The organism is Pseudomonas sp. JL27(2026) (assembly GCF_056933555.1).
The window spans coordinates 2115771-2226043 of record NZ_CM167794.1 but is presented as its reverse complement, the minus strand read 5'-3'; the positions used below and the strand labels follow the sequence as shown (position 1 = coordinate 2226043).

Here is a 110273-nt window from a genome sequence, read left to right as displayed (position 1 = left end):
TGCCGTCCACCGGGATCGGGCTCTTGAAGCGACCGAGGATCTTGTTGGTCTCGGCTTGGGCCTTCCACTCTTCGCGGCTCTGGCCGTTCGGCAGCTCTTTGTCGATCCACGGGATCAGGCTGCCGGCCAGCGGTACGCCGAAGTTCTCAGTCGGGTACGCGTCGCTGCGCATGGCTTCGGCGACACGGCGGTCGATGTCGAGGATGGCGCTGGCCGGGTCGGCCAGTTGATCGGCGACAGCGGCGTGGGTCGCGCCCATTTGCTTGATCAGTTCACGCATGTTTTGCGCGCCGGCACCGGAGGCCGCCTGATAGGTCATGGCGCTCATCCACTCCACCAGACCGGCTTCGAACAGACCGCCCAGGCCCATCAGCATCAGGCTGACGGTGCAGTTGCCGCCGATGTAGTTCTTGGTGCCCGCGTCGAGCTGCTGGTCGATGACCTTGCGGTTCACCGGGTCCAGCACGATCACCGCGTCATCCTGCATCCGCAGGCTGGAAGCGGCGTCGATCCAGTAACCCTGCCAGCCGGCTTCACGCAGTTTCGGGAAGACTTCGCTGGTGTAGTCGCCACCCTGGCAGGTCAGAATCACGTCGAGGGTTTTCAGCTCTTCAATGCTGTAAGCGTCCTTGAGCGGAGCAATGTCCTTGCCCACGGACGGGCCTTGGCCACCGACATTGGAAGTGGTGAAAAACACCGGCTCGATAAGATCGAAATCCTGCTCTTCCAGCATCCGCTGCATGAGCACGGAACCGACCATACCGCGCCAACCGATCAGACCTACACGTTTCATCGCAACTACACCCCTAACAAAAAGTGGGCCGCCTTCCATCAGACTGAGTAAAAACTACTGCACTCGGCAACGTTTCAACTCAGCCTGGCAATGAAAGCGGGGCCCGAGAGATTACAGATTCCGCAGCGCTGCGACTACTGCGTCGCCCATTTCCTGCGTTCCGACTTTCGCGCAACCCGGCGACCAGATGTCGCCCGTGCGCAGCCCTTGATCCAACACCAGGCTGACAGCCTTTTCAATAGCATCGGCAGCAGACTGCTGATTGAAGCTGTAACGCAGCATCATCGACACCGACAAAATCGTCGCCAGCGGGTTGGCAATGCCCTTACCGGCAATGTCCGGCGCCGAACCGTGGCACGGCTCGTACATGCCTTTATTGTTGGCATCGAGCGACGCCGACGGCAACATGCCGATGGACCCGGTGAGCATCGACGCTTCGTCGGACAGGATATCGCCGAACAGGTTGTCGGTGACGATCACGTCGAACTGCTTCGGTGCACGCACCAGTTGCATGGCGGCGTTGTCGACGTACATGTGGCTCAGTTCGACGTCCGGGTAATCCTTGGCCACTTGCTCGACGATTTCGCGCCACAACTGGCTGGACGCCAGCACGTTGGCCTTGTCCACCGAGCACAACTTCTTGCCGCGTACACGCGCCATGTCGAAGCCGACACGGGCGATACGGCGGATTTCGCTTTCGCTGTACGGCAGGGTGTCGTATGCCTGGCGCTCGCCGTTTTCCAACTCGCGGGTGCCACGCGGGGCGCCGAAGTAGATGCCACCGGTCAGCTCGCGAACGATCAGGATATCCAGGCCCGCGACGATTTCCGGCTTGAGGCTAGACGCCTCGGCCAGTTGCGGGTACAGGATCGCCGGACGCAGGTTGCCGAACAGGCCCAGTTGCGCACGGATCTTCAGCAGGCCGCGTTCCGGGCGGATGTCACGTTCGATGGTGTCCCATTTCGGACCGCCCACCGCGCCCAGCAGCACCGCATCGGCAGCGCGAGCGCGGGCCAGGGTTTCGTCCGCCAGTGGCACGCCGTGCTTGTCGATGGCCGCGCCGCCGATCACATCAAAGCTCAGTTCGAAGCCCAGCGAATACTTGTCGTTGGCCAGCTCCAGCACCTTGACCGCTTCGGCCATGATTTCCGGGCCGATACCATCACCTGGGAGAATCAGAATCTGCTTGCTCATGCTTTCCTCATGTCTTCAGTCGGCGCGCCCCGTGGACGCGCCCGGAAAAAGTCTATCGCCAGGCGCTTATCGTTCAGCCATCAGCACCAGAACATCTGTACTGAACGAACCATCGGCCTCAATCTCAAAATAATCGCGCACTTCATTGCCCATGGACTGCTGCAACTCACGAATCGCGGCGCGCATCACCTCGGGCGTGCGCATGCGCTCGACCCACGAGGTGTACTCCAGACGCAGGCGTTGACGGGTAGTGCTTCGGGCGTGCAACCCCGCCTCACTGACCTGGCGCAGCCACTCACCGGCCGAATAATCACGCACATGGCTGGTGTCGCGCAGCACCTCGACACTTTGCAGGTACGTGTCGAACAACGGGCTGCCCGGCGACAACACGTCAATGAACGCCGCCACGCCGCCCGGTTTCAGTACCCGGTGCACTTCACGCAGGGCCTGCCCGAGATCGCTCCAATGGTGCGCCGAATAGCGGCTGAACACGAAGTCGAATTCGCCATCGGCGAACGGCAAGCGCTCGGCGGCACCGAGCACGGTGGTCACGTTGCCGAAGCCGCGATCAACCGCAGCGCCAGCCACTACATCGAGCATTTGCTGCGACAGGTCGTAGGCCACCACTTCCTTGACCAGGGATGCCACGTGGAAACTCACGTGACCGGCGCCGCAGCCCAGGTCCAGCACACGGGCATCGCCCTGCCCGACCAGTTCGGCCTGCAGCAGCGCGAATTCAGTGCCTTGAGCATGTACGGCGCTGCTCAGGTAGGCCGCAGCCTGTTCACCGAATTGTTTTTGTACAACCTGACTGTGCTGGGCGGTACGGGTCATGGGGACTTCCTTTTTGGGGTGAGCCTTGTGGTGTCTGTACTGCCGTCTTCGCGAGCAAGCCCGCTCCCACATTTGAAATGCGGTCCAATGTGGGAGCGGGCTTGCTCGCGAGAGGCCATCACTGCCTACATAAATTCCAGATCAATCAAGCATCGCGAAACAACCACGGCTGGCTTGCGCGGTGCTTGGCTTCGAACGCGGCAATTGCATCGCCGTCCTGCAAGGTCAGGCCGATGTCGTCCAGGCCGTTGAGCAGGCAGTGCTTGCGGAAAGCATCGATTTCAAAACGCAACACCTTGCCATCAGGCCGGGTCACGGTCTGGGCCTGCAAGTCGACCTGCAACTGGTAGCCAGGGTTCGCCTCGACCTGTGCAAACAGCTCATCGACCTCAGCGTCGCTCAAGATGATCGGCAGCAAGCCGTTCTTGAAACTGTTGTTGAAAAAGATGTCGGCATAACTCGGCGCAATGATGCTGCGAAAACCGTACTCTTCCAGCGCCCAGGGCGCGTGTTCGCGGCTCGAACCGCAACCGAAGTTCTCACGGGCCAGCAACACGCTGGCGCCTTGATAACGCTCGGCGTTAAGCACGAAATCCTTGTTCAACGGGCGCTTGGAGTTGTCCTGATACGGCTGACCCACGTCCAGGTAACGCCATTCATCGAACAGGTTCGGACCGAAACCGGTGCGCTTGATCGATTTCAGGAATTGCTTGGGAATGATCTGATCGGTGTCGACGTTGGCACGATCCAAAGGCGCGACAAGCCCTGTGTGCTGAGTGAAAGCTTTCATGATTACTGCGCTCCCTGGATCAATTCGCGGACGTCGATGAAACGACCGTTGACGGCCGCAGCGGCAGCCATGGCCGGGCTGACGAGGTGTGTACGACCGCCAGCGCCCTGGCGCCCTTCAAAGTTACGGTTGGAGGTCGAGGCGCAATGTTCGCCGGACTCCAAACGGTCCGGGTTCATCGCCAGGCACATCGAGCACCCTGGTTCACGCCATTCAAAACCAGCCTCCAGGAAAATCTTGTCCAAGCCTTCCGACTCGGCCTGCGCTTTCACCAGGCCCGAACCCGGCACCACGATGGCCTGCTTGATGGTCGATGCCACCTTGCGACCCTTGGCGATCACGGCCGCCGCACGCAAGTCTTCGATCCGCGAGTTGGTGCAGGAACCGATGAACACGCGGTCCAGCTGAATGTCGGTGATCGCCTGATTGGCAGTCAAGCCCATGTATTTCAAGGCGCGGACGATGGAGTCGCGCTTGACCAGGTCCATTTCCATGGCGGGGTCCGGCACGTTCTGATCCACGGCAAGGACCATTTCCGGCGACGTACCCCAACTGACCTGCGGTTTGATCTGAGCCGCGTCGAGCTCAACCACGGTATCGAATGTGGCATCGGCATCGGACACCAGGTCTTTCCAGGCTTCGACCGCCAGCGCCCATTCCGCGCCTTTCGGGGCAAACGGGCGACCTTTGACGTAGGCCACCGTTTTTTCGTCGGCAGCCACCAGGCCCACACGGGCGCCGGCTTCAATCGACATGTTGCAGATGGTCATGCGGCCTTCAACCGACAACTCACGAATCGCGCTACCGGCGAACTCGATGGCGTGGCCATTGCCACCTGCGGTGCCGATCTTGCCGATCACGGCAAGGACGATGTCCTTGGCCGTCACGCCAAACGGCAACGTGCCTTCGACCGACACCAGCATGTTCTTCATTTTCTTGGCGACCAGGCACTGGGTGGCCAGCACGTGCTCGACCTCGGAAGTGCCGATGCCATGGGCCAATGCGCCGAACGCACCGTGGGTCGAGGTGTGGGAGTCGCCGCAGACCACGGTCATGCCCGGCAACGTGGCACCCTGCTCCGGGCCGATGACGTGGACGATGCCTTGACGCACGTCATTCATCTTGAATTCGACGATGCCATATTCATCACAGTTGTCATCGAGGGTCTGAACCTGCAAACGCGAGACCTCATCGGCAATAGCGGCAATGCCACCCTTGCGCTCCGGGGTCGTCGGTACGTTGTGGTCCGGGGTCGCGATGTTGGCATCGATGCGCCACGGCTTGCGCCCGGCCAGACGCAGGCCTTCAAAGGCTTGCGGCGAGGTCACTTCGTGAATGATGTGACGGTCGATGTAGATCAGCGCCGAACCATCGTCGCGCTGCTTGACCAAATGCGAATCCCAGAGCTTGTCGTAGAGCGTTTTGCCGGCCATCAGACGTTTCCTCATCAGCTTTTCTATGCCGAAGTGGTGTGTGTGGCGATCGCCACGCACCACTGGGTTTTGAAGCGATTCAATAACCCCTTGGCTTGTGAGGTCGATCCTATGGGGTTACATTAAATAACTCAAATTCATATTTTTTATGCTTTGGATAACCAGCTGGAATGCAACCATGGACCTGGCCAACCTCAATGCCTTTATCGCGATTGCCGAAACCGGCAGCTTCTCAGGCGCCGGTGAGCGCCTGCACCTGACGCAACCGGCCATCAGCAAGCGCATCGCCGGTCTGGAGCAACAGCTGAAGGTGCGGCTGTTCGACCGGCTGGGCCGTGAAGTCAGCCTGACCGAAGCCGGACGCGCCCTGCTGCCACGCGCTTATCAGATCCTCAACGTCCTCGACGACACCCGCCGCGCCCTGACCAACCTCAATGGCGAGGTGACCGGCCGTCTGACACTGGCGACCAGTCATCACATCGGCCTGCACCGCTTGCCGCCGCTGCTGCGCGCCTTTACCCGACGCTACCCCGAGGTGGCGCTGGATATTCAGTTCCTGGATTCGGAAGTGGCCTACGAAGAAATCCTCCATGGCCGCGCCGAGCTGGCCGTCATCACCCTGGCGCCCGAGCCGCACACCCTGGTCAAGGCGACGCCGGTGTGGGATGACCCGCTGGATTTCGTGGTCGCCCCGGAACACATCCTGATCAGCAACGGCGCGGTCACCCTGGCCGATATCGCCCGCCACCCGGCGGTGTTCCCCGGCGGCAATACCTTCACCCATCACATTGTGCAACGGCTGTTCGAGGCCCAGGGGTTGACGCCGAACATCGCCATGAGCACTAACTATCTGGAAACCATCAAGATGATGGTGTCCATCGGTCTGGCCTGGAGCGTGTTGCCGCGCACCATGCTCGACGATCAGGTGTCACGCATTCCTTTGCCGGGCATACAACTCACTCGCCAGCTAGGCTATATCGTGCACACCGAACGGACGCTGTCGAATGCTGCGCGGGCGTTTATGGCCTTGCTGGATGCACAAATCGATTTGCCACGGATTGATGGCTGACTTGTGCTAATTCTTCAAGGCTGCAACACCTCGTGCTCAATGCTCAATTCAGCCTAAGGCCTGCTGCCAATGCCCAAATCTGCTGACCGCTCTCGTCCACGCACGCCTCCAATGCCGCGTATTCAGGCGCTTGACCCTCATCGGTCAGAGCAAAGCTGGGAGAGTGCACCCCAACTGCTCGCCGCCCTGAACGGCGCGCGCCTGGGTGCCTGGTATTGGGACATCGAGCGCGGGGAAATCAGTTGGTCCCGAGGCACGCAGGCACTGTTCGGTTTCGACCCGAGGCAGCCATTGCCCAGTGACCTGGAGTACCTGGACCTGCTGCCGGTCGAAGACCGGGCCAAAACCATACGAGCCTTTAATGCGGTGGTGGCCGGCGCGCCGCTGGAACAGGCGATGCATCACCGTATCCGCTGGCCCGATGGCAGCCTGCACTGGCTGGAGATCAACGGCAGCCTGCTGCCGGACAAGAACGGCCGGCCACGGATGATCGGGGTGATCCGCGAAATCACCCATCAACGCCAGCGCGAGCAGGCCCTGAGCAGCTCGGAAAAACGCTTCGCCACCCTGTTTCACCTGTGCCCGAACATGGTCCTGCTAACCCGCCAGGAAGACGGCCTGATCAGCGAAGCCAATCAGTATTTCGAAAGCCTGTTCGGCTGGCCGGTGCTCGATGCCATTGGCCGTACCACCCTGGAGCTGGGCCTGTGGGTCCATCCGGAGCAACGGGCGCAACTGATCAAGGCCACCCAGGCCAAGGGTGAACTGATCAGCATGGAAGTGCAGTTTCGCGCCAGCAACGGGCAGATCCATGACGGTATTCTCAGCGCCCAGAAAGTCGAACTCGAAGGCCAGCCGTACCTGCTCAGCACCTTTCTGGACACCACCGAACGCAAACTCGCCGAACAGGCCCTCAAGGACAGCCAGGAGCGCCTCGACCTCGCACTGGAGTCGGCCCAGCTCGGCACGTGGGACTGGCATATTCCCAGCGGCATGCTCTACGGCTCGGCCCGTGCCGCGCAATTGCACGGCCTGGAGCCGGTGCCCTTCCACGAGTCTTTCGACGCGTTCTTCGAAGGCGTGCCCGGCGAAGAGCGCGACAGCATGCGCAATGCCTATCGCAGCCTGCGTGAAGGCCCGGCCGGCAATTATCAACTGACCTACCGCGTGCAACTGGCTGATGGCAGCTCACGCTACCTGGAAAGCCGCGCGCGGCTCTATCGCGATGAGCAAGGCGCCCCATTGCGCATGGCCGGCACCCTGCTGGACATCACCGAGCAGGTCGAACGCGAGCAACGCCTGACCGCCTCCGAAGAGAAATTCGCCAGCCTGTTTCAGGTCAGTCCCGACCCGATCTGCGTGACACACCAGAACACGGGCCAGTTCATCGAGATCAACTCCAGTTTTACCCAGACCTTCGGCTGGACCACCGCCGACGTGATCGGCCGCAGTGCCGACCAGGTCGGCCTGTGGGATGCATCAGCCAAACGCCAGCAACGCATCGAACAGGTCATCCGCGAACAGGCGCTGAACAATGTCGCGATCATCGCTCACCACAAAAACGGCCAGGCCCTGACCTGCGTGATCTCCAGCCGACAGATCAGTGTCGGCAACGAGCCCTGCATCGTCACGACGTTGCGCGATATCACCCAGCAGCAACGCTCCGAAGCCGCGCTCAAGGCCAGCGAAGAGAAATTCGCCAAGGCGTTCCACTTCAGCCCGGACGCCATCACCATTGCCGAGCGTGACACCGGCCGCTACCTGGAGGTCAACGACGGGTTCTGCAGGCTTACCGGTTATCGGGCCGAGGAAGTCGTCGGGCACACCGTGTATCAAATCGGCATATGGGCCGAGGAAAAACAACGCTCGGCGCTTCTGGCCGAGCTCCAGGTAAAGGGCCGGGTGCACCATCAGGAAATGCTCGGGCGTAACAAGCGCGGCGACCTGCTCACCGTCGAGGTCTCGATCGAACCCATTACCCTGAACGAAACAGCGTGCCTGCTGATGACCGCCCGAGACGTCAGCCTGCTGAAAAACGCCGAGGCGCAGATCCGTCACCTGGCCTACCACGACCCGCTGACCAACCTGCCCAACCGCGCCCTGCTGATGGACCGCCTGAGCCAGCAGATCGCCCTGCTCAAGCGCCATAACCTGCGCGGCGCCCTGCTGTTTCTGGACCTCGATCACTTCAAGCACATCAACGATTCCCTCGGGCACCCCGTGGGCGACACCGTGCTGAAAATCGTCACCGCGCGACTGGAGGCCAGCGTGCGGATGGAGGACACCGTGGCGCGGCTGGGCGGCGACGAATTCGTGGTGCTGCTCAGCGGGCTGGAGGGCACACGCAGTGAAGTCAGCGCCCAAGTCCGGGAACTGGCCGACACCTTGCGTGAACTGCTGTCCGAGCCGATGTTCCTTGACGGCCAGCGCCTGCAAGTCACCCCGAGCATCGGCGTGGCCCTGATTCCCGATCACGGTTCAACCCCGACCGACCTGCTCAAACGCGCCGACATCGCGCTGTATCGCGCCAAGGACTCGGGCCGCAACACCACGCAGATGTTCCACAGCACCATGCAAAAAGCCGCCAGCGAGCGCATGCGCATGGAAACCGACCTGCGCCTGGCACTGGCACGCGGCGAATTCAGCGTGCATTACCAGCCACAGGTGGATGCCCGGAATAACCGCATCGTCGGTGCCGAAGCCCTGGTGCGCTGGCACCACCCGGAACTGGGCGCACAGTCACCTGCCGAATTCATCAAGGTGCTGGAAGACAGCGGGCTGATCCTGGAAGTCGGCACCTGGATTCTCGACGAAGCGTGCCAGGCCTTCAAACAACTGATCGCCAAGGGCCGGGTGGACCCGCTCAACTTCAGCCTGTGCGTGAACATCAGCCCACGGCAGTTCCGCCAGAACGATTTTGTCGAACGGATCGAACGCAGCCTGGGCAGCCATGGCTTGCCCTGCTCGATCCTCAAGCTGGAAATCACCGAAGGCATCGTGATCCAGAACCTCGAAGACACCATCAACAAAATGCGCCGCCTGAAAAAACTCGGGGTGAGTTTTGCCATGGACGATTTCGGCACCGGTTACTCCTCGCTGACGTACCTCAAGCGCCTGCCGGTGGACACGCTGAAAATCGACCAGTCCTTTATCCGCGACGCCACCAGCGACCCGAACGATGCGGAAATCATCCGCGCCATTGTCGCCATGGCCCGCAGCCTCGAACTGATGGTCATCGCCGAAGGCGTCGAAACCGCCGAGCAACTGGCGTTCTTGCAGGGCCTGGGCTGTCACTTGTATCAGGGCTATCTGCACAGCCGGCCGATGCCACTCGAGGACTTTGAAACATGGCTGGCATGATGGGCCCAGCTTCGGCCAGCGAGCACCGGGAACCCGATGCCTGAACCCGACGGCTTTCTCGGGAGCCCCCCGATTGCCAGGATTTATCACAACCTGTAGGGTCGCGTTTTTTTCGCTGCGCGGGCACATTTCGCCCACGCACCGTGCCCATGGCGGGCACCGAACACCCCGCCAAGGGCCGCGCCGGACTTTGCAGGAGATCCACGATGCAGGATGCAGTCACCCCTCGGGCACCTTTGCTGGGCATTGACCTGGGCACCACCAACAGCCTGATCGCGGTCTGGCAAGAAGGCCGAGCCCAACTGATCCCCAACGCCCTCGGTGACGTACTCACCCCCTCGGTCGTGAGTGTCGACGAAGACGGCAGCATGCTGATCGGCAAGGCCGCGCGTGCCCGCCTGACCACCCACCCCGAGCGCACCGTGGCGGCGTTCAAACGTTACATGGGCAGCGACAAGCGTTTTGATCTCGGTAGCCATCAATCCTTCAGCCCCGAAGAACTCTCGGCACTGGTGCTCGGCTCACTCAAGCAAGACGCCGAAGCCTGGCTGGGCTGTGAAGTCCACGAAGCGGTGATTTCGGTGCCGGCGTACTTCAGCGACGAGCAGCGCAAGCGCACCTGTTTTGCCGCCGAGCTGGCCGGGCTGAACGTCCAGCGGCTGATCAACGAACCCACCGCCGCCGCCATGGCTTACGGTCTACACGAGCAGAAGTTCGAGCGGACGCTGATTTTCGACCTGGGCGGTGGCACCTTCGACGTCACGGTGCTGGAATACGCGCTGCCGCTGATCGAAGTACATGCCTCGACCGGCGACAACTTCCTGGGTGGCGAAGACTTCACCGCCACGCTGCGGCAAGCCTGCCTCAAGGACTGGCAACTGAACACGACAGACCTGGAACCCCAGGCGCTGGCCAGCCTCGACGACGCGCTTGAACAGCTCAAGTGCAAACTGAGCGAAGGCCCACAGCAACTGAGCTGGAACGGCGCCGGTGAACCCCGCAAGTGGGCGCTGGATGAGGCCCGCGCACAGAAGATCTGGGAGCCGCTGCTGGCGCGCCTGCGAGCGCCCATCGAACAAGCGCTGCGCGATGCTCGCCTGCGCCCACGCGACCTCGACAGCCTGGTGCTGGTCGGGGGCGCGACGCGGATGCCGGCCGTTCAACAGATGGTCGCAACGCTGTTCGGACGCCTGCCTTACCGCCACCTCGACCCGGACACCATCGTTGCCCTCGGCGCCGCGACCCAGGCCGCGTGCAAGGCCCGCGAGCAGGCCGTCGAAGAGCTGATTCTGACCGACGTCTGCCCTTACACCCTGGGCATCGCCACCACACGCGGCGAAGAGATCAGCGACGCCTTTTCGCCAATCATCGAACGCAACACCATCATCCCGACGTCTCGCGAGCAACGTTTCTACAGCACGCATCCCGATCAGAAGGCGATTCGTATCGCGGTCTATCAGGGCGAACGTCCGTGGGTGCGCGATAACATCTTCATCGAAGAGTTCCAGGTGCCACTGCCGCAGACTGGCACTCTGCAGGCCCTGGACGTGCGGTTCAGTTACGACATCAATGGCCTGCTGGAAGTGGATGTGACCCTGGCAAGCGGCGAGCGCCACAGCCACAGCATCGACCGCAGCCCCACCGGCCTGGACCCACAGGCGTGCGCGGCCAGCCATGAACGGCTCGCCACCCTGAAAATCCACCCGCGCGATGCGCTGCCCAATCGCACCCTGCTCGCCCGCCTCGAACGCGCCTGGACGCAGAGCCTGGGCGAAGAACGCGAGCAAATTCGTTACTGGCTGGACGAGTTCAACAGCGTCCTCGGTGGCCAGCAACCTTCAACGATTGCCAGCCACCGCACACAGCTCAACGAAGCGCTGGACGAACTGCGCTTCTAACCGTTCAACCGTCGCAGAGTGGCTTGCAGCCCACCGGACAGCGTGTTCGTCGTGCCGCTGTCCGGCGGAACCCCGTAACGGTTGGGCAGTTTTTCGCCGGGCAGAAAAAACAGCACCGCAGGCAAGAACGGCAGCACCGGGGTCAAGCAGGCCCCCACAACCATTATCGGCAACCCGCGACCCAGGTCATGCAGACGGCGCAACACCGCGCCGAGCAGAATGCCCAGGCCAAGCACCAACACCGCAATGCCCATCACCGAGCTGCCGCTGAGCAATGCAACAAGGGGCGTCAGCACCAGGCACGCAAGCGCCTGGCCGAAGAATGCCTTGCGACCCAATCGACTGCCCAGCTTCCAGAACGCCCGAGGCGACACGGGCTCACTGTCAGCCTTGGCCAGCAGCAACCGCTCACTCCAGGACAGCAAGGCACTCAAGGCCAAACGTAGACCGGGCCCGTGCGCCGGGTCGTCCTTTGCCCGCTGCATCTGTTGCAGCGCCTTGCTGCGCGGCACACCAAAGCTGCCATAGCGCACCAACCCTTTGAGTGCATCGAGCGCAAGGTAAAACGTACTGCTGTCGGTGCTGTCCCCCTCTTCAAGCGATTGACGAGGCGGACGCGGCGGCTCGCCCTTGAGCAAACCGTCCCGAAAGGACTCGAACCAGTCGACGGGGCTGGTGATGCGGGCAATCTTGCTCAGCAAATAGCGGTGCTGCTCGGTGTCGAGCAACGGGTCGCGATACAACACACCACACAACAGCATCAGCCCCAGTGCGTCATCGTCAAACACATCGGGCTCGCTGCACATGCACGCATACAATCGGTCATTGCTCAGCAGTTTTGCGCTATCGAGTGCCTGCTGCACGCCCAGATACCGGCGCGCCAGCAAGGCATGCACCGGATCAGCATCTTGCAGCCAGCCGAGCAGGCTCGACAGCCCGCCCTCCTCCCGGCCCAGTCGACGCAACAGCGGCTGCAACCGGGCCAGAGGATGGTCCCGATCAACATTCATCTGCTCCAGAGACTGCACGTTGGCCGGCGTCAGCCAGCGCTGCGGGTCATCGAGCAGCGACTGCAAAAATACGGTCTGGCGATGCCACTCCCAAACAGCCTCGCCCTCGCCAATGGCTGGCAGCACCACGCCCTGCTCGGCCAATTGCGCCATCAGGCACACACCACGATGGAACTCATCGTGCTTGCCCAGGGAAAAGGCCTGATCCAATCGGGCCAGGGCACCTTGATCATAAGGCCGCAGACGTCGCAACCACAGCAGAGCGATATCGTAGGGTTCGCCCTTTTGCAGCTCGGGTGCCAGAACCGGCTGCACGCAATGGCTGTCGACAAAGGACTTCAGCGCCAGAGGAATCGGCGCCTGCGTCAGCCAGCAGAGCTGTTGTTCCGCCTGATACTTGAACCCTTCCAGCACCAAGGCGTCGAGCACATCGTCACTGTCAGGCTCGTCCATGACCTGCTGTAACAGCGCCACATCACCACGGTGCAACGCCCAGGCATGGCGGTAGAGTTTGCACAGGTACGGGTCGTCGTATTCGCCGATCAGCCACGCCAGCAAGGGCAGTTCGTCGCCGCCAATCCGCCATCCGACGAAAGCCTCTGCAATCCCGGGCAAATCAAGTTGTCGAGCCTTGAACCAGCGGCCCAAGGTCTCCGGCCGCTGAGACGGGCTGCCGTACTCCTGGGAAGCGTGTGCGAGGTCGTGCGACCAGTCGCGGAAGTTTTCCAGCCGGTCGAACGCCTGGATCAGTAGCGGCAAGCGCTTGGGCTGACGCTGGGCGCACAGTTCCAGCAACCAGGCCGCCGCTTTCGGATACTGGTGCTCGCGCCAGAGTTTTACCCAGCATTGCAGGGCCAGTTCTTCAAGCCCCAACAAGCCGCGCTGACAGGCCAGCAGGTAGAGCCAGTCGAGGTCCTGCGGCGCCAGGCGATGCTGCTCGGTGCAAAGGTCCAGCAACCCCTTGCTGCCAATGCCCGCCTGACTGAATTGTTCTGCCCAACGACGCGACAGGCTATCGCCGGCCGGCAGCGGCAGGCAGGTGTGAAGACTGGCGAACTGCTTGAATTCGTCCAGTGAGTGATGCTGATAGATAGAGTCCAGCGTGCGCGTGTACCAGAGGGTTTCCAGTTGCGCCTGCGCCGACCAGTGCGTCATCAATGTGGTGTCGAACGGGTCCGGCTCTTCAATGCGCTGGAGAAACTCGTCGATCTGCCGGGCGCTGTCGAACTCAACGTCGAGCAGCCGGCCCGACCACCCCAACCGCTGGGCCAACAGCCGCGCACAATGGTTGGAAATCGGTCCGGCGGATATCAGCTCATGTAGCAAGCCCCAACTGACTTCTTCCATTGCCTCCAAAGACAGTTGATCGAGCTCGCCCATGAACACTCGCCAGGCATCGGGGTTGAAACGTCGCATAGGGTCACTGAGCAAAGCTTCGAAACCGACCAGGGTTTGCCCGGCAGCACTTGGCTCGCTGTCGGTCTGAGCCTCGTCCTCAACCTCTTCCTGCCGGGCGAAGCGCAACGCGGCGTCATACGCCGCACGCAGGGCCTGAAAACCTTGCGGGTCGGATTCTGGATGGTGTTCCGGCAAACGGCTGCGGTAAGCGGTGCGAATGATGTCGTGATCTTTGGTGGGCTCGATGCCCAGGCGAATCCAGCAAGTCATGACCAGTTGAACTCCGCCAAGGACGCCGGGCGCTCCGGCAGGTGAAGGGCCATGTCCCATGGCAATTGGGCGAAGAGTTGCGAGGCGTCGCGATCAATTCGCTCAAGGATAACGGTGTTCATGGGAAAGTCGCCCTTGCGATCCAGTTCGTGAGCCATGTCCTCGTCGCTGCTATCCCTGCAATTCCAAATGGATCTGCCGACGACGAAACCGATGAAGTAGCTGGCCCAGCTGTCGTAGTAATGCCGCGCGCGCAGGGCCAGGCCACCGTGCAGCCAAAGGCTCTCGTCGAGGTTGATCCAGCCGTGAAGCACGGCGGCGCGCAACAGGAAGCCCATGCGCCCAAGGTCCCAGGCGCGGGTCCCACCCGAACCGCACTCACTGAAGGTGCGGCTGGCCAATTCGTACAGAATACGGTCGCGGGTGCCCAGGCGCGTCAACAGCGCTTGCCACTGGCTGGGCAGGCAACGCTCCCACTGGAGGTAGGCGTCTTCGATCTGAACGGCATGGCCGTTATCGGCGAACCTGAGCATTTCCAGGAGTTGCTGCCGATTGGTGATGCCCCAACCGCCCTTCACGTCAACGAACTTCAAATCGGAGCAGTAGCCGGGGTCGGTGTAACTGGCATTGGGATTGAGGGCAACTGAAGGTGCAGAAAGGGCGTACAGCCAGCGCTGTTCTATCTCTTCCATGAAAAAAAATGCTCCGGGGCCAGCAGGAAATGGACGGGGCTGGCCGTTTGGGCGCCGATTGTAGAGAGCCCGGTGGAACGCGGCAAACAAAAAAGGCCCCGACGGGTCGGGGCCTTTCCAGAGGGTTTGAGCCGCTGATGACCTCAGCGGTCTCATGAACCACTCAGTGTTGCAGTGCCGGTTTTTGCGTTCCGCTGATCGGGATACGCTTGGCCTTTGCCTCTTCCGGCACCACCCGCAACAGGTCGATGCTCAACAGACCGTTGCTCAGGCCGGCCGCCTTGACCTCGATATGGTCCGCCAGGCGGAACGACAGCTTGAACGCACGCTGGGCGATGCCTTGGTGCAGGAAGGTCACGCCTTCATTGGCATCGCGTTTGCCACCACTGACGGTCAACACGCCTTTCTCGACTTGCAGCTCCAGGTCTTCTTCCTGGAAACCGGCGGCGGCTACGACAATGCGGTACTGGTCGTCACCGTGCTTTTCAACGTTGTAAGGTGGGTAAGTGCTGCCCGGCTCGTTGCGCAGAGCGGTTTCGAACAGGTCGTTGAAACGATCGAAGCCCACCGAGGAACGGAACAGAGGCGCGAGGGAAAATGCAGTACTCATGGATAAATCTCCTGAAATGTCAGCAAGGTTTTTTGTCTCCGCGACCCGAATTCGGCATCGCGTAATCCCTAGATAGGGACCGCCAAGTGCATTTCAAGAGATTATTTTCTGTTTTTTTCAAAAAAGGTTTCAGGCCGCTTCAGCCACCTGAAGCCCCAGCAAACGCGAAACCTGATCCAGTTCGGTCTCCCGGCGCAAGACCGTGAACAGCGCCACCGCTTCTGGATAATTGCGGGTCAGCATCGCCAGCCACTGCTTCAAGCGACCCGGCGATTGGCGGGGTGTCATCTGCGCCTTGGCTTGCAGCCAGAACGCCTGAATCAGCGGCAACAACTCGGCCCAGGTCATCTCGACCACGTCTTCACCGGCACGGGCCGCTGCGATCTGCCGCGCCAGGTCCGGACGCGAGACAAGGCCGCGACCGAGCATGATGTCCTCGACGCCACTGATCTCACGGCAGCGGCGCCAGTCTTCGACGCTCCAGATATCGCCGTTGGCGAACACCGGCACCTTGACCACTTCCTGCACCCGTGGGATCCATTCCCAATGCGCCGGCGGCTTGTAACCATCGGTCTTGGTTCGCGCATGCACCACAATGTGTTCCGCACCACCCTCCGCCAACGCCGTGGCGCACACCAGCGCACCATCAGGGCTGTCGAAGCCCAGACGCATCTTGGCGGTCACCGGGATGTGCGCCGGCACGGCACGGCGCACGTGTTCGACGATCTGGTTGAGCAGTTCCGGCTCTTTGAGCAGCACCGCACCGCCACGGGACTTGTTGACGGTCTTGGCCGGGCAGCCGAAGTTCAGGTCGATCACCTGTGATCCCAACTCGCAGGCCAGCGCGGCGTTTTCCGCCAGGCACACCGGGTCGGAACCCAGCAGTTGCACACGCAACGGCACGCCGGCAGCGGTTTGGGCACCGTTCAGCAACTCTGGCGCGAACTTGTGGAAATAGGCAGGCGTGAGCAGTTGGTCGTTGATCCGGATGAACTCGGTCACGCACCAATCGATACCGCCAACACGGGTCAACACGTCCCGCAGGATGTCGTCGACCAACCCCTCCATGGGCGCCAAAGCAATTTGCATGAAAAACACTCAACGAAAAACGTGCGGCAGTTTACTGGATTCTGTGCCGAAAGACTTGCGCATACCTTTGTGGAGAGGGGCTTGCTCCCGCTGGAGCGCGAAGCGGTCCCCCTGCAATGGAGAGTGCTGCGCACTCGAACGGGAGCAAGCTCCCTCGCCACAGGATAAGTCAGGTTGGGACTTGCAATGCCTGGCCGTAACCTTCGATGAACGCTGCCGGCATGCGCCTGGGCTTGCCGCTGGACAGCTCAATGCAGACAAATGTGGTTTGTGCCCGCAGCAACGTGGTGTTATCGCGGGGGCGGACGAGCTGGAAGTGCCGGGTCATCTTCAGGCGCTGGTCCCAGTCAACGATCCAAGTCGCCAACTGCAATTCATCGTCTTCATACGCGGCGGCCAGGTAATCGATTTCGTGGCGCACCACTGCCATCGCCCGATCCAGCCGCCGATACTCGGTCAGGTCCAGCCCCAGGCGCTGCGAGTGGCGCCAGGCACACCGTTCGAGCCAGGTGACGTACACCGCGTTATTGGCGTGCCCCAGCCCATCGATGTCCTCGGCGGCCACTTGCAGGTCAATGATAAATGGCGTTGCCCGATCCCAGCCCATACCCCACTCCCGGTCAGATTATTCGACCGGGGCAGTGTAACGGATCATCACGCGGATTGGCGCGCCTGCAGACTGCGACCTGCCAGCAGCGCGAGCACGCCGTCAATCAGCCGCGGGTCCGCCAAAACACGCTGGTGACCGCCCTCCTCCAGCCGCAACAAACGGCTGTCGAACCAGGCCTCGTGGATCAGCTGCGACTCCTTGACCGGGACAAACTTGTCGTCTTCGGCATGCACGATCAGCCCTGGCATATCCAGTTGATAGTGCGCCACGTCGAGCTTCGACGCCTGGATACCAACATCCTGCTCAATCTGCCGAATAAATGCCGACCGCGCCCTGGGCGGCATGCGCACGTGATGGGCAAACCCGCGCAACACCCCGAGGATTCGCGCCGGTGCCGCGATACTCACCAGCGTTTCAGTGCGCAACCCCAACTGAATGGCAAGCATCGCACTGGCACCGCCCATGGAGTGACCGATAACCGCTTGCAGCGGTGGCAGCTCGGCAGCCGCTTCAAGCATGGCGCGGGCGAAACGCATCACATCGGCCTCGCGACCGGGAGATCGGCCATGGGCCGGACCGTCGAGGGAGACAACGGTGTAACCTGCCGCAATCAACGCCGTGATCAGGCTGGCGAACTGCGTAGGCCGACCTTCCCAGCCATGCATCAACAGCACCGTTGGTCCTTGCCCCCAGCGCAGCGCCGAAAGGCCGAAGCGCAAGGTGATCCGTTCGGCGCTCGCTAACAACGGCAGCTCCCAATCCCGTGGTGGTAATTCACAGGGTGTCATGAACGCCAGCCTCATCTTGCTCGCGATCAAGCGCGGCGCAAACCAGCCCAGGGTGCCATTAACGCCACGAACCCAGCTCAATGTGTTCATCGCTCATCTCCAAAGGCTAACGTTTCAGGTCACAAGACCGCCGACTTGGCGGCACGCAGCAATCGATCCGACAACTCACCGGCACCCAGCGCACGCGCCAGGGCCAAACCACCGACCATCAGCGCCATGTCAGCCAACGCCTTGTCGATGTCTTCAGGGCTGCTGGCCAGTTGCGCGACCATCAGCTCCACATGCTCATTCAAGGCCTGCCGGAAATCGTCCGGCAAACGGCCCAGCTCCCCGACCGATGCCGGGATCGGACAGGCGTGTTCGGTGGAGTCACGGTGCTTGCGCGACAGGTAGAAGGCCGCGACCAAGGCCCGACGCTCCTCGCCTGTCAGCCCCGCGTCCATATCGGCGATCAAGGCCCGACGCTGGCCAAGCAACTGCGTGAAGACCTCCAGCATCATCGCGTCCTTGCTGTCGAAGTGGGCGTAAAAGCCACCGACGGTCAGGCCGGCCGCGCCCATCACTTCGCCCACGCTCGGCTCGGCCGGGCCACGCTGAATCAGCGCAGCGCTAGCGGCCTGGAGAATGCGTTCGCGGGTTTGAGCTTTTTTATCGTTCATCGTTGCCTCCGAATATTACGACTGAAATATTATTCTCGTAATAAAAATTTGCAAGCCGTTAATTCGACCATTGGTCAGAAGAGCCGTGCGGGGAGAATAAGAGGATTGGCCAAACGCCAGACAAACAAAAGGGCCATTCAATAATTGAATGACCCTTATAAATCCCGCAGAGCGGGTAATCGTGGCGTCCCCTAGGGGACTCGAACCCCTGTTACCGCCGTGAAAGGGCGGTGTCCTAGGCCACTAGACGAAGGGGACGCAAACCCTTCTATACAACTGATCAGTGCTGAGTACTGATCGATTCAAGGCCGGTGTGGCCAGACCTTGAACTGTAAAATTGGTGGAGCTAGACGGGATCGAACCGTCGACCTCTTGCATGCCATGCAAGCGCTCTCCCAGCTGAGCTATAGCCCCGGATTTTTCGCCTCGCGGCGGAGCGACGTTTTGCAACATCACTTCTGTAAAACTGGCGTCCCCTAGGGGACTCGAACCCCTGTTACCGCCGTGAAAGGGCGGTGTCCTAGGCCACTAGACGAAGGGGACGCAAACCCTTCTATACAACAGATCAACGCTGAGTGTTGATCGCTTCAAGACCGGTGTGGCCAGGCCTTGAAGTGTAAATTGGTGGAGCTAGACGGGATCGAACCGTCGACCTCTTGCATGCCATGCAAGCGCTCTCCCAGCTGAGCTATAGCCCCTCATCGCTGAGGACGGGGCGAATCTTAAGGGCGTATCGAAAGCCTGTCAAACTTATTTTTCAAAAATTTTGAAATTTTTTGCCAACATAACAATCACTTACCGCCCTCCCCCCGAAAATCCGGGGGCCTGACAGCCACTGCGCACCCAACGACAGGCATGCACAGCGGCCATCAGCCCTTCATGCAGCGTCTCAGGCAATCGCGCCCAGGAGCTTTTCCCACTCTTTGTTTTCTTTCTTCGACACGCCGCCGAGCAGGTCGATGGCCTGGCGCAGACGGAAGCGGGTCAGGTCCGGCCCGAGAATTTCCATCGCATCGAGTACCGAGACCGAACTCGCCTGCCCAGTGATCGCCGCGAACATCAGCGGCATGGCGTCACGCAGTTTCAGCTCGAGGGACTCGACCACTGCCTGAATCGTCGCGGTGATGCTGTCCTTCTCCCACTGGCGCAGGCTTTCAAGCTTCCACAGGATCAATTGCATCAACTGGCGAACCTGATCGCCCGAGAGCTTCTTGGACTCGAACAGCTTGGCATCCGGGTTCACGCCCCCGGCGAAGAAGAAGCCGGCCAGCGGTGCGACCTGGCTGAAGGTCTCAACCCGACCCTGCACGTGCGGTGCGATCTTCATCATGTACTCAGGGTTCAGCGCCCAGGTCTGCAAGCGGCTGGCGAACTCTTCCACCGGCAGGTCACGCAGCCACTGGCCGTTGAGCCACGACAGCTTCTCGATGTCGAAAATCGGCCCGCCCAGAGACACACGCTTGAGGTCGAAGTTGTCGACCATCTCCTGCAAGGAGAACTTCTCGCGCTCATCCGGCATCGACCAGCCCATGCGGCCCAGGTAATTGAGCATCGCTTCCGGCATGAAGCCCATGCGTTCGTAGAACGTCACCGAGGTCGGGTTCTTGCGCTTGGACAGCTTGCTCTTGTCCGGGTTACGCAGCAGCGGCATGTAGCACAGCTCGGGTTGCTCCCAGCCGAAGTACTCGTAAAGCAGGATCAGTTTCGGCGCCGATGGCAACCATTCTTCACCGCGCAGTACGTGAGTAATCCCCATCAGGTGGTCGTCGACCACGTTGGCCAGGAAGTACGTCGGCAGGCCGTCGGTCTTCATCAGCACTTGCATGTCCATGCGATCCCACGGGATCTCGACGTCGCCACGCAGCATGTCCGGCACCACGCAGACGCCTTCGGTCGGCACCTTCATGCGGATCACATGCGGCTCGCCAGCGGCCAGGCGGCGCGCGACTTCTTCCTTGGAGAGCAACAGCGCACGACCGTCGTAACGCGGGGTTTCGCCCTTGGCCATTTGCTCGGCGCGCATCTGGTCGAGCTCCTCGCTGGTGCAGAAGCACGGGAACGCATGACCCAGGTCGACCAACTGCTGGCAGTACTTCTGGTAGATATCGCCGCGCTCACTCTGGCGATACGGACCGTGCGGGCCGCCCACATCCGGGCCTTCGCTCCAGTTGATGCCCAACCAGCGCAGGGCATCGAAGATCTGCTGTTCGGACTCGCGGGTCGAACGCAATTGGTCGGTGTCTTCAATCCGCAGGATGAACTCACCGCCATGCTGCTTGGCAAAGCAATAGTTGAACAAAGCGATGTAAGCGGTGCCGACATGGGGATCGCCGGTAGGCGATGGCGCGATGCGAGTGCGGACGGTGGTCATGGCGTGTCTCGAAAAGAATATAAAAAGCGGAGATGAAACAAGGGGCGAATGGTAACAGGCGATACCCGCCCCACTCCAGTCAGCAGGGCATTTAAGCCAACGTTGGGGCTACAAACCGCTCTAATGCCGCTCGATAGCCGATTATCCGGAAGTGGCATTTACCGTTTGTCGGTCGTGTGCCAGATTTGCGTCCTGATATATCTCCTTACACTTTTCCGACTACAGTCTGCCCATGCCAGCCCAACTCAAGCATCGCCTGTTTACGTTCCTGTTTATCGTCCTGCTGATCGCCGGAGGGCTCCTTGCCCACTGGTTTTTCAAGGGGCGTTTTTACGAGAGCACCGATAACGCCTACGTCCAGGGTGAAATTACCCGCGTCTCCAGCCAACTCGGCGCGCGCATTGATGAAGTTCTGGTGCAGGACAACCAGCACGTCGAAAAGGGCCAGTTGCTGATCAAGCTCGAAGGCGATGACTTCCACCTCGCCGTCGACCGTGCCAACGCCAACCTCGCCACCCGCGAAGCCGAACGCCTGCAAGCCCAAAGCAAGCTGACCCAGCAGGCCAGCCTGATTGCCGCCAGCGAAGCCCAGGTTGCCTCCAGTCAGGCCACCCTTGGCCGCTCGCAAATCGATTTGTCCCGCGCCGAAACTTTGCGCAAACCGGGTTACGTTTCCGAAGAGCGGGTCACCACCCTCTCCGCCGACACCCACATTGCCCGTTCGCAAGTCGCCAAGGCCCAGGCCGACGCCCAGGCGCAACACCAGCAGGTCAACGCCCTGGCGGCCGAAATCAAACGCCTGGACGCGCAGATCGCCAACGCCCGAACGGATCTGGCCCAGGCCGAACTGAACCTGACCCGCAGCGAGATCCATGCACCGATCAGTGGCCTGATCGGCCAACGCGCCGCCCGCAATGGCCAATACGTGCAAGCGGGCGCCTATCTGCTGTCGATCGTCCCGGACGAGGACATCTGGATTCAGGCCAATTTCAAGGAAACCCAGATCGGCCACATGCAACCCGGACAGAAAGCCGAGCTGATTTTCGATGCCTACGGCGACACGCCCATCGAGGCAAGGGTCGACAGCCTGTTCGCTGCCTCGGGCGCGCAGTTCAGCCTGTTGCCGCCGGACAATGCCACCGGCAACTTCACCAAGGTCGTGCAGCGGATTCCGGTGAAATTGACCTTTGCTGCCGATAATCCGCTGCACGGCAAGATCCGTCCCGGCATGTCGGTGACCGTCAAAGTCAACATCAAAGACCCTGTCGATGGCCGGTGATCAACTGCTCCGCCCGGTCGGCGAACCGACCCGGCGGGACTGGATTGCGGTCATGAGCGTCATGCTTGGCGCCTTCATGGCGGTGCTCGACATCCAGATCACCAACGCCTCGCTCAAGGACATTCAGGGCGCGCTGTCGGCGACACTGGAAGAAGGCTCGTGGATTTCCACCTCCTACCTGGTCGCGGAAATCATCATGATTCCGCTCACCGCGTGGCTGGTGCAACTGCTGTCGGCACGCCGCTTGGCGGTGTGGGTTTCGCTGGGATTTCTCGGTGCCTCCCTGCTCTGTTCCATGGCCTGGAGCCTGGAGAGCATGATCGTGTTCCGCGCCTTGCAGGGTTTTACGGGCGGCGCGCTGATCCCGCTGGCGTTCACCCTGACGCTGATCAAACTCCCCGAACATCACCGCGCCAAGGGCATGGCGATGTTCGCGATGACGGCCACCTTCGCCCCGTCCATCGGCCCGACGCTCGGTGGCTGGTTGACGGAAAACTGGGGCTGGGAATACATCTTCTACATCAACATTCCACCGGGGCTGATCATGATCGCCGGCCTGATGTACGGCCTGGAGAAGAAGGAAGCCCACTGGGAACTGCTGAAAAGCACCGACTACGCCGGCATTCTCACGCTCGGTGTTGGCCTGGGCTGTTTGCAGGTGTTTCTTGAGGAAGGTCATCGCAAGGACTGGCTGGAATCGAACCTGATCGTGACGCTGGGCAGCATCGCGCTGATCAGCCTGATCACCTTTGTCATCGTGCAGGTGTCCAAACCCAATCCGCTGATCAACCTCGGCATCCTGCGCAACCGCAACTTTGGCTTGTCGAGCATTTCCAGCCTCGGCATGGGCGTCGGGCTGTACGGCTCGATTTACCTGTTGCCGCTGTACCTGGCGCAGATCCAGAACTACAACGCCTTGCAGATCGGCGAAGTGATCATGTGGATGGGTGTGCCGCAGCTGTTCCTGATTCCGCTGGTGCCCAAGTTGATGAAGTTCGTCTCGCCGAAGCTACTCTGCACCTTCGGTTTTGGATTGTTTGGCTTGGCGAGTTTTCTCTCAGGCGCACTCAACCCGGACTTCGCCGGCCCGCAGTTCAATCAGATCCAGCTCGTGCGTGCGCTGGGCCAGCCGCTGATCATGGTGACCATTTCGTTGATCGCCACCGCGTACATCCTGCCGCAGGACGCGGGGTCGGCCTCAAGCCTGTTCAACATCCTGCGCAACCTCGGCGGCGCGATTGGCATCGCACTCCTCGCCACCCTGCTGGATGCGCGAACCAAGACCTACTTTGATTATTTGCGCGAGTCGATCGCGCCAAGCAACCCGCAGGTGGCTGAGCGGATGGCGTCGATGACGGATCGCTTCGGCAGTGAAACGGCGGCGCTGGGCAAACTCAGCGAGATTGCCCATCAGCAGGCGGCGATCATGGCCTACAACGATGCGTTTCACTTTGTCGGGATTGCGCTGGGAGTGAGCATGCTGGCCATTCTGTTGACCAAGAAACTGCCAGCGGGGCTGAAGGCCGGGGAGTCTCATTAAGACCGAGTAGCCTCATTCGCGAGCAAGCCCGCTCCCACAGGGGATTTGTGAACGACACAGATCCAATGTGGGAGCGGACTTGCTCGCGAAAAGGCCCGGTCAGGCAATGAAGATCAAACAGCCAGAAGCCGCTCGCGCAGCTTGGCAATCTCATCGCGCGTCTGCGCGGCAGCCTCGAATTCCAGGTCGCGGGCAAGCTGGTACATTTTCTCTTCCAACAGACGAATGCGCTTGGTGATTTCGCTCGGCGAACGCAATTCGGCTTCGTACTTGGCGCTTTCCTCAGCAGCCTTGGCCATGCCTTTGCGCTTCTTGCTGCGCGAGCCCGGCACGACAGCGCCTTCCATGATGTCGGCGACGTCCTTGAACACGCCTTTGGGGGTGATGCCATTGGCCAGGTTGAAGGCGATCTGCTTGTCGCGGCGGCGCTCGGTTTCACCAATCGCCCGCTCCATCGAGCCGGTGATCCGATCCGCGTAGAGAATCGCTCGGCCATTGAGGTTCCGCGCTGCACGGCCAATGGTCTGGATCAGCGAGCGCTCGGAGCGCAGGAAGCCTTCCTTGTCGGCATCGAGAATTGCCACCAGCGACACTTCCGGCATGTCCAGGCCTTCGCGCAGCAGGTTGATTCCCACCAACACATCGAAGGTGCCCAGGCGCAAATCGCGGATAATCTCGACCCGTTCCACGGTGTCGATGTCCGAGTGCAGATAACGCACGCGCACACCGTGATCGGCGAGGTAATCGGTCAAGTCCTCGGACATGCGCTTGGTCAGCGTGGTGACCAGCACCCGCTCCTCCAGCGCCACACGCTTGGTGATTTCCGAGAGCAGGTCATCGACCTGAGTCAGCGCCGGGCGAATCTCGATTTGCGGGTCCACCAGGCCAGTCGGCCGCACCAGTTGCTCGACCACGCGACCGGCGTGTTCCGCCTCGTAATTGCCCGGCGTGGCCGAGACGAAAATCGTCTGCGGGCTGATGTTTTCGAACTCGTCGAAGCGCATCGGTCGGTTATCCAATGCGGACGGCAGGCGGAAACCGTATTCCACCAGCGTCTCTTTACGCGAGCGGTCGCCCTTATACATTGCACCGACCTGAGGCACGCTGACGTGGGATTCATCAATCACCAACAGGGCATCGGCAGGCAGGTAATCAAACAGCGTGGGCGGCGCCTCGCCGGAGGCGCGACCCGAGAGGTAACGCGAGTAGTTCTCGATGCCGTTGCAGTAACCCAGCTCCAGAATCATCTCCAGATCGAAACGGGTGCGCTGTTCGAGACGCTGCGCTTCCACCAGCTTGTTGTTGGAGCGCAAGTAGTCGAGGCGCTCCTGCAACTCGACCTTGATCCCTTCGATGGCGCCCAGCAGTGTTTCTCGCGGCGTTACGTAGTGGCTTTTCGGATAGAACGTGAAACGCGGCAGCTTGCGGATCACTTCGCCGGTCAGCGGATCAAACGCCGACAGGCTCTCGACCTCGTCATCGAACAACTCGATGCGGATCGCTTCGAAATCGGATTCTGCCGGGTGGATATCGATCACATCGCCGCGCACCCGGAAGGTCGCGCGGGCAAAATCCATGTCATTGCGGGTGTACTGCAAGTCAGCTAGACGACGCAGCAAGGCACGCTGATCGAGCTTGTCGCCGCGATCCACGTGCAACACCATTTTCAAATAGGTTTCCGGACTGCCCAAGCCATAGATGCACGACACCGTGGTGACGATGATCGCGTCCTTGCGCTCCAGCAACGCCTTGGTCGCCGACAGCCGCATCTGCTCGATGTGGTCGTTGATCGAGGCATCTTTCTCGATGAAGGTGTCCGACGACGGTACATAGGCTTCGGGCTGGTAGTAGTCGTAGTAGGAAACGAAGTACTCCACCGCGTTGTTCGGGAAGAACGCCTTGAACTCCCCGTACAACTGGGCCGCCAGGGTCTTGTTCGGCGCCAGCACCAGGGTCGGGCGCTGCACCTGCGCGATCACGTTGGCAATGCTGAATGTCTTGCCCGAACCGGTCACGCCCAGCAACGTCTGGTGCGCCAGCCCGGCCTCGATGCCTTCGACCATCAAACGGATGGCCTCCGGCTGATCGCCGGCGGGCTCGAAGCGGGTGACTAGCTGGAATTCAGACATAACGTACCTCTGGGTTCACTCCTGCCCGGGCAATGCCTGGCAAGAACGGTGAAGACCGCAAACGACGAATGTCGTTGGGAAAAAGCATGATAACCGTAGATGTGGAGCCAATTGCTTCGGGTTTCAAGGTAAACGCCCTACCCGCACCTACACTCTTGATGTAGCAATAAGACTAGCGGTGCAAAAATAAACCGAAAAACTTACCTGAAAAGCAGAAACGGCTGTCGCCGCGCCCGGTGATGGCCTCTATACTAGCTCCCCGTTTGTGCACCGCTCTAGTGCATTCGGCTGGAGCGCTACACGTCCCTCCACATCCCATTCAGAGCCGCCGCAATAATGAGCCTGTTCTCCGCTGTCGAAATGGCACCACGCGATCCAATCCTGGGCCTCAACGAAGCATTCAACGCCGATACTCGTACCGACAAGGTCAACCTGGGGGTCGGTGTTTACTGCAACGAGGAGGGGAAAATCCCCCTCCTGCGCGCCGTTGTCGAAGCCGAGACGATTCGCGTCGCTCAACACGCCTCCCGCGGCTACCTGCCGATCGACGGCATTGCCGCCTACGACCAGGCCGTGCAAAAGCTGCTGTTCGGCAATGACTCGCCGCTGATCGCCGCTGGCCGTGTAATCACCACACAAGCCGTCGGCGGCACGGGCGCACTGAAAATCGGTGCCGACTTCCTCAAGCAACTGCTGCCTGACGCCGTCGTCGCAATCAGCGACCCGAGCTGGGAAAACCACCGCGCACTGTTCGAAACCGCCGGTTTCCCGGTGCAGAACTATCGTTACTACGACGCCGCCACCCACGACGTGAACCGCACAGGCCTGCTCGAAGACCTGAACGCGCTGCCGTCGGGCTCCATCGTCGTGCTGCACGCGTGCTGCCATAACCCGACCGGCGTCGACCTGAGCCCGGCAGACTGGAAAAACGTGCTGGACGTGGTCAAGGCAAAAAACCACGTGCCGTTCCTCGACATGGCTTACCAGGGCTTTGGCGACGGTATCGACGAAGACGCCGCCGCTGTGCGCCTGTTCGCCGAATCGGGCCTGACCTTCTTCGTGTCCAGCTCGTTCTCCAAGTCGTTCTCGCTGTACGGCGAACGCGTTGGCGCGCTGTCGATCGTCAGCGAGTCGAAGGAAGAAAGCGCGCGCGTGCTGTCGCAAGTCAAACGCGTGATCCGCACCAACTACTCCAACCCGCCGACCCACGGCGCAAGCATCGTGGCCGCCGTGCTGAACAGCCCTGAGCTGCGCGCCCAGTGGGAACAGGAACTGGCCGAAATGCGCTTGCGCATTCGTGGCATGCGCATGCAGATGGTCGACATGCTGGCCAAACAAGCGCCTGACCACGATTTCAGCTTCGTCGCTCGTCAGTGCGGCATGTTCTCCTACTCCGGCCTGACCGTTGAACAAGTCACCCGCCTGCGCAACGAGTTCGGCATCTACGCCCTGGACACTGGCCGTATCTGCGTCGCCGCGCTGAACCAGCGCAACATCGACGCCGTGACCAAAGCCATCCTTCAGGTGATCTAAGCCACACGCGCAACAGAAAAGGGGAAGCCACCAGGCTTCCCCTTTTCGTTGCTGCCCGGAAAATCCACAGCCAACCGTGCCCACGCACTCTAGACTGAGGTTTTAGCGCCCTTCCCTTTCGAGAGACCTTATGAAGAATGATGATTTGCGCGCTGACCGCGACGAACTGGATCACTTTGTCCCACGCAACCAGACCAAACGCAGCAGTGGACTGGTCGGGCAAGTCGCCCTGGGCGTATTCCTGGGCGGCCTGGCGCTGTGGATAGTGCAACTGGTCGCGATGTCGCTCTACGCCAAGTTCCTGATGGGCACCTTCAGCTTCGGTGGCTAACGGGGTTCAGCCGGCTAGTTCGGTGGCACGCTGGCTGGCCGCATCGTCGTAGGCCACATAAAGCGATTCGGCGACCTGGCTCTTGATCGACTTGGTGCTTTCCAGCCCCAGCACGAAACCTTCGGCCTTGCCGCCAGCGCGATTCAGCTCATCAGCCGTGCTGGCCTGAGTGATCGCGTCGAACAGTTTCTCGGCGTGCGGGCCGACGCCTTTGGGCAGACTGATCTGGGCGATGCTCATGCAAACACCCCACGCAGCGACGAACGAATGAACAGTGATAAGTGAGTCATGACGCGTACCTTTTCGGCGAATGGCCGGCAGCGCGTGAAACCACTTCCGGGGCGCCATGGTAGACCGCCGCCACGATTCTGGTAACCGCCAATAACCCAACCGTCACTGCTCACCCGAAAAACGCGCTATTTTTTCAATCCGCGCTTGACTTGTTCTTTTTAATCAGTAACATACGGCGAATTCCGCGATAGCTCAGTTGGTAGAGCAAGTGACTGTTAATCACTGGGTCCCTGGTTCGAGTCCAGGTCGTGGAGCCATCTTCTTTACTGATTCGCCTGTAACACTCCCGAGAGCGCCCTGCTCCCGACGCGAATCAGCCAATAATCAAATACACATTATCTAGCGCCTCTGCTCATTCGAGCCAGAGGCGAACTGCGTTGTACGCCGGAAAACTACTCCCCTGCGCCCCAGTCATGACTCAACAAGCCGAAGCGCATCAGCGAGATGTACTCGCCATGCTTTAGCTCGCACTCTCGCTGCACGCCTTCATGGGTAAAACCCGCCGCTTCCAGCACACGCCGGGACCGGTGGTTCTCAAGCTCCACCATAGCTTCAATACGGTGCAACTGCAGTTGCCTGAAGGCCAGCGGCAGAAACAGCTTCAGCGCCGCAGAGACGACGCCCTGCCCCCAATACTGCGGCAGCAGCCAGTAACCCAACTCGGCGCAATGATGGATCGGCGAGATATCGTTAACGCCCACCGCTCCCATTGGCTGACCGTCGGCTTTCGACTCGATCGCCAGCCAGTGCCCGGTTCTTTGCGCAGCAATCGATTCAAACCAGTCCATCTGCTCCTGGCAGGCTTCAAGGGAATCGTAGGAAACCCCGTAATGCTTGATGACCTGCGGATCAGAAAGCCCTGCGAACACAAACCCCAGATCAGCGGCGCCAAATGGCCGCAAGACCAGCGCATCCAGATCAATCCGCGCATTATCACCCTTGCTCATTTCACCCCCTCTACACACTGATCCACCGACAACACCACCCGCCCACTCCCCAGCAACCGAGCCGCTTCGCGCAACCCGCTCGAAAACGCACCGTCGACATAACCGAAACGCAGCGCCGATGTCGCCTCACCCGCAAACAGCAATCGGCCATACGCCGGCTCTGCCAAGGCGCCAATATCCTGCGGCAACGACTCGACGCCATGATGCAAATAGCTGCCTCGACTGTACGGATCCGCCGACCACCCCGTGCGATACACCGCCACTGGTGGCGGCACCTCATAGCCCGTCGCCTGCTTCAACACCTCAAGCGCCCTGGCCAGCGCAGACGCCGTGTCGAGTTCTGCCAAGCGCACTGCCGGGGGCCCCGAGATGTGAGCAGCCAACGTGGGACGACCCGCTATCGGCGTCAGGTCAATCCAGTACGGAAAAACCGGCTCCCCGCGCACGAGGAAGCCACTCACCGGATCCGCCGAAGCCCAGAATCGCTGCTCGAACTGCACAATCAGTTTCTCGAACTGACCAAAACCCAACCGGTCAATCGCCGCGTGTTTGCCGGCCGGCAGCGGTGGCTGGAACTCAATCGCCCGCGCCTTGAGCGCGCCCAACGGCACGGTGACCACCACCTGTGAACCTTGCTCGACATGGCCATCGGCACAAAACACATGCACACCCGCCTCATCGATCACCACCCGGCCCACCACCGACGCCAACCGGACGGGCAGCCCGGCAGACAACGGCTCGACCATCGAGGCATAGCCGCCTGCCAGGCAGTGATCGCCGCCAGCGTATCCGTCGTCACCCGCAAAGTTAGCCGCCGAAATATCCGACAACGGCGATGCCAGGTCCGCCTCAAAACCCAACCGCAGGGCAAACGCCAGCCACTGGCGCTCCTGCAAATCCGCGATCCCTTCAAGCTGCTCCGCAAGCAAATCCTCGATGCTCTCGCCTGGCGCACACTGCGCCGCTTGATCGACTATCGCCTCCTCCATTTCATCGGCCAGGGCCATCAGCCGATCACGCTGCAACGCACTGAGCGCTTGCCCCTGAGCATCGACCAGACGCATGCCGGCGAAGATCGTCGAAATCGCAAACGAACGCCGCGTAATCCCCATGACGTGCGCCAGCTCGGTCAGCGGATTGCCCTCCGGTCGATGAATCCATGAACCGCCGGCATCGACCTTCACGTCCGCCAATTCGACGGTGTGGGTGCGCCCACCGAGGCGCGTGCGCGCCTCAAGCACCATCACGTCAACACCTGCCGCGTGCAATGCGTTGGCAACGGTCAATCCGGCAAATCCACCCCCAATCACAATGACGCGCGTCACCGGATCCGGTAGCGCACCCGCCACCTCCCCCTCGGGCACATCAAAGCTGTGCCGTATTTTTTTCATAACCTGAGTCGACATGGGTCATCCAGAACCGAAAACAAAACCGCAGTAGCGCTGCGGCTGGCTATTAACGCGCACGCACATCCGAGCGTACAGGTACAGATAGACGCCAAATCTGTGCAGCCCCCACAGCACACGCCTTTGCCTCACCGGACCTACCGACGACTGACAAACACGAACAAAAAAGGGGCCGAACAAATCGACCCCTTTTTTCTGTCGAACTGACGCGGGTCCGGGTCAGGCCCCCGTGGTTTCGGGGTTGACCGCCGTACTCGGCGCCCGCTGGCCCGCCGCCGACGCGTCGCTGACCAGTGGGATCTCATTGCCGTCACAGTCGTGCAACTTGCCGCCACTGAAGTAATCCCCTTCACGCAGCGCCGCCAGGTCCTGGAAGCGCAACGTGCGCTCGGTCCCGGCCGCAAACACCGATTGCTGATCCGAGTTACCGGTCGTGAAGTGGTTGAACGTCAGATTCAGAACGATGGCCATGATCGCCGACGAACTGATACCCGAATGGAAGATCGTCGCAAACCAGCTCGGGAAGTGGTCGTAGAAATTCGGTGCGGCAATGGGAATCATGCCGAAACCGATGGACGTGGCGACGATGATCAGGTTGACGTTGTTGCGGTAATCGACCTTGGACAACGTTCGAATACCGCTGGCCGCCACGGTGCCAAACAGCACGATACCGGCCCCGCCCAATACGGAAGTCGGGACCGCCGCGATCACCCGCCCCATCACCGGCAACAAGCCGAGTACCACCAGGAACAATCCGCCCGTGGCCACCACGTAACGGCTCTTGATCCCTGTGACCGCCACCAGCCCGACGTTCTGGGCAAAGGCACTTTGGGTGAACGAACCAAAAATCGGTGCGATCATGCTCGACAGCATGTCAGCCCGCAGACCATTGCCCAGACGCTTGGAGTCAACCTTGGTGCCAATGATTTCACCGACCGCCAGGATGTCCGCAGAGGTTTCCACCAACGTCACCATCACCACGATGCACATCGACAGGATGGCGGCGAAATGAAAGGTCGGCATGCCGAAATGGAACGGCGCAGGGAAACCGAACATCGGCCCCTGGGTCACAGTCGAGAAGTCCGCCATGTCGAGGAACACCGCAATCACGGTACCGATGACCATGGCCAACAGAATCGACAGACGCGAGATCGTCGCGCTGCCAATCTTGCTCAGCAACAACACCAGCACCAGGGTCAGCGCCGCCAGACCGATGTTCGACATGCTGCCGAAGCTTTCGGCGTGGCTATTGCCACCCATCGCCCAGCGTGCGGCCACTGGCATCAGCGTCAGGCCGATGGTGGTAATGACAATACCGGTGACCAGTGGTGGAAAGAACTTGGTAATCCGGGAGAACACCGGGGTGATCAGCAGCCCGATCAATGAAGCGGCGATCACCGCCCCCAGAATCGACTGAAAGCCCCCCTCGCCGCCGCTGCTGACAATCGCCACCATCGTCGCCACGCCTGAGAACGACACGCCCTGCACCAGCGGCAACTGACAACCGAAAAACGGCAACCCAAGGGTTTGCAGCAATGTCGCCAAGCCTCCCGCAAACAGTGATGCCGCAATCAACAGACCGATGTCCGCCGGGGAAAGCCCGGCTGCCTGGCCGATGATCAACGGCACCGCAACGATGCCGCCGTACATGGTCAGAACGTGTTGCAGGCCGTAAGCCATATTCGCGCCGACACCGAGGTTTTCGTCCTCGGGCCGTTGGAGTGAGGTTTTCATGGTTGGGGGATTCCCTGGTTTTTGTTATGCGCACACTGTATGCAAGACAATGAATAAATGTCTATAGAGTTGTATACAGTTTATCCGCCAAACATCTCCCACAATTGAGCCAACATTGCCGGGGCTCAACCTTGAGCACAGGGTCGACCGGCCCTGCTAGAATCGCACCCCGCACGGACCGCTACGCTCACGCCCCTCAAAACATGGAAGCCCCCGCTTTGAACCGCAACGACCCTCTTGAACACTTCTGGAACATCTTTTTCCTGGCCATCGGCTGCTTCTTCAAAGTGGTGTTTCTTCAGGCACTGGTCCTCAGCCTGCTCTTCGGAGGCTTCTTTGCGAACGGACAAGACAGCATTTTTCTGGGGCTGATGTCGTTCGTTGTCTTTGTCGTGAGCGGGATGTTTTTTGGTGTGGTGCCGATGTCACTGGGGTTCGCCCCGCTGTACGCCCTGTTGAGCGCCAAAGGCCATGCCAACTGGCTGACCGCGATACTCGCCAGCCTGATCGTGGCAGGCGTGCTGTGCCTTTACCCATCGTTGCGCAAGCTGGGGGTTTTCTGGGTGGTTGACGGCATTTTGGTCGCACTGTTCACCCATTGGGCGTACCAACGCTGGGTGAAGTTGTCCGGAACAGGCGTCCCCAGCCTCAACGAACAAGCCACGCCACCATGAAACCCGTCGAACGCTTCGCCTTCGCCCCCTGGCTTGGGACAGTGCAAAGCCAGCCCCCGGAAAGCGCCGTCCTCATCGACGGCCGCCCCTCGACGCTGACCATTTCCGGTCGCAGGTTGTGCCGGCAGTACGAAACCTCGGCCGGCTATGTGCTGATCACCGAACTCGACTTCTGGGTCGAAGAACAGGTGTTCGTCGTCCTGATCAGCAAAGACCTGCGCACCGTGCTCGGCGAGCATGTCCTCGGTCGCTGGTACAGCTCGTACTGCCTGGATGCGGTCGAGTGGCTGGACGAAGCGCACTTCTTCGTGACCCTTGAAGGCCTGGAGGATTACCGTTTTTACTTCACCCTTCGCCCACGCCATATTCCGCTGATCTACCCACGACTGGGCGTCGTCTGCCGGCGCCTGGACACCCGGCGCGGCACTTGGAAGCGCACGTTCTTCTAGACGGTCGCCCCCCCCCTCAGAGCATTGGCTGTTGCGCAATCACTTGCCCGACGACCTGCCTGAACTCTGGATGTTGCGGCACACGAATCTCGAATTCACGCTCCAGCAACTCGATGAGCTCGTCGACGTCGGTGATCTGCCGACGCACGCTCTCCATTCCCGTCCGGTGTACCGCGTAGCTGCCGTTATTCAGCGTCCGGCGCAACCCTTCGCCCGTGCGCGCCACCATCAACTGCCCCATGAATGGTGATTGCGGATGCGTGCAGACGTACCAGTTGCCGATCTGGTAATCGATGTCCGATTGCATCTGCAGATCGAACACGTACATCGGCCGCCACTCGCCCGCGACCTTTGCACGAAGGACGTAGCTGCTGTCCTGACGAACAATGCGATAGGGCTCATGCCCGGTCGGCTGTTCTTCTTCGGTATCGAGCCGCAGCGGTGCGGTCGGCACCATGCCACCAAAGCCGACATCGGCGATGTAACGCACCCCGTTCAGCGTCAGCAGGCACAGGCGATGGGTGCGCGCCACCAACGCATCCTCAGGCCCGCCCATGACCACCCGCCCGGTAATCCCTCGCGCCTCGAACCCCAGGTGCAGCAGCAACGCCAGAAACATATTGTTCAGTTCGTAGCAGTAGCCGCCACGCCCCTCATGCAAAATCTTGCGCTCCACCGAAGCGAGGTCGATCGGCACCGGCAGGCGCAACATCGTCGACAGGGTTTCAAAGGGGAACACGCGGGTGTGGCGCGACTGAAGTTCGCGCAGGCTCTCCAGCGTCGGCGGTGGCGGGCTGGCAAAGCCCAGACGCTGCAAGTAGAGGTCGACATTGGTCAGTTCGGTCTGGCTCATGGGGTAGTCCTTGCGCATGAGGTGTCGCCGGTATCACGCCTCTAAAAACAGAGGCGCCCGGCGTGTGGGCGACAGGTATAAGCCAAAACGATGCCGGCCCGAAATTGATTTCACTAATGACCTTTGTAGCCGGATATTGAGCACCGCTCGCCAGCGCTGTACCCTCACGCACCACGCGCCAAAATATCTCCCTCAAGCGATAAGGACATCGTAGAAATGCCAACCGCCCACGCCCCCCATTACCGACTCGGCCAACCGTCCGACGCCTTGTGCATCAGCGGCCTCGCCACCCAGGTGTTCCTCGACACCTACGCCACCGACGGCATGCGCGCCGACCTGGCCGAAGAAGCCTTGACGGTCTATGCACCGACGCAGTTTGAACGCCGACTGAGCGACCCCCAGACCCGCTTCGTCCTCGCCGAGCGCAACGGCCATCTCCTGGGGTTTGCCGAAATCGTCGCGCGCCTTGATGGGCCTGTGCCGACGCTGCTGGACGGCACTGAACTGGTTCGGCTGTACGTGCAACGTCACGCCCATCGGCAAGGGCTGGGACGCGCACTGCTCGACAGAGCCGAAGCCCTGGCCAGAGAAAGCGCTCGCACCTGCCTGTGGCTCACCGCCTGGTCTGAGAACCATCGCGCGCGGGAGTTTTACCTGGCACTGGGTTATGACGATGTGGGCGGTACGCACTATGAGTTCGGTGGTAATGCCTACGAGAACCGGGTGTTTTGCAAAGCCTTTAACACCCCCTGACTCAGGCCACTCCCTGCCCTGCTCAACGGTCAGAACGCATGAGCGCGTCGACACTGCCTTCCCGCGAGAGCACCGCAACCCGATTGCGCCCCGAGTGCTTGGCCTGATACAGCGCCGCGTCGGCGCGCTCAATGAACACTTCGATGCTGTCGCGGCCGTTGGGCACGAATGAGTAACAGCCCAGGCTGACCGTGACGTACCCCGAAGGCGAGCCTGAGTGAGTGATGTTTTTGTCCATCACGGCGCGGCGGATCTGCTCGGCGATGGCCATGGCGCCTTGCAGGTCGGTATCGGGCAGCAGCACCGCGAACTCTTCCCCACCGTAGCGCACGGCCAGATCCGCCTTGCGATGGCAGCAATGCTTGAGCGCACGCGCCACTTCGGCCAGGCAATGATCCCCCGCGACGTGGCCATAGGCGTCGTTGTAGCGCTTGAAAAAATCGATGTCGAGCATGACCAGGCTCAACGGGCTGACCTGACGGGCACCTCGGGCAAACTCGACCTCCAGCGCCCGCTCGAACAGCCGACGATTGGCCAGCCCGGTCAGGCTGTCGTGGGTCGCAATCAGCTCCAGCGCTTCCTGCGCGGCGCGCAGATCCGCCTCGATGCGCTCGCCATTGCGCACCTGATGAATGAACACCCAACCGAACAGCCCCACCCCCAGCAGCACCATCGCCACAATCACGGTGGACTGATAGGCGGTGCCATACCAGCCTTTGAGAATTGCGTCTTCGGACGTCGCTGCCGCCACCACCAACGGATACGCACTCAGCTGACGATAGCCATACAGCCTGACCACATCATCAATCACCGAACTGATCATCGCGTTGCCGGACGGTGAATTGGGCAAGTACCGCTGGAAAATCTCTCCACGGGCCAGGGTGGTGCCTATGCGCTGGTCCTCGAACGGTCGCCGTGCCAGCAATGTCCCATCCGACAGCGCCAGAAACATCACGCCATTGTCATCAATGCTGAAGCTTTTGAAGAACCGGTCGAAGTACGACATCTTGATCCCGGCCATCAATACGCCCTGAAAACGGCCGTTGCTGTCGTTGACCCTGCGGGAGATCGGAATAATCCACTCACCATTCTCCCGGCAGCGAATCGCCGGCCCGATGTGCGCGGCCGATGACGGGTTCTGCTGGTGAAACTTGAAATACTCGCGTTCTATCGCCCCCGACCCACGGGGCAGTTCTTCAAACGAGGTCACCACCCACTGCCCATTTTTGTCGAACAGAAACAACCCGTACAACTGCGTCAATGCCTGCACCCGCCGCGCAAACGTGCGTTGTAAACGAGATGTTTTCGTCACCCCAAAACCGTCAGCTTCAATCCAGTCCACAAGGCTTGTGATCACCAGATCCGCTTCGGCGAACGTGTCTTCGGCCTGCTGCGCCATAGCGCGGGTCAGGTTCGCCGACGCCACTTGCGCCAATTCCAGATCATGGCGCCGGGACTGTTCCAGTTGCAGGTAAAGCAAACCGCAGAGACACAAGCAAACGGTCGCAATAAACGCCACTGCAGCCTTGAGCAACGGCAAGCGTTTCAGAGGACCGCCGGGGGCGTAATGGGGGTCGTGAAGTGGGGTAGGCAAAAGCGCAATCCTGGAAGGATAAGGCAAGGACGAAGGCCCGAACCCCTTAATTTCGGCGAGCTTAGCCTACGCAATGGTGCCCGGCAATTGGGGCTTGAGGCCCAGAATCGGCCAGATGGACGGCGGCTCAAGTTTCACGATTTGCGGCCGTTATGGCTGGCGAACCTATGGGCAAACATCACCTCTGCGACAATCGCTTCTCAGGGTTGCATGCATTTTTCAGGTAGGGTGCCCACGACCGTTACTCGACGATGCACCGGAGGACATTACCCCTTGAGATCCGCTCTGACCGACCAGGAAAAGGCACGCCTGCAGGTGGCCCTGGCAGAGACGTTTGTCGACAACGACGTCGACTACGACGCCATTGCACGGTGCATTCGGGGGTTCGACTTGCCCACCGTGAAAGACATCCTCTACTCGCAAGTCGCGCCCGTGTGCTTCGGCAACCTGGAAACCCCCACCCCACCGGTATGGACTGGATTTCGAAACGAATGGCTGTTCGACGAAATCGAAAAATCAATCAAGGCCCGGAGCAACAGTTGGCTGCGACGCAACCTGCATTACCTGTTAGTGGCCTGGCTGCGATACAGCTACGGCTACATCTGGAAAGAAATCATGAAGGCCTACGATCAGCAGACCGCAGGCCTTTGACTCAGCACCCAGCCAAGGCTCAACGCGACGGCGGCACGCGAATATCACCTGCACGGCACTGCGTCTTGACACCTTTGCCACACGATCCGAACGCCAGGTCCTTGTCCATGCATACCCGAACTTCCGACAACTCGGGGCCTTTGCAAATCACCGCAATACCGTCGGCGGGAATGCCGGGGTTACTCTGGCGGAACATCCGCGCAATCTCTTGCGCTTCAAAGTAGTACGAGGAGCTGAAGGGTTGCAATTGCTTCGGAATCTGCACCGTGGCAACCGCTTTGTCCGCCGCATCCAGATACCCCGAAGCACCGAGGCCGCTGCACGTGCCGTGCTTGGACCATTCATGCTCAAGCAGTTTTTGCGTCGGGAACAGCGTCAGCCCCTGCGCCTTTTGCTCAGGCGACAACGCCGCCATCGGTGGGCAAGACTCAGGCCAACCACCCTTGGCGTACTGTGGCCAGAGCCCATGGAGCACAAAGCCATAGCCTTTGCCCGAGCACTGCTCGTTGTCCTTGTGGGTCAGGCAAAAGGTCGGCGACCACGAAAGCGTCAGCAAGTAGTAGTCAAACACTCCCGCCACGGACTCCGCCTTTAGTTTGCCGCTTTGCGACTCGCGAGCAGCGCTCATGCCCACGCTTCCCAACGTCAGCGCAACAATGAGCGCGAACCCTACATACAAATTTTTCATTAACCCTCTCCTTGGGACCGGACCGCCCGGCAGTTTCATTGTTTTAACCGGCCTATCAAGGCCAGCCACGATTCTGGTCACACGGAAGTTTCAACCACATGACGCTCACAACAGGCTGTGCAGGTTGTGCGTATAGAAAAGCACAATGCCACGGAATAAGGAGGGTACTTGATGCATCGAGGCGTAACGCATCGGCCATGAGCCGGTGAATGCCCACCCGTGATGCTGAAGAGAGATACAAAGAGTCAGGGCCCGGCTGGTTATGTTGCACACAACATAACCAGCCGGGCCCTTGTTTTATGACGTACACACCATGAAGTGCTCAGGTAAGTCGAATCACCTGGCTGGCATTAACGGTCATTGTCCAAGGCTTGTAGCCGGGCGCTCTTTTCATTCATGCGTTCGGGCGTTGCATTGAGTTCCTGGTCGAACTGGCGATCGACGGCCGTTTGATCGTAGAAACACCCCACCCAATAGTTATCCGGCTCGCCAGTGGCCATTGCCTGGAGCGTTCGGTCGTCCATGACCTTACGGAAATCGTTGGGCTCATCGTTGCTGCTGGTATTGACCAGTTGCAACTGTTGAGCGGTCGTGCGGATGTCCACGGCAGGTTGAGTGGACGACACTCGCAGGAAAAAACTGCGACGGTCATTCATTACCACCACCGGCGAACTTACTTTGCCGAACGACAACGCAGGCTCAACGGTCCAGGCCGAACCACCCCACGGCGTAAAATCCGAGGCAACGGGCAGCGCCAGTGCTTCGCGCTCAATCAGGTCATTGAACAGCACGACGTCATGCAGGGAAGCAGTGCAGTGCGTCAACCGCTCGATCAAATCGCGTTGATCCAGCGGCTGGGCTTTAACCGCCAGGCTCGCGAAGGCGGTGACCGCCAACGCTACCAAAGAGGCTCTAACGCGCACTTACTGCTTGAACACGCAATCAGAAAGCGCCATGAAATCCGAGCCCATGGTCATCCCCAGCACACAGACCGCGTTGAAGTCTGTGCCGACGGCCATCGCCTCCATCTTTTTCGACTCATCTGCGTCAAAGCCCGTCAGCCTTGCCAATTCTTCATCAGAATCCGCAACACCGGCGTTCATTACAGGATCGCCAGAGAAGTTCTTCGAAACACCCAGAACAATCCCGGAAACCAGGATTTCCTGCTTGAACTGCGGCATGTTCATCGAAGACTGATTGTGTTCAACGTAGCTGTCATACAACGCCCCCAGATCAACCTTCTCAGGGGCCGCGGCACAGGCCAGGCTCGCTGCCAATACCAAACCAACGGACACAACAGACTTAATGCTTTGCTTGAACATATTAAAGTTTCACACGTATGTTAACCGACGACGTCGGCAGGCCAGATATCATTCCTTGAGCTGGATACGAACAACTATCCAGTGGCTCACTAACAATACCAATAACCCTGTTCCTGACTCAGTTTTAGCGCGCGCAGAACGGGCAACTTTAAAAACCAAAGCAACTTATGAACAGAGTGTTAGTTCAGCTCTTGAGAAAGCCGAGCGCGAAGCTTACAGCACAGCCACAACCGCCTTCAACTAAACGTCTGACAAGAAAATAGGACAACGGCCATAGCTTTACACCGCAAAAACGCTGCGTAATCGCGACTTTTCGCCTCCATTTTTTCGCTCTGGCCTTCATACGCCCAACTGAAGTACCTTGGTGTGGCAACGCTAACATTCACACCACGATAGGGAATCGAAATGAGCAAGGCAGATGAACTCGCCGCGAGCCTCAAGCAAAAACAGCACACCCGTGCTGATGCAGAGGCGTCCGCAGACCTGGCGATTGAACATTGGCCTACGCAGGTCTATGACATGTATCGCCAGCTTGAAACGTGGCTGGAGCCGCTGATTGAAGCAGGCTTGAACGTCCGACGCATCCCCACGCGAGTGTTCGAAGGCCTCCCCACCGGCGAGACATTCAATTACGCCATCGACCAGTTGCTGATTGAGGGTAACCATCACAGCATCACCCTCAACCCCATCGCCCGCTTCATAACGGGCGGCACGGGCCGTGTCGACATCCAGGCCAAAGGCAAAGAGATACAGATGCTGCGCGCCGAGACCGATCACGGCGAGCCGCAATGGCTGATCCAGGCAAATACTGCCTCTGGACAGCCACACGCGGAGCCGCTTGAACTCAGCGAGAGCACCTTTCTCACGGTGATCCAAAAAGGCCTGGAGCTCTAAGGCCCGGAACAAAAAAATAAGCATCACAAAATGGGCGACCTCTGAGGTCGCCCTTTTTCGTTAAGGGCGATAAGCCCTCCCTCGTCAACATCGCCCCGTAATACCCTGCCCATCACACCCATTGCGTGCGTACCAGTGCTTTACCTGGCAGCCGACAATTCGTATATTCGGAATTCCATATATAAAGACCCGACGCCTGACGGAGAAACCGATGAAAGTCCTGTTCATGTGCACGGCCAATAGCTGCCGCAGCATCCTGTCCGAAGCCATGTTCAACCACCTCGCCCCGCCAGGCTTCGAAGCGGTGAGCGCCGGCAGTTTCCCCAAAGGCCAGGTCCTGCCGCGCAGCCTGGCCACCTTGCAGGCCGCCGGCATTGCCACGGACGGCTTGAGCAGCAAGGGCAACGAGGCCTTTGCGGACAGCCCACCGGACATCGTCATCACCGTGTGCGACAAGGCTGCCGGTGAAGCGTGCCCGGTGTACTTCGGCCCCGCGCTAAAAGCCCATTGGGGGCTCGAAGACCCCTCCGACGTCACCGGCAGCGAGGCTCATATCAACGCAGCCTTCAACGCCACACTGGCCACCATCGAAACCCGCTGTCGCGCCTTTTTCCAACTGCCCTTCGAACGCCTCGATGCCGCTGCACTCAAGCGCGAACTCGACCGCATCGGCACCCTCTAGCCCCAGATACCCCCTGCCGAGGAACTGCCCAGGCCTTACTGACTGACCACAATCTTGCCCACCATCTGCGGGTGCAACACGCAAAAATACTCAAACTCTCCCGGCGTGGTGAACACATACGAAAAACTGTCATGGGTATCCAGCGCCCCCGAGCGGAACACCTTGTGGGTTTCGGCTACCGTGTGGGGTATCTGATCGTCATTCACCCAAGTCACTTTCGTCCCCACGGTAACGGTCAAATCCTTCGGCCCGAACATGAACTCCTTAATGTCGACTTTCACCTCTTGGGCCCACGCCGGCATCACCATCGCCAGACTGACCAGGGCCAAGGCATTGAGCAGGGTTTTCATCACCGTGCCCTCCCCCTAAACCAGCGTCGAATCAATCAGCGCCAGCGGGTGATCGCCCTGCGTGGCCTTGACGTCAGTGATCCCCAGGTAATTGCGCAACTGGTCGGCAGCCACCGTCATCGGCCCGGGGTTCGGCGCCGCGCCAGGAGCCGGTTGCGGATAGGCCGTCCCGCGTGCGGTGTGAAACGTGATGTTGCCTTCGACCTTTTGGATGACCTGATGGATATGGCCGTTGAGCACCGTCACCGAACCGTAGGGGCGCAGCATGGCGATGGCCTGGTCGCCGTCCTCCGTGCCCCAGCCCCAAGGCTGATAAATCGTCCATAACGGAATATGGGTGAACACCACAATCGGCGTACTTGTTGTGACGGCGCGCAAGTCATCGGCCAGCCAGGCGAGTTGATCAGCGCCCAGCGTCGCCTCGTGGCCAGCCTGGAAGTTGAAGACATTCACCAGCGCAATGAAATGCACTCCATGGTCGTCGAAGCTGTACCAGCCATTGCCTTTGGTGCCCTTGCCGTAACGCTCGAGATAGAGCTTGCCACCTCCCTCGTCGAGGGTGTCGTGCTCGCCCGGCACGTAATGCACTGTCGCGGGCAAACCTTTGAGCAGGTGGGCAGCGGCGTCGAACTCTTCCGGTTTGGAAAGGTGAGTAATGTCACCCGTGTGGAGGATCAGTGACGGCCGTTTGGGCAGCGCGATGACCTTGTCGATGGCCACTTGCAGGGTCTTCAGCGGCTCGGGGTTGGCTTCCTTATTGAAGCCGATGTGCGAGTCGCTGATCTGCACGAAGTGGAAAGTGCTGGCCAGCGCCTTGGGATCCGACACATTGCCGGCGTCATCCAGCGCAAAGGCCCGTGGAATACCGCCACTCAGGGCCCAGATAACGCCGGCACCGGCCCAGGCCGAACATTTGAGTAACGTTCGGCGGTCAAGGCTCAGGGGGCCGTCGGTACGCCGTTCGTGTTTTGAATGAATGTTCATCGGTACGCCCTCGGTAGCGGTCTACAGTGATGTAGCTGACACGAGGTAAACCGGATGGCGCGGGGTTTTATTCCGGGCCATCCCTAAATCTTTTGCGGGAATAAAAGTGATGGTTTCACGGTTATAGGGGTGCCAAGGTGCGGGAACCACAATGAAGCGATTTGAGGCACTGTTTGCGCCCCACATGGACGCGGCCTACAACCTCGCACGCTGGATGACGGGTAACGACGCTGCAGCACGCGATGTCGTACAGGAAAGTGCGCTGCGGGCCTTCAGATTTCTCGATCGCTATACCGACGGCAATCCCAAGGCCTGGCTCCTGACCATCGTGCGCAACGAAAGCTACACCTGGCTCAAGGCCTCGGCAGGCCAGCGCTGGGTTGCCATCGGCGATGAACTGCCAGAGGACGACCTTGCCCTGAGCCACAACCAGACCCCGGAGCTGCTGGCCATCCACAGCGAGAACGCGGCACTGATCCAGCACGCCCTGAGCGCCCTGCCCCCGGCCTTTCGCGAGGTGATTGTTCTGAAGGAGTTGGAAGACATGCCCTACAAGGACATCGCCCTGGTGGTCGATATCCCCATTGGCACCGTTATGTCCAGACTGGCCCGCGCCCGCGCACTGCTCAAGCTTGAACTACTGAAGTTGCACGACGATGAATGACCTCGACTGCACCGCTTGCCAAACACTGATTCACGGCTTCCTGGACCAGGAACTGGACACCGTAGCCGCAGCGAATGTGGCTCGGCACCTGGCGGGCTGCGCCGAGTGCAAACGCCTGCACGATGAAGCGCAACGGCTGATGGCCAGCGTGAAAAGGCAGGCACCGTACTACACGGTACCGCCGTCATTAACCCACAGCATTTTTGCCAATATTTCGCCACCGCCCCGCGCGTTCAGCCGGTTGTACCAGTGGCTCGCCCCTACATTTTCAGCCAGCGCGCTGGCCCTCGCGGCGGTGCTTTACATCGCCACGCCCTCCAGCGAACAACCGCTGCTGGACGAGGCCGTGTCGAGTCATGTTCGCTCGCTGATGGGCGACCACCTCAACGACGTCGCCTCCTCCGACCGTCACACCGTCAAACCCTGGTTCACCGGTAAGCTCGACTTTGCCCCGCCGGTGTTCGACTACTCGGCGCAAGGCTATCCGCTGCTGGGCGGGCGACTGGATTACCTGCAACACCAGACCACCGCCGCCCTGACCTATGGACGAGCGAAGCACATCATCAATGTGTTCATCTTGCCTACAGCACAAGCAGATACAGCCCGACAGGTTGAGTCGATTCGCGGCTACAACATCGTGTCGTGGGAACGGGACCGCATGCGGTTCATCGTGGTGTCGGACCTGGAGAAAAGTGAGCTGGAAGCGTTCAGTGAACTGGTTGGGAAAGGGCCTTGAGCGGCCCAGCTCCCAAACGGCCTCCGGTCAGCGCCCGATGCGCACAGCGTCGGCCGGGACCACATCGATCCGCGCTGCGGCGCTGGTCATGTGACCTAGCGTCACATTGTGGTGCGCCGTGATCTGCGCCGCCGAGAGCACCTCATTCGCAATCGTCGAATGCGCATCCGCAACAAGGGTCACGTCATAACCCAGCGTCAAGGCGCGTCGGACAGTCGAGTCGACACAAAAATCACTCTGCATGCCACACACCACCAACTGCGTGATGCCCTTCTCCTTCAGCTGCCCGCTCAGCGTTGTCTGATGAAACGCATCCGGCGTGGTCTTGCGCACCCGAAGATCTTCCGGTGACACCTCCAACCCCTCGGCCAATTGCCAACCCTCGGTATCAAACGCAAGAGGCCCGCCCTCTTCTTCATGCTGAATCAAGATCACCGGGGCTCCGGCAACACGTGCCTGCGCACTGACGGCATTGATCTTTTCAAGCACCCGCCCGATCCCGAAAACCGCATACTCGCCCGTACAAAGCACGTGTTGAACATCAATAATCAGAAGCGCTGTGGCCATGGGAACCTGCCTGATAGTAGGGACGATGGGCAAACCACAAATCATAGAGCAGGTTTTTCCGAAATCCAGCGGGCGCGCGCCACACCGCTCGCATGTAACCGGTCAGACAACGGTTAAAGTAACCGTGATCCGCCCCGCCCTCGAACTCCACCACTGAGCTTGAAACTTGCGACCACTCCCCTGAAGGAGCAGGCATGTCCATCACAGACCCCACCGTTATTGACTTCTATGTCATCCCCAAACAAAACCCGGACACGATATTACTGGTGATCACCGACCACCTGGAATGGGGCGATAAGGCCGAGCAAGGTGAACACCTGCTGATGCTGCAGGACAAACTCAATACCTATGTTGCCTTCATCGAAAGCGGTGAGATCTACACTGAAATTCCCGGAGCGCTCGGCAAATCCCCCATTATCCGGGTAACCGCCCTATACGAACTGCCGGAGCAGGGAGAGCGCTTTTACAACCGTGTAACAGAAGTACTGTATGAAGTCGGCATCGGGCTTGAGTTTGAACTAAGCGATTATTAAGCCAATGGGCGACCCCTTGAGGTCGCCCAATTTCGTTACAGCGCCGAAACCCGCGCCTGCAAGCACCGCCCCACCACATCCATCAAATCACAGCCATCGCGCAGTGGAACCGCCAACACCCGCGCGAAATCCTGCAACAGCAACGCATCACGGCTGACGCCCTCACCCAGGGAAAGGGTTTCCAACAACTGCGTCACACAGCGAATACGGTACGCCGCCGTGTCGTGCAACACATCGAGCGGCGCTTCGGTGTCAATCAACAAGGACGGGATAGTGCAGTCAATACCGGTAACCGGCATGTATCGAGCCATGGCAGAACCTCCATTGAATGAACGAACGCGAACACTCAGTGGCAAGTGCCGGGCCCAGCGTCGGGAACATCGAGATGCTCCAGCGCCCGGTTCACCAACAACTCACCGAGCACCACCAACTGCTGCATGGCCAACGCCACATGACGGCGTGACCCTTCAAGCTCAAAGGCCAGGTCTGTGGTGATGGCGTTCAAAGAGGCCAGGGTTTCGGAGACATGGACCAGCAGGGTTTCGGTGTCGATATTGGGAGCAACGGTGAAGATGTGGCTGATGGGGGCGGAAACAGCTGGGGACTGGTTGAAAAGGAACGACGTTGCTTGGTCATCAGACACCTCTATCTGGCGAGCATTCTCGCCTAAATGGGTGTCCGGTTTCATTAGACCACTACACCGGCCGATCACCACATAATTAACTTCACGCCCCTCCCACTTCTGAACCACGGCGATTCGTCCAGGTTCAACGTGACGCACTATCATCGTCTTGCGCTCCGTGCTTTACTGTATGAATAAACAGTTATCAGGAGATTGTGCAATGCCGGGGAAAATTATCGACCTGCAGCAGATCAGAGCGCTGAAGCAAGCGGGAATCGAATGGGGCTCTGATTTCTCCATCGATGATATTCCGCTGGCCTTTTCGCGGAGCCACTGCGCCGCCGCTCGGACCATGCTCGACTGGTCAGTAGAAGCACTATCCTTCCGCTCTGGTGTTTCAGTTGGGGCTATTAGAGACCTTGAAGCCGGGAACCGAACATTGCGTTCAGTCACCATGCAGGCCCTGTCATTCGCGCTCGAAGCTGAGGGTCTGGTATTTCTGCCCATGCTGAATCCTATGCGAGGCCATAATTGCCGCGGTGGTACTACAGATCCCAAGAAACGTAAGGACTTCGATCTGATCGAGTAGCCGGGAGTTCAGGTCAGTAACCGAACCGAGACTCTCGGTGGCTGCCAGAAACCCTAACGATGGGCAATCTACAATCTGAAATCCATCTATGACGGATGATAAATTTGCCACCAAGCAAAGCTGGCCTGCTGACGGGCTGCGATAGCGCACTAATCTGGTACAGTCGGACACTCTACCGAGTGTTCTTGACAGGAAGTCAACCATGGCGAAGCCCGCCGCGCGTCAATCCGACCCAACCAACTGCCCTATTCCTGGGCATGGCACTAACCCAATTGCCGTGGGTTCCCCTAACGTATTTTTCGATGGGCTGCCAGCTGCTCGCCAAGGTGACACCTGCACCTGCGGCAGTGCTTTGGTGTCCGGTCTTGCCGCGACAGTGTTCATAAACGGCAAGAATGCAGCGACCATTGATAGTGGTGGTGCTCACGGCAACATCGTGATCGGCGGTTCGGGCACGGTGATTATTGGTGACTCCCATACGCCCGCGCCATTCACCGCACCCTCATTCATGAATACGCTGGCGAGCTGGATTGGCTTTCGGATTCCTGCGACTGAGAGCTATGAAGGCTTCGCATGCATCGCACACTTTGAGGATGGCTCTTCAATGCCTAGCGTTTTCGATAAAAATAATAGCGTGCGGTTTCCGAATCCCACAGGGAAAGCCTGCCATACGCTGGAATTTGAAGTTCAGAAAAGCACCTCCTCGGACTCTATCACCGATAGTTTATTGAAAGATATTTTGGGATAAGGATTTCTCATGAGCGAACCAAACCTAGTCACTGGCAGCTATGTCTTAAAAAGTGAACACACTTTAAAAAGTTCCCCACTTGAAATGGCAGTTGCTGGAATGGAAGGTGCCGCCTATCGCTTTTCAGCAGATGCAATTTCCGACGCAAAAGTCCGAACCAAATACATGGCAGGTATTCGGCGAATGTCGGATCAGATTCTTGAGGACGTTCGAGCCGGCAAAGTCAGCGTACAGGATGGCTATAACTTCAGCTACGAAATGCGCAACAAGATCATGTTCGAGCATCGAAAATTCACTTCAGCTCAAGGCGTTGCCGTGGCCGAAGCGATAAAAAAGAAACCAAAATCATTAAGCGTACTCCTCGACAGATACTCAGATGAGCTATTTCAAAAGAACTACAACCAACTGACCAGCACCGAACAAACCAAAATCCATTATGAGATACTTTCAAATTCAGGCAAAGATAATCACAAGTTCAGCAAAATAACCAAACAGATGGAAGTCATCGGAAAAATTGGACTTCTATTGACAGCCACGCTTGCAACTTACGAGATACTTAATGCTGACAACAAGGTTAAGGAAACTGCTAAGCAGGGATTGATGATTGGCGGTGGTGCAGCCGGCGGCCTACTCGCAGGTCTAGGGGTGTCAGCGATTTGTGGCCCCGCTGCCCCAGCTTGTGCCGTAGCAGTTGTATTGGTTGGTAGTGTTGCTGGAGGCATTGCGGGAAGTGCAGTAACGGAATCTTTCGACGAAGAGCTTGAGGAGTTTTCCCGTTGGGACATATTCTGACACCGCAAGAAAAATCGAAAATCCGGTCTGTCTTATCCGAAACTTTCGTTGACAACGAAGTAAGCTACGCCTACATCGCAAGAAAAATTAAAGGTTACGACTTAGCAACAATCAAGGACATCCTTTATTCTGAAGTTGCTCCAGCATGTTATACAAACTTCATGACACCGACCCCTCCCATATGGACAGGCTTTGATGAGGAATGGCTCAATTCCACAATTGAGGAAATACTCAAAGCAAGAAATGACAGTTGGTGGCGTCGCAACCTCGACAAGGTATTGGTAGCTTGGCTTCGACTTAGGTACGCCTACATTTGGAAAGACATCATGGAGTCCTACGACCGCCTGGAATAAAGGTCGCAGGACCGCCAGAAACGGGTGAGTGGGCAGACGGAAAGTGGCTGGCGCAGCGTCCAATAAACCACGCAAAAACAGTCCGCCAGAACCCGCTGTTTTTCCTCCTGCGAGACACAAGCCTCACACCCTCGCCCTCTCATCCCTGATAAACTCTACCCCCGCCTCACTCTCCCCTGATTTAGATACCCAATGCCCCAATCGACCGTACCCACCACAGCCCAAGCCCTCTCCCGCCGCTTCAGCGTTGCGCCCATGATGGATTGGATCACCAAAGCCTGAATTCATTGGGGTTTGCTGTGATCGTGTACATTTTGTGTGCAAACATCGATACCGCCCACCTACCCTGACAGCGAAAATATTGGACATACCGATTGGACTCCACGATGAGCGCAAGTCCCTCCAGCCATGGCACTACCGACTGGCACTACCTACTTTTCCCCTCTCCTGCACAGTGAATAGCTGCCACTTTCATGCTATGAGTAGTGGCACATTGATATATGCCAGCCTCATGGAGACACAATGCTGACCATCCGCTATCCACATCTGATGCAGCACGTGAGAGACCTACATCACGGGATAAGTACGATTGCAAACGACAAGGAAGGTACGTTCCTCCTCATAATCAAAGTGCCCAAGGAGGCCGTACTAGCCGCAAAAGCCAAGCAGCGCATCGGGTTCTATCTAGCCCCATGTCGGATGAACGGAGAGACTTACCACGGCCTAGTCACTACATATGAAGATGATGAGCTTAACCCACTGATGGTTGTTACTCCCCTACTAGACGATGAAATGGGACAATCCATATTTGACCTGCTTTCATCGGAAAGCTTCGACATTCATTTCTTTGACGACAACAATCGCGAACTTCTTGGCTACAGGTCGCAGAACACAAAGTTCGCAGAGTTCGACAAAAGCCAATACAAGCTTGCCCCATCAAGCCTTGAGGCTGCTTATGAAATTCGTGACTTAACTAATCACTGGTTCATGCGTAGATCGCTTCAGGATGATAAGAACTCGATCAAGGTTAATTTCCTTGAACCACTTATGGTCGAGGATTTATTCATTTTAGACGCAGTACCCATGAACAACCTGTTTCAAAAGGGCCCATCTGTGAGCCACTCGACCCTTGAGAGGCTAGAGCCAGGTAGCTTTCAAGAGATGGATATTGTTAAGCTACTTCAGAAAGTATTTCATGAAGACTCAATATTCCTGAACCCACTTCGCACAGATAACAATGAAGAGTTCGTCGACGTTTTAGTTGCCTCCGATGAATATCTGCTGCTGATTCAGGCCAAGGACAGCCCAAACACGGAGAAGTCCTTAGATCGAACTCTAAAAAGAAAGATCTCGACAGTTTCAAAGGCTCTTGATAAAGCTATTGATCAAACGAGAGGAGCGATTAAGTACCTGAGACGTGGTGAGAACCTGCAGTTTCATTTTGGCGAAGATATCTTTGAGATTGAAACGCACGACAAAGTGATCCGAAACCTTATAGTTGTCCAGGAAACTTTCATCAATGAATGGGAAAGCTACTCGGAACGAGTTCTTGGGCTGGGTAGAGAAATGGATTCTTCATGTTACGTAATGGGATATCCAGAGCTTGTGACATGGACAGCAAAGCTCAGTACACCAGAGAAGTTCTTTGATCCATTTGACAGTATCGTTGAAGAAGGTAAAGAGACTGGTATATTCCCAAGTATAATCTTCTACAACTGATATACCCTCCATACTGCTTACTGTCAAAGCGAAGTCGCAAGACCATTCTGCGATTTCGCACTCATCCCTTGCGAGCTCCGCACTTACCCAAAGTAAAGCCGCACTCGACTAGAGTGATTTCGCACTCCAATACTGCGATTTCGCATTCACACCTTGCGAAGATTTAGGTATACAAGCAAATAAATAAAAATAATTAGCAAAACCACTAGATCCACCTAAAGCTCCTTTTGCACAATAGATCTAGAGCTTCTTTTTAGCCAGATGTGTCTATGTCAGACAAGTAAGGCTACATACTCACATCCCTTAGGGTGTTGCGTTAAAGGGTTCGATAACTAGAACAATAAAAGGTGAGCCAAGATGAAAACTATTCAGAGACAAACCAAAGAATCACGCATCACCCTGCGACTAAACAAAACTGAGCTCGATGCTCTGAATGCCAAAGTCACTGAGGCAGGCTATAAGTCCGCAGGTGCCTTTATCCGTGACTTCGTTGCTAACGGTCAGGTAAAGCCCAAAGTCGGCCAGAATGTCGTCCAGATCGCCCGCGAGCTGATGAATCTGGCATCAATGATTAACGCCGACCGCCCAAGCTCCGAACTGCTTGAGAAAGTGAAGTACATCGCTCAAGTGAATCTTGGGGGTATGAAATGATTGGCAAGATCTTTCCTAAGTCCGCAGGGTCATTCAAGAACCGCATCAGGTACATTTTCGGCTGCACGAAGCACGACCATGAAATCAGCGGTATCCGGACAATAGGCTTCAACACCATGAGCCGCGATCCTCTGCCAGGCGTCCTGCAAGGCAACGAAACAGACCTGTCTGAGATGATCAGGGAGTTCGATCAGGTAGAGACGCTCAGGCGCTTCGCCATCGACTCCGAGAAGGGCATTAAGCCGGTCTTCCACGCCATGCTGTCCTTGCGCCCTGGTGAGTCTCTAACAACGTCACAGTGGCGCCAGGCCATCACAAAGTACATGACAGACCTAGGCTTCGACGAAATGACTCAGTACGTCGCTGTAATGCATCAAGACAAAGACCACCAACACGTCCACATCGTCGCCAACAGGATCAGGCTCAACGATGACTTCTCCATGGTCAAAGACAGCAATGAGCGAAGTATCAGCCTGGACTCAGTGTCGGGCATAGAAGATCGCTTCGGACTCACCAAGGCGCCAAGACCAAAAGACACCTGGGGCGTCTCGATCACTCACGCAGAGCTCCAGGCGTCGATCCGTGACAATGACCTCCCCCTGAAGCACAAGATGATCGCGAAGATCGCGGGCGCCATCGAAGCAACAAACGCCCGGAATGGAGACATGTTCGACTTCGTAAGATCACTGAGAAAGCAAAAGGTCTATATCAACCTGACCTTGAACGACGAAGGCCAACCAAAGGGCATTTCGTTTGAATTTGACGGCAAACACATAAGCGGCAGGCAGCTAAAACGCTCAAGGTTGACGTGGCACAAACTAATTACACAAGAAGGAATTAACTATGACCCAGAAACCATTTCAGAACTTCAGGAAGAAATTGCAAGAAGAGATAGCGAAGAACAAGAAAGAGCTCGAACCTATTACTATGAATTCGTTACAGCTTCAAGAAAGAGAAGGAGCCCGATCTACGTCAAGTTCACAGCTAGGGACTATGAAGTCCAGAAAATGATTCAGGAAATCCTTGAGCTCCTCGACGCTATTTTTGATACGTTATTTAAGCCCAGGGAGTGCAGACTGAAACGTAGCTACATTGAGTACATCCCAGGCCGTGCTATTCGAATTCCGGAATATGAAAACTCTCTATCAACTTAGTTACAGCTTGGACAGTAGAGCAGTAAACGGTCGAGCTCCCACGCTGTGGAAGCTCTTACCTTTGGCGTCAGCTTTTGGCTCTCAAGGACTGACTGATTTCATAATATCCCTCAATGTTGCTTCCTATCTCATCGTAGATTAATCTTTGAATTTCAGCTTTGGCAGCGTTGTATTGCTTGGCAGACTCTTCCTTGGCCACCATGGACGCTTCAAATGCTTCTTTGTTCTTCAGAATGACACCCAGCTGCTCCCTCGCCGCTCGATATGCTTCAGCCATGCCAACGATTTTATGGAGCTGACCAGGAATAGGTCTTAGCTTGGTGTAGGTAGAATACTTTTTATTTTCTTCTTCTGAGTTATATCTTGACTCATACTTGGTGAAATACTCATAAAGATCAATTTGTTCCTGTATAAGTCCAGCTAGGTTCTTGGTTATGAACTCTTCCATTCTGTACTGAGCACTCTCCACATCCTCCATCACCATGAACTCAGAAAGTTTGTCTATTATCCTTACTACTGGCTGCTTCAGTATAAAGCTAGTTCGAAGTGGAAAATTCAGGGGCGGAGCCTTCTCTTCAAGTAAATCTGTGAAATCCAGCGCGCTGTAGTCAAGCTTGAGGGCAGACTCTACGAATTTCTTATATTCTTCTTCTAGCTTGGATACCTTGCTGTCAAAGCTAGCAGATATGGGCGACATTTTTTTGGCTGCTGCTCTTACTTGCTCAGCATCGAGTTGAGCCGCTAGATATGCAAGGGCATCAGATTCTTTTGCCTCGGTAGCGGAAGCAGAAGCGCGCATGATTGCATCATAAACTTCATTTAGCCCATGCGAAGCAATATCTGCCGCTACGTACATTGAGATTCCAGACCAATTCGACACACTTTACCCCGGCGAAATTCTTCGTATTTTTCCGAATTGTAACAGCGCAACCATTTGCTGACAAACCTTGCAAGCGGTACAATGTCGAATATAAGTCCTGGGGACTTTCTATTCATGGATAATAAATTTAGCAGCGTAGCAGATCATGTTTTGGCTCTAGCTGCCCAGAACGGAATCACCGCCAAACTGGATCGCACTGACAACATGGCCAATACTTTTTCAAGGCTTTCAGGAGACGAAATAAGGCTTGATGAAATAGAAACTCTGCTAGTTCACTTAGCTCGAAAGGAAATCATCAGCCAGGAGGAGTTATTTTCATTGGTTGAACAATATCTGTATGAGCCGAAGTCATGAGTTCAAGATCCCTTATCTATGAAGCGGTTGTTCGCGAAGTGAAGCATGAAGTCTATGTTGAGGGGCTTGTGTTCGCCATTGTCGACGACTCAGCCAGGGACGGCGACCGTACGACGACTCACCGTCTCCGGAAGGTGTGGATAGAGAACGAGGGGATTGGGGCAATTGACAGTCAGGGGAACGAATTCCTCGTAATCGACATTGATCAGACTCATCCATCGTTTCTGACTAGCCTGCATCAGGTGTTTGCTCTCGCGTATATCAGCCGAGGTGAGTCATGAGAATCAACTGGGGCGTTCCCCTACGAGCTCTGTGGAGCCTACTGCAGTGGGTCGTGCATCAGATCAACGTGTGGGTCGGAATTCTAATCTCGATCCCCCTGATTCCAATAATCTGGGTTTTCGTGATGATATGCAAAGGAGCCAGTCGTGTGGGTCGGATGATTATGAGAGCTTTCAGCCCGTCCGACCATGTGCTCAGTGAAGTCGGCGCCGATGAGGCTGGATGGATCTACGGGCAAGTCGACGGCGACACGACTGCGTTCGGGCTTTTCGCAGAGATGCACGTCGAAGCGAGGTTGGCCAAAGAAGGCATGGTGCTCCGCGACCGTACTGGCAAAACCTTCCTTGTAACCAGTTTTGAAGTGGGCCAGAAACCTGCACCTCTGGCCCAACTGCTTGCCGAGTCGTTCTTACGAGAGTAAATGCCTCAGCTGCTCTCTCGATAGACGCATGATCTCAGGCACTGTGTATACCTTCCTAGACACCAATGCCTTCGCGAGATCATATGCATCCATGTCCCCACCAACGCTCCCCACGGCTCCCATGAGAGCGAGTTGGTCGAACTCTGATAGCTGCGCCTCACTCATAGCTTTTTCGGCCTCCGCCTTAGCCAGCTTCGCTCGAACTTCAATATCCAGTTCATCCGCACGCCTTTCTGCACGATTTGAAATTGCGCGTAAGCCGGCTTCGCCGAACACTTCGATTACATCAAGACTAATATCAATCAACTCCTGAAGTTCCTGAGCCTCATCGTGTTCATATGAAAGTCCACTTCCGCAATCATCGCGATGAAAATCACTGCTTTCAATAAGTACCTCGCCAACAACCTCGTTATCAATCGAAACCTTGACACCCCATTATTGCTTTCTTTTTAGCTTGGATTTATAAACATTACATTGAATTGGACTCGCGCACACAATAGTTAAATACAATCTATATTAAGGTAGTTTGATGTCAAATAGCCCTCTGATGCTATTGCACTACCTGGAACCCCTTATATAATTGGCTCACACAGAGATTTCGGAACTCAAAATGAGCAAAAAGCTGTCGGCATTACTTGTCGCAATCGTATCTCTTTTGTCTAGCGTAACTGCAATTTCGGTTGCCTTGGCTATGTATGCACTTATTGAAGATAAGAACCTTGCGCTTCTATTTGCTTCGGCAGCAATGCTCTTGGATATATTTAAGTACCTAGCATGGCCTGTAGCCATTCGAGCTCTGCGGGGTACGAGTGCGGCGCTGACAGTTGTTTGTGCATTGATGCTGTCGGGTGTGAGTGGATGGGCAACCTATGATCGACTCATGACTTCAATTAACGTCAGCAAGGCAACGCACGAAGTTATGAAAACTGATCGTGTGGAAGCATTGACCGCATTAATTAAGAAAGACTCTGCACTGATCACTCAGCTTGATAAAGAGATTTCAGATGCGGCAGTTCAGGCTAACGACTTACGTGCTCGCGGGATGGTTTCCAAGGCCTTAGAACTTGAGGAATCGGTTGGCGCACGTGCTTCTGCGCAGCGTGACCAGGCCTTAGCCCGGATGAATGGTGGATCACTGGAGATCGCTCAGATCAAATCAAATGTTGCAAAGGCGTCTAGTCTTCCGCCTCTATTGGCCCAGCTTCTGTGTGTGGGTTTCGCGATGTCCTTGGAGATCGTTCCTGTACTGATTTTGGCTAGTGTTCGGGGCTCTAATGCTGCAGCCTCAGATGGTAGCAACGAGCCTGTATTGGATGCGACAACGCTGCCAGCGGAGGCGTCAGAAACGCCAAAACCCTCAAAAACTTCAGAAACGCTTCCTGATTCGAATGCAGAAATCCTGAAAACGCTCGTTGTCCACGCAAAAACCTTGGAACCCGGTGCGCCGGTTAGGCTCAAGGAATTCGCGAAAAACGTTAGAATCGGGAACCTCCGGGCCGGGGAGATTTTCAGAAACGCAGAGAGTTTGGGAGTTATTAGAAAAACGACAATTGGGTATGTAACTGCTGAGTAAAAACGCTTTTCATCGCTAGTTTAGCGCCGGTAGCATTGATGCAACTAAACAATTATGGATTGATATGAAGGTTTATAGAACAATGTGGGGAGTGTTCATGTTGTGCCTGGTTACTCCCGCATTCGTATTGGCATCTGCAACAGAGCTTCAGACACTACCGGAAACAGCGGCACAGGCACTTGGTTTTCTTCAGGGTTGGTACTTACCTCACTTGCTAGCATCGATACTTGCTTATCCAGTAGCAATTTTGGCAACCATCTTGCCGGGCTCAAGCACGCTTCTGCCTTTCTTGGGAGAGATGATCTGGGAAAATGTTGGGGTGATCCTGCTGGCTGCGGCGCTGTTGAATGTCGAGCCTCCTTTCTATGAGCGTCAGGATGACATGGAAATTGCAAATGCTGCGGCGTAAAACATTTGCTCAAGCTTGTGCATTCCTAGCAGTATTCTGGCTTGTGGGGGAAGTTTTCTTTGGATTTGTCCGCTCGCCGTTTGCAGACACGTTTACCGGCAATGTCTATGTAGCTGCTCAAAAGAATGGTTTTGTCCAGCTGGAGCCTCTGAATGCTCGAGTTCGCGTAGAAATAATCGACAAGGGTTTTGTATACGATAGAGTCGATGAGGTGTCCAAATCCGGTTTGCGCATCAAATTCACCGGTGAGGGAATCGAAACACTTAAACGCTATGGCGTTGACCTGAAGTTGCTGGGTGGTGAAGATCCACACGGGGGCCTATGCGAAGTGAGGACGTCGGGCACGAGGAACCACGCAAATCTATTCGCCGGAATGAAAACTGAATTCAGCGAACAAGAGATGCGTTACGTAACTGCCCACGATATGACATTTTACAAAGTCGCGGGTGACGACGCTGACTGCAAAACCATTCATATCGGCACATTGCATTTAGACAACGTACATATCGCTTTTGACGGCCTGAGCAGTCCTGGCTTTGTCTTTGCGGATCTCAAGCGCGACAGTCACATTGGGTTCCTACAGCGCATGATAATGAAGCTTCGTTTCAATGCTGAGAAAGACTGGCCGAAGTTCCTAGTGATTAATTGACCTCATCTGATCACGCTTAACTTGGCGGCGACTGAAGCCGCGTTAGTCCTTCACCCTTTCATCTATAGACATTCCACCTATCGACGCCATGATGACTGCAATAGGTGGAAAGGTTTCGCGTACACCACGGCTATCGAGAGTTTCGACATTAGTTTTCTTAGATTTATGTGAGACTGTTCTTATCTTACTTTATTCCAGGCAGTATTCATGAGTTTAAAATCTGCTATTGCTAAAGCGCTTGAAAATTTCGATCCTAGTAACCCTTTCCATGTCGCGCTCAAGAAATATGGAGAGTATAACTACATCCGAGTTATGGAGTGCGCTACCGACTTTCAGCGTGAAACAGTTGAAAGCGGACGAACCGTTACTGAAATTTCCGAAGCTGTTAGACGAAAAGCCATGGAAATCTTTGCAGACGAGCGCCTGATGCGCGGCATGAGACTTGAGGAGGAACTAGGGCTATGAACGAGCCAAATTTCGAAAAAATGACTTGCGCAGAATTGGTGCAGAAGCGTCAGAGGCGTATCAAAAGAGAGTTGAGCTTTTAAGCAATATTGTACGGGATTGCATGCACATCTTCCAAGACTATGCCGATATAAAATCACCCCCAGCGTTCCTGATGTCGTGGCTGGTCGTGCGTTGTTGAATGGTGCCAAGGTGGTGCTGATTGACGAGGACGAGACACCTGTTCAATGCACCACTGAGACCACCATGGCGAAGGTATCCGGACGTGTATTCGGTGGCGCACCATATGCCTGCAGCGAGCTGAATAAACGGGACTGGAACAGGGTGTTGAGTAATGCATGACTGCATGCAAAATTCAGTCAGGCAGTTTATTCATGCAGACCGGCATTTGGTACGCCCTTTGGGCCAGATGTCGTGAATCAAGCCAGCCATTTTCAATGGCTATCTTGCCCCTCCGGGCTTCCATCTTCGTGCCTGCCCGCTCCGCTTGCCTGATGTGACAGTCCTCCAACACATCAGTACCAGCTGCCGCGCTTGGGCAAACCTGTATCTCTTCAAAAAAAATCACTTCAGGCTCAAGGTTTTCCGAAACCAACCGTTTGTGATGAGTAAGTACCCTTTTTGAGCGACGGCTGTGACCCTCTCTACAAATGACTTCGCCCAGCGCCTGAGCGGCGCCTTTTCGTTCCCCTGCACGATTCTCGGCAACCGCCAACGGCGCAGATGGGAGCGGCTGATCAGCTACATCGAATCGTCAACCTGCACAGCCGAATTCAACAAATCGGCGGCCTATGCCGAGGGTTACGCACAAGCCTTGGTCGATAGCGACCAGATCAAGATTTCCATCGCACGAGATCTGTTGATCATCGAAACGGTCGACGCCTGGCGATGCGCCCGTACTTACACGAATACTTCGACCAACCTGAGCTACCCAGGAAAACCATGACTTCCTTTTTTAAACGCTACTCTGACGGCGGAACATCAGACCTGCACATCCGTATGCCGCAGCGTGTTCTGCCCACGACCGTCAGTCATTGCCCCCTCGAGGTCTTAGTGGGCCTGTGGGAAAAGTATCTCGTAGACCCCTCCTCCGCTCGAGAGCAGTTTCCGTGGGCGGCGCGATTCGTTATGGGCATGCCCGTTCCAACCTGGGCGCGAGGCGTGGAGTGGAGCCTAGGCCAGAAGGCTCGTTTCATCACCGCTGTTTGGTCAGGGGCAGACCTGGGGAGCTACCTGACAAACGACTGGTACGAGCCGCTGAGCGCTGGCAGGGCATTGGCCGGAAACAGTGAAATTTTGATTGATGGCCAGCAGCGTCTGCACAGCCTGGAAGAGTATTTCCTCGACCGCCTTGCAGTCCCAGATGTGCAAGGACAACCGAGGATTTGGTCTGAGCTCGGCAACAGCGAAAGGAAACGCTTTCTGTCGACGATCTTTACCCATGTCCGGGTGTCGTCTGGTGACGAGCTGGCATTGCGCAGAACATACGATCTTTGCGCGCAGGGAGTAGTGCCTCGGTCATTTGATCAACGAGCTATTCGGTAACCTTTTAATCAAGGCGGTCGGGCGTATCCCTTCGGGAGCGGCTGTCGTAAACCGAGCCCCGCTAAGCTGGGTCTCGGCCCTTCGGGCTTCCATCCTTACGCTCTTCGACCATCCTGGCCAGCCCGCTCCGCTTGGATACTAGCCGAGGTCACTTCCTTGCTTGGACATTGCCTCCAGCTCCCACATACTGCTGGCATCCGATCAAAGACGAGGCCGGGCAAATGGGTTGGCTATTTTGGAAAGACAAGCGCCCAGAGTGGGTTCAGGCAGAGGAACGGGAATTCATCAAGGCTGCGAACCGCTTAAAGACGCTTCAGGTCACGCCTCGCGGTGGCATGCGCATTGACCCCGAAGAGCTCAGAGATCAGATCCTTGATGCCCGAGAGCGGTATAGAGACCTGGTTAAGAGGTAGCATCAAGATCATACGCTAGGTGCTGCAGAGTCATGAAGCCGGCCTAGGGGTTAGCTGGCGAGCACTCACTCAGGTACAAATTTTGCGCTGGCGTTGAAATGCGCCACCTGCACCACTTCCCACTGGTCAAAGAAGACTTGTTTGGTGCAATCCACTCCTTCTCCACCAACGCTGGCGTGTCTCTTCCCGGACTTCTTGAGATGGTAAGCGCAGCCGACAATCTCAATGTAGGCATTTTGCGGATTTGGCCTGAAGTCACCAGCGACCCGCAGCGTCTGCTCAGGCTTGGATTTGGGGAGGACAAACACGACCCGGAAAGTCGAACCATCCTTGTAACCCTCAACACTACCGGCACTCCATTTGTAACCTGGCAAACGGAACGTTCCGGATATCTTGCTGTTGGTTGCCTGTCGGATATTCATCGTTCCTGATTGGCCGCCAAAGTCGATGTTCCACTCACCGGACAAATCCACGCGGTTCGTGTCGCTTTTATTGAAGTGAGGATAATTCATCACCAGCGCTGGGATGATCATGATCTTCCGAATCGCCGAAGTCGCCTCGACATCTCCAGACCTATAGTAAGCAACGAGGCTCACCGGCTCATCCGACACCTTGAGAGCCTTCACCTTGGTGGTCAGAGGCACCAGGGTCGAGCCGTCAATCGCAGGAACACCCAACGTCGGTGAGGGGGTGAATTTGATGTACTTCTGATCGGTACGAATTTCAACAGTGCCAGCAGGTATAGATTTTGCCGAACCTACAGAATCTACACGCACGTCGACGGGGAATTCGTCCCCGACATGTACGGACTCCGGGGCGATGATCTCTACTCGGGCCTCAGCCCTCTTCCATAGGCTCGACGTTTGTTCGATTACGGGTACAGCCGCCGTTATAGCTGCCGTAGCGGTTGGCACGCCCAACACAAGCCACTTCGCAGTCTTCGATAGGCCTGCCCAAGCCTTTTTTATCCACTGCATGCTAGTTGATCCCACCCAGCTTCGAGTCAATCCTCATCGCGTTGGGGAAATATGAGCGTCCGGTATCGCCGAATCTGCGCTTGAGCGTTGGAAGAGTGATTTGAGCACCCGCCCCACCATCCATAGCCAATGCTCGGAGAATCTGCAGGCCACGATCTTCAGCGATCCTTTTGTAGACCTCTGCAAAATCGACCAACGTGGCAGCTTGCCCGAAAGTTTGAAATGTCCCCACAAGAAGGATATCTCCCTCGCGGGTGAAGCCAATCGCCACTCGATTGAACTCTGCGTCGCGCAGATTTTTGGCGACGTCGACTTTGCCGCTGTTGATGATGATGGGTTTGGACTGAAGGGCGTCTGACCAGGCACCAGCTTGGTTTCTGTTTGACGCTGGTATGACTTTCGCGTGTCCGTTCTGGTCAGACACCAGCACACCGCCGTGATCCCACGGAATCAGGTTAACCAAGCGCTTACCATTGGAGCGAACCAGGCCCAGTGGCTGCTCTTTCCCGTTTAACTTGAAACCAAAGAAACCGCCACTCGCGATCACCAAGGTGTTCTTCTTCACCAACGGGACGTAAAGGGATTCTGCGGTTCCCTTTTTCTCGATTTTATGAACGGAGAGAGTGGAAGTATCGTTTGGGATGTACACCGCCACAATCTGGTATTCGCCTGATTGATGAAGGGTGACATCACCCTCGTAAGGAAGTGGCCAGTGGAACACTTCATGCTCTTGGTCGAAAATTGAGACCAGATTCGCGCCGTAAACAGAGGACAAACAAAAGGCCGACATGAAGCAAAGCAGTAACGCTGACATCCATTTCATTTACCAAATACATCCTTTTCATTCGCACAAAATCGTCGACAGAGGAACCGCAGACGTGAGCAACACCGCGCAAGCCATTCTACGTACGACAGGCATGCTCATTTCAAACAGCCTACAGCGAGAAAGCTATGTGCTATGCGAGAGTGGCTAATTACTGGCCATTTTGCGTTATCTCAATCTGCAAAGCCAGCAGCGTGGCCATCCAAGGGCGACTGCCGCACTCATCGGTGAGATCAATTCCAGGATTGCGAATATGCCTACATGTTTGCGGAGCAGAGAAAACTGGGGGTGATGGCTTAAGACAAAGACGGCCCTAGTCCAATACGTTATGAAAGTCTCGTGCGTTGAAGCACGGGTACGTAGGCTGTCGTGAGGGACTGTCTCTTCTCCGGCGGTACGGATACTTCACCAATCATGACTCACGATAGCGTCACATGCTGATGTTTGCGCAATGGGATGCTTGTCCCAGTTTTTCCAGTTTGCAATAAACCAGTCATGTTGCAAACTTCCGTCCTTTGCGAAAAGGTCTTTGCCTCTTGCCAGTGGGAGAACAAAGATATGCTTGTCACCGGATTGAGTCGAATACAAAGTGACCTTCAATGCTGCATCTCGACCATAGGTATCAGAGAAAAACTGGTTCAGCTCATCCACATAAATTGATTCGGCAATCGAATAGGGCTGACCGTCGATGGTGTGAACGAATACCGACCGCAGCTTTTCATCACTTAGGAATTTCGACACACCAGGCAGGTCGACGGTTCGGCTAATCGCCAGCCTAGTCGATTTGCCGGGCGCGATTGTCTGGGGAGTGTTTTCATTGTCGACCGCCTTCAGTACGCACCTACCAAAGATCCCTCCCTTACCCACCTTTGCTCCGTTGGCATGCACCACTTCCAAGTCAGCGGAAGTCAGCATCACCATTTCTTTGCCGTAGTTTCTGACCTCTAAGCTGAGTGACGCTTGATCTCTCCCATTCCGAATTCTAGGATCTCTAGCCAAAGGAGAAAGTCGGGCGGTTACCAGAACCAAGGGATCATCCTGCCCAAATAGCTTTTTGACGTTTTCCAGCGCACCACCTATATCGCTCAAAAAACCAACTACGCCTGCTGCAACAATAAAAGCCGAATACGTGCAATATTTTTTCAATAGGGAAGGCATTAACAGCTCCTTAGTAATAGCTCCACCCATGCAGTAGAGCACTTCCATGTGCGCCAATGATGTACGTCAATTTAGCGCCAATTCGGCAATAGTAGTGCCCATCACACCTTTCTTGAAGGATCTGTGTCAGACAGATTGGTCTCTTCTTCGTACGCAACCAGTGGTTGCGCGTTCACATATCGGAGAACTTATCTCAGAGCTCGCCCAGCTAACCCGAAGCCATGAGTTTGTCGTCCACCAACGGTGGCGAAGACGCCCTGAATAGCTAAGATCAACGATGGTAAAACAGCATGTGCTCCCCAAGCCGGCTCATGCCAAAAAGGTGCGGTGAGTAGCGTTTCTGCGTGATATTCCAGCCCAAAATGGAGATGGATAAGCATGAGGATGCTCAATGAATAGTCGAGGCTCACAATGGCACCGATGGGAGCCGCACATCCATACACCTGGTACCGTGCTGAATGATCAGTATGGAGCGCGCGATCCTTGGGAAGAGTATCTCGCTAGGCTCGAAAGATCGACTCCAACCATAGAGGCTATCGCTGTCACCGACTACTACGTCACCGACGCATATGAGCAACTGCTTGCACACAAGGTGGCGGGCCGGCTACCTAACGTTCAGCTGCTTTTCCCTAATATTGAACTGCGCCTCGACGTGGCAGCAAAGTCAGGGTACGTAAACATCCATCTACTGGTCAGCAATGAAGATCCCGACCACTTGATCGAACTCAAAAGGCTTCTTAAACGACTTCAATTTGCTGCACACAAAGACCGATACGATTGCACACGTGAAGAACTGATCCGGCTTGGCCGAAAAACTGATGCCACGATTACCGACGACAACGTCGCGCTGCAGACCGGAGCAACCCAATTCAAAGTCAACTTTTCCCAATTACGCGAAGTGATGCAGGAGAGTGAGTGGGCCAGAGAAAACATCCTAGTCGCGGTCGCGGGAGGCTCCGGTGACGGGACATCGGGGTTGAGGATGGCAGCCGACACCACAGTGCGTCAGGAGATTGAGAAATTTGCGCACATCATCTTCTCAAGCAATGCCGCTCAGCGAGAATTCTGGTTAGGCCAACGAACGGTGTCCATTGAAGAGCTGAATGCTCGGTACGACGGCTGCAAGCCTTGCCTTCATGGCAGCGACGCCCATTCCCAAGCATCGGTCGGACAGCCTGTCGAGAACCGGTTTTCTTGGATAAAAGGAGGCTTGGAATTCGACGCGTTACGTCAAGCATGCATCGATCCAGACGGGCGTGCCTACATCGGCGATCAGCCGCCCAGCTCAGCCATGCCCTCGCAAGTGATATCCCACCTCAATATCGGGGATGCCTCTTGGGCAGCCACGCCCAGTATCCCTCTAAATCCAGGGCTGGTGGCCATCATCGGAGCTCGAGGTTCAGGCAAGACTGCGCTCGCGGACATCATTGCCGCTGGATGCGACGCAGTTTTGGACATCGGCACCGATGGCGGCAACGGGATCAGCCCCTCGTTCCTCACTCGAGCCAAAGGCCTTTTGGGCGATGCGTCCACCACGTTGACTTGGGGTGGTGGCGCGACAGGTAAAAGATACCTGGATGGGCGAGATGCCTATGGCCACCTATCCTTCCCACGTGCTCGTTATCTGTCTCAACAATTCGTGGAGGAGCTTTGCTCTGCCCAAGGCGTTTCCGATGGCCTAATTGAAGAAATCGAGCGGGTAATCTTCGAATCGCACACGCAAGATGATCAAGATGGCGCGGTCAATTTCGCTGAGTTTCGCGAGCAACAAACGGCCCGATTCCAACAGGCCAGAGCGAGAGAGGCGGCTGCGATTTCAGATATCTCAAATCGCATCGGTTCAGAATATGAAAAAGAGCACCTTGTGCCCGCTCTGACAACTCAGGTGGAACAAAAGAAGACGTTGATAGCTGGCTACAACGCTGACCTTGCCAAGCTCGTGGTAAAAGGAACCGAGGCGCAGGTTGCAAGACACTCTCAACTGGCCCTGGCCGCTCAGCACCTACGAACTCAAATTCAGTCATTTAGCGCCCAACGTCGCACCTTCGTTTCCCTTCAAGATGAAGTGCAAAGCATGCGCAACACCCAGGCGCCTGAAATGCTTCGTCAATCGCAGTCGAGGCACTTCAACGCTGGACTTGATGCCAACCAGTGGGCTGAGTTTCTACTGGAATACCATGGAGATGTGGACACCAATCTGAAGGGCTATCTCGTGTGGGCAGATGAGCACATCTCCAAGCTTTCGGGTGTACCTGTGACGCATGCAGACCCGCAAGTGGAGCTGATTGGGCAGGACGTCCCGCTGGAGAATGTTCCGCTCGCATTGATCAGTGCTGAGATGACCCGTCTGGAGGCGCTCTTCAGCGCCGACAAGCTGATCCGCGACCAGTACGCTGCCCTGACAAAGCGCATCGGCATCGAAAACGCATCCTTGGCCACACTGCAAACCAGATTGATCGATGCCCAAGGGGCCCTGGAGCGTCGCAAACTACTTCAGGCTGAGCGCGAAAGAACCTACGGTCGAGTCTTTGATGCCATCATTAGCGAGCAGCGAGAACTTGCGAATCTCTACGTTCCGTTAATGGCCCGACTTGGTGCGTCATCTGGCACGCTCAAAAAACTGAGCTTTGACGTCCGGCGAATTGCTGACGTGAATGCTTGGGGGGCAACTGCTGAAGAGCTGCTACTGGATCGACGAAAAGCTGGCCCCTTCTACGGTCGCGGTGCACTGACCCAAGCCGCCACCCAATCGTTAAAATCAGTGTGGGAGACCGGCACGGCAGCAGAAGTCCAAGGAGCTATGTCAGCATTCCTAGCTCGATATCAACAGTCACTGTTGGAGCACGCGCCTTATGCGGCCAGCGATCATGAGAAATATCGGGCTTGGTCAAAACAGATGGCTCACTGGCTGTTCAGCACCGACCACCTGACTGTGCGATATGAGATTTCCTATGACGGTGTAGACATTCAGAAGCTATCGCCTGGCACGCGCGGGATTGTCCTGCTCCTACTATATCTAGCGCTGGACGATTCTGATGACCGCCCCCTGATTATCGACCAGCCTGAAGAAAATCTCGACCCAAAGTCTGTCTTCGACGAGTTGGTATCATTGTTCATAGCCGCCAAATCCAAGCGCCAGGTCATCATGGTCACGCACAACGCAAACCTTGTGATCAATACCGACGCAGATCAAATCATCATTGCGACTGCCGGCCCCCACCAACCTGGCGGCCTTCCACCCATCTACTATCAGTCAGGGGGGTTAGAAAATGCGGCCATACGAAAAGCAGTGTGTGAAATCCTTGAAGGTGGTGAAAAGGCCTTTCGAGAGCGCGCTCGCAGGCTTCGTGTGCGGCTTGAAAGGTAGCGCCCTGGCAGGTAGTGAAAGGCACGGCTGGCTGCCCACGCAGCTGCTTTACCTCCGATTACCTTGGCGACATGCATGCCAGGTCGTTTGGGAAATTGGTGACCCGAGATGCGACGATCAGTCCATCAACCTCAAGCCAATCGGAGGTGCCCCAGATGCTTACGGCTGGTGTGCTCCACTAGCAGACATGTGAGCATCCAAGTGCAGCATTTCAGCCTGCCATTGAGTGAGAAATTTCTCCCAATCATGGGCCTACGGGCCATCGACAAGGCGCGTCGACCCGATGCTCGCTTGCAGAAAACGCTCACGCCATGGCTGGGTAATACCGGCCTCGCGCACAATAGTGATACCGGAACTGTGGCGCTCAATCAGGACTGCTTTGCGGACAGCATCAATATCGAGGCGTGGATGATTCTGGTTTAAGTCGACGCGCTCTTGGTCTTCAATGTCATCAAGCACATTCAAAATAGCGGCTGCTTGTGGGTCGCCCGGCACCAGGTGCGAAAGTGTCCAGAGCGCTTTGCGCCTGACAGACTCACGCGTACGAAGATCATCAGCCATGTTCAGTGCCTCGATTGGAACCGGCAGTCAGTCGACGATAAAGATCGGCTAAGAGGCGAGCATCCAGCAGCGCGTGATGGGGAAGCTCCGGAAGCGTCACGTTGCCGATATCATCCGCTTCGAAATGCCTGAATAGCAGGATCAGGTTGGTTGGACTATTGGCAACGTTAGCAGGCCAACGATGATTTACGTAGGCCAATTGGCAGAAGAGATCCCAGTCCCAATCCGGGGCGTCCGAGCAGATCTCGAGCGGGCCTTCAAGGCTGCCCAGGAAAGCGAGCAGTGAGGTTTGAGCTTCGACCAAGGGTTGCCCATGTTCAGGTAGGTTGAGCTGAGGCAGGACGTTTTGGATTACAAAATCGCTGCAATCTGCCACATGGTAGGTATCTGTGAGCTCGACATAGAATTCGTGGCCAGCCTCGGACACAAGTGCCAGTGAAATCAGCTTCGTGTCGCGGTTAAGCCGAGTGAACTCGCAGTCCAAAAATACCTTCATCTCCCCTCCCCTGTGGGCACCTGGTTCACGCCTGCCGGTGTACCTTCGACAGATGATCAAGCCTGACTGAACTCTTCTATGACTTTAACTGATTACCCTGAGGAATCTATGCCGCGCTCACAGCAAGGGAGGTGGGCCAGGTATTACGCGAAGTCGCGCTTGGCCGGCGCGTGATAGTTAGAGCAAGCCCGCAGACGTGGGACGAGCTCTATGCCGGCATATTCATGGTCGATATCGAGGGATGGAGCATTACGATCTTCAACGACAGTGATGATCTCGATTACTGCGAAGCGTGCGTGAGCCCACGTGGATGGAATTGTTCATCGACTCGGGTGATCGATTCGGCGCTGACTCTGTAACTCTGCTTAGCACGTGGGAGCATCAAACTCTAGAACGGATGCTAAAACGCCTTTAAACAGCTTGGGGAGCTGAGGGCGCTCCCTAGCGGGGGCCGGATGTTGTGAACCAAGCCGCTGAACCGCCGCGTCTTGGCCCTCCGGGCTTCCATCCGCGCGCCTGCGCGCTCCGCTTTCGATCAGTGGACGTCCGTGAGGACAACGATGACATGCAATCCGGTCACAGAGAGGAATGCCCAGCTTGTCTCTCCCCTGGGCTGCTGAACGGTGACCCAATTGGAACCGTCGACACGTCAATCGGAGATGACGAGGTGATTCAACGTCAAGGCATGCTGCCCTCCTCGTTCGAATGTGTAGCTTGTCGGTTGAAGATCAGCGGATTCTTCAAGCTTTCAGCATGCGGAATGGGCAACGCTTCACCGAGACTTCATTCCACACAACAACTAAGTATTTCAACCTCTAGGCAGAGGATGATCTTTGAAGACGCTAGGCGTGACGGACAGGGCTACGAGGTGGACAATAACGAGCAAGACGATCTGAAGATCCAATGGAGATGGTATGGTCGGTGGCCCAATGTGATCAGCCGCAAGGGTGCGAGGACTGACTACCCAGTTTTTACGTACCATCACAAAATAAAGTTTTTTTGCCAACATAAAATGGGCTTAACCATCCAAAATTTTTACGCCAGACCGGGATAGCAATGGATTTTTCAAAATTTATGAAGCCGCACTCTCTTGAAGAAGTCAATCCTGACCAGCCCTTGCTTGGATTCGGCATACATGAGTCCATTACCCACTTTAACAATAGCTTCTTGCAAAGCGGCGCAAAACTTCTTGACGATTTCATAAAAGAACATAAAGACACTAAAAAGTGGATTCTATCGTCAGACTATGCCTTTTATGACTCCAAAAAAAATAGCGATGTAGTAACTTTCTCTCTCTTCCCGCACCTAGCATCCTTTGAGACAATGTCAGAGTGTATAAACATAATGGCTCCATCAGACCTTAAAAAAGTAAGGTCAGTTAACGACACGTTCATTTCATTCCTTAAAGAAGGGCCGGTCTTCAATATCACCTTGATACTAGACCGTGAGCGCAGAATGCACAGTGATGAAAAGCTCTATCACATAAGCCGAATTGATGCCATGATTGGCATGTTTGAATACTGGTGCACGTCAACACCAAATGCAGAACAGAGATATAAAAAAACCATCAAAGAGCTAAAGCAGCTCAAGCAACTGGTCAAGTCCTCAAAATTAAATTTACGCTTACTCCGAGACATTGAGATTATCGCAAGCCTAGCTGCTTACTTCCTTACAGAAGTAAGCGAAAGGGCCAATGTTGAAATTATAGCCTGGCTGTCAGACCGTGACAGCATGCTTACGTTCAAGCATAAATTTATAGGCGACTACATGCTTGAGCAAGTCAGCAACCTTTACCATACTCTTTGTGTAAACAGCGACGTAGATCCTAAAGGAAAATTAGTTTTAACAAAGCCCGAAGCCGTAGGAGAACTCGCTTACGATAGCTTCGTTAGAGTTCCTGACTACATTGCCGGAACCTTAGCGGACTTTGATTTTGACAAACAAAAAGCATCACATCCAAAATTCGATACGATCCGCGACGGAGTATTTGCTGCAGAAAAAAGAAATATATTCTACAAGGTGTTTTTCCATCCAAACTTTCAAGCCCACAGATTGATGTGGGGAGCGCAAGAGGGCGACACTTCAAAGCCTTAAGGCACTGATTATTCTTTCGCAGATTATAACAAGCCCTTTTTTAAAGGGCTTTCGTAGCAAGCGGAGCGCGCCGGCCAGGAAGGCCGAAGGCGTGAAGGATATCAGCTCGAAAGCGGCCGAGACGATGCGAACCGCGGAGACTCCGTTTACGACAGCCTGGCCGCGAAGCGGCATGCCCTCCCCCCTTCCCGGACGCAAGTTATATCTCCATCCCCGGCGAAGTCGCGTTCTACGAGCAACTGCAAGGAGCGCTTTAAAAAAAGCGGCACTGGAAATAACTGTACAAAAACACAGTTAATCATCTTTTTGTCAATATCTCACAAAGCCAGCGTGGCCCACTGCCATTATTCGCGGTAAATTCGTGCATCAACGCGGCCTAAGCTTCGTCTATCCGGCGCGACATGGACGCCCAGTGCGATTATCCGAGAGAAGGACACATGGACAACACAGAAGCCAGTGCAAGCATCGCTGGGTATGGCTACCAGTTCGAGCGTGCGCTTTATAGAATCTTTCACAGCTCACATAGGGATGCGCTCTTCGGAATAGAAACAACGGATGACGTCGAGGAAGTGATTCCTACAGCAACTGGAACTATTTCAATCCAAGAGCAAGACAAACTCACGCTCTCTGGGAAAAATCCGTTGCAAGACAGCAGCAAAAATCTGTGGAACACATTCAAAAACTGGCTTGAGAAGCTCGAGCAGTCCCAAGCAACTCATGAGCAGATCAACTTTATTCTAGTGACCAACGGAGTGGTCGGAAGCAACAGCCTCGTTCATCTGTTGTCAGCAGCGTCATCCCCAACAGACGTAGCGCACGCTATTAAAACCCTTCGTACTCACGCACTCACCATGGATGGTGCTACCGCTGAAATTGCAGCAAAGGTTACTGCGTTTGACGATGAATCAATCGCCTATGTTGTCGGTCGTTTCGAGGTCATTCACAAGCATGAATCTGCTTCGATAACCGATGCGATGTACGCCGCACTGCAACTGCCAGAGGGTCTGGACGAGCATAAGAAAGTAATATTGGACAGTCTCACGGGCCACCTTTTCAACATGGCGCGTGAGACATGGAGACGTAGGGAGCCCTTCTGGACTACATCCCTGCCACTCTTCAACCGCAAGCAGCTCCTTTTCGAAAAATTCCTCAGCGAAGCTTGGACTGCGCGAAGTCAGGACGAAACCGAATATCGCGAGCTGATAGCGCTCAATCAAGAATTGAATCTGCCTTTCATTTTCCAGCTCAAAGAATTGGGGCTAATGGAGCGAACCATCGAAAAGGAGCTTGGACATTACTGGGCTGGGTATGCCGAGCGGTCGAGACTTTTACTCAAAGGTAAGGTACTCCCGGAGCACTTTAGTGAGCTTGAGAACACACTTCATGGGAGGTGGGACAGTCTTCGCGAAGCGTATTCAAACCTGAAAGGCATTCCTTTCGAAGATTTCTCCGGTGACGATCACAAGCAGATCTACATCAGTACGACCACTCCAGAAAAATTCACCATAGAGATTGGCCGTTTGAAGTCAGACCATCGTTACCTTTACCTAGGTACTTATCACCATCAAGCAAATGATGACGGTACAGATCACCCGATTCTCTGGCATCAGGTCAAAGGTGAAAGTAAGTGAGCGGGCCATATTTGGATACCTATGTAATCCACAACACCGCGCTGGCGTGCTTCTTATTGACCGTATTCGTACAGCAATACGAACTGGAAGCTTCCGAGCACCCGCTGGACATGTTGAAACTCAAACTGGTTTTACCATTTGTCTGGGATGAGGCTTCCCGGGAAGCCTTGTGTTCAAGGAATGCTAAAACCAGGCTAGACAAGGTTTTTAGAGAGGCACCAGGTCTTAAGGTTGACTTGGAGCAACGCGTCGCATCTCGGGCGCCAGTAGCTCTGCAGGGCTTGAACCTCGCAGTTTCGACCAATCTGTTGGCAGTGGCTCATCGCAAAGATGAACTACCGGTCTTCAGCAACAAAATTGATCGCTGGCCGCGTGGAACAAAGTCTGCTCTGCCCAAAGAGATGGTGATGACAGTCAACCGTCTGGCCAATTGGTACGCAAGTGTTGATACCCCTACCCTCCTGAAGCTTCTGTTCGGTATTCCCAATGAAATTTCAAATTGACTCAATTATTCTCTGGCCAAAAAATCAGAACAACGAGATTCAAGAGATCCAATTCAAGCCAGGAAAAATAAATATTATTCACGGGCTGAGTCGAACAGGTAAATCATCCGTTCTTCATATCATCGATTACGCGATGGGGGCAACCAAGTGCCAGATCCCCATCGGCACGATTCGAGACAAGGTCATGTGGTTTGGGGTGAAGGTAACTTTGCGAGGGGAAAGCTGGATAATCGCCCGCAAAGGCCCAATAGATAGTACCCCTTCGAACGACTACTACTTTGAAACGTTCCCTGGCTCGATCCCAGAGATTGTGCCTACCAAAACCAATAGGTCGACTTTCAAGGATAAGTTCAACAACTTGATAGGCGTGAGCGACCTTCCGCATTCTGATGCAGAAAAACCAGGCAAGCTTGATGCCCGAACTTCTTTCAGGGACTTGGCCGCTTTCAACTTTTTGCCACAACACATTGTGGCCAATCCAAACACGCTATTTTTCAAAGCAGACACCTGGATCCACCGTCAAAAGCTGACTAGGGCAATGCCTTACGCTCTAGGGATTGTAGATGCGCAATACGTTATAAATGAACGCAGACGGGACGACGCGCAAAAAGAGCTGGATGGTCTCGAAAAAGAACTCAAGGTTGTCGAGAAAGCAAAGCTTCACTGGCGTCATGAGGTAAACCGGATGATCGACAGATGTATCGAAATCGGTCTACTCGAAGCCGACATACCTGACGATCTAGACATCAAAGTCGCGAAGCTAAAATCGGTCATGGATGCATACCGAAACAAGCGGCTGGAACAAACACTGATTGCGCCAAAGCGCCTACATATCAACGAACGATTTGATGCTGCTGTCGCCAAGGAAACTGCACAGCAGCGACTGGTAGACGAGCTAGGGGAGGAGATCAGTGGCTACAGCAGCTTGGCCCAGAGTAGCCAGCAGTTCGTCAAAGCGGTGAATGAAGAAAAGAGCCATGTCGTCGGCTTGGATTGGCTGAAAAAAAGTCTTCGGGATGAGGGCCAATGCGTTGCCTGCGGATCCACATCGGACACGATGAGCACGGTGATCACCAACCTTGAAACGAAGGTCAACAAAATCACGCGCGTGGCTGAGATATTGGAACAGAATCCTGCTTTTGATAGCAGGATATCCAACCTTAAACGAAATCTGGCAAAGGAGGAGAAGACGCTTCATACCTATCGCGCTGACAAAAACGCAATTTTGGCGGAGGACGAAAGGCTACGTAGCGTAATTGGTGATATCTATTATGTTGCTGGAAAAATTTCTGAGGTACTCAAGAAGATCGGCCATACATCAGCAGACGAGGCGATTGCCCAACGCATGAAGGCCGAAAGCAAAAAGATCAGCGATTTCAACAGACTGATGGCCGGCGGTAACCGCGCTGCTAGAGAACGCGAGGTAGATGCCAAGCTTACCGAACTCATTGAACATTACGCAGATCAGTTTGGCGCCCTCGAAGGTGCGGCTAACTCAGTTCTCAGGTTGGATCAGAAAGAATTGACCATCCGATTCGACAAGGAATTCGATCAGTTTGACTACCTTTGGGAAGTCGGTAGCGGGGCTAACTGGATGGGATATCACGTGGCTGCGTTTCTCGGCATCCATGAGTTTTTGCTTCAGAAAGAAAATCTACATCTGCCCACCTTGAGCTTTCTGGTAATAGACCAGCCTAGCCAAGTGTATTTCCCGAGCAGCGATCTTGGGGGCAATGCACTGGACTTGGACATGGCCGTGTTGCGTAGGCACAGAATCGAAGACCTGCAGGCCACGAGACGAATTTTCGAGGTACTTGGAGAGGCAATCTCTCGGACGAATGCCAACCTCCAAATTATCGTACTTGAGCATGCAGGGGAGGAAATCTGGGGTGACATAGAGCACACACACTCAGTAGCCGCTTGGAGTACAAAAGGCGACGGCCTTATCCCAGCAACGTGGGATTAAGCTCACGCCGTGAGTACAGCCATGTGGGAAAAGCCACCGTTATCAAGGTGGCTTTTATGAACCTCCAGCGATTGCGTTATGCTTGTTTATATAGCGCCCCCTTCTGTAACAATATCCAAGCGAGAAGTGCGGCATGCTCTGGCAGTTTTGTAGGAAAAAGCCTCCATGGTGGCTCCCAGCGACATCAAGTGGGAGTACGCGAGACGAGGAAGGACTACATGCCCCAACCACTGTTCGACTTTGACCTCAAACGCGTCTCCCGAAAAAACTACATAACAGGGAAAGCCGCCATCAATTTCCCACATCCAGGAAGCACCACAGGTGGATGGCATTTCCTTTCCTATTTTGATCGGGAGTCCGGCGTGGCCAAGGTGTCGTTGGCAGGTATCCATTATCCTGAAACCACTGGCTACTTTGGCGACCAGGGCATCACTGACTTCACTGATCAGCTAGCGGGGCGCGGCTGGTCTGCTGAAGGGCGACGCTTATACATGGCTGATCACTACAGGGCGGCTGCAGACATGATAGTGAGATGGGCGCTGAGCGAGTCCATCCACTGCAGCGTCGAGCTTGATGATTGGTTTTCTTCTCGAGCGGAAAGACAGCGATTGCTTGAGATTCTAGATACAGGAAGGTCAAAGCTTTCCGAGGTGGGCCGATGGCAAAAAGTGGAAGCATGGCTACGTGCGCAAACCTTTAGATAGCCTTTAGTAATCATCCCAGTCGTCGTAATGCTCGTCGGACTCTGGCTGACCATCATCGCGCTGCAGGTCTTCAGTTATGAATTTGACACGACAAACCTTATGCCTTACCAGCGTGTCAGGCACGTACTCAATCGCAGGCGTCTGCGATGAGGGGCGGCTAAGCAAATCATCTAGGTTCGTGAAAGCAGTTCTAGGCTCGAGTGAAGCCACCACGGCATGATTAAAAAGGGTCAGGTTTGTACCTTTGCGCACTTGAGCTGATTCGAACAGCACACCGTCGAGCGGCGGGTCGAATTGTGTAGCTAGGTACTCCGCCATGACTTGTGTAGCTAGGTATTCGTGTTCCTGATTCGGAAGCACCGGGACGGTAATCTTTGCGTGGAGCGTCTTCAGGAAGATGCGTCTACCCATTTGTTCTTCGTAGCTGGCTTCAAACGCACTTAACGGCCTTGCTTCGTAGGCTTCATCCAAAGCAATGAAATCCAGGACGCGGACGGGTCTTGTGAGTTCGAATTTGCCGCTGACGACTCGTCCTCCTACTGGGGGGCGAAGCTCTGCAACACAGGTTTTTCGGTCAAAGGCTCCATAAAAAGCGGCCAACCCTTTAGGGTTCATTCGGCCAGCACCTGCGACCTCCTTGGGTGGTGGGCCGAGCTCTACGGCAGGCTTGCTAATGATCGAGTCGTATTCTGAAGCGGAATCACAGCGCCTGGCACGAAAGATCTGATCGTCGACAAGCTCTCTCACAACGGACATCGAGCCATCAGGGCTTTTGAAGGATGAAAGCCCTCGAAACAGCCAGTCCAGAAAACTCTTGGCATGCTCGCTGAAAAATCGATTCCCATGCTTCATTTCGTTCTGAAAATTTAGCCATCGAGCATCTGCTTCTCTTGGTCGAATCACTCTCCACTCATAGTTTTCATCATCACTGTACCTCGCGTCACCTCCTTGCATGATGTCGTAATGGGAGCTTTCGTTGAGGTCGCAGAGAACACGCTCGGCAACCGGGTCGTCCTCATCCAAACCAAGCAATTCTGCGACATGGAAGATAAGGGGGTCGCCAGTCTGCTCTGTTTCAGAGCGCTTTCCATTGTCATCGTACTGGTCGTATATCGCTCCAGGATGGCAATACTTCTGGAGGACATCGTCGACCATGCTGATCAGATCTTCGAATGGGATAGCCTTACGCCTTTTTAAGCAGAACGAGCACTCCGCAGTCACGCCTGTTCGCCTGATCAACCCAATGAGATAGGCTTCGTTCAAGCATTGGTGGCAGATCAGGTCTTTGTCCATGGGGCTGTGCCTAGTAAAGTTCAGATGGCGGTGATTCTAAGTCACCTTAGACGCTGTACCCGATGGAAACTTGCTGCGTCTTAGTCTTCCGTCTTCAGGGCGTCTCTTGGCAATCAGGTAGCGCAGGTGCACGGAGGCATGTCACATGAAGCAACCGCTCTTCGATTTCGATCTCAAACGCGTTTCTCGCCAGCACTACATAACTGGCAAGGCCGCAATCAATTTCCCTCACCCAGGGTGTATCACCGGTGGATGGCACTTCCTGTCGTACTTTGACCGAGAGGCAGGGGTCGCCAAAGTATCGCTTGCAAGGATTCACTACCCAGATACCGACGCCTTTTTTGGTGACACGGGCATCACTGATGTTACCGTGCAGCTCAGGGAGCGTGGCTGGGCCGTAGAGGGCAGAGGGCTCTTCATGGCTGATCACTACAGAGCCGCAGCTGACATGATCGTCAGATGGGCACTGAGCGAGTCCAACCACTGCAGCGTCGAGATTGATGATTGGTTTCCTTCTAGTGCGGAGAGACAGCGACTGCTTGAGACTCTAGATACAGGAAGGTCAAAGCTTTCCGAGGTTGGTAGATTGCAAAAGGTGGAATATTGGCTCCGTACGCAAACCTGAAGCTCGGGTAGATAAGTATTACCCATCGCGTGCTCCACAGACCAAGCACGGCGGGCAAGCATAGACAGTGAGTGCAGCCTTCTGGCCCCCTGTCAGCCCAGGTCGTGCTCTACCAAAACATCGGGCAAACCTATACGACTACCCTCACCGTTTGAGTCAGCGATGAGATGAACTAGGCTCTATGCATCATCCCAAGGAAGACCGCCATGCCAGATAATTCGAACTACAAGATCGCCACGGCGGACGCTCTGACATTGCTGCTGCATAACCAGCACGCACTAGGTGCAGCAATAGAAGAAATAACCAAGTGGCTTTCAGAAAATGGTGTGGGAAGCGTCGCCGCTCATGCGATGTCGGCCATGGAAGCGCTGGACGCAAATGCTCAAGCCATCATCGATTCCATTTTGAGGATTCGACAGTCTTAGGTGCTGCTACCCCTAGCCCTGCTCACCTATCGCACACTCCCAGTTCGACTGAACGATAAGGAAAAGAATGTTCCCACCAACGGCGAATCCCAACCTCGAAATTACCGCCACTGAATTCGAGTTCTTGGTTAGAGAATGGATCCTCAAACAGGGAGGTGAACTGACATCGCTGGAGGTCAAGCACGACGTGAAGGTCGAGGCCTACGACTCAACCTACCAGATCGACGTGCTGGCAAAATTCCAAGCCTTCGCGGGCGCCGAATTTATCGTTCTGATTGAGTGCAAAAAATACCGTAACGCAGTCGAGCGGGAGCTGGTTCAGGTACTGCACGACAAGGTGAGATCTGTGGGCGCTCATAAAGGAATGCTGTTCACCACAACAGGGTTTCAATCCGGAGCGATAAAGTACGCTACGGCACACGGTATAGCGCTGGTTTCGATAATCGACGGTGTAGCTAGCTACGAAACTCGGTCGGCGTATCCAGTTGCGGCGAAGCCACCGACTTGGCTCAACTTGCCGAAATATGCGCTTTGGCACGTCGGTGAAAATGACGCCGGCAACATCACGATGAAATCCTTGGGGCGTGCTGATACAGAGCTCAACGAGATGCTCGGTGACTAAACCTAACTCTACAGCCTAGATACCTATAAACCTCCACGTTAGTGGGTTCTCCATGAAATCGATGGACGTACCGCACTCATGTTTTATGTCGGCAGTCGTCTTGGGTAACGAATTCGCCGCAGTCACCCGCTTGATATAGAACCCTGCCCAGCGAGAGGGGTCTGCTCTTGTATCAGATCTCGGGAATACATCGAATGTCCGCGCAACACAGCCTAGTAATACTCGCTCGTGGAGGCTACGCCGCTCGAGGATTGCTGTATTTGATCATCGGTATTTTCGCGTTGCTCGCAGCACAAGATTCGACAAAACCGAAGGACAGCCACAAGAGCCTGGAAGCATTGCTGAGCCAACCATTCGGCTATTTTCTGGTTGGGCTTGTGGTGGCGGGTCTGCTCGCGTTTGCGGCTTGGCGCGTCCTGCAAGCTACGCGTGATGTCGATCACCACGGCAAAAAATTCAAAGGTTTGGTGATTCGCGCAGGCCTGTTCGCGGGAGGTATGGTCAACGGCGCTCTTGCGTTTTTTGCGTTGGGCCTACTCATTAGCGGCATCAAAAGCTCGGGCGATTCCGGTGGGCAAACCAAAGACTGGCTAGCGCATTTTTTGTCTTGGGATCACTCGAATTTATTGGTGTACCTGATCGCTCTCGTTCCCCTTGGTGTGGGTATTGCTCACATCATCAAGGGATGGAAAGCGTCGTTCGAGAAATATTTTGAGGCCGACGAGGACGTCATGGGGTACGTCCGTCCGGTATCACGATTCGGACTAATTGCACGTGGGGTCGTGTTTTTAGAAATTGCGTTACTACTCGCCATCAGCGGTTCCACTTATCAAGCTATGGATCCACCTGGTATGAAGGAATCACTGGATGCGCTCAAAAATCTACCTGCTGGTTGGTTGATTTTGATGGTGATGGCCTTAGGGCTGATTGCTTTCTCGGTTTACAGTTTCTCTGAAGCCTTTTGGCGAAAGATCATCATGGATGTGCCGGGAGTACCGAGCAGGGGTTGATGAGAAACGGAAGTCTTACCGCCATGAGGAGCCTTACTCGCACCAAGGCCCCCATGTTGGTGGGTTGTCCACGATATCGATGGACGTACTGAGTTCGTCTTGCATGTGCTCAAAGACTTTATCGAGACAGGGATGAGCTTTCGATTCTCGCAGTGCATTTACTAATTCCAAAAGCTCTCGGCCCTGGGCTAGCGGCATCTGGATATCGCAGTACACCGTGTCGTCGTCTTGTCCCATGCCCTCACCCGCTCAGCCATTTTTATTGATGTCTTGCGGCCCTATGCTGCGCCAAATGCCGCATCTCAGCCTCCCACCTAGTCAGAAATTTATCCCAGTCTGCGGCATATGGCCCATCAACCAACCTGGTCGACCCGATGCTTGCTTGGCGGAAACGCTCTCTCCAGGGTTGCGGAATAGTAAGCTCCAAGATGATGTCGATTCCGGAGTTATGGCGCATCACCGAGACAGAGTTACGAACCTCCAGGAGTTCGAGTGGCTTATCGCTACAGGGCGTGTCGTATCGCTCTTGGATGTCGAGCTCATCAAGGGTGGTAAGGAGCTCAGATGCAGTGGGGTCACCTGGACGGAGGCTTGCAAGCGCCCACAGAGCTCTCCGCCTAGTTCTCTCACGCTTGCAGAGCAAATCGCAGGTCATTTCAGCCCCCTTTACAACGCTGGCGGTGGTTATGGCGTGCCGCCTTCGGCGGATGGCTGGCGTGAACCGAGCCACGGCAAACCGCGTCTCGGCCCTTCGGGCTCTCATCCTGCACGCCTGCGCGCTCCGCTTGCATAATGCTTATGCGCGCCGGGATTTGCCTGAGTTCAGTTTCTAGCGAATGTGTGGGCCAATAATTTCGCTTTTCCCGCCAACCGCGAACATTACTCCTTATGAAACTTGCTGAAGCGACTCGACAGCGTGGAAGGGGCAATAATTTCCCACGATTCCGGCCTCGAGGTGGCACTGAAAATTACCCAGGCGCGCCAAAGGAAAAACAGCGCAACCAGCCCTGCTTCAAATATGGTAACCACTGTAGCGTTATACATATAGCTTTGATCTTGTCCGAATAAGAAGATCAATGCGAATAAAGAAGGAAACCAGCCGATGAGAAATACCATGCAGAACGCGAGAGCGGCGGCGCCCGCCAAAATCATTGGTACCATGAGCCTAAAGGAAGTAGCGAACATTTTCTCACCACTTTCTTTTTGAACACCATAAATCACACCAATATTTTTTTCTTTTTTACTACTGTTCTTAAACATCCCATAAAGCATCACACTTTGGCCAACCTCTAACTCTTCGTAAACTTTATTGGTCAACGTCAAATTAGGAATGATAGATCCATCAATACTGATCTTGGCTTTATACCCACCGTTCATGGGTATCACAGATCGGACATAGTCGAGCGTTCCGGAAACTTTTAGGCAATCAAACTTCATTACAACATTTACCTTTTATTCACATAATAGAGTTCTGGAGCAGTTGAAATCTACAGCTTCCCCAAATGTAACCATGTTCCGGTATCAGGGAGGTGCGCGCGGGAGACCCTGCTGGGAGGAGCTCTGGCGTTTCCCTGCTGGTATGCGATACGCAGGTGATATCAACCAGACACACCCAAAGCTGAATATATTAGATGGAATGGGTTTTAGCAATGTGGCCTTATCCTCGCATTTGGAGATTCCAATGCTTGCTAGGGACTCACTTGCCGCTGTCCTACGCGTTCTTAGACGTGCACGTGATCTGAAAGCAGAGGATTTTTCGACTGGCATCGATCCCACTCACGTCAACAACCTTGAAAACGGTAAGGTCAGCGTATCGCTTGAAACGCTCGAGTCCGTAGCAAAGACTCTTGATCTCCGAACCGTCTCGTTGCTGGTGCTCGCTACAAGTCTTCGCGAAAAAATATCGCCTGATGAGTTACTGGCCGAAGTAAAAACGGAAGTACGCGAGTTTTCTTCGCCACGTTTTCTGGCCGACTTCGCAAGCCAAATAGAAAATGGCAAGCTGGTGCGTAGACCTTCCGGAGCTCAGGTTTCTCAGGAAAAACTGGCTGCTGTGCGAGAGTGCAAGGTTGCGGGCATGACTCAGCGTGAGACAGTGATCAAGCTCGGTTTACCTGCCTCCACTGTGCAGCGTTACTGGCACAAGGAATAGTTTTCTCACTACAGTGCTGTCGGTATGCTCAGAGGCTCTGCACTGCCCATGCAGACCACTGACCAAAGCGTTCTGATATCGTTTATCGTTGGGGCAACGATCCATTGGCCCTACGTCATAAGCCGCCAATATCAGCAATGGATGGAAAGCGCTGCGTACCAGGCTGTGAGAGTATTCGATGAAGCATGTCAGTCTAATCAGACACGGAGAAAGCGCGGCCAACGCAGGCGAACCTAGCCTCGATCACGCGAGCATCCCTCTTACCTCAAAGGGGATCGAGCAAGCGCGCCAAGTAGCCGGGTCATTCGTCCAGGCCCCAGATCTGATTGTTGCCTCTCCGTTTTCCCGAACTCAAACAACGGCGATGCAGACAGTCGCTGCTTTCCCCTCAGCGCCGTTCGAAATATGGCCCATCCACGAGTTCACCTACCTTGAACCTGCACGGTGCGCCAACACTACCGTTGCTCAGAGACGGGACTGGGTCGAGGCATATTGGGCCAAGGCAGACCCCACATTCACGGACGGGCAAGGCGCAGAGTCATTCCTATACTTTATATCTCGAGCTCAGTCTTTCCTGGAGCGTCTTGCTGAACATCCCGCCCAAGACATCGTTGCGTACTCTCATGGCCAGTTCATTAACGCTGTAGCCTGGCCAATTGAGCGCAAACCGCTCGGCATTGACGGCGGAGCTATGGTGGACTGGCGTGAGTATGAGATCGCGAACCACTTGCCCAATTGTGGTGAGTGTCTGCTTTCGAAAGATCCAGGCGAAGCCGGTTGGAGGGTAAGCCGGTCAGCCCCTGAGGAGCCACGAATGGATGCCACTTGGCGCGTTCCGGGCAGAGCCTATCAACTCGCTCGTGATCCCGAGCGCCTGCTCATTGAAGAGCGCGCCGAAGCTCTGGCAGCAGCAGGCTATCCTCTGCCAGAGGATGATCCGGCTATGTACGCTGAGCAACGGTTGCAGGAGGCTAAAGCGTCTTTCCGCCTACACCCACGCACTTCTGATAGAAAACTGTAGGTGGAGTGCGGGGAATGACATTAGCAAGAGGTGTCACCTTGTTGGAAACACCTCCTACACATTCAACGACGAAAAATGCGATTCATCAGGATCAGCGCTGCAGCACCTATCGCGAGTGCGGCGACCGGTTTTTCCTTCGCGAACGTAGATATGCTTTCCAGTGTATCGCCGTAGGTTTTAGTCAGCTGACCAGCCGCTTGATGTCCCGCGCCTTCAGCTTCCATCTTCGAATCACTAATCAGTTTTCCGACCGTGCTCTGCGCCTTGCCGGCCAGTTTTTCTGCTACGCCTTCTACCTGTTCACTTCTCATGATTTATCAAGCCTTCGTGTAGATGGGGAGGCTAGGAATACGCCAACTGAGATGGCTACCACCCGATAGCCATCCCATCGAACGGAGTTGCCGCCCAGAGCTATTTTTTGTCTACGGCGTCTTTGACCTTCCCAACCACTTGCTGGGCTTCACCTTTCTTCTCTTGGATCTTCCCTTCGACCTGCAGCTTCTCGTTGCCTGTGACCTTGCCGACGCCTTGCTTCACATTACCGATAGCTTCGTTGGCCAGGCCTTTGATTTTGTCTGAAGTGCCACTCATGGATTTTCTCCCGGTTAGGAATATGTGTCCTATCTGGACAGAAAAATTGACTGGCGTTTGTGAACCGGAGTTCCACTTTTACGAGCTACCGCTCGTCAGTGATACTCAAAAAAAAGGCGCTCCGAAGAGCGCCTCATTGTTCACCTTACTGCTCACTGACCGGCTTAGAGTCAGTAGACTCAGCCCCTCCGATCATGATGCGCTTAGGCTTCGCCTCCTCCGGTACAACTCTGAGCAAGTCAATATTCAGCAAGCCGTTGGCGAGCTTCGCGCCCTGCACCTCAATGTGATCCATCAAGCGGAACGACAGCCGGAACGCCCGCTGAGCGATACCTTGATGCAGGTAGGTGACATCTTCGTTGCTTTCTCGCTTATCACCGGCGACCGTCAAAACGCCTTTTTCAACCTGAATGTCTAAATCCGCCTCAGCAAGCCCTGCCACTGCGATGACGATTCGGTAATGGTCATCACCGTGCTTTTCGACATTGTGGGGAGGATAGGAAGTTCCGGCCTCACTGCGAAGCGCCGATTCGAAAAGGTCGTTGAAACGGTCAAAGCCGACCGAGTGACGGAAAAGTGGGGCCAACGAAAGAGTAGTAGCCATTGCTAAATCTCCTGAGTTTTCTCCAAGTGATTTGAGACGCGACCCGTACTCGGCATCGCGCAAAACCCTAGGTAGGAACCGAAGACAAAAATTCAAGGGCGTACAAAAAAAATCTTCGGAATGATCCATCTGCCAGCCTGCAGAAGCGCATACCTTTCCCCGCGCCAAGGTAAAATTGGTGCACACGGTGAAAAGGCTCGAGGAGATCACCTTCATATTCAGATGTGGAGCATCCCCCTTCGCCCGGGGCCTTAAGCTCCAACTGAAATCAACTGACGTAATCTAAACAGACCAATCTAGCTGGTCTAGTATGGAAAAATAATGCGTTAAAAAACTGGGAGCGACTTGCGCAGCTATCTATTGGATTCAAATATTTTGCCTTGTTTTCGCTTTGATATTGGGCATACTTTGGGTTCTGTATCCAGACGAAAATGCCGGATTACTCGTCATTTTTCTAGCTGTCATATTTACCGCTGCAGAGCTACACCGACGACTTATTAGCTCTGCTAAAGACGGCTCAAATAAAACAGGCTAAGCTTATAAGGCATCATTCAAAAATAAGAATATGACGCTCGCAGTGTCGTCGATGCAGTGCTTAGGTACCTACTGGTTAGGGATGGTATAAAGCAGTCATGCATTACTTTGCAAATTCAGGGTAGTATATGTCAGTTTCGTATCAGCCTACTTGATATCGATCAGCTTGGTACAGCCGTGGCGAGAAAGCTGTTTCAGTTGCCGCAGAAGGCCTATTCATTTCTAAAAGTTCGATTGGCAAGGTTGGTATAGACTTCCTTGAAACTCACAGGAACTCTCAAAATGATCAATGCAGAACTGCTGAAACTGATGATCGAGACATCCAACGATGGCATCGTTGTGGCAGAGCAGGAAGGCGATGAGAATATCCTTATCTACGCCAACCAAGCCTTCCAGCGCCTGACGGGCTATAGCACTGATGAGACTCTGTATCAGGACTGCCGGTTTCTGCAAGGGGATGACCGAGAGCAACCTGGCCTTCTCGCTATCCGTGAGGCAATAAAGAATTTTCAGCCTTGCCGCCAAATCATTCGAAACTATCGAAAAGACGGTAGTGCTTTCTGGAATGAGCTGTCGATTACCCCAGTATTCAACGACGCGGATCAACTCACTTATTACATCGGTATCCAGAAAGACGTTAGTATCCAAGTTGAGGCTAGCGAACGTGTCCGCCAGCTGGAGGCTGAAGTCGAGAATCTGAAAATTCAGCTGGCCCAATTACAACGAAGCATTTCATCGATTTAGAGAGCTATAGAAAAACGGCAAAAACAAGCCCACTCACTTACTGCCAAATGTTACTTCGGAATCGACAATCGCGGCAGAATCATTCAACTCCAAACGTCAGCGTTACTGAGCTCGTCCAGAGTAAATTTCTCTGACTCTCAGTCTCAGCTCAGGCAACAGCTCTTCTTCAAACCAAGGATTACGCTTTAGCCATATATTATTTCGCGGACTCGGATGAGGAAGCGGTAATAATCCGTCACTATAAGTGCGCCAATCTCGCACCAGTTCGGTAAGATTCGCCTGCTCTCCCGGCAAATGATACGCCTGCGCGTACTGACCTATTACCAGTGTCAACTCAACGTTTTTTAGCTGAGAGAGAAGTCTTTCACGCCATGCCGGCGCACACTCTGGCCGAGGCGCCAAATCACCTGACTTCCCCGAGCCAGGATAACAGAAGCCCATGGGCACTATGGCGACCACTTCCGGGTCATAAAAAATCGCTTTTGAAACCCCCATCCAGTCACGTAAACGCTCTCCGCTCGCGTCATCGAAAGGTACTCCGCTGGCATGGACTTTACGCCCTGGTGCCTGACCGACGATCAAGATGCGTGAACTCTCGGAAGCCTGAACGACCGGCCTAGGCCCCAGAGGAAGGTGCTCGGCACATAAGGTGCATTTTCTTATGTCTTTCAGCAGAGATTCGAGTGTCGACATGGCTAGCCTTCGGAAGTTTTCGATGCTGTGAGATGCACTATTAGGTCGGAAAAGATCTTCACGGCACCAGTAGCGCCTCGTGGATCTCAATTGAAGGAATGGCTATTTCTTTGCGCTTGCGGGCTAGCCAAATCCTTGTTTTGCTAACATCGAAAATCTGTCCCTGTTCCATAAGCGTCAACACGAGCACGTCTGAAACTCGATAGCGACCGCAGGTCGGGCAATCCCTCTCCTCCCACGGGCCATCACATTTAATGCGGTCAGCGGAGCCTGCACAAATCAGACAGCTCATGAGATCACCATTTTTTGCAGTCTGCGCCTGATCCGTGATTTTCCAGACATTTCCATACGAAAGTTCGCCGTGCATCCAAATGACCAGGCCCCTCTGATCATAGGCTGGTATTGAGCTCTGAGCGTCGAAGGAGTGACACAGGGAAAGGCAAGCAGCAAATGACGCCAGTTCGCATCAAACCAAGCTTGTGAAAGCGATCACGCTCACATTCGGCTTTCTAGCAGGCTGAATAACTTCGCGTATTGGCGGGTGAGCTTGTGTTGCGGCTCCAGATAGATCAGCGGCCTGCTTGCTTGATGGGACTCACGCATCTTTACCGAACTCATCAGATACGCGGGCAGCACCGGCATTTGCTCAGCAATCAACTCGTCGAGCAGTCGTTGCGGCAGTGCGTTACGGGCCTGGAACTGGTTAACGACGATGCCTTCAACCTCCAGACTTTCATTGTGATCGTTTTTGATCTCCTCGATTTCTCTCAGCACACCGTAAATTGCTTGGCGAGAAAAGCTGTCGCAGTCGAAAGGGATCAAACAGCGGTCAGCGGCAATCAGCGCCGAAACGCTGTAAAAATTCAGTCCCGGAGGAGTATCCATGTAGATCCGCTCATAATCTTCATCAAGCCGGTCGAGCAGTTTGCTGAGCTTCTGAATTTTATAGCGTGTCTCGAGCTTGGATTGCAGATCACTCAGCTCCGACGAGGCGGCGATTAAGTGCAGATTGGTGAAGGACGTTTCATGAATATGAGCTTGAGCCTTCTTCGAGGCAGGGCCAGGAAACAGTGTCTGCTTGAAGAAATCAGCGATCCCCAGGGGGACATTCTCTCCGCTGAGACCAGTCAAATAGTGAGTGGCATTTGCTTGGGCATCCAAATCTATCAGCAATGTGCGGTAGCCCTCGAAGGCACTGATAGCCGCGAGGTTACAAGCGATGCTGGATTTGCCGACGCCACCTTTTTGATTGAAAACAACGCGCCTCATGAAATGTCCCAATAATCAGAATATGTGGACATGTCTCTCCCTTTGAGTTGTACGGATCTGGTTAATCAAGCCTTTGCCCCCAATCGCTAGCTTACGACATCCAGGGCACTACACTGCTTGAGCAATCGCAGCGAGGTTCTGGACAGCACAATCTACCCAAGCAGCATGATGACCCGACGCTCCCTCCTTCACACTGCTAGTCTTTCATTTCACGCTGAGGAGATGTCGAAATGTCAGCCCCTCCCCAATTGCCGGAAATACTTGAAACCCTCCACGAAAACCAACTTGCGCTTGCCGATGCCATTGAGTCGATAGCGATGTGGATAGATCAGAGGGGATCCACAGGTGTTTCAAGCGCCGTCCTTGGTGCTATAGCCACCCTTGACGTCAATGCCGAGTCCGTCAGAAGCGGAATCGAAGAGTTGAGAAATGCTAGCAAATGAATCATCTCCCCTAGCTTCCCGTGTTTGCTGAGGGCTGAAATGTAGAAGGCGGTAGGTTACAAGTCTTTTGCTCAGGCTCTTCACTGACCTGAACTACCTCATGGAAGGAATCTCGTGATGCTGATCAAAATCGAAGAGGCAGAGACGCCTAAAGGATGGCTCGTGTGGATGGATGCATGGTGCATTAGATTTCGAAGTTATGCCGAAGCCGAAAGCTTCGTTGAAAGGCTGGAAGGTCGTATAAATGCCCCCCATCCTTTACCCATCAGCATGAATAGACCTGTGGCTGAGACGTCTTAAGCAGCAATGATTGCCACATCAAAAAAACGTCATCGTTTTGAAACCTTCCAACCGTGATACTCAAGCTATTCAACGCCTGCTGTTTTTTCTGCTGCCACCTTAGGCGGCTTTTTTTTGCCTGACGATTTTGGCAGCAACTTCGCCAGGTCAGCTAACTGGGCCTCAGCTTTTTCAAGCGCGCTTGCGGCGCAGCCCTGCCAGACCTCTTCCAGCGGGTGTAGGTCTGATTCGATCGATGCTTTTTGACACCACTGATAATGGTCGTGCCAAGCACCCAAGGCCGATTGCAGGGCCTTGAGAGAACTCGCTGACTTACCCGAAAGCGGAGACAGTTTGGGAAACGCCTCTGTCAGGTAACGAGTTCGCTTGACCAGGATTCTCAACTCGTGCCGGTCTGATTCAGAGTCATCTACCGCCGCATGCAATCGGTCGATCTGCTTTGTCAGCGCTTTTTCAATTTGAGGCTGGACATGCTTCAAACCGCCGTTGATCTCAGCCAAGCGGAAGGTTGAAGGCCACTCATCCAATTGAATGAACAGGTTCTTGAGAGCCGGGCTTTTTAGAATTCTGAAGTAGTCCGAATCCAGATGCGCTTTCCTGAACTGGGCCTGGTCAGGAAAGCCCCTATCCTCTAGCTCCTCAATCAACACCTCAAGATCGCGCGCCGGCGTGGTCATCCTTCCCACTTCCGCCGCAGCATTGTTCAGCGCGGTGACCTCGCTCATCGAACGCATCGGTCGGAGTAGGCTCCGGATGCGCCTCACAGATATCCTGAGGTCGTGCAAGGCCTCGCTATCAGTCTTGGCCTCTAATCGTGCACGGGAGTGATACAGGGCAACTTGAAGCGTGAGTATCTCAGCAACGAACTTGTCAACGAAGGACATGCAGTCATCTCTTTCAAGCGCTATGGACACGAGCTTAGCAGAAGCGCTGGTCGCCAAATATTGGCCCTGCTCGCGATTTGATAAGGTCACCAATGACCTAACCTCAACGCATTGACCTGTGCCTTACTCGGCATGGTGCTGCGCTACAGCGATTACTCACTATAGGCTACTATTTTGTTTCAGTTTTAAGTCTGGTGGGTTCGACCGTACAACCCCGCGTCGACCAATCTAACCACCGCCTGATTCAAATAGAACGTAACGAAATCGCCCTACAAGGATGTTGCTATGGATTCAACGCTAGACGTAGTTCGTGCTCAAATGCAGGAGGCAGAGCCGGTACTGAAGCAGCTCGATGTGGAGCTGGAAGCTATCAACTTTGATCCCTTTATCCCGTCAAGCGTGGACGCCGCCATCGAGAAGGTTACGGCAGTCATAGATAGCCTTCTGGTGAATTTTCGAGCGAATCCGATTCTCAGTCCGCTGGCCGACCAATTGAAATCTCAGTATCTCGACGCGATCCATCACCAGGTTGATTCAGCTCAAGAAGGATGAGATGACAGTCACACGGCGTTATTGCAAGCCTTGCTTGGCGTTAGAAAATAGCCACTAATCTGATATCGCCAACCTGTCTCATTTCTGTCACACAAGCCCCGTAGCGTTCGCTGGCCAAGACGCTGGAGGGTGATCTTATGAATGCAGAGAGCCGGGCAAAAATTCGACGTTTAGCTGCAAACGCAGACGTCCGAAAGAGAGTGATCGGTGCTTTCTGGAGAAGCCAAATGCTGGTGCGGCAGACGGCGGAATACAGGATTGCGCTTTTGCACCGATATCCTGCTGGATTGGTAAACGATGCTGAAATTGAAGCCTTGCTGGAAAGCTGGCCCCGTCATCGTACCCACCTCCTCGCACATACATATTCTGCTGCGGCGACTTGATTACGTCTGAGCGACTTTGCGGGGTAGCTGACGTTGAGCAAGTGCGTTCGCTTGGAGATGCCTCTACCAAAACCGCTTTATACGTTTATTTGCGATGCTGAACTCATTCGTCAGCAAAATGATGAGTATGCGCCAGCAACGAATCGGGTATCCCGTCACGAAGCAATCCGCCCTCCTCTATCCATGCCCGGGTTGATTGATAAGCACGCTGCAGCAGTTGGTCTGTCTGGTTGAAGTCGAACACTGAAGCGTCCAGTGGGCATAACGGCGGGACTACATGAATGGCGGTGCGTGACCGGTACAACTCGATGTCACGCACCAGTTGACGCATGCTCATCAAGTTGAGCGTGTGCAAGGCCAGCGCAACGAGTCCATTGGGCGGACATGGGCAGGCACAACCGAACCCGGTGGGCAGAACCAGAACCCGATTTGCACCCAATGTCACCGCGCTGGCAATCGGCGTGTTGCTGCTGACACCGCCGTCAACCAGGAACTTTTCGCCGACTCTCACGCTGGGAAACACCAGCGGAATTGCAGCGCTGGCGAGCAACGCCTGTTCGGCACTGCCACTGGATAAAAGCTCTTCAGCACCGCTTAGCAGATTGGTGGTAACGATGTAAAGCGGCAACTCGGTATCTTCGATCCGTTTGACCGGCAGTGATCTGCTCACCAATCGATGCAAGGCGGATGCACTCAGCAAGTGCCCGCGACGATTCAGGATGCCCTTGACCGTGTCGAATGCCGAAAACGGAAATACGTCCGACTTGCGCAGGCTGCGCCAGAAGTCCGCCAGCTCGCTTACGCCTTTGGCATTCGGTCTGGCGGCGAAGTAGGCGCCGTTGATGGCGCCGACCGATGCTCCCACCACCACGTCGAACACGACGCCAGCCTCAACCAGAGCCTGCAACATCCCGACCTGAACCGCGCCTAGGCTGCCACCACCGGCCAGGACAAGCGCTGTTTTTGCAATTGACATGACCCTGTCCTCACCTCATCGCCCTCTTCAGGCTACAAGCCTAGCTGGCTGGCGACCGTTACCACGAGAATGATGACATTACGCTCTGCCCACACTTAAGTGAGGCATCGTGCTCTAGGTTAGCGTCTACACTCGATCTTAAGTTATGACGTTATTCAGATTTGGAGCTTCCTCCAATGCCCGGTGCGCCTGAAACGACCAATACCCAAAAGCTGAATCTGCAAAGCCATCCTCGCTGGTTGAGGCTGGCCCATTGGCTGAACGCCCTGGCAGTGTTGGTCATGGTCACGAGCGGATGGCGTATCTATAACGCCTCTCCTCTCTATGGTTTTGATTTTCCCAAGTCGATCACCTTGGGCGGATGGCTGGGTGGCGCGCTGCAATGGCATTTCGCGGCCATGTGGTTGCTGGTGCTCGTCGGTCTTTTTTACTTACTTCTCAATCTTTTTAGCGGCAGGCTGTCGCGACGTTTTTTCCCTGTATCACCCAAAGGCTTTTTTCATGACCTGTGGTCTGCTCTCCATGGTCGGCTGGGTCATCACGATATAAGCCATTACAACCATGTGCAGCGCGTGGCATATCTGTTCGTGATCCTCGACATTACCGTTCTGGTGATTTCCGGGTTGGTGTTGTGGAAGTCAGTACAGTTTCCGCTACTACGCGAACTGCTGGGCGGCTACGACATAGCACGGCACGTGCACTTCATTGCAATGTCTTTACTGGTGGCGTTTATCGCCGTGCATTTGGTGATGGTCGTACTGGTGCCAAAGACGTTGTGGGCCATGATTGTCGGCCATAAGGAGCGCGTATGAAGAAGCGCGAACAAAGCCCGGAGCTGTATGAGTCGGCCATTCTGAAGGACGCACGAAAGATTATTTCGCTCAAAGTCGAAGATCGTTCAAGACGCGCCTTCCTGCTGCGTAGCTTGACGCTCGGCGGCGTGGCGATGTTGTCCGGCTGCAACATCTCCGATAACGATCAAGTTGAGACGACGCTGTCGTCCATGTCGCGATTCAATGACAGGGTACAGGGCTGGTTGTTCAACCCGAACGTCATGGCTCCCACCTACCCTGAGTCTATGATCACACGGCCATTTCCATTCAATGCCTTCTATGGCATCGACGAAGCGCCAGCCGTCGATGAAGACAGCTACCGTCTGGAAGTCTCCGGCCTGGTTGCCGACAAGCACAGCTGGAGGCTTGAGGAGCTGCGCGCCATGGCGCAGACCGAGCAGATCACCCGACACATTTGTGTCGAGGGCTGGAGTGCCATTGGCCGCTGGGGCGGTGTGCGCTTCAGTGATTTCCTCAAGCACGTGGGAGCTGACACCGATGCCCGGTACGTCGGCTTCAAATGCGCCGACGACTACTACACCAGTATCGACATGCCCACGGCACTGCATGCGCAGACGCTACTAACGCTGACTTACGACGGTGCTGTACTACCGCGTCAATATGGCTTCCCGATGAAACTGCGCATGCCGACCAAACTTGGTTACAAGAACCCGAAGCACATTCAAGCGATTTTCGTCACCAACACCTATCCCGGTGGTTACTGGGAAGACCAGGGCTATAACTGGTTCGGTGGTAGCTGACACCCGAGGCAACCTCATTGCGCGGCATGGGCTGCGCTTTTTCGCAACCTGAGTCTCAAGGAGCTTCACTATGAAAAGGTTAACTACTGCAATCCTAGGTGTTTGCCTGGCAGTGGGCGTCGCCGTCGTACACGCCGAAGATACGATGAGCAATGACACGATGAAGAAGGACACGATGTCCCAAGACACGATGAAAAAGGACACTATGAAGAAGGATGCAATGCACAAGGACACGATGAAGAAAGACAACATGTCCAAAGACTCAATGAGCAAAGACACTATGAAGAAAGACAACATGTCTAAAGATGGGATGAAGAAAGATGACATGTCCCAATAGCGACCTATGAAGCAGGCCGGGGTGGTGTGGCACTCAACTTAGGTGATGCTGATCTGCTGTCGTTTGGTATCGCGTTCCTGCGCTACCCCGATTCAATAGAGCGAACGATACACAACGAGGCCCAGAAAGAATCAGCTCAACGAGGCCGTATAATGCGTAGAAGGCTCTGGGGTAGGATTGTTGAGTGCTACCCCATGACTATCTAATTGCGCTTAAAGTGGATTACGTTAACAGCCAACGACTCGGTATATTGAAAGATCATCCTGGATGATCCATAAATTGCCGGATCTAGAGTGTACGCATCCCAACCACCTTTCTTGCCTAATACCGGAAGCGTTACTGGCTCTTTTGAGTCTACCGGAGTACCAAATTTCTCTCTCACCCAACTCTTATTGATCTGCTTGATCAAGGGCTCAGGCAAGGGGCCTTTATACTCCTTGGTTCCATCTACAGTTTTAAGAAGTGTCACATATACATGCTGAAGTATCTTCTCTTCAGAAAAGCTCAAGCTCAAACCGTCCTCAACGGACAAAAATGGCTCATCATCACCTTCAAACAAATACTGAAGACTTGTTGCAGGAATAATACCTTCCGCCAGCAGTTGAGAGTAGCTCTTGCCGATACCCTTTACACACACATCAACTTTAGTAGTCATTTGTACCACCCCTGCTCTTTATGCAGATTATGCAGTTCTTCGCGAGCCTTTTCAATATCAACTTCGGCGTAACCCTCTTCGAGCAATCCTCGTTTGATAGCGTCAAAGTTACTATCAACTGCTGCTTTTAGATTTGAGGCGTCAAGTCTTTGTTTGGTCTTCATATTTCGCCCTGCATAAGTTTCGCTATATTTTCTATGAACAGACTCCGGAATCGCGATACTTGGCGCCTGAGATAGCAGGTATTTAATCTCCTCCGGCGTTACGTTATCGAAGTTATCAACGATATATGTTCTAAGCGCCGCTTGAGAGGTGATATGGTCAATATCAAGCTTATCCTTCACACTTCTGCTGCTTAGATCCTTGTATACCCCAACTTCTAAAGGCTTTACTGCTGGCTTCGCAAAAACAATATAAATAGGCGGGATGCCTGACTTTGGCGGGAATACCAGGATACAGTCCTGCCAGGTTATGTCGTTTTCGGCGGGATAAATCTCGATCTGGGTATCAGTATCCTCGGCTATTGGGTGTACCAATACTTTTGAAAGCTCGTCTGACACGCCAGGATACGGTGTTGGGGCAGTAATTACAGCGCCATCATTTGGACTCCAGATGATAGTGATGCCGCCGACGTGAGCTTCGATGTGCTGCTTGTTTGCGCTCCATCGAGCGTTTACAACAGGAACACTCGCCATACCTGATGACTGGGCGGTGTGAATCCCGTAGACCTGAACTTCTCCCTTTTCGTCCTTTCGGAATTGGAAGCGCACCCTCGTCGCAGCCTCACTCATACCTCTCAGTTGCTCTTCGGTATACAGACTGCCGTCAGCTATATCTCTAGGCAAGAACGCGAGAACTAATCCGGTAGCGACCGAACCAGCTGTCATAGCACTTCGAAGGGCCCACCTACCAAGTCCCTCAAGGCTGAGCTGACCGGCTATCCGACCGAGGTACGTTATGCCTCCGGAGCCAGCCTCAACACTTGCCGGAGCTCCAACAGCTCCAAGAACCGCGACCTTACCAAAATTATCTGCCGGCTCTTTACTCTTCCCCGCGTCTATCGAGCCAGCCGGAACTGTGCAGGACTTCGCGAAAACGCAGGGCTTTGGAGGCGTGTAACCACTTAAATTATTGGTTGGAATGCCTGCTGTGAATTCGCTTTTGTAGGATCCATCGGTGATAGCTTGAGCCCAGATATGAGTTGCGGCTTGGGCTTTGGCGGCAAAATCAGGAGCAATAGCGACACTCACATCTTCAGCGGCCATTGTGCTGGTCTGGGTGGAAATAAGGCGGTTGCTACCGAAGGGGCAGCCACACTGGACAGCATGGCCATGTGTAGCGATAGCTACGAACTCATCAATGACTGTGGGGTTGCCCTCGGCAATAAACCCCATCGAACTGCATTTTGGACACCACACCGGATCACTGATACGTGCCGCTTTTTGATACTCAATAGTGGTGTTGGTGGAGCCCTTGACCACTTTACCTCCAGTGGTTGTGGGATCTCCCTCCCTGATTACAAAAGCCATAACAATCCTTTTATGGTGAAGCAAAGCTCCAATGCTACCAAGCGCGCTGCGCTGAAGATGTAGGAAAAGTCCTAAAACAACGCAGTAAATGCCTAGGAAAGACATGACTCTGGTTGCGAGCACGCAGCCACAGCTTCCATTGAGCAGGGTAGGACTGAGTAGGAGCGCCCAGTAAAATGCCAGTGAGCCCGCCGGCAACTGCAACATCGTTCACCATTTTCCGGCGAAGCCCCAAGTATGTAGCGGAGTGCCAATGGTATGTAGATTTCGATAATCCACTCCGCTGACGCCAGATTCAGTGCCCCTCAACTCGATACAAAAAAAGCTTGATCAACGCCATGCGACAGTTCGAACGAGATGATGTCCTTCGGGCTGCAGCAGGAGACACAGATGCCTTGATAAGAGTGCAAAAGCACAAGGACGTTCTGAATGTGGAATGCCCTGAAGCGAAGAGTAGCGTTGCAGAGCGCCACGCCTTTTTGGTCTAACCATGAGGCAAATGAAGCAACGCTGCCAGGTAATGCTCGCCACATTTTAGAAGAAGGTGCGTCGTTTTGAAAAAGAGTCAGCTTCCAGTCAAAACCTGCATGACCTGCGGCCTTCCCTTTACATGGAGGAAGAAGTGGGCACGCTGCTGGGAGGATGTACGTTACTGCTCGGAGCGCTGCCGGCGCAGTAAAAGCTCAACCAAAGAAAAAGGGCCGTCATAGGGCCCTTTCTACTCAAACCAAAATCACTTGGCCAACCAAGACTCAACAGTCGCGGCGCCGTGCTTCGATTTCCAATCTTTAAGCGTTTTGTGGTTACCGCCCTTGGTTTCGACGACTTCGCCAGTGTGAGGGTTCTTGTAGACCTTCAACTGACGAGGCTTGCGGCTGCCTGCTTTGGACTCAACCGCTGGAGCACGACGACCTGCTTGTGGGTCTAGCAGGTTGATCACATCCTTGAGGCTGTAGCCGTATTTTGCGAGCAAATCGCGCAGCTTCGTTTCGAACTCGATTTCTTGCTTGAGGCCAGCATCGCCCTTTAAGGCTTCGAGGGCCTGGAGTTGTTCAGCTAGGTGTTTTTCTAGCTGGCGGAATTCGGCAAGCTTGGACATAAAAAATTCTCGAGATGAGTGGTACCAGAAGGTTACACCATAAATCACGGAACGAACTTGCAACGAGCTGCTTCTTCGCCGTTCACGCGGACAGCCAGCAATGCACAACACTTCAAAGCTAACTCGACGATCATTTTGAAACTCGCTCTACACTAACTTGAAGATCTGAATGACGTCCATTCACTTCGTAGTAGTCGATCCCTGGATGGTCGTGGAATCAACAACTTGTGAATGCGCTTCAGATTTTTCCTAGTTTGCCCCCCTGACCACAATCGGAAGCGTACGTAAGGTTGATCATGACGCCCAAGCGTCCAACTAAACCTTCAAGGAAAATGACATGACCAAGAAATCTTCCAGCACGAAATCTCAGCCTATGACTCATGACGCCAAGGCGCGTATCTACTCGGCGACGGCTCGAGAGAATGACGGCGTCATCCCGCCAGACAGTTTTGCTTCCCGAGCAGCAAGCGCGGCAGACAAAGCCCAAAAATAAAGATGCTCAGCACCCAAGGGGGATTACCTCCTTGGGTTAGGTGATTGTATGAAGCTACCAATCTCACCCTACCCCTCTATAGGCGAAATTGTCTACGAAGTTGGCACCCGCAGCGGCCTTGTGCTCTCAACAGACAATACTGGCTTTTACGATGATTTGAAGGCTTTCAAAGACGAGCGCAAGCGGCCTGGTCTCGATCCAATTGAGATTCCAACTACCATTCTGTTCAAGCTCGAAAATCGGTTGGCCATCTTTATTGGGGATGAGTTGTTCGCCAATACTATCTTCGTAGCTTGGCGCCGCTGGCTCGAATATTACGCAGCCGTCATTCCCAGGCACGATGCAGGATTACTTCACCGACGAGACATGATGTATCTACTTTGGCCGACGATATTCGCGTTCGGCGGCGGCCTATTGCTGAAGATGATCCACCACACCCTGCCAATCGTACCCTTGGATAAATTGTTGTCTGATCCAGCACCATTTGGTTGCCTCGTTAAGGCTTTTTGCACTTGGGACGCTAAGGACTACGCCAAAATCTGTGAGTATCGGGCAGAGGTAAATGGTATTGATCTCGATAACTGCCGAGATACGCTCGACGAATGGCTGAAAGGCCCAGCGGTTCCAAACCTGGATCGAGCTCAAGAAATACTCCAAGCGCTGGGCCTGAATGACGAGTTTGCACCGAAGCTGTGGATGGTAGCCTCCAGGCTCTTAGGCCGGACGCCACTCAATTATCGCAAGGCGATCTTAAATCACCTTGAACTTCCCGAAGGCTCTGGATCTATCGAGGACGCTTTCTTCTGGCGCAAGCGACAACTTTCAATCGAACGGGGAAAAGATCTAAATATCGGCCCGGATAGACCTTACTCCGCGCTTCGAGAAGCACTCTACGATCCAGCTGTGCCTAGAGATGCTCATGCGGTAGAAGACATGCTGAGTCGCCTTGAAAAAACGTGGGCTCCCATTGCAGAAGAGACATATCACATCATTGATTGGTTTCGTGGTCGCTTTCTGGTTCTTTCCGGACAGGAAGAAAAAGCCATGAAATGCTATCAGGACGCCTATAGCCGAGGAGTTGGCCGAGAGGCTGATGTGTTCAACCATGTACTGCCTGAAGCTCTTGCACTAGCAGGTAAGCTAGGTAAGAAAAAATGGGTCGCGCGGTTCGACTCGCTGCTTGGCCTACACTGGAAAGGTGACTGGGACGGCGACTCTGAATCATTGGGCGAGCTTTTCAAAAAGCATTTTGACAGTCGGCTGCTGTATAGAAGAGATGATTCACAGCAGGAGTGACGGCGTCTGTTTTACTGAATATTGGCATCGAAAATTATAGCTGATCTATGCTGGATACAGCTCCGGTGTGCATTAATGAGACGTGTCTTTGCGGTAGCCGAATAACCTTTAGGATCAGTGCAAGGAAGCCGGCGTGAAATTTTATCGCTTCGATCCCCAAAAACTTGCCGCTCCTGTGAAGCATGACGCGCATGGAGATTCTGATTTGGTCGGCCTGATAACTCAGGTGCGTCCCAAAGACTGCATTCTGCTGGCAGGATGGGACGCCTCCGCTCAGGTTGGTAAGGTGAGTGCCCTCGGCATCGTGATGGAGATTGATCGAGAGCGAGGCACTGCCAAAATGCTTTGGCGTGAGGCCAATTTAACCCTCCGTCCCACGTCAAACGGAAGGCGTTATTGGGAGCAGTCCAAACACTGGTTTGCTTTTGCTCCCGATGTTGTAAGCCGCTATGGTCTTCGTGACCTGCATGCTGAGCATTTTCCAGACTTCACCGGATTCGATATCCCAGTACCGCCACCACCGGTGGGAAGCTCAAGCAGGTCATCAAGTTCACCTACAGGTGGGTACGTCTATGTCGTTCGGTCTAAGCTAGGCTTCAAGATCGGCAAGACAATCCATTTGAAAGCTCGCACGCGGCTCTTCGAGATCAATCTGCCATTTCCCATCAGCCTTGAGCATTACGCTTGGTTTGATGATTACACGTATGCAGAACGAAGCCTCCACATCACCTATCAAGCAAAGCGCCTTGAGGGCGAGTGGTTTGATCTCAACGCGTCCGATCTTCAGCAAATAAAAACGCTTGGCAAATCCGTTCCAATTGCAGGACTTTAATTGGGTGGTCAAATGGTCGCGACGAGTTACTTGAGAATTGAGGAATCAATAGAAGCTTGTCTTGAAGCATTGACGACAGCTTTGGAAGCGATACCTCCCCAGATCATTGAATGTGCCTCTATTTCTGCTGGCACATCTCCAACAGCAATGCTGGATCACTCAGCCTTCATAAAAGCTTGCGAGAGTCTCAAACCAGCGGTGGTATTCATTCATCGAGAGTACAGTCTTTTAGAAGAACAAATCGCCGATATGGTTTCCGAAATCACTGACATCCAGACTCAGAGAGATACGCTCCAACAGGACTTCCTGGCAAAGGAGGTTGAGCTCATGGCTAGGGCTCAAAGGACTTGCCCCGAATACTCTCACCTCCAGTGTTTCTTCACATCCGGAGCGTCATTAGTCGCTATGGCCTGCGAAGTAGGTGATTACCAGGACTTCACTGAAGCACTCGACAGGTTCGAACAGGCTGTGGATGAGGCGGAAGAAATCGCATCATCTCTAGACCAAGCGAGGCTTAACAGTGAGATGAGAAGGATCGCAGAGGCGGTTTCTATGGATCAGGGTTTCATCTCCCTTCGTGGCAAACGAAAGCGGGCGATGTACGTCCTGAAGCACTACCGACAAGAAATACCTGAGTCTCCCTATATGGAGCGCCCCGATCAGGGATCTGATCCAATTGATCGAAACGTCGTAATGGTGGCAAGAAAGGCCGCTGATATTCTTGAGTTTGGTGTTTGAGCGCGGTCAAGGTTTAACGTGCCACCGTCGCCTATCTCACACGCAGTTGCAGAGCGTTTAGCGACTCAAGAGTCCGCACTACCAATTCCACCACACCAACGTCGAAGTCCTCCCGATTTGCTTCCTCGTGGGTGCCCTTGTTCAGATACAACCAAACCAAGGACTGCTCAGGTATACCCAAGATATGGTCTAGAGCTTGGATAATTGGCGCCTTGTCAGCATGCTCGAAATTCGGCCCCCCCTCAGCTTCGCTCTAATACCCTCGCAGAGATTACGAAGCCCTGGCTCTGCTCCGGAGCCTGCGATTTTCAAAGTCAGCATGCCTTGCTCACAACGCCCCAACCAACCCCACACTTTGCTGGTCAGCATTTCCAACGCTTGTCGCGACGCGCCCAACGCCGCCCTATCATCACCTCGCTCAACAGCCGCACGGGCATTGAGCAGGTAGGACTGCGTCATCGCATTTCCTAGGACGCGAGGATGGTAGTTTCCACTGTGATGCCTGAATGCATAAGCAGCCCAGTGTTCTGGCGCGACGTGGTTCTGGATGTCCTTGATGAATTCGTTACTGTGGCAGGTCACGATGATTTGCGTACCCGTGAAACGGTCGCTTTCAAATATCGCCTCTCTTATGCCCTGACGGTGTTCGTGATCAATAGCGTTAATGGCATCGTCGAATACGATCACGGGAGTTCTAATACTCAGACACTTTGCCAACAAAATGGAAAGACCCAAGCATCTGACGTGACCTTCACTGAGAATCTGTAGTGCGTCGATGCGGGCAGCAGGTGTGCCACGAAAGCTCAACTCGATACGCCCCTCGCCTGTCACTGGCAGGTGTAGCGCTGAAAGCTTGTCTGCGTCCATATCACGCACGTTGAACTCGTTATAGAGCTCGAGAGTCAGTGCGTTCAGGCCAGCCATCAGCGTACTTGGTAGTTCGGTACGGTAACGGCGTAGCAAAATCAGAAACTGGTCGTACGCTCTACTGATTCGCGTATCACGCACAATCGCTTCCGTCTCCTGAGCAACCAGTTGAATCAGCGGTGCATTATCAGCAGCGAATGCCGCGATTCGCGCTTTGGCATTAGCAATCGCTTGCATGGTCTGCTGACGATTGGAGCCCAATGTAGTGACTACAATGCGTGCCTGATTGAGGCGGTCTCGCACTGCGATGAGAGCTTGACGATCATTCAAGATCACTCGAGATGCGCCGTCATGTACCTCAAGTTCTCCTGCCCAATCGACTGCTTGTTGAGCTAATGATTTTCCTGTTTCATCAGGCAGGCAGCCATCCAACCACCATGCGCGCTGGATATCGAAACCCGGATCTGCGAGGTACCGTTGCACAGGTAAAAGACTTTGAACCGTGGCTCCTACACGCTGTGCAAAGGTGGCTAAAAGCATCCGCAACGCTTCCGATGCGGCGTTCCTAGAAACGAGTGAGGTTCGCTGATGTGCTTGCAGTTCAGCCAGTTCCCTCAAACCTGCCAGGCCGTCGTTAGCCTTTTGATACGGGTTGCGAAGGGCGCGATAGTCGCCAGCAAGTGGGGTATCACAGGCAGGACAATGATCCCCAGCTAGATCCTGAAGACCCAATACAGCCGTATAAAGATCTTGGAAGGATATTTCGTTAGCACGCAGTGCTAACTGTGCATCGAGATCATTTAAAGTTAACAGAGCAGAGGCGGCGGCACTGTAGGCACTTGTGAGAGCAGCAGCGCTCACTCCGTAAATAGTGGGTGCCGGTTGATTAATCGCTTGCTCCAGTTCCTGTAGCCGCCCCGGATGTTCTGCACTGCCTATAGCAGCCAAAAGCTGCGCATAGCTCATTCCAGGGCTGGAAGCATTCGCATAATCCTGCTCAGTTTGGGCATGTCGTACCAACGCAGCGCCTTCGTCCGCAACGGTCGCCTTATCTTGATTTAGCGTTGCCTGCTTGGCCAAAAGCTCTTGTTTTTTTACAGCCAGCAGCGTCAGCTGGCCCTCCATTGAATCGTTGAAGTGCCCAACAAAATCGTTGAACTGATCCATTCCGAAGAGCGCGGCTACCAGCTCAGTTTTCTGACCTGCTGGCTTCGAAGCTATGCGAGAAAACGCGTCTATACGGTTCTTTTCGACGAAGCAAAAACGGTAGGCATCCGCATCAGCCATTACCGGTACTTGCAGGCCATCTAAATTGGTTGCCAGTAAAACTGGCCGGGCGAAACGCCCCTCGTGCGAGTTGGAAAGATAACGGTCGGCTGCAATCCGCTTGATGTCCCCCTCGTCCACAGTTCCGAGCAAGGCAAACTCCAGCGCTTCGCACAGGCTAGTTTTCCCGCTGCCATTTGGGCCGTAAAACATGACGATCCGCTTTTGCAGCTCAAAAGGCTCAGGGCGTCTGAAGCCTCGAAATGGCCCAACGGTAAGATGATGAAGTTTACGAAATGGCCAATCGGCTCGGGCCTCCACTGCATGAGCGGCAGGTTCATCGGGCGCCAAGCCCGGCAGCAATCGACTAGCCAATTCGCTCAACACGAAAGATCGCTGGCTGCGCTGCCGTGAGCTTGCGGCAATAGCAGGGAATTTGCCAAGATCATATTGGCAAACCGACGTGCGTCTTCGGAAGCCCTGAGATCTGGGCGGTGGAGCCAATGAACGAACTGCTGGAAATCCTGCAATGCCGACGTCATCCATTTCTCCCGGCGCTGCACATGAGCGCGCTGTCTTACAATACATCGACCAAGAACAGAAACCTACTTCGTCGGCCTGACTCCTTTTTACTAGGCTTCACGGCCATGCTAGCTTAGTACCCCCTACCAATGATGATGTTAAGTATATGTTTGAACCGAAAGATGTTGACCCCGATGACGTCACCTATAACTGGTCTAGCTACAGCTGCCGTGAAACACCTTCTGCCGAAGACTATTTAGAGTACGCTCGAATGGATCTGGCTGATGGAACGGAGTCAAGAAATCTCATTAATGCATTAGCAAACGCTAAAAGAGCACTTCATCTACGAATGGAAGATGTATGCCTAGGTTTCGGTTGCATTTCATTAACTCGCGTTAAAAACTTCCATCTTCTTTCGGACTATATACTTAAATGCGGCCTACCCTCGCCGAGCGTATTGGAGAAATTCAACAAACTTAGAAATGTTACCGAGCATAGCTACGAAGTCCCATCACTCGAAATGGTAGAAATCTATACTGGAGTAGCACACCTATTTTTAAGTGCAACAGATAGATGGTCGGTGAGACATCCATATGAGATCGACACTTGTGTAACAGACAAGTCAGGTACAAAGCAGCTTAGGCACATATTTTTCAACTGGCAGAAGGGTGAAGTAACCCTTAAAATTCGCGACCTCGACAGTAAACCTTACGAATTCCCTCACAGCATAACTTATACAAATAAAGATAAAGAATTCTTCGACTGGGTTAAGTATGGAGTGAAGCACAGCTCTTGATCCCAACATGTGGGTCTTCAGCCGCATATCGATCCTAAAGAGTCTCTCGAAGCACCCCTGCGACCATGATGATTTTCACGACACGGGCGAAGCCTTGCTAGACTACCCGTGATTCATTCATCGGTGTCAAAGAGAGTGCGTGAAGGCGGCTGAATAGTATTCACCTTGTGTTTAAGAGACCTCAGCCTCGATTAGGCGTGAATGTATTTTCTTTCGAGTTTTCGCTAGTCGGGGCGTTAGCCTGGCTGGCATTAGCTATGCGTTTTTTTAAAACAATATCCCTAGCTTTCGTCTGCCGACTACACTCAAGAGAAATTCAGAGGGCATGCGATGAATCTCAAACAAAAAATCACTTGTACATGCGTTTCTTTTACGCTGATTGCCATCAGCGGATGTAGTGGGTTTAGATATTCACCCTTCCCTAAATTCGCCGGTAAGATCGAAGGATATGCTTGGTGTAGCTCTCGATACTTGGATATGGTAGATGCATACCAGACGCCGCCACGTAACCCCAGCGGAGAAACCGCACGAAAACTTAGGCTTGCGAAGGACGGTTATGTTTACGCGTTGGCAGCCACCCTGACACTTCAGCACGATGACGCTAACAACCCTTACAACTTTGGTACACCAGGTTATTTGAAATCCATACCAGAGTTAACCGAAGACCTGTGGAATGGTTTTCAAGCCGAAACGTTTAGCTATCGAAATAAAACGACCGGCCAAAACGAGATGATTATTGCGTTTCGGGGCTCCGATCAATTATTTATAGACTACTTTTTTCAGAACTTTGCAGTTTGGCAATTGCAGAACCAGCCAGCGCGAGAGTATGTTAAAAAAGCTGTTGAATATAGAAACTCTCACCCAGGGCTATTCGGAGACAAGGTTGTTGTAACAGGTAACTCGCTCGGTGGAGGGTTGGCTGCGCACGTGACCAACCATCAAGAGACCGGCGGGATGATCACTGAAGCGTGGGCTTTCAATCCTAGCCCAAGGCCTGGTGTGTCGCCCCCAGATGGCGGAAATCCCAAGATACGACTGCTATCGACTAGCTCAGAAGTTTTAAATATATCTAACCGCCGAAAAATCGGTGCGCAGCCGCAAAATCGCTACACCGGATTTAATCTAATTGAAAGCAGCTCCATTTACAATCACTACCGATGGGTTTTGGCTAGGGAGATATTGTGGTATGCCGACTTGGCACTACACTTTGAAAAAAACACCAACGAAGACGATAGTGAACCACTAAAAATTATCAGATCTCAAAGTATTTCAGATGCTAACTGTGCAATCACAGAGAAGAAAATAGCTTCTGACCGAGTTGAATATAATCATCGATTGCCGACAGCCAGTGGAGCATCTAGAGGTGTTATTCCTGTTGATGAAACCACTGCTGTTGACAAGGTTTTAAATGAATAAGATGTGAAGGTGGTGGGTGCATCTGGGGTTGCAGGCAAACCGCTCCAGATACTGTGGAAGGTAAATGAGGCGTTCTTCACAAGGCTGTTCAACGAGCAGCCTCCATTAAAGCGCTTGTGCGCCAAACGAGTTGTTCATGGTGACTATGCCAGTAAAACTTGGATCTTCTGGAACATCGAAATATACATTGACCAAGCGGATCATTTCACCGAATGTTGATTCGAGAATTTAACTTTAGAGGGGCTATTACAAGGTGGGATAAGGAAACGTTTTTGCAGGTAGCCACCGCCAAATCACTGTAGAAACCTGGGTGTTGGATGGAATGTTCGTGAGAGGCGCAGAAACTCACGCAAACTCGAACGCCCATTCCCGCGCTGAAATGTTACCAGTACATACCGCGAGTTCTCCGTCGTCATCACCCAAAACCTCCCCTCGCGTTCGACCTTCAACACATCAGAAGTCCTGATCAAGTGACCATCGCCGAAACGCCCTAACTGGTCTTTTCGCTTGTGGCCAAAAACAACACCGATACCTGCTCGTGACCTGATGGAAACACCGCAGAGGTAAGCGGTCACTGGCACATCAAAGCCTTGCTCCTGGGCTTTAATGATTCGCTTGAGATCGAAATCCGTGTGGCGTTTTCCGTGGAAATTTACATCTATGGTGTCGAGCATCACTGCGCTCCGGTGCTATTCCGCGAGGGGTTATCAGGAGTTGCGCACGGAACCAGACGCGTTGGTACCGTGCAGGATTTTCGGTAATCTCAATGTCCTTGAATCATGCTCGAGAGAAAGACAGGCCTCAGGTTTTCCAGCGCTTCAATCTGGAAGTCTCGCTGGTGTGAGGTGTGATACACCGCCCCCTTAGCCACTTCCAGCAAGCAAACCTGAGAACCAGACCTGTCCTCACCTACGGTTACTCTGGTTAACCGCTCCATCTGCCAGCCCCCGGACTTATTCATCCAAGATGGCGTCACAGCCATAATCTCGGTGATAGCGAAATCCGCACCTTGGCTTACCAACATTTCTTGAAGCTGGTGGGTGTCGTCAATCATCACGGCGCACTCGCTGAGCCGCCCCTCGTTTTCGACGCTAAGGGTTAAGTGATACCAAGGCGTTCGGAGTAGCCTTGAGACTCCACGCCAATGAGACACGCCTTCCCCGAACATTCCTGGGACGCCTATCAGGTCGTTGTCTAAGGTTCTGAACATGTGTCGCCTCAAGCTGCTGGAGCACGTCAGTTGCTCAGCAGAACCGGTTGGTAATCAGAAAAGGGAAAATATCGCTTCGATAGAAGCAGACTTACGATGGCCTCGCCCGAGCAAGACGTAGACCGTGTTGCGTGTTTCGAATAGGTAGCCTTCCTTGAAAGCGATGCCCATGCTTGAGCGCACCCAATGGCCTGGTTCGAAACGCCTCTGCTCGTCGTCCACAACTTTGTGGGCAAACATGAAAATTGGTTGGCAGCCTGCGGCAGCTACTTTGGCTCGCTCGGCGTCGGTGACGATGGCGTCAAGGATGATCCACTCCTCGACGGCGCATAAGGGCATCCATTTGTAGCGCTTTCTGGCTGCAGACATCGCGTCTTGGAGGCTAACTTCTGAGCCAACTAAAGAGGCTCCAGGGTCTCCGAAAAGCCCTGTATCGATCACTCCAACCATGTACAGCCTCCGAAATATTCTACGAACAATACGCCTGCTCAGCAGAGGCTTGCTGGATAGTCCGCATGCCGGTCTTCATGCCCAGCGAAACGCTCTCATCTAATTCCCATAAATTGCCAAAACGAGCTTACGGAAGCTTCGCTATGGGCCGTCCTTGACTGCTTTATGCGCAATACTACCTCATTATGGTATTTAACGGAAACCCTTCTGTGTGGCTATATCCTGACTTTTGAGTGAGCCATGCAGCTTAGAATCGCACTCGCAGGCGCCATCCGAGCACTGCGTAAGCAGCGTCAACTTCGGCACGAAGACCTTTCTGACGCCTCCGCGAAATCCAAACTCAGCGCCCTCGAGCGAGGCGAAACAAGCATTACTCTTGAGAAGTTCGAGAGCCTTGCTGAGGGCCTTCGAATAAACCCTCTGGCCCTCCTAGCTCTTTGTATGTCCCAACAGCAGGACACCCCCTACCCTGTCCTCATAGATGCTGCCCTGAAGCAGCTGCGAGCGTTTGAGAAAGAAGGAGGTCTTGGAATTCTCGCTGATCAGCTAGCTGATGGAGAGGTCGCCCACCGTAAGCCTGGAAAGCCTCAGAACAAGGGAAGCGAAAGCGTTGTTCGCGAACTTAAAACTGCAGGAATGAATCAATCGCAGATTGCACGGGAGACCGGCCTGGCTCTATCGACTGTGCATCGATATTGGAAGCGGATTAAAGCTACCGAATCTGGAGCTGATAGCTCGATGACAATGCAGGATTGACGCAAGCGCTCTTGAAGGGTTTGGGGCCGCGCGTCGAGATTGGGCGTGGGTTATATGACAACGCGAGACCGAGCGCAAAGATCGGTCTGCCGCCGAGTGGCTTTGATCGCTGGACAACCTTTTTCCGACGTAATCCATCCCCCTCCCTACGCACGGTAACCTCAAGAGCGGTAGCGCCCGATCCGGACTCATAATTTACATATACGCGACATTAATGTCGTTTTTGCGACATTATAAAATCCTTGCCCTTGAATTCGTTTTTCAAAACCGGAGATGTATATTTTGAACTCAAAAGAAAAGCAGCGTTGCCTGCGCCCCCCCCAGTTTCATATTGTAAAAAACTGACGTGTTTGCTGTTTGTTTTTCAGATTTGATCCTTCGATCTATAGGATTTTTGAGCTCATTTTCAACACTATGACATCGTTTAGGGTTGCGCCTCCGCCCCTTAAAACTACTCGCCTATTTGGGGCCGAAGGCCCCGGCTCCTTTTTGCCACCAAAAGCTAAGCTTTTCAGTTACTTTTTTTGGTATATCCGAGGCTCTGCGTGATCGAAAATCGAAAAATCCAGCGAATCAGCCAGAGGCATAATTCCGTTCTGAGCCTTCGCAACTATCGCCACACATCAAGGACTAGAAATATGCTCTGTGATATACAGCGCACCGCTGAGTCGCCGCTGATAAATTAACACCGACGCAGTGGCCCGAAGTTCCCCTCAGCAACGCCGGATGGATGGTTAGATAAATCCCCAAAATCAACCTATATTTATAAACACGCTACATATATAAAACCTCACCTAGCCACCACTAAACTACATAAACGTTATTCTTGGCTACATCATAAATCAAGATGCCAAAGTGATTCACCAAGCGCTGCAAATTTTGTTCCATAGTGGCTATGCTCTTTTTTTGGCTTTGCAACTTACATTCTAAGACTGCGATTCTACGCGCAGGTATTACGAATAGGCCGCCCACCCACAAGAACTTGACCAATGGCAGCTTCATCATCAACAAGTAGATCTTTATTATCTCAGTACAGTTTTCAACATACTCATAGTTAAGAGTATGCCCCAGGCATACCGTTTAAATAATACGTAATGCTCCTTGACGCTCAGAAAAAAAACATTTCTCATGTATTGACAGGCCGCAGGTACGACACCGGGCTTCAGAAAAAATGGAGGCGCTGACGGTCATGATGGCGAGCACTTCCGAGATGTTGATATGCAAAAAAAAATCGCTCAGGGCACAGGCCATGTCATCGAAAAAAAAACCGTGCAAATCTTTAAATTTTCCAAATTACGCTTGGAAGACTTGCGCAGGAACTTTACTGAGCAAGCACACACTGATGACAAAAATAACCTCTGCAGTGCTAAGGAGAGAAAAAGAACTGCTTTGATTACTAGGGTTCATGATTTCGGCAGCACTCAGAAAAAGGCTGCATCGAATGATTGACGTCAGCAACTTGAGAAGCAAAATGGCAGACGAGATCAACTGCTATACCGCCGAGGACATCAGCGAGCTTGCCAAGGTAACCCTTGATACCCTTGCTTACTGGAGAAAGCATGGCAAAGGCCCTAAGCCCATCCGCTTTGGCTCTGCTTACTTGTATCCAAAAAACGCGGTCATGGAGTTTGTCGGCAGCTTGATGGAAGTCGATTCAGACGATTTCATTAGACGCTGCATGTGAAGCGAGGGGGCCAGGTGGCCCCCTTTTCATGCCTGGGCGCTATCCAGTTGACCTAGCTTCTGCAGGATCAAGGCCAACTGCCCATCGATATTTTTTGCGTCCTGTTGCTTGATGTTCAGTGCGTTATAAGCGGTGTGGACGTCTGTTGCTTTGACGTGGGTGTATCGTTTCAAAGTCTGCCAATCGCGGTGGCCGCTCATCAGCGCGACTTGGGGAACGTTCAGGCCAATGCCGAAAAAGTCAGTGATCGCTTTGTGCCGAAGATCGTGAAATCGAACTGGTCGAGACACTCCAGCTTCCGCCCGTGCGCGTGTGAACGCAGTACAAACGGACTTCGGATTGTAGGGAAAAATGCAGCCGGATTTCCGCCCCCCGATAAAGCTCTCTACAAGTTCCCAGGCTGAAGGCAGCAGTGGAACAGTCTCATCGTTACCTTCCTTTAAGTCAGGATGCTTTCGGTCACGAATAATGACTGTCTTATTCTCCCTGTCCAAGTCTTCAATTCTGATTCTGCAGATCTCTGCTTGTCGCATAGATGTGTAGAGACTGAATCGGATCACCTGCGGCATGTCGATCTGCTGACGGGGCTTTGTAGCAAAGACAGCAGTGATAGCGTCGATCTCCTGCTGTGTTGGTACACACTCCACTTCGCGACTTTTGATTCTCATTTTGTGACTTGTCTTCAGCCCCTTACGCGCCTTGTCGGCCAGATCTGGGTCAACATCAAGGTGCTTAGTGTCATAGCAATAGCGAAGCACAGATGATAGCAACGAGAGATCACCAGCAATTGTTTGACCCTGAACGCCCTCTTTTTTCCTGGCATCAATGAACGACTCCAGGTGACTCTTCGAAAGCCGTTCGATGCCGATCTTGCCCAGGCGTTTCTTCAGAGCTTTGTAGATGAACAGTGCGCTCCGCTGAAGGGTACGGCCCTGCTGTATGTAATCGAGGTAGTCATCGATATAATGCGCGACAGTTGAACCCTTGGGAGCAGCGGCCCTGCCGGTGGCTTTGATCTCTTCAAGCTGACGTGCTTTTTCCTTTGCAAACGCCTTTGCAAGCTTCTCTGTCGTGAACGTTTCACTGATCGCCTTGTGACCTTTTGATCGAATCAGCACACGCCAGTTGCCGCTTGGGAGCTTTTGGATTGAAGCCATGGTCGTGTTCACTCAGTGTTCATTTATCCATACCCGATGCATACCTTTGATGCACACGGCGTGTACTCCAGGTGTACCCAAACCGTCATTTTGGCCCCTGAAATGTACACGAACGATAGCACAAAAACCTGCTGAAGGCCTTTAAATACAAGGCTTTATGAATCGTAAATTTTCTGTAGCACCCATGATGGACTGGACTGATCGTCATTGCCGTTTCTTCCTGCGCCTGCTCTCCAAGCATGCGCTGCTCTACACCGAGATGGTCACCACTGGCGCACTGCTCAACGGCGATCACGAGCGTTTCCTGCGTCATAACGACGCCGAGCATCCGTTGGCGTTGCAGTTGGGTGGCAGCGTTCCGGCCGACTTGGCCGCGTGTGCGCGTATGGCGCAGGAGCACGGTTACGACGAGGTGAACCTCAACGTGGGCTGTCCGAGTGATCGGGTGCAGAACAATATGATTGGTGCGTGCCTGATGGCGCATCCGGTGTTGGTGGCCGATTGTGTGAAGGCGATGCGCGATGCTGTGTCGATTCCGGTGACGGTGAAGCATCGCATCGGGATCAATGGGCGGGACAGTTACGCGCAACTGTGTGATTTCGTCGGCACGGTTCGGGATGCCGGGTGCACCAGTTTCACGGTGCATGCGCGGATTGCGATTCTGGAAGGGTTGTCGCCGAAGGAGAACCGGGACATTCCGCCGCTGCGTTATGACGTGGCCGCGCAGTTGAAGACCGATTTCCCGGAGCTGGAGATTATTCTCAACGGCGGGATCAAGACGCTGGAAGCCTGCCGCGAACATTTGCAGACCTTCGACGGCGTGATGCTGGGCCGCGAGGCGTATCACAACCCTTATGTGATGGCTGAGGTGGATCAGCAACTGTTCGGCAGCACCGCCCCGGTGATTACCCGGGCTGAAGCGCTGGCACAGTTGCGGCCTTACATCGCTGCGCACCTGGACGCTGGCGGCTCGATGCACCATATCACTCGGCATGTGCTGGGCCTGGGCACCGGTTTTCCGGGGGCACGCAAGTTCCGGCAGTTGTTGTCGGTGGATATTCACAAGGCCAAGGAGCCCTTGGCGTTGCTGGATCAGGCGGCGCAGTTGCTGGACGGTCGTTAAACGCCAGGTGCGTTGAACCTGCGGGGTGTTTTGGCATCGTATTTAGCGGATAGCGCCGGGCCTTTCAAACAACTGTTCTCTGGTTGTTGCCGCCCCGGCCGTTGTTACGCATTTGCGCCCTTGAGTGGCTGTCAGCGCTCGGGTAATGTCAACAGACCCACAGGATAGAGCACGCTCATGACTTCCAAGCTGGAACAACTCAAACAATTCACCACCGTCGTGGCCGATACCGGCGACTTCGAGGCAATCGCTCGCGTTAAACCGGTGGATGCCACCACCAACCCTTCCCTGCTGCTCAAGGCTGCGGCCATTCCTGCTTATGCCGAGTTGCTGAACGCCAGTGTCCGCGACTGCAAGGGTGATGTCGGCCTGGCCAGCGACCGTTTTGGCGTCGCGGTGGGTCAGGAAATTCTGAAAGTGATTCCGGGACGCATCTCCACTGAAGTGGATGCGCGCCTGTCGTTTAACACCGATGCGATGTTGAAACGTGCGCATCGTCTGATTGAACTGTACGACAAGGCCGGCATTGGCCGCGACCGCGTGCTGATCAAGATCGCTTCCACCTGGGAAGGCATCCGCGCCGCCGAACAACTGGAGCGCGAAGGCATCCAGACCAACCTGACCCTGCTGTTCTCTTTCGCCCAGGCCGTTGCCTGTGCCGAGGCCGGGGTGTTCCTGATTTCGCCGTTCGTGGGCCGCATCTACGACTGGTACAAAAAAGCCAACGGCAACGATTACACCGGCTCAGATGATCCGGGCGTGCAGTCGGTGACGCGCATCTACAACTACTACAAGACCAATGACTACAAAACCGTGGTCATGGGCGCGAGCTTCCGTAATCTCAATCAGATCGAACAACTGGCCGGCTGTGATCGCCTGACCATCAGTCCGGACCTGATCGAGAAGCTGGCGGCCGACACCGGCAAGCTGGAACGCAAACTGACGCCAGGCCACACCGGCGAAGCGCGTCAGAGCCTGAACGAAGCGCAGTTTCGCTGGGCCTCGAACGAGGACGCCATGGCGACCGAGAAACTGGCCGAAGGTATTCGTCAGTTCGCTCGCGATCAGGAGAAGCTGGAAGCATTGTTGCAAGCCAAGCTGTGATTTGATTCTGCGTGATGCAAAAAGGGCGAACCCTGGTGGGTTCGCCCTTTTTTATGCGGTTTGGCGGCGGGAATTGAATGAGCTTCGCGCCAGTGCAACGACTGGCAGATCTGGCCCCTCGCGAGGGGGCCGGTGAGGCCCACACCCATTCAGCGGATCAGTGACGCTCCAGGGCGTTGACCAAGTCGTGGAACGCTTCGCGGTTGGAGTCGTTCAGGCCCATGAGGATCTTGTGCGCTTCAAGCACTTTGATCCGCACCACTTCTTCGGACTGATCCTGATCTGGCAGGTCGGTCAGGCATTCCGGGCACGGAACCGGGCGATCAACGATGTTGAACACCTGCTCAAAGCCCATGGACTCCAACAGACGGGTGATGTCTTCGTGGGTGGTGACGACGGTCGGCAGCAGGCCGACCTTTTGCCGCGACAGGATCGACAGTTTGGCCAGCAGGCCAAGGGTGGTGCTGTCAATGCTGCGGGTTTCGGTCAGATCGATCACGATCGCGTTGAAATTCAGCGCGCTGAAGATCTTGTCTATAGTCGCATCCAACGCCGAACACAGGGTCAGGCGAACTTCACCGACGAACTTCAGAACGAAGGTGCCGTCCTGCTCGGCGAACTGGATTCTACCGGTACTCATTAAAGATTCCTGCTCAACACCAACAGGGCGATATCATCCGGCATCTCCCCTAGCGTGGCCAATCCAAAAACCTGCCGCAGACCATCCAGGCTGCCGCCCGCCGACTTGACCCGTTCAGGCAAGGCAGCTTCTTTTTCTTTGAGTGTGGGTTCTGGCAAAAGGTCCAGAATACCATCGGACATCAGCGTCAGGCTGAACACCGGCGGCAGCTCCAGTACGTGGTCTTCGTAGGTGGCTTCATTGAACAAACCTACCGGCAAACCGCGCCCTTCCAGGTAACGCACACTGTCTGGCGTGTACAACACAGGCAACGGCAGGTGACCGCCGATGCTATAGGTCAACAAACCTGTCTCCTCGTCGATGACTCCACCGACCATCGTGACGTGTTTGCCCAGCTTACAGCTGATAAGGCCCCGGTTGATATGACCAAGGACTTCTGAAGGCTTGAATTCCGGCAAGGTGCCATTGCGCTTGGACTCGAACAACAAGCGCGTGGTCATGAACTTCAACAGTACCGTGACGAAGGCCGAGGACGCGCCATGCCCCGAAACGTCGGCCAGGTAGAAGGCTACCCGACGTTCATCGACCCGAAAGTAGTCCACAAAATCACCCGACAGGTACAGCGACGGGATGATCTGGTGTGCAAACTGGAACTCGTCGATGGTCCAAGGACTGACCGGCAGCATGTTCATCTGCACCTGGCGACCGGCGTTCTGGTCTTCCTGGAGCAGGTTCAGGCTGGCTTCGAGCTCGCGGTTGGCGGTTTCGAGCTTCTCGCGGTAACGCTGGTTTTCCAGCAGCAGGCGTGCGCGGTCCAAGGCCCGGCGCACCGAGTGCTCAAGCACGGCGAGGTCTTCAAGAGGTTTGATCAAGTAGTCCGCCGCACCCAGGCGCAAAGCCTCGACTGCGTCGTTCATCACGCCGGCACCCGACACCACGATCACCGGTGTTTGCGGCGCAATGTCGGTCACCTGACGAATGAGTTCGAGCCCGCCCATCTGCGGCATGCGCAGATCGCAGATCACCAAGTCGGGCTGGTTTTGCTCGAATACCTGAAGACCCTGTTGACCATTACTGGCCTGCAGGACGCTGAAGCCACTGTCTTCCAAATAGGCCGCGAGGCTCGCGCGCACTACTTCGTCGTCATCGATTATCAGCAGCGTGGCACTGGTTTTTTGCATGTGGGCAAACGGCGCCAGAATTAGGTTGGCGTAGCTGGCTGGGCGTTTGGCCCGGC

118 protein-coding genes, 5 tRNA genes and 1 pseudogene (1 of these 124 only partly in view) are annotated in these 110273 nt (G+C 54.8%); 64 read left to right on the top strand and 60 right to left on the bottom strand.

Features of this window, described 5'->3' with window-relative positions; all coding sequences use genetic code 11:
* The 5 genes from asd to leuC all read right to left on the bottom strand — a co-directional run.
* Positions 1–793: the 5' portion of an aspartate-semialdehyde dehydrogenase gene (gene asd / locus AC1Z1G_RS10200; protein WP_483626818.1), read on the bottom strand. 320 nt of this gene lie to the left of the window's left edge; only the first 793 of its 1113 coding nucleotides appear in the window; its start codon is at positions 791–793; its stop codon lies beyond the left edge, outside the window.
* 111 nt (positions 794–904) lie between these two features.
* On the bottom strand, positions 905–1987 hold the full coding sequence (leuB, locus tag AC1Z1G_RS10195; protein ID WP_483626817.1) for a 3-isopropylmalate dehydrogenase: 1083 nt from the start codon (positions 1985–1987) through the stop codon (positions 905–907).
* Positions 1988–2053: 66 nt separating this feature from the next.
* Positions 2054–2821 carry a class I SAM-dependent methyltransferase gene (locus AC1Z1G_RS10190; protein WP_483626816.1) on the bottom strand — a complete coding sequence of 256 codons (768 nt, stop codon included), beginning with the start codon at positions 2819–2821 and terminating at the stop codon, positions 2054–2056.
* Between the two features lie 145 nt (positions 2822–2966).
* Complete coding sequence (gene leuD, locus AC1Z1G_RS10185; RefSeq protein WP_483626815.1) at positions 2967–3611, bottom strand: 3-isopropylmalate dehydratase small subunit; 645 nt, start codon at positions 3609–3611, stop codon at positions 2967–2969.
* Positions 3612–3613: 2 nt separating this feature from the next.
* Positions 3614–5044, bottom strand: coding sequence for a 3-isopropylmalate dehydratase large subunit (gene leuC / locus AC1Z1G_RS10180; protein ID WP_483626814.1), 1431 nt, complete (start codon positions 5042–5044; stop codon positions 3614–3616).
* 178 nt (positions 5045–5222) lie between these two features.
* Between leuC and AC1Z1G_RS10175 the strand changes: the two genes are divergently transcribed.
* From AC1Z1G_RS10175 to AC1Z1G_RS10165, 3 genes are all read left to right on the top strand, one after another.
* Positions 5223–6113 (top strand): LysR family transcriptional regulator, encoded by an 891-nt coding sequence (locus AC1Z1G_RS10175; protein ID WP_483626813.1) that lies wholly within the window; start codon positions 5223–5225, stop codon positions 6111–6113.
* 69 nt (positions 6114–6182) lie between these two features.
* Complete coding sequence (locus AC1Z1G_RS10170) at positions 6183–9473, top strand: EAL domain-containing protein (RefSeq protein ID WP_483626812.1); 3291 nt, start codon at positions 6183–6185, stop codon at positions 9471–9473.
* A 206-nt stretch (positions 9474–9679) separates the two neighbouring features.
* Positions 9680–11371 (top strand): Hsp70 family protein, encoded by a 1692-nt coding sequence (locus AC1Z1G_RS10165; protein ID WP_483626811.1) that lies wholly within the window; start codon positions 9680–9682, stop codon positions 11369–11371.
* On the opposite strand, the gene AC1Z1G_RS10160 is transcribed toward AC1Z1G_RS10165, so the two are convergent.
* The 12 genes from AC1Z1G_RS10160 to gltX form a co-directional block, all read right to left on the bottom strand.
* On the bottom strand, positions 11368–14049 hold the full coding sequence (locus tag AC1Z1G_RS10160; RefSeq protein WP_483626810.1) for a DUF805 domain-containing protein: 2682 nt from the start codon (positions 14047–14049) through the stop codon (positions 11368–11370). The genes AC1Z1G_RS10165 and AC1Z1G_RS10160 overlap by 4 nt on opposite strands.
* Positions 14046–14741: a DUF1266 domain-containing protein gene (locus AC1Z1G_RS10155; protein ID WP_483626809.1), complete on the bottom strand. Its 696-nt coding sequence runs from the start codon at positions 14739–14741 to the stop codon at positions 14046–14048. Before AC1Z1G_RS10155 ends, AC1Z1G_RS10160 begins: the two co-directional genes overlap by 4 nt.
* 163 nt (positions 14742–14904) lie before the next feature.
* Positions 14905–15351: an Hsp20 family protein gene (locus AC1Z1G_RS10150; RefSeq protein ID WP_347905221.1), complete on the bottom strand. Its 447-nt coding sequence runs from the start codon at positions 15349–15351 to the stop codon at positions 14905–14907.
* Positions 15352–15480: 129 nt separating this feature from the next.
* Positions 15481–16440 (bottom strand): tRNA dihydrouridine synthase, encoded by a 960-nt coding sequence (locus AC1Z1G_RS10145; RefSeq protein ID WP_483626808.1) that lies wholly within the window; start codon positions 16438–16440, stop codon positions 15481–15483.
* Between the two features lie 169 nt (positions 16441–16609).
* Positions 16610–17047: an acyl-CoA thioesterase gene (locus tag AC1Z1G_RS10140; RefSeq protein ID WP_483626807.1), complete on the bottom strand. Its 438-nt coding sequence runs from the start codon at positions 17045–17047 to the stop codon at positions 16610–16612.
* Positions 17048–17094: 47 nt separating this feature from the next.
* On the bottom strand, positions 17095–17928 hold the full coding sequence (locus AC1Z1G_RS10135; protein ID WP_483626806.1) for an alpha/beta fold hydrolase: 834 nt from the start codon (positions 17926–17928) through the stop codon (positions 17095–17097).
* A gap of 29 nt (positions 17929–17957) precedes the next feature.
* Positions 17958–18497, bottom strand: coding sequence for a TetR/AcrR family transcriptional regulator (locus tag AC1Z1G_RS10130; protein WP_347905213.1), 540 nt, complete (start codon positions 18495–18497; stop codon positions 17958–17960).
* 182 nt (positions 18498–18679) lie between these two features.
* Positions 18680–18755: transfer RNA gene (locus tag AC1Z1G_RS10125), tRNA-Glu, on the bottom strand.
* An 80-nt stretch (positions 18756–18835) separates the two neighbouring features.
* Positions 18836–18911, bottom strand: a tRNA-Ala gene (locus AC1Z1G_RS10120).
* 53 nt (positions 18912–18964) lie between these two features.
* Positions 18965–19040: transfer RNA gene (locus AC1Z1G_RS10115), tRNA-Glu, on the bottom strand.
* A gap of 79 nt (positions 19041–19119) precedes the next feature.
* Positions 19120–19195, bottom strand: a tRNA-Ala gene (locus tag AC1Z1G_RS10110).
* 191 nt (positions 19196–19386) lie between these two features.
* The gene (gene gltX / locus AC1Z1G_RS10105; RefSeq protein WP_483626805.1) at positions 19387–20868 is read right to left on the bottom strand and encodes a glutamate--tRNA ligase; all 1482 of its coding nucleotides are present in this window, start codon (positions 20866–20868) and stop codon (positions 19387–19389) included.
* 232 nt (positions 20869–21100) lie between these two features.
* Between gltX and AC1Z1G_RS10100 the strand changes: the two genes are divergently transcribed.
* Together AC1Z1G_RS10100 and AC1Z1G_RS10095 are read left to right on the top strand one after the other, a co-directional pair.
* Positions 21101–22147 (top strand): HlyD family secretion protein, encoded by a 1047-nt coding sequence (locus AC1Z1G_RS10100; RefSeq protein ID WP_483626804.1) that lies wholly within the window; start codon positions 21101–21103, stop codon positions 22145–22147.
* Positions 22137–23687 (top strand): MDR family MFS transporter, encoded by a 1551-nt coding sequence (locus tag AC1Z1G_RS10095; RefSeq protein WP_483626803.1) that lies wholly within the window; start codon positions 22137–22139, stop codon positions 23685–23687. The genes AC1Z1G_RS10100 and AC1Z1G_RS10095 overlap by 11 nt, the downstream gene beginning before the upstream one ends.
* Before the next feature lie 113 nt (positions 23688–23800).
* Here AC1Z1G_RS10095 and uvrB read toward each other — a convergent pair whose 3' ends face one another.
* A complete protein-coding gene (uvrB, locus tag AC1Z1G_RS10090; RefSeq protein WP_483626802.1) occupies positions 23801–25816 on the bottom strand; it encodes an excinuclease ABC subunit UvrB in 2016 nt (671 codons plus the stop codon).
* A 336-nt stretch (positions 25817–26152) separates the two neighbouring features.
* On the opposite strand from uvrB, the gene AC1Z1G_RS10085 reads away from it, so the two are divergent.
* Both AC1Z1G_RS10085 and AC1Z1G_RS10080 read left to right on the top strand, forming a co-directional pair.
* A complete protein-coding gene (locus tag AC1Z1G_RS10085) occupies positions 26153–27349 on the top strand; it encodes an amino acid aminotransferase (RefSeq protein WP_483626801.1) in 1197 nt (398 codons plus the stop codon).
* 130 nt (positions 27350–27479) lie between these two features.
* Positions 27480–27680: a hypothetical protein gene (locus AC1Z1G_RS10080; protein ID WP_483626800.1), complete on the top strand. Its 201-nt coding sequence runs from the start codon at positions 27480–27482 to the stop codon at positions 27678–27680.
* A gap of 6 nt (positions 27681–27686) precedes the next feature.
* Here AC1Z1G_RS10080 and AC1Z1G_RS10075 read toward each other — a convergent pair whose 3' ends face one another.
* A complete protein-coding gene (locus AC1Z1G_RS10075; protein WP_483626799.1) occupies positions 27687–27920 on the bottom strand; it encodes a hypothetical protein in 234 nt (77 codons plus the stop codon).
* Between the two features lie 232 nt (positions 27921–28152).
* Between AC1Z1G_RS10075 and AC1Z1G_RS10070 the strand changes: the two genes are divergently transcribed.
* Positions 28153–28228 (top strand) — tRNA-Asn (locus AC1Z1G_RS10070).
* Positions 28229–28363: 135 nt separating this feature from the next.
* Here AC1Z1G_RS10070 and AC1Z1G_RS10065 read toward each other — a convergent pair.
* The 3 genes from AC1Z1G_RS10065 to AC1Z1G_RS10055 all read right to left on the bottom strand — a co-directional run bounded on the left by AC1Z1G_RS10065 (position 28364) and on the right by AC1Z1G_RS10055 (position 32058).
* Positions 28364–28918, bottom strand: coding sequence for a GNAT family N-acetyltransferase (locus AC1Z1G_RS10065; protein WP_483626798.1), 555 nt, complete (start codon positions 28916–28918; stop codon positions 28364–28366).
* Positions 28915–30324 carry a flavin monoamine oxidase family protein gene (locus tag AC1Z1G_RS10060; RefSeq protein ID WP_483626797.1) on the bottom strand — a complete coding sequence of 470 codons (1410 nt, stop codon included), beginning with the start codon at positions 30322–30324 and terminating at the stop codon, positions 28915–28917. Before AC1Z1G_RS10060 ends, AC1Z1G_RS10065 begins: the two co-directional genes overlap by 4 nt.
* Before the next feature lie 219 nt (positions 30325–30543).
* Positions 30544–32058, bottom strand: coding sequence for a nucleobase:cation symporter-2 family protein (locus AC1Z1G_RS10055; protein ID WP_483626796.1), 1515 nt, complete (start codon positions 32056–32058; stop codon positions 30544–30546).
* A 203-nt stretch (positions 32059–32261) separates the two neighbouring features.
* Between AC1Z1G_RS10055 and AC1Z1G_RS10050 the strand changes: the two genes are divergently transcribed.
* Both AC1Z1G_RS10050 and AC1Z1G_RS10045 read left to right on the top strand, forming a co-directional pair.
* On the top strand, positions 32262–32732 hold the full coding sequence (locus tag AC1Z1G_RS10050; protein ID WP_483626795.1) for a hypothetical protein: 471 nt from the start codon (positions 32262–32264) through the stop codon (positions 32730–32732).
* Positions 32729–33181 carry a hypothetical protein gene (locus AC1Z1G_RS10045; RefSeq protein ID WP_483626794.1) on the top strand — a complete coding sequence of 151 codons (453 nt, stop codon included), beginning with the start codon at positions 32729–32731 and terminating at the stop codon, positions 33179–33181. Before AC1Z1G_RS10050 ends, AC1Z1G_RS10045 begins: the two co-directional genes overlap by 4 nt.
* A 16-nt stretch (positions 33182–33197) precedes the next feature.
* Here the strand turns inward: AC1Z1G_RS10045 and AC1Z1G_RS10040 are convergent, their stop codons facing one another.
* Positions 33198–34034 carry an arylamine N-acetyltransferase family protein gene (locus AC1Z1G_RS10040; protein WP_483626793.1) on the bottom strand — a complete coding sequence of 279 codons (837 nt, stop codon included), beginning with the start codon at positions 34032–34034 and terminating at the stop codon, positions 33198–33200.
* Between the two features lie 216 nt (positions 34035–34250).
* Here AC1Z1G_RS10040 and AC1Z1G_RS10035 point away from each other — a divergent pair, with 216 nt between their 5' ends.
* Positions 34251–34787 (top strand): N-acetyltransferase family protein, encoded by a 537-nt coding sequence (locus AC1Z1G_RS10035; protein ID WP_483626792.1) that lies wholly within the window; start codon positions 34251–34253, stop codon positions 34785–34787.
* A 22-nt stretch (positions 34788–34809) separates the two neighbouring features.
* On the opposite strand, the gene AC1Z1G_RS10030 is transcribed toward AC1Z1G_RS10035, so the two are convergent.
* Positions 34810–36381, bottom strand: a complete 1572-nt coding sequence (locus AC1Z1G_RS10030; protein ID WP_483626791.1) for a sensor domain-containing diguanylate cyclase — start codon at positions 36379–36381, stop codon at positions 34810–34812.
* A gap of 273 nt (positions 36382–36654) precedes the next feature.
* Between AC1Z1G_RS10030 and AC1Z1G_RS10025 the strand changes: the two genes are divergently transcribed.
* Complete coding sequence (locus AC1Z1G_RS10025) at positions 36655–37032, top strand: DUF7079 family protein (RefSeq protein ID WP_483626790.1); 378 nt, start codon at positions 36655–36657, stop codon at positions 37030–37032.
* Positions 37033–37051: 19 nt separating this feature from the next.
* Here AC1Z1G_RS10025 and AC1Z1G_RS10020 read toward each other — a convergent pair whose 3' ends face one another.
* The 3 genes from AC1Z1G_RS10020 to AC1Z1G_RS10010 form a co-directional block, all read right to left on the bottom strand.
* A complete protein-coding gene (locus tag AC1Z1G_RS10020) occupies positions 37052–37720 on the bottom strand; it encodes a ribonuclease T2 family protein (protein ID WP_483626789.1) in 669 nt (222 codons plus the stop codon).
* 350 nt (positions 37721–38070) lie between these two features.
* The gene (locus tag AC1Z1G_RS10015) at positions 38071–38643 is read right to left on the bottom strand and encodes a hypothetical protein (protein ID WP_483626788.1); all 573 of its coding nucleotides are present in this window, start codon (positions 38641–38643) and stop codon (positions 38071–38073) included.
* Positions 38644–39042 carry a hypothetical protein gene (locus AC1Z1G_RS10010; RefSeq protein ID WP_483626787.1) on the bottom strand — a complete coding sequence of 133 codons (399 nt, stop codon included), beginning with the start codon at positions 39040–39042 and terminating at the stop codon, positions 38644–38646. It abuts the gene before it with no gap.
* Between the two features lie 405 nt (positions 39043–39447).
* Here AC1Z1G_RS10010 and AC1Z1G_RS10005 point away from each other — a divergent pair, with 405 nt between their 5' ends.
* Positions 39448–39936 carry a hypothetical protein gene (locus AC1Z1G_RS10005; protein ID WP_483626786.1) on the top strand — a complete coding sequence of 163 codons (489 nt, stop codon included), beginning with the start codon at positions 39448–39450 and terminating at the stop codon, positions 39934–39936.
* A gap of 211 nt (positions 39937–40147) precedes the next feature.
* Positions 40148–40618, top strand: a complete 471-nt coding sequence (locus AC1Z1G_RS10000; RefSeq protein WP_483626785.1) for an arsenate reductase ArsC — start codon at positions 40148–40150, stop codon at positions 40616–40618.
* A gap of 35 nt (positions 40619–40653) precedes the next feature.
* On the opposite strand, the gene AC1Z1G_RS09995 is transcribed toward AC1Z1G_RS10000, so the two are convergent.
* Both AC1Z1G_RS09995 and AC1Z1G_RS09990 read right to left on the bottom strand, forming a co-directional pair.
* Positions 40654–40968, bottom strand: coding sequence for a plastocyanin/azurin family copper-binding protein (locus AC1Z1G_RS09995; protein WP_483626784.1), 315 nt, complete (start codon positions 40966–40968; stop codon positions 40654–40656).
* A gap of 15 nt (positions 40969–40983) precedes the next feature.
* A complete protein-coding gene (locus tag AC1Z1G_RS09990) occupies positions 40984–41952 on the bottom strand; it encodes a metallophosphoesterase family protein (protein ID WP_483626783.1) in 969 nt (322 codons plus the stop codon).
* Between the two features lie 151 nt (positions 41953–42103).
* Here AC1Z1G_RS09990 and AC1Z1G_RS09985 point away from each other — a divergent pair, with 151 nt between their 5' ends.
* Positions 42104–42616 carry a sigma-70 family RNA polymerase sigma factor gene (locus AC1Z1G_RS09985; RefSeq protein ID WP_483626782.1) on the top strand — a complete coding sequence of 171 codons (513 nt, stop codon included), beginning with the start codon at positions 42104–42106 and terminating at the stop codon, positions 42614–42616.
* Positions 42609–43352, top strand: coding sequence for an anti-sigma factor family protein (locus AC1Z1G_RS09980; protein WP_483626781.1), 744 nt, complete (start codon positions 42609–42611; stop codon positions 43350–43352). The genes AC1Z1G_RS09985 and AC1Z1G_RS09980 overlap by 8 nt, the downstream gene beginning before the upstream one ends.
* 27 nt (positions 43353–43379) lie before the next feature.
* Here AC1Z1G_RS09980 and AC1Z1G_RS09975 read toward each other — a convergent pair whose 3' ends face one another.
* Entirely contained in the window at positions 43380–43919 is a 540-nt protein-coding gene (locus AC1Z1G_RS09975; RefSeq protein ID WP_483626780.1) for a cysteine hydrolase family protein, read from the bottom strand.
* Positions 43920–44113: 194 nt separating this feature from the next.
* On the opposite strand from AC1Z1G_RS09975, the gene AC1Z1G_RS09970 reads away from it, so the two are divergent.
* Positions 44114–44452: a DUF6572 domain-containing protein gene (locus AC1Z1G_RS09970; RefSeq protein WP_483626779.1), complete on the top strand. Its 339-nt coding sequence runs from the start codon at positions 44114–44116 to the stop codon at positions 44450–44452.
* A gap of 35 nt (positions 44453–44487) precedes the next feature.
* Here AC1Z1G_RS09970 and AC1Z1G_RS09965 read toward each other — a convergent pair whose 3' ends face one another.
* Positions 44488–44763 carry a hypothetical protein gene (locus AC1Z1G_RS09965; RefSeq protein WP_483626778.1) on the bottom strand — a complete coding sequence of 92 codons (276 nt, stop codon included), beginning with the start codon at positions 44761–44763 and terminating at the stop codon, positions 44488–44490.
* Between the two features lie 35 nt (positions 44764–44798).
* Entirely contained in the window at positions 44799–45095 is a 297-nt protein-coding gene (locus AC1Z1G_RS09960; protein ID WP_483627794.1) for a DUF6124 family protein, read from the bottom strand.
* Positions 45096–45294: 199 nt separating this feature from the next.
* Between AC1Z1G_RS09960 and AC1Z1G_RS09955 the strand changes: the two genes are divergently transcribed.
* The 7 genes from AC1Z1G_RS09955 to AC1Z1G_RS09925 all read left to right on the top strand — a co-directional run bounded on the left by AC1Z1G_RS09955 (position 45295) and on the right by AC1Z1G_RS09925 (position 51080).
* A complete protein-coding gene (locus tag AC1Z1G_RS09955; protein WP_483626777.1) occupies positions 45295–45663 on the top strand; it encodes an XRE family transcriptional regulator in 369 nt (122 codons plus the stop codon).
* Positions 45664–45865: 202 nt separating this feature from the next.
* A complete protein-coding gene (locus tag AC1Z1G_RS09950) occupies positions 45866–46411 on the top strand; it encodes a PAAR domain-containing protein (RefSeq protein ID WP_483626776.1) in 546 nt (181 codons plus the stop codon).
* Positions 46412–46420: 9 nt separating this feature from the next.
* Positions 46421–47203, top strand: coding sequence for a hypothetical protein (locus tag AC1Z1G_RS09945; protein WP_483626775.1), 783 nt, complete (start codon positions 46421–46423; stop codon positions 47201–47203).
* Entirely contained in the window at positions 47188–47556 is a 369-nt protein-coding gene (locus AC1Z1G_RS09940; RefSeq protein WP_483626774.1) for a DUF7079 family protein, read from the top strand. Before AC1Z1G_RS09945 ends, AC1Z1G_RS09940 begins: the two co-directional genes overlap by 16 nt.
* Positions 47557–48078: 522 nt before the next feature.
* Complete coding sequence (locus tag AC1Z1G_RS09935) at positions 48079–49275, top strand: hypothetical protein (RefSeq protein ID WP_483626773.1); 1197 nt, start codon at positions 48079–48081, stop codon at positions 49273–49275.
* 357 nt (positions 49276–49632) lie between these two features.
* Positions 49633–49926 carry a plasmid mobilization protein gene (locus tag AC1Z1G_RS09930; RefSeq protein WP_483626772.1) on the top strand — a complete coding sequence of 98 codons (294 nt, stop codon included), beginning with the start codon at positions 49633–49635 and terminating at the stop codon, positions 49924–49926.
* Positions 49923–51080, top strand: a complete 1158-nt coding sequence (locus AC1Z1G_RS09925; RefSeq protein WP_483626771.1) for a relaxase/mobilization nuclease domain-containing protein — start codon at positions 49923–49925, stop codon at positions 51078–51080. The genes AC1Z1G_RS09930 and AC1Z1G_RS09925 overlap by 4 nt, the downstream gene beginning before the upstream one ends.
* Before the next feature lie 67 nt (positions 51081–51147).
* Here AC1Z1G_RS09925 and AC1Z1G_RS09920 read toward each other — a convergent pair whose 3' ends face one another.
* On the bottom strand, positions 51148–51936 hold the full coding sequence (locus AC1Z1G_RS09920; RefSeq protein WP_483626770.1) for a hypothetical protein: 789 nt from the start codon (positions 51934–51936) through the stop codon (positions 51148–51150).
* A 138-nt stretch (positions 51937–52074) separates the two neighbouring features.
* On the opposite strand from AC1Z1G_RS09920, the gene AC1Z1G_RS09915 reads away from it, so the two are divergent.
* Together AC1Z1G_RS09915 and AC1Z1G_RS09910 are read left to right on the top strand one after the other, a co-directional pair.
* Positions 52075–52314 carry a hypothetical protein gene (locus AC1Z1G_RS09915; RefSeq protein ID WP_483626769.1) on the top strand — a complete coding sequence of 80 codons (240 nt, stop codon included), beginning with the start codon at positions 52075–52077 and terminating at the stop codon, positions 52312–52314.
* A gap of 430 nt (positions 52315–52744) precedes the next feature.
* Complete coding sequence (locus AC1Z1G_RS09910) at positions 52745–53017, top strand: hypothetical protein (protein ID WP_483626768.1); 273 nt, start codon at positions 52745–52747, stop codon at positions 53015–53017.
* On the opposite strand, the gene AC1Z1G_RS09905 is transcribed toward AC1Z1G_RS09910, so the two are convergent.
* Complete coding sequence (locus AC1Z1G_RS09905) at positions 53006–53323, bottom strand: hypothetical protein (protein WP_483626767.1); 318 nt, start codon at positions 53321–53323, stop codon at positions 53006–53008. The genes AC1Z1G_RS09910 and AC1Z1G_RS09905 overlap by 12 nt on opposite strands.
* A gap of 304 nt (positions 53324–53627) precedes the next feature.
* Here AC1Z1G_RS09905 and AC1Z1G_RS09900 point away from each other — a divergent pair, with 304 nt between their 5' ends.
* The 6 genes from AC1Z1G_RS09900 (at position 53628) to AC1Z1G_RS09875 (ending at position 57658) form a co-directional block, all read left to right on the top strand.
* Entirely contained in the window at positions 53628–54590 is a 963-nt protein-coding gene (locus AC1Z1G_RS09900) for a hypothetical protein (RefSeq protein ID WP_483626766.1), read from the top strand.
* Between the two features lie 97 nt (positions 54591–54687).
* Positions 54688–54999 (top strand): hypothetical protein, encoded by a 312-nt coding sequence (locus tag AC1Z1G_RS09895; RefSeq protein WP_483626765.1) that lies wholly within the window; start codon positions 54688–54690, stop codon positions 54997–54999.
* Positions 54986–55648: a hypothetical protein gene (locus AC1Z1G_RS09890; RefSeq protein ID WP_483626764.1), complete on the top strand. Its 663-nt coding sequence runs from the start codon at positions 54986–54988 to the stop codon at positions 55646–55648. Before AC1Z1G_RS09895 ends, AC1Z1G_RS09890 begins: the two co-directional genes overlap by 14 nt.
* A gap of 207 nt (positions 55649–55855) precedes the next feature.
* Positions 55856–56113: a hypothetical protein gene (locus AC1Z1G_RS09885; RefSeq protein ID WP_483626763.1), complete on the top strand. Its 258-nt coding sequence runs from the start codon at positions 55856–55858 to the stop codon at positions 56111–56113.
* 634 nt (positions 56114–56747) lie between these two features.
* Positions 56748–57059 (top strand): hypothetical protein, encoded by a 312-nt coding sequence (locus AC1Z1G_RS09880; RefSeq protein ID WP_483626762.1) that lies wholly within the window; start codon positions 56748–56750, stop codon positions 57057–57059.
* Positions 57056–57658 (top strand): hypothetical protein, encoded by a 603-nt coding sequence (locus tag AC1Z1G_RS09875; protein ID WP_483626761.1) that lies wholly within the window; start codon positions 57056–57058, stop codon positions 57656–57658. Before AC1Z1G_RS09880 ends, AC1Z1G_RS09875 begins: the two co-directional genes overlap by 4 nt.
* Before the next feature lie 478 nt (positions 57659–58136).
* Here the strand turns inward: AC1Z1G_RS09875 and AC1Z1G_RS09870 are convergent, their stop codons facing one another.
* From AC1Z1G_RS09870 to AC1Z1G_RS09860, 3 genes are all read right to left on the bottom strand, one after another.
* Entirely contained in the window at positions 58137–59048 is a 912-nt protein-coding gene (locus AC1Z1G_RS09870) for a hypothetical protein (RefSeq protein ID WP_056787061.1), read from the bottom strand.
* Position 59049: 1 nt separating this feature from the next.
* Positions 59050–59871, bottom strand: a complete 822-nt coding sequence (locus AC1Z1G_RS09865; protein WP_483626760.1) for a phosphodiester glycosidase family protein — start codon at positions 59869–59871, stop codon at positions 59050–59052.
* Positions 59872–60276: 405 nt separating this feature from the next.
* The gene (locus AC1Z1G_RS09860) at positions 60277–61029 is read right to left on the bottom strand and encodes a hypothetical protein (protein WP_439864703.1); all 753 of its coding nucleotides are present in this window, start codon (positions 61027–61029) and stop codon (positions 60277–60279) included.
* Positions 61030–61420: 391 nt separating this feature from the next.
* Between AC1Z1G_RS09860 and AC1Z1G_RS09855 the strand changes: the two genes are divergently transcribed.
* Positions 61421–64396 carry a TrlF family AAA-like ATPase gene (locus AC1Z1G_RS09855; RefSeq protein WP_483626759.1) on the top strand — a complete coding sequence of 992 codons (2976 nt, stop codon included), beginning with the start codon at positions 61421–61423 and terminating at the stop codon, positions 64394–64396.
* Between the two features lie 252 nt (positions 64397–64648).
* On the opposite strand, the gene AC1Z1G_RS09850 is transcribed toward AC1Z1G_RS09855, so the two are convergent.
* Positions 64649–64957, bottom strand: coding sequence for a hypothetical protein (locus tag AC1Z1G_RS09850; protein ID WP_483626758.1), 309 nt, complete (start codon positions 64955–64957; stop codon positions 64649–64651).
* Complete coding sequence (locus tag AC1Z1G_RS09845; protein WP_483626757.1) at positions 64950–65453, bottom strand: hypothetical protein; 504 nt, start codon at positions 65451–65453, stop codon at positions 64950–64952. The genes AC1Z1G_RS09850 and AC1Z1G_RS09845 overlap by 8 nt, the downstream gene beginning before the upstream one ends.
* A 131-nt stretch (positions 65454–65584) precedes the next feature.
* On the opposite strand from AC1Z1G_RS09845, the gene AC1Z1G_RS09840 reads away from it, so the two are divergent.
* The 6 genes from AC1Z1G_RS09840 to AC1Z1G_RS09815 all read left to right on the top strand — a co-directional run bounded on the left by AC1Z1G_RS09840 (position 65585) and on the right by AC1Z1G_RS09815 (position 72351).
* Positions 65585–65812: a DUF7693 family protein gene (locus AC1Z1G_RS09840; RefSeq protein ID WP_483626756.1), complete on the top strand. Its 228-nt coding sequence runs from the start codon at positions 65585–65587 to the stop codon at positions 65810–65812.
* Between the two features lie 697 nt (positions 65813–66509).
* Positions 66510–67547 (top strand): hypothetical protein, encoded by a 1038-nt coding sequence (locus AC1Z1G_RS09835; RefSeq protein WP_483626755.1) that lies wholly within the window; start codon positions 66510–66512, stop codon positions 67545–67547.
* 437 nt (positions 67548–67984) lie between these two features.
* Positions 67985–69178, top strand: coding sequence for an ABC-three component system protein (locus AC1Z1G_RS09830; RefSeq protein WP_483626754.1), 1194 nt, complete (start codon positions 67985–67987; stop codon positions 69176–69178).
* Positions 69175–69681, top strand: coding sequence for a three component ABC system middle component (locus AC1Z1G_RS09825; protein WP_307517102.1), 507 nt, complete (start codon positions 69175–69177; stop codon positions 69679–69681). The genes AC1Z1G_RS09830 and AC1Z1G_RS09825 overlap by 4 nt, the downstream gene beginning before the upstream one ends.
* A complete protein-coding gene (locus AC1Z1G_RS09820; RefSeq protein ID WP_483626753.1) occupies positions 69665–71647 on the top strand; it encodes a DUF3732 domain-containing protein in 1983 nt (660 codons plus the stop codon). Before AC1Z1G_RS09825 ends, AC1Z1G_RS09820 begins: the two co-directional genes overlap by 17 nt.
* 218 nt (positions 71648–71865) lie before the next feature.
* Complete coding sequence (locus tag AC1Z1G_RS09815) at positions 71866–72351, top strand: hypothetical protein (protein ID WP_483626752.1); 486 nt, start codon at positions 71866–71868, stop codon at positions 72349–72351.
* 3 nt (positions 72352–72354) lie between these two features.
* Here the strand turns inward: AC1Z1G_RS09815 and AC1Z1G_RS09810 are convergent, their stop codons facing one another.
* Positions 72355–73644: an RES family NAD+ phosphorylase gene (locus tag AC1Z1G_RS09810; protein ID WP_483626751.1), complete on the bottom strand. Its 1290-nt coding sequence runs from the start codon at positions 73642–73644 to the stop codon at positions 72355–72357.
* A gap of 145 nt (positions 73645–73789) precedes the next feature.
* On the opposite strand from AC1Z1G_RS09810, the gene AC1Z1G_RS09805 reads away from it, so the two are divergent.
* From AC1Z1G_RS09805 to AC1Z1G_RS09790, 4 genes are all read left to right on the top strand, one after another.
* The gene (locus tag AC1Z1G_RS09805) at positions 73790–74269 is read left to right on the top strand and encodes a hypothetical protein (protein WP_483626750.1); all 480 of its coding nucleotides are present in this window, start codon (positions 73790–73792) and stop codon (positions 74267–74269) included.
* Between the two features lie 206 nt (positions 74270–74475).
* Entirely contained in the window at positions 74476–74694 is a 219-nt protein-coding gene (locus AC1Z1G_RS09800; RefSeq protein WP_483626748.1) for a hypothetical protein, read from the top strand.
* A gap of 67 nt (positions 74695–74761) precedes the next feature.
* Positions 74762–75316 (top strand): restriction endonuclease, encoded by a 555-nt coding sequence (locus tag AC1Z1G_RS09795; RefSeq protein ID WP_483626746.1) that lies wholly within the window; start codon positions 74762–74764, stop codon positions 75314–75316.
* 194 nt (positions 75317–75510) lie between these two features.
* Positions 75511–76326, top strand: coding sequence for a DUF1206 domain-containing protein (locus tag AC1Z1G_RS09790; RefSeq protein WP_483626744.1), 816 nt, complete (start codon positions 75511–75513; stop codon positions 76324–76326).
* 33 nt (positions 76327–76359) lie between these two features.
* Here the strand turns inward: AC1Z1G_RS09790 and AC1Z1G_RS09785 are convergent, their stop codons facing one another.
* Together AC1Z1G_RS09785 and AC1Z1G_RS09780 are read right to left on the bottom strand one after the other, a co-directional pair.
* Positions 76360–76563: a hypothetical protein gene (locus AC1Z1G_RS09785; RefSeq protein WP_483626742.1), complete on the bottom strand. Its 204-nt coding sequence runs from the start codon at positions 76561–76563 to the stop codon at positions 76360–76362.
* Positions 76564–77205: 642 nt separating this feature from the next.
* Positions 77206–77763, bottom strand: coding sequence for a hypothetical protein (locus tag AC1Z1G_RS09780; protein WP_483626740.1), 558 nt, complete (start codon positions 77761–77763; stop codon positions 77206–77208).
* Between the two features lie 244 nt (positions 77764–78007).
* Here AC1Z1G_RS09780 and AC1Z1G_RS09775 point away from each other — a divergent pair, with 244 nt between their 5' ends.
* On the top strand, positions 78008–78478 hold the full coding sequence (locus AC1Z1G_RS09775; RefSeq protein ID WP_483626738.1) for a helix-turn-helix domain-containing protein: 471 nt from the start codon (positions 78008–78010) through the stop codon (positions 78476–78478).
* A 178-nt stretch (positions 78479–78656) separates the two neighbouring features.
* Positions 78657–79265, top strand: a pseudogene (locus AC1Z1G_RS09770) (histidine phosphatase family protein); the annotation flags it as partial.
* 296 nt (positions 79266–79561) lie between these two features.
* Here the strand turns inward: AC1Z1G_RS09770 and AC1Z1G_RS09765 are convergent.
* The 3 genes from AC1Z1G_RS09765 to AC1Z1G_RS09755 form a co-directional block, all read right to left on the bottom strand.
* Positions 79562–79810 (bottom strand): CsbD family protein, encoded by a 249-nt coding sequence (locus tag AC1Z1G_RS09765; RefSeq protein WP_483626736.1) that lies wholly within the window; start codon positions 79808–79810, stop codon positions 79562–79564.
* Between the two features lie 100 nt (positions 79811–79910).
* Positions 79911–80090 (bottom strand): CsbD family protein, encoded by a 180-nt coding sequence (locus AC1Z1G_RS09760; protein WP_175553614.1) that lies wholly within the window; start codon positions 80088–80090, stop codon positions 79911–79913.
* Between the two features lie 145 nt (positions 80091–80235).
* Positions 80236–80694, bottom strand: coding sequence for an Hsp20 family protein (locus AC1Z1G_RS09755; protein WP_192300074.1), 459 nt, complete (start codon positions 80692–80694; stop codon positions 80236–80238).
* An 816-nt stretch (positions 80695–81510) separates the two neighbouring features.
* On the opposite strand from AC1Z1G_RS09755, the gene AC1Z1G_RS09750 reads away from it, so the two are divergent.
* The gene (locus AC1Z1G_RS09750; RefSeq protein ID WP_483626734.1) at positions 81511–81972 is read left to right on the top strand and encodes a PAS domain-containing protein; all 462 of its coding nucleotides are present in this window, start codon (positions 81511–81513) and stop codon (positions 81970–81972) included.
* Positions 81973–82074: 102 nt separating this feature from the next.
* Here AC1Z1G_RS09750 and AC1Z1G_RS09745 read toward each other — a convergent pair whose 3' ends face one another.
* From AC1Z1G_RS09745 to AC1Z1G_RS09735, 3 genes are all read right to left on the bottom strand, one after another.
* Complete coding sequence (locus AC1Z1G_RS09745) at positions 82075–82665, bottom strand: uracil-DNA glycosylase family protein (protein WP_080593243.1); 591 nt, start codon at positions 82663–82665, stop codon at positions 82075–82077.
* 58 nt (positions 82666–82723) lie between these two features.
* On the bottom strand, positions 82724–83032 hold the full coding sequence (locus AC1Z1G_RS09740) for a hypothetical protein (RefSeq protein WP_483626732.1): 309 nt from the start codon (positions 83030–83032) through the stop codon (positions 82724–82726).
* Between the two features lie 128 nt (positions 83033–83160).
* Positions 83161–83934: a ParA family protein gene (locus AC1Z1G_RS09735; RefSeq protein ID WP_483626730.1), complete on the bottom strand. Its 774-nt coding sequence runs from the start codon at positions 83932–83934 to the stop codon at positions 83161–83163.
* Positions 83935–84164: 230 nt separating this feature from the next.
* On the opposite strand from AC1Z1G_RS09735, the gene AC1Z1G_RS09730 reads away from it, so the two are divergent.
* Positions 84165–84377, top strand: coding sequence for a hypothetical protein (locus AC1Z1G_RS09730; RefSeq protein ID WP_483626728.1), 213 nt, complete (start codon positions 84165–84167; stop codon positions 84375–84377).
* A 365-nt stretch (positions 84378–84742) separates the two neighbouring features.
* Here AC1Z1G_RS09730 and AC1Z1G_RS09725 read toward each other — a convergent pair whose 3' ends face one another.
* Positions 84743–85561, bottom strand: a complete 819-nt coding sequence (locus AC1Z1G_RS09725) for a CHAD domain-containing protein (protein ID WP_483626726.1) — start codon at positions 85559–85561, stop codon at positions 84743–84745.
* Positions 85562–85846: 285 nt separating this feature from the next.
* On the opposite strand from AC1Z1G_RS09725, the gene AC1Z1G_RS09720 reads away from it, so the two are divergent.
* Positions 85847–86113: a hypothetical protein gene (locus tag AC1Z1G_RS09720; protein ID WP_483626724.1), complete on the top strand. Its 267-nt coding sequence runs from the start codon at positions 85847–85849 to the stop codon at positions 86111–86113.
* 137 nt (positions 86114–86250) lie between these two features.
* Complete coding sequence (locus AC1Z1G_RS09715; RefSeq protein WP_483626722.1) at positions 86251–86496, top strand: hypothetical protein; 246 nt, start codon at positions 86251–86253, stop codon at positions 86494–86496.
* A gap of 103 nt (positions 86497–86599) precedes the next feature.
* Here the strand turns inward: AC1Z1G_RS09715 and AC1Z1G_RS09710 are convergent, their stop codons facing one another.
* Positions 86600–87472, bottom strand: a complete 873-nt coding sequence (locus tag AC1Z1G_RS09710) for a patatin-like phospholipase family protein (RefSeq protein WP_483626720.1) — start codon at positions 87470–87472, stop codon at positions 86600–86602.
* A gap of 176 nt (positions 87473–87648) precedes the next feature.
* On the opposite strand from AC1Z1G_RS09710, the gene AC1Z1G_RS09705 reads away from it, so the two are divergent.
* The 3 genes from AC1Z1G_RS09705 to AC1Z1G_RS09695 all read left to right on the top strand — a co-directional run bounded on the left by AC1Z1G_RS09705 (position 87649) and on the right by AC1Z1G_RS09695 (position 89403).
* Complete coding sequence (locus AC1Z1G_RS09705) at positions 87649–88284, top strand: cytochrome b/b6 domain-containing protein (protein ID WP_483626718.1); 636 nt, start codon at positions 87649–87651, stop codon at positions 88282–88284.
* Positions 88281–89066: a molybdopterin-dependent oxidoreductase gene (locus AC1Z1G_RS09700; RefSeq protein ID WP_483626716.1), complete on the top strand. Its 786-nt coding sequence runs from the start codon at positions 88281–88283 to the stop codon at positions 89064–89066. The genes AC1Z1G_RS09705 and AC1Z1G_RS09700 overlap by 4 nt, the downstream gene beginning before the upstream one ends.
* Before the next feature lie 70 nt (positions 89067–89136).
* Entirely contained in the window at positions 89137–89403 is a 267-nt protein-coding gene (locus tag AC1Z1G_RS09695) for a pentapeptide MXKDX repeat protein (RefSeq protein ID WP_483626714.1), read from the top strand.
* A gap of 202 nt (positions 89404–89605) precedes the next feature.
* On the opposite strand, the gene AC1Z1G_RS09690 is transcribed toward AC1Z1G_RS09695, so the two are convergent.
* Together AC1Z1G_RS09690 and AC1Z1G_RS09685 are read right to left on the bottom strand one after the other, a co-directional pair.
* A complete protein-coding gene (locus AC1Z1G_RS09690) occupies positions 89606–90058 on the bottom strand; it encodes a DUF6392 family protein (RefSeq protein WP_483626712.1) in 453 nt (150 codons plus the stop codon).
* Positions 90055–91587 carry an S-type pyocin domain-containing protein gene (locus AC1Z1G_RS09685; RefSeq protein ID WP_483626710.1) on the bottom strand — a complete coding sequence of 511 codons (1533 nt, stop codon included), beginning with the start codon at positions 91585–91587 and terminating at the stop codon, positions 90055–90057. Before AC1Z1G_RS09685 ends, AC1Z1G_RS09690 begins: the two co-directional genes overlap by 4 nt.
* A gap of 554 nt (positions 91588–92141) precedes the next feature.
* On the opposite strand from AC1Z1G_RS09685, the gene AC1Z1G_RS09680 reads away from it, so the two are divergent.
* Positions 92142–92297, top strand: coding sequence for a DUF2256 domain-containing protein (locus AC1Z1G_RS09680; RefSeq protein ID WP_483626708.1), 156 nt, complete (start codon positions 92142–92144; stop codon positions 92295–92297).
* Between the two features lie 23 nt (positions 92298–92320).
* On the opposite strand, the gene AC1Z1G_RS09675 is transcribed toward AC1Z1G_RS09680, so the two are convergent.
* On the bottom strand, positions 92321–92686 hold the full coding sequence (locus tag AC1Z1G_RS09675) for a histone-like nucleoid-structuring protein, MvaT/MvaU family (protein WP_483626706.1): 366 nt from the start codon (positions 92684–92686) through the stop codon (positions 92321–92323).
* 337 nt (positions 92687–93023) lie between these two features.
* Here AC1Z1G_RS09675 and AC1Z1G_RS09670 point away from each other — a divergent pair, with 337 nt between their 5' ends.
* The 4 genes from AC1Z1G_RS09670 (at position 93024) to AC1Z1G_RS09655 (ending at position 96045) form a co-directional block, all read left to right on the top strand.
* Positions 93024–93179: a hypothetical protein gene (locus AC1Z1G_RS09670; protein ID WP_483626704.1), complete on the top strand. Its 156-nt coding sequence runs from the start codon at positions 93024–93026 to the stop codon at positions 93177–93179.
* Between the two features lie 48 nt (positions 93180–93227).
* Entirely contained in the window at positions 93228–94475 is a 1248-nt protein-coding gene (locus AC1Z1G_RS09665; protein WP_483626702.1) for a hypothetical protein, read from the top strand.
* 133 nt (positions 94476–94608) lie between these two features.
* Positions 94609–95307 carry a GIY-YIG nuclease family protein gene (locus AC1Z1G_RS09660; protein ID WP_483626700.1) on the top strand — a complete coding sequence of 233 codons (699 nt, stop codon included), beginning with the start codon at positions 94609–94611 and terminating at the stop codon, positions 95305–95307.
* Positions 95308–96045, top strand: a complete 738-nt coding sequence (locus AC1Z1G_RS09655; RefSeq protein WP_483626698.1) for a hypothetical protein — start codon at positions 95308–95310, stop codon at positions 96043–96045.
* Between the two features lie 189 nt (positions 96046–96234).
* On the opposite strand, the gene AC1Z1G_RS09650 is transcribed toward AC1Z1G_RS09655, so the two are convergent.
* Positions 96235–98724, bottom strand: a complete 2490-nt coding sequence (locus AC1Z1G_RS09650) for an AAA family ATPase (RefSeq protein ID WP_483626696.1) — start codon at positions 98722–98724, stop codon at positions 96235–96237.
* Positions 98725–98866: 142 nt separating this feature from the next.
* On the opposite strand from AC1Z1G_RS09650, the gene AC1Z1G_RS09645 reads away from it, so the two are divergent.
* Together AC1Z1G_RS09645 and AC1Z1G_RS09640 are read left to right on the top strand one after the other, a co-directional pair.
* The gene (locus AC1Z1G_RS09645) at positions 98867–99496 is read left to right on the top strand and encodes a hypothetical protein (RefSeq protein ID WP_483626694.1); all 630 of its coding nucleotides are present in this window, start codon (positions 98867–98869) and stop codon (positions 99494–99496) included.
* 330 nt (positions 99497–99826) lie between these two features.
* On the top strand, positions 99827–100912 hold the full coding sequence (locus AC1Z1G_RS09640; protein WP_483626692.1) for a Tle-like phospholipase domain-containing protein: 1086 nt from the start codon (positions 99827–99829) through the stop codon (positions 100910–100912).
* Between the two features lie 293 nt (positions 100913–101205).
* Here AC1Z1G_RS09640 and AC1Z1G_RS09635 read toward each other — a convergent pair whose 3' ends face one another.
* From AC1Z1G_RS09635 to AC1Z1G_RS09625, 3 genes are all read right to left on the bottom strand, one after another.
* On the bottom strand, positions 101206–101586 hold the full coding sequence (locus tag AC1Z1G_RS09635) for a hypothetical protein (protein ID WP_483626690.1): 381 nt from the start codon (positions 101584–101586) through the stop codon (positions 101206–101208).
* 89 nt (positions 101587–101675) lie between these two features.
* Positions 101676–101966 (bottom strand): hypothetical protein, encoded by a 291-nt coding sequence (locus tag AC1Z1G_RS09630; protein WP_483626688.1) that lies wholly within the window; start codon positions 101964–101966, stop codon positions 101676–101678.
* A 210-nt stretch (positions 101967–102176) separates the two neighbouring features.
* Positions 102177–102572: a DUF6957 family protein gene (locus AC1Z1G_RS09625; protein WP_483626686.1), complete on the bottom strand. Its 396-nt coding sequence runs from the start codon at positions 102570–102572 to the stop codon at positions 102177–102179.
* A 240-nt stretch (positions 102573–102812) separates the two neighbouring features.
* Between AC1Z1G_RS09625 and AC1Z1G_RS09620 the strand changes: the two genes are divergently transcribed.
* The 3 genes from AC1Z1G_RS09620 to AC1Z1G_RS09610 all read left to right on the top strand — a co-directional run bounded on the left by AC1Z1G_RS09620 (position 102813) and on the right by AC1Z1G_RS09610 (position 105012).
* Positions 102813–103328, top strand: coding sequence for a helix-turn-helix domain-containing protein (locus AC1Z1G_RS09620; RefSeq protein WP_483626684.1), 516 nt, complete (start codon positions 102813–102815; stop codon positions 103326–103328).
* Positions 103329–104546: 1218 nt separating this feature from the next.
* The gene (locus AC1Z1G_RS09615; RefSeq protein ID WP_483626682.1) at positions 104547–104777 is read left to right on the top strand and encodes a hypothetical protein; all 231 of its coding nucleotides are present in this window, start codon (positions 104547–104549) and stop codon (positions 104775–104777) included.
* Positions 104770–105012, top strand: coding sequence for a hypothetical protein (locus AC1Z1G_RS09610; protein ID WP_483626680.1), 243 nt, complete (start codon positions 104770–104772; stop codon positions 105010–105012). Before AC1Z1G_RS09615 ends, AC1Z1G_RS09610 begins: the two co-directional genes overlap by 8 nt.
* Positions 105013–105038: 26 nt before the next feature.
* Here the strand turns inward: AC1Z1G_RS09610 and AC1Z1G_RS09605 are convergent, their stop codons facing one another.
* The gene (locus AC1Z1G_RS09605) at positions 105039–106181 is read right to left on the bottom strand and encodes a tyrosine-type recombinase/integrase (protein WP_483626678.1); all 1143 of its coding nucleotides are present in this window, start codon (positions 106179–106181) and stop codon (positions 105039–105041) included.
* Between the two features lie 145 nt (positions 106182–106326).
* Between AC1Z1G_RS09605 and dusA the strand changes: the two genes are divergently transcribed.
* Together dusA and tal are read left to right on the top strand one after the other, a co-directional pair.
* Entirely contained in the window at positions 106327–107292 is a 966-nt protein-coding gene (gene dusA / locus AC1Z1G_RS09600) for a tRNA dihydrouridine(20/20a) synthase DusA (RefSeq protein WP_483626676.1), read from the top strand.
* A 177-nt stretch (positions 107293–107469) separates the two neighbouring features.
* Entirely contained in the window at positions 107470–108396 is a 927-nt protein-coding gene (gene tal, locus AC1Z1G_RS09595; protein WP_483626674.1) for a transaldolase, read from the top strand.
* Between the two features lie 157 nt (positions 108397–108553).
* Here tal and rssC read toward each other — a convergent pair whose 3' ends face one another.
* Together rssC and rssB are read right to left on the bottom strand one after the other, a co-directional pair.
* Positions 108554–109036 (bottom strand): anti-sigma factor antagonist RssC, encoded by a 483-nt coding sequence (gene rssC, locus AC1Z1G_RS09590; RefSeq protein WP_347905144.1) that lies wholly within the window; start codon positions 109034–109036, stop codon positions 108554–108556.
* The gene (rssB, locus tag AC1Z1G_RS09585) at positions 109036–110217 is read right to left on the bottom strand and encodes a two-component system response regulator RssB (protein WP_483626672.1); all 1182 of its coding nucleotides are present in this window, start codon (positions 110215–110217) and stop codon (positions 109036–109038) included. Before rssB ends, rssC begins: the two co-directional genes overlap by 1 nt.
* Positions 110218–110273: the final 56 nt, after the last annotated feature.

What these genes read in the sequence shown, in the direction of transcription:
- AC1Z1G_RS09935 (WP_483626773.1), top strand. Translation starts at nt 48,079, where the DNA reads ATGCTGACCATCCGCTATCCACATCTGATGCAGCACGTGAGAGACCTA.
- AC1Z1G_RS09775 (WP_483626738.1), top strand. Translation starts at nt 78,008, where the DNA reads ATGCTTGCTAGGGACTCACTTGCCGCTGTCCTACGCGTTCTTAGACGT.
- AC1Z1G_RS10160 (WP_483626810.1), bottom strand. Translation starts at nt 14,049, where the DNA reads ATGACTTGCTGGATTCGCCTGGGCATCGAGCCCACCAAAGATCACGAC.
- AC1Z1G_RS10140 (WP_483626807.1), bottom strand. Translation starts at nt 17,047, where the DNA reads ATGGGCTGGGATCGGGCAACGCCATTTATCATTGACCTGCAAGTGGCC.
- AC1Z1G_RS09765 (WP_483626736.1), bottom strand. Translation starts at nt 79,810, where the DNA reads ATGAGAAGTGAACAGGTAGAAGGCGTAGCAGAAAAACTGGCCGGCAAG.
- AC1Z1G_RS09965 (WP_483626778.1), bottom strand. Translation starts at nt 44,763, where the DNA reads ATGGCTCGATACATGCCGGTTACCGGTATTGACTGCACTATCCCGTCC.
- AC1Z1G_RS09920 (WP_483626770.1), bottom strand. Translation starts at nt 51,936, where the DNA reads ATGTACGTAGCGGCAGATATTGCTTCGCATGGGCTAAATGAAGTTTAT.
- AC1Z1G_RS09790 (WP_483626744.1), top strand. Translation starts at nt 75,511, where the DNA reads ATGTCCGCGCAACACAGCCTAGTAATACTCGCTCGTGGAGGCTACGCC.
- AC1Z1G_RS09835 (WP_483626755.1), top strand. Translation starts at nt 66,510, where the DNA reads ATGGATTTTTCAAAATTTATGAAGCCGCACTCTCTTGAAGAAGTCAAT.
- AC1Z1G_RS09925 (WP_483626771.1), top strand. Translation starts at nt 49,923, where the DNA reads ATGATTGGCAAGATCTTTCCTAAGTCCGCAGGGTCATTCAAGAACCGC.
- AC1Z1G_RS09685 (WP_483626710.1), bottom strand. Translation starts at nt 91,587, where the DNA reads ATGGCTTTTGTAATCAGGGAGGGAGATCCCACAACCACTGGAGGTAAA.
- AC1Z1G_RS09820 (WP_483626753.1), top strand. Translation starts at nt 69,665, where the DNA reads ATGAAATTTCAAATTGACTCAATTATTCTCTGGCCAAAAAATCAGAAC.
- AC1Z1G_RS09630 (WP_483626688.1), bottom strand. Translation starts at nt 101,966, where the DNA reads ATGATTGACGACACCCACCAGCTTCAAGAAATGTTGGTAAGCCAAGGT.
- AC1Z1G_RS09850 (WP_483626758.1), bottom strand. Translation starts at nt 64,957, where the DNA reads ATGGCTGATGATCTTCGTACGCGTGAGTCTGTCAGGCGCAAAGCGCTC.
- AC1Z1G_RS09810 (WP_483626751.1), bottom strand. Translation starts at nt 73,644, where the DNA reads ATGGACAAAGACCTGATCTGCCACCAATGCTTGAACGAAGCCTATCTC.
- gltX (WP_483626805.1), bottom strand. Translation starts at nt 20,868, where the DNA reads ATGACCACCGTCCGCACTCGCATCGCGCCATCGCCTACCGGCGATCCC.
- AC1Z1G_RS09620 (WP_483626684.1), top strand. Translation starts at nt 102,813, where the DNA reads ATGCAGCTTAGAATCGCACTCGCAGGCGCCATCCGAGCACTGCGTAAG.
- AC1Z1G_RS09995 (WP_483626784.1), bottom strand. Translation starts at nt 40,968, where the DNA reads ATGAAAACCCTGCTCAATGCCTTGGCCCTGGTCAGTCTGGCGATGGTG.
- AC1Z1G_RS09610 (WP_483626680.1), top strand. Translation starts at nt 104,770, where the DNA reads ATGATTGACGTCAGCAACTTGAGAAGCAAAATGGCAGACGAGATCAAC.
- AC1Z1G_RS09895 (WP_483626765.1), top strand. Translation starts at nt 54,688, where the DNA reads ATGTTGTGCCTGGTTACTCCCGCATTCGTATTGGCATCTGCAACAGAG.
- AC1Z1G_RS10190 (WP_483626816.1), bottom strand. Translation starts at nt 2,821, where the DNA reads ATGACCCGTACCGCCCAGCACAGTCAGGTTGTACAAAAACAATTCGGT.
- AC1Z1G_RS10085 (WP_483626801.1), top strand. Translation starts at nt 26,153, where the DNA reads ATGAGCCTGTTCTCCGCTGTCGAAATGGCACCACGCGATCCAATCCTG.
- uvrB (WP_483626802.1), bottom strand. Translation starts at nt 25,816, where the DNA reads ATGTCTGAATTCCAGCTAGTCACCCGCTTCGAGCCCGCCGGCGATCAG.
- AC1Z1G_RS09800 (WP_483626748.1), top strand. Translation starts at nt 74,476, where the DNA reads ATGCCAGATAATTCGAACTACAAGATCGCCACGGCGGACGCTCTGACA.
- AC1Z1G_RS09735 (WP_483626730.1), bottom strand. Translation starts at nt 83,934, where the DNA reads ATGAGGCGCGTTGTTTTCAATCAAAAAGGTGGCGTCGGCAAATCCAGC.
- AC1Z1G_RS10045 (WP_483626794.1), top strand. Translation starts at nt 32,729, where the DNA reads ATGAAACCCGTCGAACGCTTCGCCTTCGCCCCCTGGCTTGGGACAGTG.
- AC1Z1G_RS09975 (WP_483626780.1), bottom strand. Translation starts at nt 43,919, where the DNA reads ATGGCCACAGCGCTTCTGATTATTGATGTTCAACACGTGCTTTGTACG.
- AC1Z1G_RS09815 (WP_483626752.1), top strand. Translation starts at nt 71,866, where the DNA reads ATGCCCCAACCACTGTTCGACTTTGACCTCAAACGCGTCTCCCGAAAA.
- AC1Z1G_RS09805 (WP_483626750.1), top strand. Translation starts at nt 73,790, where the DNA reads ATGAAGCAACCGCTCTTCGATTTCGATCTCAAACGCGTTTCTCGCCAG.
- AC1Z1G_RS09670 (WP_483626704.1), top strand. Translation starts at nt 93,024, where the DNA reads ATGACCAAGAAATCTTCCAGCACGAAATCTCAGCCTATGACTCATGAC.
- AC1Z1G_RS09860 (WP_439864703.1), bottom strand. Translation starts at nt 61,029, where the DNA reads ATGCCTTCCCTATTGAAAAAATATTGCACGTATTCGGCTTTTATTGTT.
- AC1Z1G_RS09785 (WP_483626742.1), bottom strand. Translation starts at nt 76,563, where the DNA reads ATGGGACAAGACGACGACACGGTGTACTGCGATATCCAGATGCCGCTA.
- leuC (WP_483626814.1), bottom strand. Translation starts at nt 5,044, where the DNA reads ATGGCCGGCAAAACGCTCTACGACAAGCTCTGGGATTCGCATTTGGTC.
- AC1Z1G_RS09930 (WP_483626772.1), top strand. Translation starts at nt 49,633, where the DNA reads ATGAAAACTATTCAGAGACAAACCAAAGAATCACGCATCACCCTGCGA.
- AC1Z1G_RS09625 (WP_483626686.1), bottom strand. Translation starts at nt 102,572, where the DNA reads ATGGTTGGAGTGATCGATACAGGGCTTTTCGGAGACCCTGGAGCCTCT.
- AC1Z1G_RS10095 (WP_483626803.1), top strand. Translation starts at nt 22,137, where the DNA reads ATGGCCGGTGATCAACTGCTCCGCCCGGTCGGCGAACCGACCCGGCGG.
- AC1Z1G_RS09955 (WP_483626777.1), top strand. Translation starts at nt 45,295, where the DNA reads ATGCCGGGGAAAATTATCGACCTGCAGCAGATCAGAGCGCTGAAGCAA.
- AC1Z1G_RS09745 (WP_080593243.1), bottom strand. Translation starts at nt 82,665, where the DNA reads ATGTCGACACTCGAATCTCTGCTGAAAGACATAAGAAAATGCACCTTA.
- AC1Z1G_RS09750 (WP_483626734.1), top strand. Translation starts at nt 81,511, where the DNA reads ATGATCAATGCAGAACTGCTGAAACTGATGATCGAGACATCCAACGAT.
- AC1Z1G_RS10000 (WP_483626785.1), top strand. Translation starts at nt 40,148, where the DNA reads ATGAAAGTCCTGTTCATGTGCACGGCCAATAGCTGCCGCAGCATCCTG.
- AC1Z1G_RS10040 (WP_483626793.1), bottom strand. Translation starts at nt 34,034, where the DNA reads ATGAGCCAGACCGAACTGACCAATGTCGACCTCTACTTGCAGCGTCTG.
- AC1Z1G_RS10020 (WP_483626789.1), bottom strand. Translation starts at nt 37,720, where the DNA reads ATGAAAAATTTGTATGTAGGGTTCGCGCTCATTGTTGCGCTGACGTTG.
- AC1Z1G_RS10135 (WP_483626806.1), bottom strand. Translation starts at nt 17,928, where the DNA reads ATGAACACATTGAGCTGGGTTCGTGGCGTTAATGGCACCCTGGGCTGG.
- AC1Z1G_RS09715 (WP_483626722.1), top strand. Translation starts at nt 86,251, where the DNA reads ATGAATGCAGAGAGCCGGGCAAAAATTCGACGTTTAGCTGCAAACGCA.
- tal (WP_483626674.1), top strand. Translation starts at nt 107,470, where the DNA reads ATGACTTCCAAGCTGGAACAACTCAAACAATTCACCACCGTCGTGGCC.
- AC1Z1G_RS09705 (WP_483626718.1), top strand. Translation starts at nt 87,649, where the DNA reads ATGCCCGGTGCGCCTGAAACGACCAATACCCAAAAGCTGAATCTGCAA.
- AC1Z1G_RS09650 (WP_483626696.1), bottom strand. Translation starts at nt 98,724, where the DNA reads ATGGATGACGTCGGCATTGCAGGATTTCCAGCAGTTCGTTCATTGGCT.
- AC1Z1G_RS10035 (WP_483626792.1), top strand. Translation starts at nt 34,251, where the DNA reads ATGCCAACCGCCCACGCCCCCCATTACCGACTCGGCCAACCGTCCGAC.
- AC1Z1G_RS09990 (WP_483626783.1), bottom strand. Translation starts at nt 41,952, where the DNA reads ATGAACATTCATTCAAAACACGAACGGCGTACCGACGGCCCCCTGAGC.
- leuB (WP_483626817.1), bottom strand. Translation starts at nt 1,987, where the DNA reads ATGAGCAAGCAGATTCTGATTCTCCCAGGTGATGGTATCGGCCCGGAA.
- AC1Z1G_RS10175 (WP_483626813.1), top strand. Translation starts at nt 5,223, where the DNA reads ATGGACCTGGCCAACCTCAATGCCTTTATCGCGATTGCCGAAACCGGC.
- AC1Z1G_RS09725 (WP_483626726.1), bottom strand. Translation starts at nt 85,561, where the DNA reads ATGTCCTTCGTTGACAAGTTCGTTGCTGAGATACTCACGCTTCAAGTT.
- AC1Z1G_RS09730 (WP_483626728.1), top strand. Translation starts at nt 84,165, where the DNA reads ATGTCAGCCCCTCCCCAATTGCCGGAAATACTTGAAACCCTCCACGAA.
- AC1Z1G_RS09665 (WP_483626702.1), top strand. Translation starts at nt 93,228, where the DNA reads ATGAAGCTACCAATCTCACCCTACCCCTCTATAGGCGAAATTGTCTAC.
- AC1Z1G_RS09720 (WP_483626724.1), top strand. Translation starts at nt 85,847, where the DNA reads ATGGATTCAACGCTAGACGTAGTTCGTGCTCAAATGCAGGAGGCAGAG.
- AC1Z1G_RS09645 (WP_483626694.1), top strand. Translation starts at nt 98,867, where the DNA reads ATGTTTGAACCGAAAGATGTTGACCCCGATGACGTCACCTATAACTGG.
- AC1Z1G_RS09980 (WP_483626781.1), top strand. Translation starts at nt 42,609, where the DNA reads ATGAATGACCTCGACTGCACCGCTTGCCAAACACTGATTCACGGCTTC.
- AC1Z1G_RS10080 (WP_483626800.1), top strand. Translation starts at nt 27,480, where the DNA reads ATGAAGAATGATGATTTGCGCGCTGACCGCGACGAACTGGATCACTTT.
- AC1Z1G_RS09615 (WP_483626682.1), top strand. Translation starts at nt 104,547, where the DNA reads ATGCAAAAAAAAATCGCTCAGGGCACAGGCCATGTCATCGAAAAAAAA.
- AC1Z1G_RS10060 (WP_483626797.1), bottom strand. Translation starts at nt 30,324, where the DNA reads ATGTCGACTCAGGTTATGAAAAAAATACGGCACAGCTTTGATGTGCCC.
- AC1Z1G_RS09740 (WP_483626732.1), bottom strand. Translation starts at nt 83,032, where the DNA reads ATGCACGGCGAACTTTCGTATGGAAATGTCTGGAAAATCACGGATCAG.
- AC1Z1G_RS09875 (WP_483626761.1), top strand. Translation starts at nt 57,056, where the DNA reads ATGACTTCCTTTTTTAAACGCTACTCTGACGGCGGAACATCAGACCTG.
- AC1Z1G_RS10055 (WP_483626796.1), bottom strand. Translation starts at nt 32,058, where the DNA reads ATGAAAACCTCACTCCAACGGCCCGAGGACGAAAACCTCGGTGTCGGC.
- AC1Z1G_RS09690 (WP_483626712.1), bottom strand. Translation starts at nt 90,058, where the DNA reads ATGACTACTAAAGTTGATGTGTGTGTAAAGGGTATCGGCAAGAGCTAC.
- AC1Z1G_RS10170 (WP_483626812.1), top strand. Translation starts at nt 6,183, where the DNA reads ATGCCCAAATCTGCTGACCGCTCTCGTCCACGCACGCCTCCAATGCCG.
- AC1Z1G_RS09865 (WP_483626760.1), bottom strand. Translation starts at nt 59,871, where the DNA reads ATGAAATGGATGTCAGCGTTACTGCTTTGCTTCATGTCGGCCTTTTGT.
- AC1Z1G_RS10100 (WP_483626804.1), top strand. Translation starts at nt 21,101, where the DNA reads ATGCCAGCCCAACTCAAGCATCGCCTGTTTACGTTCCTGTTTATCGTC.
- AC1Z1G_RS09780 (WP_483626740.1), bottom strand. Translation starts at nt 77,763, where the DNA reads ATGAAGTTTGATTGCCTAAAAGTTTCCGGAACGCTCGACTATGTCCGA.
- AC1Z1G_RS09640 (WP_483626692.1), top strand. Translation starts at nt 99,827, where the DNA reads ATGAATCTCAAACAAAAAATCACTTGTACATGCGTTTCTTTTACGCTG.
- AC1Z1G_RS10130 (WP_347905213.1), bottom strand. Translation starts at nt 18,497, where the DNA reads ATGAACGATAAAAAAGCTCAAACCCGCGAACGCATTCTCCAGGCCGCT.
- AC1Z1G_RS10010 (WP_483626787.1), bottom strand. Translation starts at nt 39,042, where the DNA reads ATGTTCAAGCAAAGCATTAAGTCTGTTGTGTCCGTTGGTTTGGTATTG.
- AC1Z1G_RS09695 (WP_483626714.1), top strand. Translation starts at nt 89,137, where the DNA reads ATGAAAAGGTTAACTACTGCAATCCTAGGTGTTTGCCTGGCAGTGGGC.
- AC1Z1G_RS10065 (WP_483626798.1), bottom strand. Translation starts at nt 28,918, where the DNA reads ATGAGCAAGGGTGATAATGCGCGGATTGATCTGGATGCGCTGGTCTTG.
- AC1Z1G_RS09985 (WP_483626782.1), top strand. Translation starts at nt 42,104, where the DNA reads ATGAAGCGATTTGAGGCACTGTTTGCGCCCCACATGGACGCGGCCTAC.
- AC1Z1G_RS09900 (WP_483626766.1), top strand. Translation starts at nt 53,628, where the DNA reads ATGAGCAAAAAGCTGTCGGCATTACTTGTCGCAATCGTATCTCTTTTG.
- AC1Z1G_RS10005 (WP_483626786.1), top strand. Translation starts at nt 39,448, where the DNA reads ATGAGCAAGGCAGATGAACTCGCCGCGAGCCTCAAGCAAAAACAGCAC.
- rssB (WP_483626672.1), bottom strand. Translation starts at nt 110,217, where the DNA reads ATGCAAAAAACCAGTGCCACGCTGCTGATAATCGATGACGACGAAGTA.
- AC1Z1G_RS09890 (WP_483626764.1), top strand. Translation starts at nt 54,986, where the DNA reads ATGCTGCGGCGTAAAACATTTGCTCAAGCTTGTGCATTCCTAGCAGTA.
- AC1Z1G_RS10075 (WP_483626799.1), bottom strand. Translation starts at nt 27,920, where the DNA reads ATGAGCATCGCCCAGATCAGTCTGCCCAAAGGCGTCGGCCCGCACGCC.
- AC1Z1G_RS09870 (WP_056787061.1), bottom strand. Translation starts at nt 59,048, where the DNA reads ATGCAGTGGATAAAAAAGGCTTGGGCAGGCCTATCGAAGACTGCGAAG.
- AC1Z1G_RS09760 (WP_175553614.1), bottom strand. Translation starts at nt 80,090, where the DNA reads ATGAGTGGCACTTCAGACAAAATCAAAGGCCTGGCCAACGAAGCTATC.
- AC1Z1G_RS09885 (WP_483626763.1), top strand. Translation starts at nt 55,856, where the DNA reads ATGAGTTTAAAATCTGCTATTGCTAAAGCGCTTGAAAATTTCGATCCT.
- AC1Z1G_RS09755 (WP_192300074.1), bottom strand. Translation starts at nt 80,694, where the DNA reads ATGGCTACTACTCTTTCGTTGGCCCCACTTTTCCGTCACTCGGTCGGC.
- AC1Z1G_RS09915 (WP_483626769.1), top strand. Translation starts at nt 52,075, where the DNA reads ATGGATAATAAATTTAGCAGCGTAGCAGATCATGTTTTGGCTCTAGCT.
- AC1Z1G_RS09845 (WP_483626757.1), bottom strand. Translation starts at nt 65,453, where the DNA reads ATGAAGGTATTTTTGGACTGCGAGTTCACTCGGCTTAACCGCGACACG.
- AC1Z1G_RS10145 (WP_483626808.1), bottom strand. Translation starts at nt 16,440, where the DNA reads ATGCAAATTGCTTTGGCGCCCATGGAGGGGTTGGTCGACGACATCCTG.
- AC1Z1G_RS09635 (WP_483626690.1), bottom strand. Translation starts at nt 101,586, where the DNA reads ATGCTCGACACCATAGATGTAAATTTCCACGGAAAACGCCACACGGAT.
- AC1Z1G_RS09710 (WP_483626720.1), bottom strand. Translation starts at nt 87,472, where the DNA reads ATGTCAATTGCAAAAACAGCGCTTGTCCTGGCCGGTGGTGGCAGCCTA.
- AC1Z1G_RS10155 (WP_483626809.1), bottom strand. Translation starts at nt 14,741, where the DNA reads ATGGAAGAGATAGAACAGCGCTGGCTGTACGCCCTTTCTGCACCTTCA.
- AC1Z1G_RS09950 (WP_483626776.1), top strand. Translation starts at nt 45,866, where the DNA reads ATGGCGAAGCCCGCCGCGCGTCAATCCGACCCAACCAACTGCCCTATT.
- rssC (WP_347905144.1), bottom strand. Translation starts at nt 109,036, where the DNA reads ATGAGTACCGGTAGAATCCAGTTCGCCGAGCAGGACGGCACCTTCGTT.
- dusA (WP_483626676.1), top strand. Translation starts at nt 106,327, where the DNA reads ATGAATCGTAAATTTTCTGTAGCACCCATGATGGACTGGACTGATCGT.
- AC1Z1G_RS09795 (WP_483626746.1), top strand. Translation starts at nt 74,762, where the DNA reads ATGTTCCCACCAACGGCGAATCCCAACCTCGAAATTACCGCCACTGAA.
- AC1Z1G_RS09700 (WP_483626716.1), top strand. Translation starts at nt 88,281, where the DNA reads ATGAAGAAGCGCGAACAAAGCCCGGAGCTGTATGAGTCGGCCATTCTG.
- AC1Z1G_RS10050 (WP_483626795.1), top strand. Translation starts at nt 32,262, where the DNA reads ATGGAAGCCCCCGCTTTGAACCGCAACGACCCTCTTGAACACTTCTGG.
- AC1Z1G_RS10150 (WP_347905221.1), bottom strand. Translation starts at nt 15,351, where the DNA reads ATGAGTACTGCATTTTCCCTCGCGCCTCTGTTCCGTTCCTCGGTGGGC.
- AC1Z1G_RS09855 (WP_483626759.1), top strand. Translation starts at nt 61,421, where the DNA reads ATGAATAGTCGAGGCTCACAATGGCACCGATGGGAGCCGCACATCCAT.
- AC1Z1G_RS09945 (WP_483626775.1), top strand. Translation starts at nt 46,421, where the DNA reads ATGAGCGAACCAAACCTAGTCACTGGCAGCTATGTCTTAAAAAGTGAA.
- leuD (WP_483626815.1), bottom strand. Translation starts at nt 3,611, where the DNA reads ATGAAAGCTTTCACTCAGCACACAGGGCTTGTCGCGCCTTTGGATCGT.
- AC1Z1G_RS09830 (WP_483626754.1), top strand. Translation starts at nt 67,985, where the DNA reads ATGGACAACACAGAAGCCAGTGCAAGCATCGCTGGGTATGGCTACCAG.
- AC1Z1G_RS09675 (WP_483626706.1), bottom strand. Translation starts at nt 92,686, where the DNA reads ATGTCCAAGCTTGCCGAATTCCGCCAGCTAGAAAAACACCTAGCTGAA.
- AC1Z1G_RS09970 (WP_483626779.1), top strand. Translation starts at nt 44,114, where the DNA reads ATGTCCATCACAGACCCCACCGTTATTGACTTCTATGTCATCCCCAAA.
- AC1Z1G_RS10165 (WP_483626811.1), top strand. Translation starts at nt 9,680, where the DNA reads ATGCAGGATGCAGTCACCCCTCGGGCACCTTTGCTGGGCATTGACCTG.